This is a genomic window from Microbacterium barkeri, assembly GCF_027921765.1.
Classification (GTDB): Bacteria; Actinomycetota; Actinomycetes; order Actinomycetales; family Microbacteriaceae; genus Microbacterium; species Microbacterium barkeri.
Genome location: NZ_BSEJ01000005.1, coordinates 115343 through 227245, shown reverse-complemented (window position 1 = coordinate 227245; position 111903 = coordinate 115343). Strand labels below are relative to the sequence as shown.

106 protein-coding genes (2 of these 106 only partly in view) are annotated in these 111903 nt (G+C 72.7%); 69 read left to right on the top strand and 37 right to left on the bottom strand.

The genetic code is table 11. The annotated features are described in order from the left end of the window. Positions 1–1072, top strand: partial view of an ABC transporter ATP-binding protein gene (locus PKE79_RS07455; protein WP_271173054.1) — the 3' portion only. The gene continues 707 nt to the left of window position 1, outside the view; 1072 of the gene's 1779 nt are visible here — the last part of the coding sequence; the start codon falls outside the window, past its left edge; the stop codon is at positions 1070–1072. Then, positions 1065–3170 carry a phosphotransferase gene (locus PKE79_RS07450; RefSeq protein WP_271173053.1) on the top strand — a complete coding sequence of 702 codons (2106 nt, stop codon included), beginning with the start codon at positions 1065–1067 and terminating at the stop codon, positions 3168–3170. The genes PKE79_RS07455 and PKE79_RS07450 overlap by 8 nt, the downstream gene beginning before the upstream one ends. Positions 3171–3386: 216 nt before the next feature. Here the strand turns inward: PKE79_RS07450 and PKE79_RS07445 are convergent, their stop codons facing one another. Next, positions 3387–3770: a hypothetical protein gene (locus PKE79_RS07445; RefSeq protein ID WP_271173052.1), complete on the bottom strand. Its 384-nt coding sequence runs from the start codon at positions 3768–3770 to the stop codon at positions 3387–3389. A 127-nt stretch (positions 3771–3897) separates the two neighbouring features. Between PKE79_RS07445 and PKE79_RS07440 the strand changes: the two genes are divergently transcribed. The 3 genes from PKE79_RS07440 (at position 3898) to PKE79_RS07430 (ending at position 6292) form a co-directional block, all read left to right on the top strand. Beyond that, complete coding sequence (locus PKE79_RS07440; protein WP_271173051.1) at positions 3898–5391, top strand: sensor histidine kinase; 1494 nt, start codon at positions 3898–3900, stop codon at positions 5389–5391. Continuing rightward, on the top strand, positions 5366–6031 hold the full coding sequence (locus PKE79_RS07435; protein WP_271173050.1) for a response regulator transcription factor: 666 nt from the start codon (positions 5366–5368) through the stop codon (positions 6029–6031). Before PKE79_RS07440 ends, PKE79_RS07435 begins: the two co-directional genes overlap by 26 nt. 117 nt (positions 6032–6148) lie before the next feature. Next, a complete protein-coding gene (locus tag PKE79_RS07430) occupies positions 6149–6292 on the top strand; it encodes a hypothetical protein (protein WP_271173049.1) in 144 nt (47 codons plus the stop codon). Between the two features lie 17 nt (positions 6293–6309). Here the strand turns inward: PKE79_RS07430 and PKE79_RS07425 are convergent, their stop codons facing one another. Together PKE79_RS07425 and PKE79_RS07420 are read right to left on the bottom strand one after the other, a co-directional pair. After that, a complete protein-coding gene (locus PKE79_RS07425) occupies positions 6310–6936 on the bottom strand; it encodes an HD domain-containing protein (protein ID WP_271173048.1) in 627 nt (208 codons plus the stop codon). Between the two features lie 139 nt (positions 6937–7075). Next, positions 7076–7276, bottom strand: a complete 201-nt coding sequence (locus PKE79_RS07420) for a hypothetical protein (RefSeq protein WP_271173047.1) — start codon at positions 7274–7276, stop codon at positions 7076–7078. Between the two features lie 248 nt (positions 7277–7524). On the opposite strand from PKE79_RS07420, the gene PKE79_RS07415 reads away from it, so the two are divergent. Genes PKE79_RS07415 through PKE79_RS07405 form a run of 3 tightly spaced genes read left to right on the top strand, consistent with a single transcriptional unit; the run spans position 7525 to position 8622 of the window. Then, on the top strand, positions 7525–7737 hold the full coding sequence (locus PKE79_RS07415) for a multidrug transporter (protein WP_271173046.1): 213 nt from the start codon (positions 7525–7527) through the stop codon (positions 7735–7737). A 10-nt stretch (positions 7738–7747) separates the two neighbouring features. Next, a complete protein-coding gene (locus PKE79_RS07410) occupies positions 7748–8242 on the top strand; it encodes a SixA phosphatase family protein (RefSeq protein ID WP_271173045.1) in 495 nt (164 codons plus the stop codon). Then, positions 8242–8622: a YciI family protein gene (locus PKE79_RS07405; RefSeq protein WP_271173044.1), complete on the top strand. Its 381-nt coding sequence runs from the start codon at positions 8242–8244 to the stop codon at positions 8620–8622. The genes PKE79_RS07410 and PKE79_RS07405 overlap by 1 nt, the downstream gene beginning before the upstream one ends. A 4-nt stretch (positions 8623–8626) precedes the next feature. Here the strand turns inward: PKE79_RS07405 and PKE79_RS07400 are convergent, their stop codons facing one another. Together PKE79_RS07400 and PKE79_RS07395 are read right to left on the bottom strand one after the other, a co-directional pair. Continuing rightward, positions 8627–9181 (bottom strand): Dps family protein, encoded by a 555-nt coding sequence (locus PKE79_RS07400; protein ID WP_271173043.1) that lies wholly within the window; start codon positions 9179–9181, stop codon positions 8627–8629. Between the two features lie 98 nt (positions 9182–9279). Then, entirely contained in the window at positions 9280–9615 is a 336-nt protein-coding gene (locus tag PKE79_RS07395) for a winged helix-turn-helix transcriptional regulator (RefSeq protein ID WP_271173042.1), read from the bottom strand. A gap of 79 nt (positions 9616–9694) precedes the next feature. On the opposite strand from PKE79_RS07395, the gene PKE79_RS07390 reads away from it, so the two are divergent. Continuing rightward, positions 9695–10345 carry an FMN-dependent NADH-azoreductase gene (locus tag PKE79_RS07390; protein WP_271173041.1) on the top strand — a complete coding sequence of 217 codons (651 nt, stop codon included), beginning with the start codon at positions 9695–9697 and terminating at the stop codon, positions 10343–10345. Between the two features lie 42 nt (positions 10346–10387). Here PKE79_RS07390 and PKE79_RS07385 read toward each other — a convergent pair whose 3' ends face one another. Next, complete coding sequence (locus tag PKE79_RS07385) at positions 10388–11272, bottom strand: LysR family transcriptional regulator (RefSeq protein ID WP_271173040.1); 885 nt, start codon at positions 11270–11272, stop codon at positions 10388–10390. 113 nt (positions 11273–11385) lie between these two features. On the opposite strand from PKE79_RS07385, the gene PKE79_RS07380 reads away from it, so the two are divergent. Beyond that, entirely contained in the window at positions 11386–12321 is a 936-nt protein-coding gene (locus PKE79_RS07380) for an aldo/keto reductase (protein WP_271173039.1), read from the top strand. A gap of 281 nt (positions 12322–12602) precedes the next feature. Here PKE79_RS07380 and PKE79_RS07375 read toward each other — a convergent pair whose 3' ends face one another. From PKE79_RS07375 to PKE79_RS07360, 4 genes are all read right to left on the bottom strand, one after another. Next, positions 12603–13211: an ATP-binding cassette domain-containing protein gene (locus PKE79_RS07375; RefSeq protein WP_271173038.1), complete on the bottom strand. Its 609-nt coding sequence runs from the start codon at positions 13209–13211 to the stop codon at positions 12603–12605. Positions 13212–13426: 215 nt separating this feature from the next. Continuing rightward, entirely contained in the window at positions 13427–14299 is an 873-nt protein-coding gene (locus tag PKE79_RS07370; RefSeq protein WP_271173037.1) for an ABC transporter permease, read from the bottom strand. A 3-nt stretch (positions 14300–14302) separates the two neighbouring features. Continuing rightward, positions 14303–15040, bottom strand: coding sequence for a molybdate ABC transporter substrate-binding protein (modA, locus tag PKE79_RS07365; protein ID WP_271173036.1), 738 nt, complete (start codon positions 15038–15040; stop codon positions 14303–14305). Between the two features lie 8 nt (positions 15041–15048). Then, a complete protein-coding gene (locus tag PKE79_RS07360) occupies positions 15049–15441 on the bottom strand; it encodes a TOBE domain-containing protein (protein ID WP_271173035.1) in 393 nt (130 codons plus the stop codon). A gap of 95 nt (positions 15442–15536) precedes the next feature. Between PKE79_RS07360 and PKE79_RS07355 the strand changes: the two genes are divergently transcribed. From PKE79_RS07355 to PKE79_RS07345, 3 genes are all read left to right on the top strand, one after another. Next, entirely contained in the window at positions 15537–15902 is a 366-nt protein-coding gene (locus PKE79_RS07355) for a hypothetical protein (RefSeq protein ID WP_271173034.1), read from the top strand. A 69-nt stretch (positions 15903–15971) separates the two neighbouring features. After that, positions 15972–16538 (top strand): NYN domain-containing protein, encoded by a 567-nt coding sequence (locus PKE79_RS07350; RefSeq protein ID WP_374727753.1) that lies wholly within the window; start codon positions 15972–15974, stop codon positions 16536–16538. A gap of 22 nt (positions 16539–16560) precedes the next feature. After that, positions 16561–17604, top strand: a complete 1044-nt coding sequence (locus PKE79_RS07345; RefSeq protein ID WP_271173032.1) for a glycoside hydrolase family 43 protein — start codon at positions 16561–16563, stop codon at positions 17602–17604. On the opposite strand, the gene PKE79_RS07340 is transcribed toward PKE79_RS07345, so the two are convergent. Beyond that, positions 17591–18508, bottom strand: coding sequence for an EamA family transporter (locus PKE79_RS07340; protein ID WP_271173031.1), 918 nt, complete (start codon positions 18506–18508; stop codon positions 17591–17593). The two genes, PKE79_RS07345 and PKE79_RS07340, sit on opposite strands and share 14 nt — an antisense overlap. Before the next feature lie 73 nt (positions 18509–18581). Between PKE79_RS07340 and PKE79_RS07335 the strand changes: the two genes are divergently transcribed. After that, positions 18582–19517 (top strand): LysR family transcriptional regulator, encoded by a 936-nt coding sequence (locus PKE79_RS07335; protein ID WP_271173030.1) that lies wholly within the window; start codon positions 18582–18584, stop codon positions 19515–19517. A 9-nt stretch (positions 19518–19526) separates the two neighbouring features. On the opposite strand, the gene PKE79_RS07330 is transcribed toward PKE79_RS07335, so the two are convergent. Next, on the bottom strand, positions 19527–21728 hold the full coding sequence (locus tag PKE79_RS07330; RefSeq protein WP_271173029.1) for a beta-L-arabinofuranosidase domain-containing protein: 2202 nt from the start codon (positions 21726–21728) through the stop codon (positions 19527–19529). A 139-nt stretch (positions 21729–21867) separates the two neighbouring features. On the opposite strand from PKE79_RS07330, the gene PKE79_RS07325 reads away from it, so the two are divergent. Beyond that, entirely contained in the window at positions 21868–22878 is a 1011-nt protein-coding gene (locus PKE79_RS07325; protein ID WP_271173028.1) for a DNA topoisomerase IB, read from the top strand. Here PKE79_RS07325 and PKE79_RS16670 read toward each other — a convergent pair. Then, on the bottom strand, positions 22865–23221 hold the full coding sequence (locus tag PKE79_RS16670; protein ID WP_309299968.1) for a putative antibiotic biosynthesis monooxygenase: 357 nt from the start codon (positions 23219–23221) through the stop codon (positions 22865–22867). The genes PKE79_RS07325 and PKE79_RS16670 overlap by 14 nt on opposite strands. Positions 23222–23310: 89 nt before the next feature. On the opposite strand from PKE79_RS16670, the gene PKE79_RS07315 reads away from it, so the two are divergent. The 4 genes from PKE79_RS07315 (at position 23311) to PKE79_RS07300 (ending at position 26119) form a co-directional block, all read left to right on the top strand. Then, positions 23311–23901, top strand: a complete 591-nt coding sequence (locus tag PKE79_RS07315; RefSeq protein ID WP_271173027.1) for a TetR/AcrR family transcriptional regulator — start codon at positions 23311–23313, stop codon at positions 23899–23901. Positions 23902–24023: 122 nt separating this feature from the next. Beyond that, positions 24024–24365, top strand: a complete 342-nt coding sequence (locus PKE79_RS07310) for a hypothetical protein (RefSeq protein WP_271173026.1) — start codon at positions 24024–24026, stop codon at positions 24363–24365. Then, positions 24362–24880: a DUF1697 domain-containing protein gene (locus tag PKE79_RS07305; RefSeq protein WP_271173025.1), complete on the top strand. Its 519-nt coding sequence runs from the start codon at positions 24362–24364 to the stop codon at positions 24878–24880. The genes PKE79_RS07310 and PKE79_RS07305 overlap by 4 nt, the downstream gene beginning before the upstream one ends. 243 nt (positions 24881–25123) lie before the next feature. Continuing rightward, positions 25124–26119, top strand: coding sequence for a PHP domain-containing protein (locus PKE79_RS07300; protein WP_271173024.1), 996 nt, complete (start codon positions 25124–25126; stop codon positions 26117–26119). A gap of 7 nt (positions 26120–26126) precedes the next feature. On the opposite strand, the gene PKE79_RS07295 is transcribed toward PKE79_RS07300, so the two are convergent. From PKE79_RS07295 to PKE79_RS07280, 4 genes are read right to left on the bottom strand one after another with little or no spacing between them, the layout of a single operon-like run. After that, on the bottom strand, positions 26127–27053 hold the full coding sequence (locus tag PKE79_RS07295; RefSeq protein ID WP_374727777.1) for a GlxA family transcriptional regulator: 927 nt from the start codon (positions 27051–27053) through the stop codon (positions 26127–26129). Between the two features lie 40 nt (positions 27054–27093). Then, positions 27094–30621, bottom strand: a complete 3528-nt coding sequence (gene cydC / locus PKE79_RS07290; protein ID WP_271173022.1) for a thiol reductant ABC exporter subunit CydC — start codon at positions 30619–30621, stop codon at positions 27094–27096. Then, a complete protein-coding gene (gene cydB, locus PKE79_RS07285; RefSeq protein ID WP_271173021.1) occupies positions 30618–31655 on the bottom strand; it encodes a cytochrome d ubiquinol oxidase subunit II in 1038 nt (345 codons plus the stop codon). The genes cydC and cydB overlap by 4 nt, the downstream gene beginning before the upstream one ends. Positions 31656–31675: 20 nt before the next feature. Continuing rightward, positions 31676–33253: a cytochrome ubiquinol oxidase subunit I gene (locus tag PKE79_RS07280; protein ID WP_271173020.1), complete on the bottom strand. Its 1578-nt coding sequence runs from the start codon at positions 33251–33253 to the stop codon at positions 31676–31678. A 164-nt stretch (positions 33254–33417) separates the two neighbouring features. Between PKE79_RS07280 and PKE79_RS07275 the strand changes: the two genes are divergently transcribed. Together PKE79_RS07275 and PKE79_RS07270 are read left to right on the top strand one after the other, a co-directional pair. Beyond that, a complete protein-coding gene (locus tag PKE79_RS07275; RefSeq protein ID WP_271173019.1) occupies positions 33418–33777 on the top strand; it encodes a BlaI/MecI/CopY family transcriptional regulator in 360 nt (119 codons plus the stop codon). 11 nt (positions 33778–33788) lie between these two features. Further along, complete coding sequence (locus PKE79_RS07270) at positions 33789–34601, top strand: M56 family metallopeptidase (protein WP_271173018.1); 813 nt, start codon at positions 33789–33791, stop codon at positions 34599–34601. 167 nt (positions 34602–34768) lie between these two features. Here PKE79_RS07270 and PKE79_RS07265 read toward each other — a convergent pair whose 3' ends face one another. Continuing rightward, positions 34769–35743 carry a LacI family DNA-binding transcriptional regulator gene (locus PKE79_RS07265; protein ID WP_271173017.1) on the bottom strand — a complete coding sequence of 325 codons (975 nt, stop codon included), beginning with the start codon at positions 35741–35743 and terminating at the stop codon, positions 34769–34771. Between the two features lie 105 nt (positions 35744–35848). Here PKE79_RS07265 and PKE79_RS07260 point away from each other — a divergent pair, with 105 nt between their 5' ends. After that, a complete protein-coding gene (locus PKE79_RS07260) occupies positions 35849–38068 on the top strand; it encodes a beta-glucosidase family protein (RefSeq protein WP_271173016.1) in 2220 nt (739 codons plus the stop codon). A 293-nt stretch (positions 38069–38361) separates the two neighbouring features. On the opposite strand, the gene PKE79_RS07255 is transcribed toward PKE79_RS07260, so the two are convergent. From PKE79_RS07255 to PKE79_RS07245, 3 genes are all read right to left on the bottom strand, one after another. Continuing rightward, positions 38362–39540, bottom strand: coding sequence for an ROK family transcriptional regulator (locus tag PKE79_RS07255; protein WP_271173015.1), 1179 nt, complete (start codon positions 39538–39540; stop codon positions 38362–38364). 86 nt (positions 39541–39626) lie between these two features. Then, positions 39627–40637, bottom strand: a complete 1011-nt coding sequence (locus PKE79_RS07250) for an ABC transporter permease (RefSeq protein WP_271173014.1) — start codon at positions 40635–40637, stop codon at positions 39627–39629. Next, positions 40634–42109 carry a sugar ABC transporter ATP-binding protein gene (locus PKE79_RS07245; protein ID WP_271173065.1) on the bottom strand — a complete coding sequence of 492 codons (1476 nt, stop codon included), beginning with the start codon at positions 42107–42109 and terminating at the stop codon, positions 40634–40636. Before PKE79_RS07245 ends, PKE79_RS07250 begins: the two co-directional genes overlap by 4 nt. A 155-nt stretch (positions 42110–42264) precedes the next feature. Here PKE79_RS07245 and PKE79_RS07240 point away from each other — a divergent pair, with 155 nt between their 5' ends. From PKE79_RS07240 to PKE79_RS07145, 20 genes are all read left to right on the top strand, one after another. Continuing rightward, positions 42265–43317, top strand: coding sequence for a substrate-binding domain-containing protein (locus tag PKE79_RS07240; RefSeq protein ID WP_271173013.1), 1053 nt, complete (start codon positions 42265–42267; stop codon positions 43315–43317). A gap of 175 nt (positions 43318–43492) precedes the next feature. Further along, a complete protein-coding gene (locus PKE79_RS07235) occupies positions 43493–44257 on the top strand; it encodes a sugar phosphate isomerase/epimerase family protein (RefSeq protein ID WP_271173012.1) in 765 nt (254 codons plus the stop codon). Positions 44258–44295: 38 nt separating this feature from the next. Continuing rightward, positions 44296–45408, top strand: coding sequence for a Gfo/Idh/MocA family protein (locus PKE79_RS07230; RefSeq protein ID WP_271173011.1), 1113 nt, complete (start codon positions 44296–44298; stop codon positions 45406–45408). After that, the gene (locus PKE79_RS07225) at positions 45398–46480 is read left to right on the top strand and encodes a Gfo/Idh/MocA family protein (protein ID WP_271173010.1); all 1083 of its coding nucleotides are present in this window, start codon (positions 45398–45400) and stop codon (positions 46478–46480) included. Before PKE79_RS07230 ends, PKE79_RS07225 begins: the two co-directional genes overlap by 11 nt. Before the next feature lie 17 nt (positions 46481–46497). Beyond that, a complete protein-coding gene (locus PKE79_RS07220; RefSeq protein ID WP_271173009.1) occupies positions 46498–47511 on the top strand; it encodes a sugar phosphate isomerase/epimerase family protein in 1014 nt (337 codons plus the stop codon). A 130-nt stretch (positions 47512–47641) separates the two neighbouring features. Further along, positions 47642–49117: a C-glycoside deglycosidase beta subunit domain-containing protein gene (locus PKE79_RS07215; RefSeq protein WP_271173008.1), complete on the top strand. Its 1476-nt coding sequence runs from the start codon at positions 47642–47644 to the stop codon at positions 49115–49117. A 160-nt stretch (positions 49118–49277) separates the two neighbouring features. Further along, on the top strand, positions 49278–50570 hold the full coding sequence (locus PKE79_RS07210; protein WP_271173007.1) for an ABC transporter substrate-binding protein: 1293 nt from the start codon (positions 49278–49280) through the stop codon (positions 50568–50570). 175 nt (positions 50571–50745) lie between these two features. Next, positions 50746–52035, top strand: a complete 1290-nt coding sequence (locus tag PKE79_RS07205; RefSeq protein ID WP_271173006.1) for an ABC transporter substrate-binding protein — start codon at positions 50746–50748, stop codon at positions 52033–52035. A 26-nt stretch (positions 52036–52061) separates the two neighbouring features. Next, a complete protein-coding gene (locus PKE79_RS07200) occupies positions 52062–53036 on the top strand; it encodes a carbohydrate ABC transporter permease (RefSeq protein ID WP_271173005.1) in 975 nt (324 codons plus the stop codon). Position 53037: 1 nt separating this feature from the next. Continuing rightward, positions 53038–53874, top strand: coding sequence for a carbohydrate ABC transporter permease (locus tag PKE79_RS07195; RefSeq protein ID WP_271173004.1), 837 nt, complete (start codon positions 53038–53040; stop codon positions 53872–53874). Continuing rightward, the gene (locus tag PKE79_RS07190) at positions 53871–55379 is read left to right on the top strand and encodes a family 43 glycosylhydrolase (RefSeq protein WP_271173003.1); all 1509 of its coding nucleotides are present in this window, start codon (positions 53871–53873) and stop codon (positions 55377–55379) included. Before PKE79_RS07195 ends, PKE79_RS07190 begins: the two co-directional genes overlap by 4 nt. Continuing rightward, entirely contained in the window at positions 55376–57505 is a 2130-nt protein-coding gene (locus PKE79_RS07185; protein WP_271173002.1) for a glycoside hydrolase family 3 N-terminal domain-containing protein, read from the top strand. Before PKE79_RS07190 ends, PKE79_RS07185 begins: the two co-directional genes overlap by 4 nt. Continuing rightward, a complete protein-coding gene (locus tag PKE79_RS07180; protein ID WP_271173001.1) occupies positions 57502–60084 on the top strand; it encodes a type 1 glutamine amidotransferase family protein in 2583 nt (860 codons plus the stop codon). The genes PKE79_RS07185 and PKE79_RS07180 overlap by 4 nt, the downstream gene beginning before the upstream one ends. Positions 60085–60183: 99 nt before the next feature. Next, entirely contained in the window at positions 60184–60978 is a 795-nt protein-coding gene (locus PKE79_RS07175; protein ID WP_271173000.1) for a TIM barrel protein, read from the top strand. Continuing rightward, the gene (gene carA, locus PKE79_RS07170) at positions 60975–62540 is read left to right on the top strand and encodes a c-glycoside 3-oxidase CarA (protein WP_271172999.1); all 1566 of its coding nucleotides are present in this window, start codon (positions 60975–60977) and stop codon (positions 62538–62540) included. Before PKE79_RS07175 ends, carA begins: the two co-directional genes overlap by 4 nt. Before the next feature lie 99 nt (positions 62541–62639). Continuing rightward, complete coding sequence (locus PKE79_RS07165; RefSeq protein ID WP_271172998.1) at positions 62640–63038, top strand: C-glycoside deglycosidase beta subunit domain-containing protein; 399 nt, start codon at positions 62640–62642, stop codon at positions 63036–63038. Continuing rightward, entirely contained in the window at positions 63035–64141 is a 1107-nt protein-coding gene (locus PKE79_RS07160) for a sugar phosphate isomerase/epimerase family protein (protein WP_271172997.1), read from the top strand. The genes PKE79_RS07165 and PKE79_RS07160 overlap by 4 nt, the downstream gene beginning before the upstream one ends. Continuing rightward, complete coding sequence (locus PKE79_RS07155; RefSeq protein ID WP_271172996.1) at positions 64138–65172, top strand: sugar phosphate isomerase/epimerase family protein; 1035 nt, start codon at positions 64138–64140, stop codon at positions 65170–65172. Before PKE79_RS07160 ends, PKE79_RS07155 begins: the two co-directional genes overlap by 4 nt. Positions 65173–65183: 11 nt before the next feature. Further along, complete coding sequence (locus tag PKE79_RS07150) at positions 65184–65615, top strand: C-glycoside deglycosidase beta subunit domain-containing protein (protein WP_271172995.1); 432 nt, start codon at positions 65184–65186, stop codon at positions 65613–65615. A gap of 51 nt (positions 65616–65666) precedes the next feature. Further along, positions 65667–66668, top strand: coding sequence for a sugar phosphate isomerase/epimerase family protein (locus PKE79_RS07145; RefSeq protein ID WP_271172994.1), 1002 nt, complete (start codon positions 65667–65669; stop codon positions 66666–66668). A 67-nt stretch (positions 66669–66735) separates the two neighbouring features. Here the strand turns inward: PKE79_RS07145 and PKE79_RS07140 are convergent, their stop codons facing one another. The 4 genes from PKE79_RS07140 to PKE79_RS07125 all read right to left on the bottom strand — a co-directional run bounded on the left by PKE79_RS07140 (position 66736) and on the right by PKE79_RS07125 (position 71107). Next, positions 66736–67509, bottom strand: a complete 774-nt coding sequence (locus PKE79_RS07140) for a nuclear transport factor 2 family protein (RefSeq protein ID WP_271172993.1) — start codon at positions 67507–67509, stop codon at positions 66736–66738. A gap of 11 nt (positions 67510–67520) precedes the next feature. After that, positions 67521–68894 carry a restriction endonuclease subunit R gene (locus PKE79_RS07135; protein WP_271172992.1) on the bottom strand — a complete coding sequence of 458 codons (1374 nt, stop codon included), beginning with the start codon at positions 68892–68894 and terminating at the stop codon, positions 67521–67523. After that, on the bottom strand, positions 68891–69775 hold the full coding sequence (locus PKE79_RS07130) for a ThuA domain-containing protein (protein WP_271172991.1): 885 nt from the start codon (positions 69773–69775) through the stop codon (positions 68891–68893). The genes PKE79_RS07135 and PKE79_RS07130 overlap by 4 nt, the downstream gene beginning before the upstream one ends. 66 nt (positions 69776–69841) lie before the next feature. Beyond that, positions 69842–71107, bottom strand: a complete 1266-nt coding sequence (locus PKE79_RS07125) for an ROK family protein (protein WP_271172990.1) — start codon at positions 71105–71107, stop codon at positions 69842–69844. 103 nt (positions 71108–71210) lie between these two features. Here PKE79_RS07125 and PKE79_RS07120 point away from each other — a divergent pair, with 103 nt between their 5' ends. The 5 genes from PKE79_RS07120 to PKE79_RS07100 all read left to right on the top strand — a co-directional run bounded on the left by PKE79_RS07120 (position 71211) and on the right by PKE79_RS07100 (position 77178). After that, a complete protein-coding gene (locus PKE79_RS07120; protein ID WP_271172989.1) occupies positions 71211–72251 on the top strand; it encodes a Gfo/Idh/MocA family protein in 1041 nt (346 codons plus the stop codon). Further along, the gene (locus PKE79_RS07115; protein ID WP_271172988.1) at positions 72248–73003 is read left to right on the top strand and encodes a hypothetical protein; all 756 of its coding nucleotides are present in this window, start codon (positions 72248–72250) and stop codon (positions 73001–73003) included. The genes PKE79_RS07120 and PKE79_RS07115 overlap by 4 nt, the downstream gene beginning before the upstream one ends. Before the next feature lies 1 nt (position 73004). Beyond that, positions 73005–73922, top strand: a complete 918-nt coding sequence (locus PKE79_RS07110; protein ID WP_271172987.1) for an alpha/beta hydrolase — start codon at positions 73005–73007, stop codon at positions 73920–73922. Between the two features lie 146 nt (positions 73923–74068). Next, a complete protein-coding gene (locus PKE79_RS07105; RefSeq protein ID WP_271172986.1) occupies positions 74069–75628 on the top strand; it encodes an MFS transporter in 1560 nt (519 codons plus the stop codon). After that, positions 75625–77178, top strand: coding sequence for a GMC oxidoreductase (locus PKE79_RS07100; protein ID WP_271172985.1), 1554 nt, complete (start codon positions 75625–75627; stop codon positions 77176–77178). Before PKE79_RS07105 ends, PKE79_RS07100 begins: the two co-directional genes overlap by 4 nt. Positions 77179–77422: 244 nt before the next feature. Here PKE79_RS07100 and PKE79_RS07095 read toward each other — a convergent pair whose 3' ends face one another. Beyond that, positions 77423–77878 (bottom strand): nuclear transport factor 2 family protein, encoded by a 456-nt coding sequence (locus PKE79_RS07095; protein ID WP_271172984.1) that lies wholly within the window; start codon positions 77876–77878, stop codon positions 77423–77425. 88 nt (positions 77879–77966) lie between these two features. On the opposite strand from PKE79_RS07095, the gene PKE79_RS07090 reads away from it, so the two are divergent. The 3 genes from PKE79_RS07090 to PKE79_RS07080 are packed head-to-tail and all read left to right on the top strand — an operon-like array spanning position 77967 to position 79793. Then, positions 77967–78365, top strand: a complete 399-nt coding sequence (locus PKE79_RS07090; protein ID WP_271172983.1) for a C-glycoside deglycosidase beta subunit domain-containing protein — start codon at positions 77967–77969, stop codon at positions 78363–78365. Continuing rightward, complete coding sequence (locus tag PKE79_RS07085) at positions 78362–79273, top strand: sugar phosphate isomerase/epimerase family protein (protein ID WP_271172982.1); 912 nt, start codon at positions 78362–78364, stop codon at positions 79271–79273. Before PKE79_RS07090 ends, PKE79_RS07085 begins: the two co-directional genes overlap by 4 nt. A gap of 34 nt (positions 79274–79307) precedes the next feature. After that, the gene (locus PKE79_RS07080; RefSeq protein ID WP_271172981.1) at positions 79308–79793 is read left to right on the top strand and encodes a hypothetical protein; all 486 of its coding nucleotides are present in this window, start codon (positions 79308–79310) and stop codon (positions 79791–79793) included. Here the strand turns inward: PKE79_RS07080 and PKE79_RS07075 are convergent. After that, positions 79790–82402 (bottom strand): glycoside hydrolase family 78 protein, encoded by a 2613-nt coding sequence (locus tag PKE79_RS07075; RefSeq protein ID WP_271172980.1) that lies wholly within the window; start codon positions 82400–82402, stop codon positions 79790–79792. The two genes, PKE79_RS07080 and PKE79_RS07075, sit on opposite strands and share 4 nt — an antisense overlap. Positions 82403–82454: 52 nt before the next feature. Next, positions 82455–83045 carry a TetR/AcrR family transcriptional regulator gene (locus PKE79_RS07070; RefSeq protein WP_271172979.1) on the bottom strand — a complete coding sequence of 197 codons (591 nt, stop codon included), beginning with the start codon at positions 83043–83045 and terminating at the stop codon, positions 82455–82457. A 138-nt stretch (positions 83046–83183) separates the two neighbouring features. Here PKE79_RS07070 and PKE79_RS07065 point away from each other — a divergent pair, with 138 nt between their 5' ends. After that, a complete protein-coding gene (locus PKE79_RS07065) occupies positions 83184–84515 on the top strand; it encodes an MFS transporter (protein WP_271172978.1) in 1332 nt (443 codons plus the stop codon). Between the two features lie 68 nt (positions 84516–84583). After that, the gene (locus PKE79_RS07060; protein WP_271172977.1) at positions 84584–85828 is read left to right on the top strand and encodes a glycoside hydrolase family 1 protein; all 1245 of its coding nucleotides are present in this window, start codon (positions 84584–84586) and stop codon (positions 85826–85828) included. Positions 85829–86253: 425 nt separating this feature from the next. Here the strand turns inward: PKE79_RS07060 and PKE79_RS07055 are convergent, their stop codons facing one another. Next, positions 86254–87447: a 4-hydroxybenzoate 3-monooxygenase gene (locus PKE79_RS07055; RefSeq protein ID WP_271172976.1), complete on the bottom strand. Its 1194-nt coding sequence runs from the start codon at positions 87445–87447 to the stop codon at positions 86254–86256. Between the two features lie 100 nt (positions 87448–87547). Next, complete coding sequence (locus PKE79_RS07050; protein ID WP_271172975.1) at positions 87548–88261, bottom strand: IclR family transcriptional regulator; 714 nt, start codon at positions 88259–88261, stop codon at positions 87548–87550. 247 nt (positions 88262–88508) lie between these two features. Here PKE79_RS07050 and PKE79_RS07045 point away from each other — a divergent pair, with 247 nt between their 5' ends. The 8 genes from PKE79_RS07045 to PKE79_RS07010 all read left to right on the top strand — a co-directional run bounded on the left by PKE79_RS07045 (position 88509) and on the right by PKE79_RS07010 (position 95489). After that, complete coding sequence (locus PKE79_RS07045) at positions 88509–89279, top strand: IclR family transcriptional regulator (protein ID WP_271172974.1); 771 nt, start codon at positions 88509–88511, stop codon at positions 89277–89279. 269 nt (positions 89280–89548) lie between these two features. Further along, entirely contained in the window at positions 89549–90367 is an 819-nt protein-coding gene (gene pcaH / locus PKE79_RS07040) for a protocatechuate 3,4-dioxygenase subunit beta (RefSeq protein WP_271172973.1), read from the top strand. After that, positions 90367–90936 (top strand): protocatechuate 3,4-dioxygenase subunit alpha, encoded by a 570-nt coding sequence (pcaG, locus tag PKE79_RS07035; protein WP_271172972.1) that lies wholly within the window; start codon positions 90367–90369, stop codon positions 90934–90936. Before pcaH ends, pcaG begins: the two co-directional genes overlap by 1 nt. Further along, on the top strand, positions 90926–92284 hold the full coding sequence (locus PKE79_RS07030; protein ID WP_271172971.1) for a lyase family protein: 1359 nt from the start codon (positions 90926–90928) through the stop codon (positions 92282–92284). The genes pcaG and PKE79_RS07030 overlap by 11 nt, the downstream gene beginning before the upstream one ends. Further along, a complete protein-coding gene (locus PKE79_RS07025) occupies positions 92281–93036 on the top strand; it encodes an alpha/beta fold hydrolase (protein ID WP_271172970.1) in 756 nt (251 codons plus the stop codon). The genes PKE79_RS07030 and PKE79_RS07025 overlap by 4 nt, the downstream gene beginning before the upstream one ends. Next, positions 93033–93434, top strand: coding sequence for a 4-carboxymuconolactone decarboxylase (gene pcaC, locus PKE79_RS07020; protein WP_271172969.1), 402 nt, complete (start codon positions 93033–93035; stop codon positions 93432–93434). The genes PKE79_RS07025 and pcaC overlap by 4 nt, the downstream gene beginning before the upstream one ends. Positions 93435–93443: 9 nt before the next feature. Next, positions 93444–94058, top strand: coding sequence for a DUF4166 domain-containing protein (locus PKE79_RS07015; protein ID WP_271172968.1), 615 nt, complete (start codon positions 93444–93446; stop codon positions 94056–94058). 12 nt (positions 94059–94070) lie between these two features. Continuing rightward, positions 94071–95489, top strand: coding sequence for a flavin monoamine oxidase family protein (locus PKE79_RS07010; RefSeq protein WP_271172967.1), 1419 nt, complete (start codon positions 94071–94073; stop codon positions 95487–95489). A 7-nt stretch (positions 95490–95496) separates the two neighbouring features. Here the strand turns inward: PKE79_RS07010 and PKE79_RS07005 are convergent, their stop codons facing one another. The 6 genes from PKE79_RS07005 to PKE79_RS06980 form a co-directional block, all read right to left on the bottom strand. After that, positions 95497–97245, bottom strand: coding sequence for a glycoside hydrolase family 35 protein (locus PKE79_RS07005; RefSeq protein ID WP_271172966.1), 1749 nt, complete (start codon positions 97243–97245; stop codon positions 95497–95499). Between the two features lie 85 nt (positions 97246–97330). Continuing rightward, positions 97331–97978 carry a Pr6Pr family membrane protein gene (locus tag PKE79_RS07000; RefSeq protein WP_271172965.1) on the bottom strand — a complete coding sequence of 216 codons (648 nt, stop codon included), beginning with the start codon at positions 97976–97978 and terminating at the stop codon, positions 97331–97333. A gap of 52 nt (positions 97979–98030) precedes the next feature. Then, a complete protein-coding gene (locus tag PKE79_RS06995) occupies positions 98031–98978 on the bottom strand; it encodes a LysR family transcriptional regulator (protein ID WP_271172964.1) in 948 nt (315 codons plus the stop codon). Positions 98979–99087: 109 nt separating this feature from the next. Next, positions 99088–100272: an acetyl-CoA C-acetyltransferase gene (locus PKE79_RS06990; protein ID WP_271172963.1), complete on the bottom strand. Its 1185-nt coding sequence runs from the start codon at positions 100270–100272 to the stop codon at positions 99088–99090. After that, positions 100269–100919: a CoA transferase subunit B gene (locus PKE79_RS06985; RefSeq protein ID WP_271172962.1), complete on the bottom strand. Its 651-nt coding sequence runs from the start codon at positions 100917–100919 to the stop codon at positions 100269–100271. The genes PKE79_RS06990 and PKE79_RS06985 overlap by 4 nt, the downstream gene beginning before the upstream one ends. Position 100920: 1 nt before the next feature. After that, positions 100921–101682 carry a CoA transferase subunit A gene (locus PKE79_RS06980; protein ID WP_271172961.1) on the bottom strand — a complete coding sequence of 254 codons (762 nt, stop codon included), beginning with the start codon at positions 101680–101682 and terminating at the stop codon, positions 100921–100923. A gap of 254 nt (positions 101683–101936) precedes the next feature. Here PKE79_RS06980 and PKE79_RS06975 point away from each other — a divergent pair, with 254 nt between their 5' ends. From PKE79_RS06975 to PKE79_RS06950, 6 genes are all read left to right on the top strand, one after another. Beyond that, positions 101937–102953: a VOC family protein gene (locus tag PKE79_RS06975; RefSeq protein WP_271172960.1), complete on the top strand. Its 1017-nt coding sequence runs from the start codon at positions 101937–101939 to the stop codon at positions 102951–102953. Between the two features lie 85 nt (positions 102954–103038). Next, positions 103039–104019, top strand: coding sequence for a fumarylacetoacetate hydrolase family protein (locus PKE79_RS06970; RefSeq protein ID WP_271172959.1), 981 nt, complete (start codon positions 103039–103041; stop codon positions 104017–104019). Next, positions 104016–105008 carry a cyclase family protein gene (locus PKE79_RS06965; protein WP_271172958.1) on the top strand — a complete coding sequence of 331 codons (993 nt, stop codon included), beginning with the start codon at positions 104016–104018 and terminating at the stop codon, positions 105006–105008. The genes PKE79_RS06970 and PKE79_RS06965 overlap by 4 nt, the downstream gene beginning before the upstream one ends. 59 nt (positions 105009–105067) lie before the next feature. Continuing rightward, positions 105068–106201 (top strand): FAD-dependent monooxygenase, encoded by a 1134-nt coding sequence (locus PKE79_RS06960; protein WP_271172957.1) that lies wholly within the window; start codon positions 105068–105070, stop codon positions 106199–106201. Beyond that, positions 106198–107238 carry an amidohydrolase family protein gene (locus tag PKE79_RS06955; protein WP_271172956.1) on the top strand — a complete coding sequence of 347 codons (1041 nt, stop codon included), beginning with the start codon at positions 106198–106200 and terminating at the stop codon, positions 107236–107238. The genes PKE79_RS06960 and PKE79_RS06955 overlap by 4 nt, the downstream gene beginning before the upstream one ends. Then, positions 107235–108185, top strand: a complete 951-nt coding sequence (locus PKE79_RS06950) for a fumarylacetoacetate hydrolase family protein (protein WP_271172955.1) — start codon at positions 107235–107237, stop codon at positions 108183–108185. The genes PKE79_RS06955 and PKE79_RS06950 overlap by 4 nt, the downstream gene beginning before the upstream one ends. Positions 108186–108236: 51 nt before the next feature. On the opposite strand, the gene PKE79_RS06945 is transcribed toward PKE79_RS06950, so the two are convergent. Continuing rightward, positions 108237–109445, bottom strand: a complete 1209-nt coding sequence (locus tag PKE79_RS06945) for a cobalamin-independent methionine synthase II family protein (protein ID WP_271172954.1) — start codon at positions 109443–109445, stop codon at positions 108237–108239. A 291-nt stretch (positions 109446–109736) separates the two neighbouring features. Here PKE79_RS06945 and PKE79_RS06940 point away from each other — a divergent pair, with 291 nt between their 5' ends. The 3 genes in view from PKE79_RS06940 to PKE79_RS06930 are tightly spaced (each overlapping or abutting the next) and all read left to right on the top strand, a layout consistent with a single transcriptional unit that may run on beyond the window. Next, positions 109737–110480 carry a 3-oxoacid CoA-transferase subunit A gene (locus PKE79_RS06940; protein WP_271172953.1) on the top strand — a complete coding sequence of 248 codons (744 nt, stop codon included), beginning with the start codon at positions 109737–109739 and terminating at the stop codon, positions 110478–110480. Beyond that, positions 110477–111124, top strand: a complete 648-nt coding sequence (locus PKE79_RS06935) for a 3-oxoacid CoA-transferase subunit B (RefSeq protein WP_271172952.1) — start codon at positions 110477–110479, stop codon at positions 111122–111124. The genes PKE79_RS06940 and PKE79_RS06935 overlap by 4 nt, the downstream gene beginning before the upstream one ends. Beyond that, positions 111121–111903: the 5' portion of a thiolase family protein gene (locus tag PKE79_RS06930; RefSeq protein WP_271172951.1), read on the top strand. Its footprint extends 384 nt past the window's final position; 783 of the gene's 1167 nt are visible here — the first part of the coding sequence; the start codon lies at positions 111121–111123; the stop codon falls past the right edge of the window. The genes PKE79_RS06935 and PKE79_RS06930 overlap by 4 nt, the downstream gene beginning before the upstream one ends.

Genomic DNA, 111903 nt, shown 5'->3' with positions numbered 1-111903 from the left:
CGAGCGCGACTTCGCGCGGTCGAACGAGCGGGAGCTCTCCGAGGGCGTGCGCGCGACCCGGCTGTCGGCCGGGCTCGAGCGCGCGACCGATCTGCTCGTGGGCGTCGCGACCGGCGCCGTCCTGCTCGTCGGCGGCTGGAGCGTGCTCGAGGGCCACCTCACCCCGGGTGAGCTCGTCGTGTTCGTGCAGTACCTCAAGGGCGCGTTCAAGCCCATGCGCGACCTCGCGAAGTACACCGGCCGCATCGCGAAGGCCGCGGCCTCGGGCGAGCGCATCCTCGACCTCGTCGGGACGCGCAGCGACCTGGCCGACCTGCCCGGTGCCCACCGCATGGGAAGTGTCGCGGGTGCGGTGACGTTCCACCGCGTGTCCGCCTCGTACGGCGACGGCGAGCCCGCCCTGCACGAGGTCGACCTCGACATCGCCGCCGGCGAGCGGGTCGCGATCGTCGGGCACTCGGGGTCGGGCAAGTCGACCCTCGCGTCGCTGCTGCTGCGCCTCCAGGACCCCGTCCGCGGGTCGGTCATGATCGATGGCCGCGACCTGCGCGCCTACACGCTCGCCTCCCTGCGCAGCGGCATCGCGATCGTCCTGCAGGAGTCGGTGCTGTTCACGGGCTCGATCCGCGAGAACATCCGGATGGGCCGCCCCGACGCGACCGATGCGCACGTCGAGCGGGCCGCTCGCGCGGCGGGCGTCGACGAGTTCGCGGCGCGGATGCCCGAGGGCCTCGACACGCTCGTCGGCGAGCGCGGCGACACCCTCTCGGGCGGCCAGCGCCAGCGCATCGCGATCGCGCGAGCCGTGCTCCGCGACGCGCGCATCGTCATCCTCGACGAGGCCGCGACGGGGCTGGACGCCGCGAGCGGCGCCGCCGTGCGGGCCGCGCTCGATCGGCTGAGCGAGGGGCGGACGACGCTCGTCATCACGCACGCGCTCGAGGACGCCCTCGCGTGCGATCGCATCGTCGTGCTCGAGCGCGGCAGGATCGTCGAGCAAGGGCGTCCGGACGAGCTGCTGGCCCGCGCGGGGTCGCGGCTGGCGATCCTCAACGAGGCCGCCCGTGCGTGACCCGATCCCGCACCTCGCGCCCGCCGATGCGGCGCTCGCCGCGCGCGAGACCGCGCTGCCGGGGCTTCCCCTCGTGCTCGATGCGGCCACGCTGCACCGCGCTCTCGAGGCCGCGGGAGTCCCTGTTCAACGCGTCGAGACCACGTACCTGCGTTTCAAGCCGGGCACCTCGGCGGTCGCGGGCGTGCGCATCGAGACCCCGAGCCGGTCGATCCGGGCGCAGGCGGTCGCGTATCCCGTCGGCGTCCACCGGAAGCTCGAGCGGATGGCCGCGCACGCGGGCGACGGCCTCCTCCTGCTCGACGCCGAGCGGGGGATCGCGGTGGTCGACGCGGCCGCCGACCGCGCGCTCCCGGGCATCCGCGTCGCGCTCGAGCGGCATCCGGACGCGGAGGTGCTCGTCTACAAGCCGGGCCGTCGCTGGGTCGCGCGCTGCGCAGCCTGCCGCGTCATCGTCAAGGTGCACGCGCCCGATCGCGCGGCGTCGGCCATCCGGGCGCAGCATCGCGTCGAGACGCTCGTGCCGACCGCCGCGCTCGTCCGCGCCGACGCGGCCGTCGGGCTCGTCGAGACCCACCTGCTCGCCGGAACGCCGCTGCCGGAGATCGCGGCCCCGGAGGCGGAGCATCGCGTGGGCGGAATGCTCGCGCGGCTGCACACGGCATCGGCCCGAGAGGGCGAGCCGGCGGATGGCGCGCGTCTGCCGGAGATCGAGCGCGCGCACGCGCGCGCACTCGACGCCGCGGCGTCGGGGGTCGCGGCCGTGCTGCCCGCCCTCGAGGATCGCGCGCTCCGCGCGGCCGCCGCCATCCGATCGCTGCTCGAGGAGCGGCGCGTCCGCACCCTCGTGCACGGCGACTGCTCGATCGACCAGGTCATCGTGGGCCCCGACGGCCGCCCGTGGCTGATCGACCTCGATCGGGCGGGGGAGGGCGACCCGCTGTCCGACCTGGGCTCGTGGGCCGCCGATGCGATCGCCCGGGGCGAGAGCGCGTGCCGCGCGGGCGCCGCGCTCGTCGCGGGGTATCGGGAAGCGGGCGGCGCCGTCGACGAGGCGGCCCTGCTCGCCCACACGGCCGCCGGTCTGCTGCGGCGCGCTGCCGAGCCGTTCCGCGCGAGGGCCGCCGACTGGGACGCCGAGGTCGCGCACCTCGTCGCCGAGAGCGAGCGCCTCGTCGGGCTCGCGGCGCTGCGCGCGGACGCGGCGCTTCCCGGGGCCGCGGCGGTCGAACCGTTCGCGTCGGCGCGCGTCATCGCGCATCGGCCGGGGCGGCGCGCGGTCCTCCGCCGAGCGGACGGCGACTTCGTGAAGCTCGTCCGGCCCGCACGGTTCGCCGAGGTGGCGGAGCGCGCCGAGCGCGTCTCGGGCCTGCGCACGCTCCGGTCGCCCCGGGTGCTCGCGCGCGACGACGCGGCCGGTGTCCTCCGCCTCGCGAGCGTCGGCGAGCGGACCCTCCTCGACGCCGGAAGCGACCCGTCCGTCTCCGACGACGCGCTCGTCGCGGTGTGGACGCGCGTCGGAGCCGGACTCGCCGAGCTGCATGCGCTCGACCCCGCGGGGCTCCCGCGCCACGGCGTCGCGGACGAGATGCGCGCCATCCGCCGTGCCCTGGCGTCCGCCGACGGCGCGCTCGATGGCGACGATGTCGCCGACGCGCTCGCCGCGGTCGAGGCGGCGCTCGCGGCGGATCCGCCGGAACGCGTCGACGGCGTCCTCCATCGCGACCTCCACGACAAGCAGCTGCTCGTGCCATCCGGGTCGTTCACCGCGCAGGACCTCGCGGCGGGGCGCACGCGCGTCGGCCTCATCGACGTCGACACCCTCGCGATCGGCGAACGCGCGCTCGATGTGGCGAACCTGCTCGTGCACCTCGAGCTGCGGGTGCTGCAGGGGCTGCTGCCGACCACGCGGGCCGACGCCGCCGGCCAGGCCTTCCGCCGCGGCGTCGGCGACGGCCCGCTCTGGGCGCGCGTGCCGGCGTACTCCGCCGCGGCGCGGCTGCGGCTCGCCGGTGTCTACGCACAGCGCGACGGATGGCACGACGTCGCGCGCGCCCTGCTGCGGCGAGTCGGGAGCCCCGTCACAACGGGGCGGTGAGGCCGGGGCCGCGTGGGCGGCGGGCGTTCGCCGCGAAGTGCGGCGAGTCGGGGGAGGAGTGGGGTGCTCGGCGAAGCCGCTTGCCGCGAAATGCGTCGAACGGGCCGCTCTTCGACGCGAAGTGCGGCAGGTCTCGAACGGCCTTGCCGCGAAACGCGGCAACCGGCGAGCTGTTCGCCGGCAAGCGCGGCGAACGCCCGAGGCGGGTCCGGTGGCTCAGTCCTCGTCGACGTCGTCCGCGTCGTCGTCCACGTCCACGTCCGTGTCGTCATCGACGTCGGTGTCGGGATCGTCATCGACCTCGACGGGGGGAGCCGGCGGCAGGTGCTCGGGCTCGGTCTGGGCCGGCGGCGCGGTCTGCTCGGGCGGTGCGGATGTCGGCGTCGGCGTGGGCGTGGGCGTGGGCGTTGCTCCGCGCTGGTCCGAGCGGAGGTCGCGGCCGACGGCCCCGCCCGTGTAGTCGCCCGTGACCGCACCGCCGTCGAGGATCTGTCCGCCATCCGTGCGCTGCTCGAGCGCCTCCGACGCGACCACGACGCCGCCGGTGAGGGCGAGCAGGCCGATGCCGCCGATGATGGTGTACGCGATCGCCTTCCGCATCGTGGCTCCTCCCTCTCCCCTCCAGGATGCGCGCCTCGCCTAAACGGGTCGACAGCCGCACATGAGACAACCCTTATGGTCGCCGGATCCGAGCGATCGCGCGCGCCTCGGCGACGATACTGGGACCGTGGCGGACGGGAACGGCGGACCGAGGCGGCGGCGCGTCGTCTCGGTGCGCGTGCGCCTCATCGCCGTCATCACCATCGTCGCGGCGCTCGGGATGGCCGCGGTCGGCCTCGCCGTGTACATCGTCGAGCAGGCGACGATCATGGCTCAGATCGACGACCGCCTCCGCGCGAACCTCGACTCCGCCCGCTTCATCGTGGCAGGGACGCCCGAGGAGCCGCAGGCGTGGGAGTCGTCGCGCGAAGCCGCTGAGGACATCGTGCGGCGGATGAGCCCCGACGACAACACGGGGGTCGCGGGCGTCGTGGACGGCAAGGCGGCGTTCGTGCCCGGGGTGCCGCTCGACGTCGACCTCCGCAGCGCGCCCGGATTCATCCCGTTCGCGGTGCGGACGACCGCCGGGCGCGAGCCCGTGCTCGGGACGTACGCCGAGGAGGGCGTCGTCTGGCGCTTCCTCGCCACGCCCGTCGAGGTGCCCGGCGCGCCCGACGCCGAGAGCGTGCTCTTCGTCATGGCCTACGACGTCGAGGCCGAGCTGTCGGAGATCAACGGCCCGGCTCGGGTGTTCTTCGTCGCGGGCGGCATCGTGCTCGTCGTCATCGCGGGGGTCGGCACGGTCGCGGCCGGTCGTCTGCTGCGCCCGCTGCGGCGCATGCGCGAGACGGCGGAGCGCGTGTCGGCCCAGTCGCGCTCGGAGCGCCTGCCGATCGAGGGGCGCGACGACGTGTCGGAGCTCGCGGCGACGATGAACGCCATGCTGGATCGACTCGACGACGCGCTCGACTCGCAGCGGCAGCTGCTCAGCGATGTCGGCCACGAGCTGAAGACCCCGCTCACGATCGTGCGCGGGCACGTCGAGCTGATGGACCCCGCTGACCCCGACGACGTGCGCGAGACGCAGCAGCTCGCGGTCGACGAGCTCGACCGGATGAGCCGTCTCGTGCAGGATCTGTCGTCCGCGGCGGCGCTCCACGGGCCATCCCCCGTCGCCCCCGAGCCGACCGACGCGGCGGATCTCGTCGCGCAGATCGTGCGCAAGGCCCAGGCGATCGAGGGCGCGGATGTCGCCGCCGGACCGATCGCGGATGTCGTCGCGCCGCTCGACGCGGCCCGCATCACCCAGGCCGTGCTGCAGCTGGCGCAGAACGCCGTGACCCACGGCGGCGGGCGCTTCGTGATCGGCAGCAATGTCGAGGAAGGTCGCCTCGCCCTGTGGGTGCGCGATTACGGCCCTGGCGTCCCGGACGACGAGAAGAAGGCCGTGTTCGAGCGCTTCCGGCGCGGACGCGGACGCGAGCGCGCGGCAGGGAGCGGCCTCGGCCTCAACATCGTGCAGGTCATTGCGCGCGCCCACGGCGGTCGAGCTCGCGTGACGGACGCCCCGGGCGGCGGCGCGCTGTTCGCGATCCTCGTGCCGCTCGCGCCCGACGACGAGGACACGCCGCCGCACGCGGACGGAAGGAGCCACCGTGGCATCGATTCTCATCGCCGATGACGAGCAGCGCATCGCGGGGTTCATCGAGAAGGGCCTGCGCGCCGCCGGCTTCGCGACCCGCGTCGCCGCCGACGGCGTCGAGGCGCTCGAGCTCGCGCAGACCGGCGAGTTCGACCTGCTCGTCCTCGACGTGAACATGCCGCGCATGAACGGCTTCGACGTGCTCGAGAACCTGCGCGGCTCGGGCTCGCGCATGCCGATCATCATGCTCACCGCGCGCACCGATCTGGGCGACACCGTCGCAGGGCTCGAGGGCGGGGCCGACGACTACATCGGCAAGCCGTTCCGCTTCGACGAGCTGCTCGCGCGCATCCGCCTCCGCATGCGCCGCGACGAGGAGGTCGCTCCCGCGGCGGGCGCCCTGCGTCATCGAGACCTCACACTCGATGTCCGCACCCGCCGCGCCGTCATCGACGGCGGGCCGTCCGTCGACCTCTCCGCGCGCGAGTACGCCCTCGCGGAGGAGCTCATCCGGCACGCCGGCCAGGTGCTGAGCCGCGAGCAGCTGCTGAGCCGGGTGTGGGGCTTCGACTTCGACCCCGGGTCGAACGTCGCCGACGTCTACATCGGCTACCTGCGCCAGAAGCTCGGGGCCGACCGCATCGAGACGGTCCGCGGTGCGGGCTACCGGCTCGTGTGAGCTCTCACAGCGCTCCGACACGTGCGCCGGGCTGTCAACCCCTCGCCCCGGGGTCGCGGTCGGCGTACCGTGGCGCGCAGCCGGACGCGATCCGGGGAGATGTCGCGGAGGAATCCCATGAGCGATGGCGGACAGCACAACACGCAAGGCGTCCCCGACGAGAACGCCGAAGCCGACACGGCATCGGGCGGCGCGCCCGAGGAGCCGGACGAAGGCGACGACTTCTCCGAGGCCTCCGACGAGGAGCCCTCGGGCGAGTGATCTGCCCGGTCGCGCCGCTACGCGGAGCCGTGCGGCGCGACCAGGCGCTCCCACGTGCGAGCGCCCGCGTCGATCCGACCTGACGCGTCGAGTCTGCGCGCCGACGAGGTCGGCTTCCGCTCGGCCTGATCGTGGATGCGCTGCGCGAAGTCCGTCGAGAAGGCGCCTCGCGGCAGGTGCGACTCCACCGCGACGAGCAGCGCGGCATCCCACTTCTCGGGGGCGACGCCCGAGACGTCGAGGCTCGTGGCGACCTCGAGGAGGTGCGATTCCACGTCCTCGTCCGGATCGACCGCCGTCCACATGTGCCGCACGATGATCTCCTGGACCCGCTCCCTGCGTGCGCGCGGCCATCCTGCGCCGGCGGCGAAGGCCCATCCCGCCGCCCCGCCCGCCGCCTCGAACGGGACGACATCGGCGTCGAACTCCGCGACGAGCCCGAGATCGTGCAGCATCGTCGCGACGTACAGCAGCTCGGCGTCGTAGGGGAGGCCCAGCGCGTCGCCGAGCGTCGATGCCCACACCCATGAGCGCAGGCAGTGCCGCACGAGCTCGGGCGGCGACCAGGCCTCGAGCACCTCGCGGGCACGTGCGGCGACGGGAGTGGGCGGCGCGATGAGCGCGTCGATCTGTGCGGGCGACATGGGGTCCTCTCGGTCTCGCCTCCACTCTCGCGGGCGGATGGCGCGGCTCGTGAGGCGATTCCGGTCAGCATCCGGAGGAATCGCGTCACCAACGGCGCGACGCGAACTCAACGACGCCGAGCTTCGTCCCGACGCGTGATCACCCGCGGTCGACCGCGGCCATCGCCTCCGCGAGCTCGGAGAACGCGCCGACGCGCTCGGAATGAGCGTCGAAGGCGAGGAAGCGGCCATCCGGCCCCTTCTCCACGAAGCCCATGAACATTCCGTCTCGATTCGCGACGTGGAGTCCCTTCTGGACGCGGCTCCAGGTCGTGTGCGTGCCGTGATCGGCGATGGTCATCGCTGTGTCTCCTTCTCTCACCGGTGCGCACGGAGAGTGCTCCGGCAACGCGGTCGTCGTTGACCGCGTCACGACTCTATGCGCGACCTCCGACAGGCGGAGGAGGCTTGTGGACGCGCGACCGGGGTGGTATTCACACGCTCCCGCCCCTGCTCGAGAGCGAGCCGGTCGCACCCGCGCAAGGGGGAGACAGCAGGCGGTGTCATCGCCTAGCGTCGGCGGAGCAGGCCACGATCGGAGGAGGCGCCATGGGACAGGACGAGATGACCGATGAGGAGAAGCGTCGCGACCAGCTCACGTCGGCGCCCGACGCGACCGAGGAGGACACGAAGCCGCGCATCGAGGTCACCCGCCGCGAGGGCGTGACCCGCATCGACGTCGCGGAGGACGCCGCGGTGCGCCCCGGCTTCGGCGAGCCGGGCGAGGCGGCGGACGCGCAGGAGGGCGGTGACCGCGCGTAGCATGCCGAGCATGCTGCGCCTCCTGCTCCTGCGCCACGCGAAGTCCGACTGGCCCGAGGGGGTCGACGACGTCGACCGCCCGCTGACGCCGCGCGGCGCAGCCCAGGCGCGCGACGTCGGCGCGTACATGCAGGAGCACGGGCTCATCCCCGACCGCGCGGTGGTCTCGATCGCCCAGCGCACGCGCGAGACGTGGGCGGGTGTCGCGTCGCCGTGGCAGGAGGCGCCGCCCGTGCAGTTCGACGACGACGTCTACGCGGCGTCCGCGCGGCGGCTGCTCCAGGTCATCCGCGAGCAGGGCGGCGACGCGCGCACGCTCCTGCTCGTCGGGCACAATCCGGGCGTCCACGATCTCGTCGCGACGCTCGCGGCAGAGCGCGACCGCGTCCCGCTCGCGTACCCCACCGCGACGCTCGCGGTGCTCGAGCTGCCGGTCGACGGATGGCCCGAGGTCGACGCCGGGACGGCGCGCGTCGAGCGCGTCGTGGTCAAGGGCTCGGACTGATGCCGGACCCGAACATCCCTGACGCGTTCGACGTCTTCACCGTGGTTCTCCTGCGGCGCCCTGCGGACGCGCCGGAGATGACCGAGGACGAACTCGACGCACTGCAGGCCCGCCACCTCTCCTACCGGGCGCAGCTCGCACGCGACGGCGCGACGGTCGCGAACGGCCCGTTCCTCGCGCAGAGCGACGAGACCCTGCGCGGGATGTCGGTCTTCGCGCGCTCGCCGGAGGAGGCCGCGCGGCTGTCCGCCGCCGATCCGTCCGTCATCGCGGGGCGGCTGTCGTTCGAGGTCGTCGAATGGTGGGTCGCCGCAGGCTCGATCGCGTTCCCGAGCGCGACCGAGCCCGTCGGCGACCGGAGGCCTCTGCCCGCCGACTGAACCGTCAGCTCGCGCGCGGCGTGCGGTTCTCGGCGCTGACCATCCAGGACAGCTGCTCGAGCCGCTCGAGCACGGCGTGGAGGATGTCGGCGGTCGTCGGATCCTCCTCGTCGACCGCGTCGTGCACCTCGCGGCACGTCTGGCAGACGGCGTCGAGGCGCTCCGTGATGAGGTCGATCACCTCGGTCGTGGCGATCTCGCCCTGCGGGAACTCCGGGAGCGACGTCGTCTCGGCGACGGTGTCGCTGCGTCCGTCGGGGAGCGCGTGCAGCGCGCGCATGCGCTCGGCGATCGTGTCGGCGAACTCGCGCGCCGCGGCGATGATCTCGTCGAGCTGAAGGTGGGTGTCGCGGAAGTTGGTGCCGACGACGTTCCAGTGCGCCTGCTTGCCCTGCAGCGACAGCTCGATGAGGTCGACGAGCACGGACTGCATGTGCCCGCTGAGCTGCTCGGAAGCGGTGAACCCCTTCTCGGCGTTCTGCTCATCCGTCAGCTCGGCTCCCGAGCGGGCGGGGCGGCGGCGGTTCTTCGGGGTGGACTGCTGCTTCTTCTCGGCCATCGTGTTCCCTTCCGTGTGCCTGGGCCCAGGCTACGGAGCGCACGGCGGGCTGTCGCGGCCTTGTCGCGCGCGCCCGCTCGTGTTACCGGTGTCGTCGGTCACGGGGCGGCGCGCAGATGCGCCGAGGCCCACTCGCCGAGCTGCTCGAGCACCGGGATGAGCGCCTCGCCGGCCGGTGTCAGCGTGTAGACGACCGATACCGGAGGGCCGGCATGCACCTCGCGCGAGACGAGGTCGACCGCAGCGAGCTCGGCGAGCCGGTCGGAGAGGACGGCGTCGCTGATGCCCGCCACTCCGCGCCGCAGGGCCACGAAGGAGAGGGGGCCGCTGCTGAGCGTGTCGACGATCATGCCGTTCCAGCGCTTGCCGAGCACCGAGAACGCGAGCGAGACGGCGGCGTCGCACGCCGGTCCGCCGTGCTCGGTCTCCGCCATGCAGCCATCCTACCTGTGCTACTGTCGCGATAGCCGCTCTGCTTTTCAGAGTGACTCATCGAACCTGATCGGAGCACCCATGACCCTCTTCCGCCTGGATGCGAGCATCCTCCCCGCGACCTCCGCCAGCCGCTCCCTCGGCGACCTCGTCGAGTCCGAGTGGACGGCGGCGCACCCCGATGACGTCGTCGTGCGCCGCGACCTCGCCGCCGAGCCCGTCTCGGCCACCGTGTGGCAGAACGCCGTGACGGCGGGCTTCGTGCCCGAGGCCGATCGCACCGAGGAGCAGCGCGCAGCGCAGGCGCTCGCCCGCGCCTTCGCCGACGAGCTCATCGACGCCGACGCCCTGCTCTTCACCGTGCCTCTCTACAATTACGGCGTCTCGCAGCACTTCAAGACCTGGTTCGACGTCGCCTACACCGACCCGCGCATCGACCCGCAGGGCACGGCGCTGCGGGGCAAGCCCGCGACGCTCGTGACCGTGCTCGGCGGCAACTACGCGCCCGGGACGCCCAAGGAGGGCTGGGACCACTCGACGGCGTGGCTGCGCCGCGTGCTCGAGGATGTCTGGGGCCTGGACCTGCGGGTCGTCCAGCGGCCGTTCACGCTCGTGGGCGTGAACCCCGCGCTCGACGCCTTCGCCGACGTCGCGGCGGACCTGCGGGCGGCGGCCGAGGACGCCGCCCGCGTCGCCGGCCGGGAGCTCGCGGAGTCCCTCCAGGCGGTGTGAGGTCGTGAGGAGGGGCGCTGTCTGGCGTCCCTCCTCACCGCGTCACCGCGCGGGTGCCGCCTGGGTCCGCACGAGCTCGAGCGCGAGGGCGGTGGCCGGCTCAGACGGACGCCGCGCGATCGCCGAGACGACCCACGGCGGCGCATCCGCGGGCATCGGCCGCACCGCGAGCGCTGCGGCCTCGGGCTTCGCCCCGACGTGCGCGGGCACGATCGCCACGCCGAGGCCCCGGCGCACGAGGTCGATGAGCGTGTGGACGTCGCCGGTGGCGCACCGCACGCGCCGCGCGATGCCGCGCGCGGCGCAGACCGCGTCGTTGAGCGAGCGCACCGCCCACGACCCCTGGAAGTCCACGAAGTCGACGTCGTCGAGGTCGGCCCACGAGACGGGCTCCGCGCCCGAGAGCGGATGGCCGGGCGGCGTCAGCAGGACGAGCGGCAGGCGACCGAGCTCCTCCCGGTGAAGCGAGCCGAGGTGCTCCGTCGCCGCGACGAGACCGAGGTCGAGGTCGCCCTCGCGGACCCGCGCGGCGAGCTCGTGCGACCCGGCCTGCGCGAACTCGAGCTCGACGAGGGGATGGCGCAGGTGGACCTGCTCGAGCAGGCCCGAGACATCCACGAGGCCGAGGCACTGCTCGGCGCCGATGCGCAGCCTCCCGCTCAGCTCCTCCGTGGCGCGCGCGACGGCGCCGCGCGCTGCGGACGCCTGCGCGAGCATCGAGCGCGCGTGCGGCAGGAGCGCGCGGCCGGCCGGCGTCGTCTCCACCCCGCGGGGCGAGCGCGTGAAGAGGTCCGTGCCGAGCTCGGCTTCGAGCGCCCGGATGGCCGCCGACAGGCCCGACTGCGAGATGCCGCAGACGGCGGCCGCGCGCGTGAACTGCTGCTCGTCGGCGAGGGTGACGAGGTACTCCATCTGGCGCAGATCCATCAGCACTACTCCTTCTGGCAGGCATCTGCTCCAGTTGTTGGATTTCTGCCGCACCGCTCCCTATCGTAGGAGCGCCCGCGGCGCCGTCGCCGGGCGGCACCGGAAGGACACCCATGAAGACCGTCTCCCTCGGCCCCGGAGGCCAGCAGGCTCCCAACGTCATCGCGGGGCTCATGCGCATCTCCGACAAGACCGACGCGCAGATCCGCGAGCTCGTCGACACCGCCCGCGAGGCCGGCATCGACTTCTTCGACCACGCGGACATCTACGGCACCGAGCTGCACCAGTGCGAGCGCCGCTTCGCCGAGGCGATGCGCCTCACGCCGTCTGAGCGCGCCGAGCTCACGATCCAGACGAAGTGCGGCATCGTGCGCGAGGGGCCGTACTTCGACTTCTCGTACGAGCACATCGTCACGTCGGTCGAGGAGTCGCTGCGTGCTCTCGACACCGACTACATCGACGTGCTCCTCCTGCACCGCCCGGATGCGCTCGTCGAGCCCGACGAGGTCGCCCGCGCGTTCGACGAGCTCGAGGCCGCGGGCAAGGTGCGCGCATTCGGCGTCTCGAACCACACGCCGCGTCAGATCGACCTGCTCAAGACGGCCGTGCGCCAGCCCATCGTCGCCAACCAGGTGCAGCTCTCGATCACGCATGCGCCGATCATCACGCAGGGCATCGCGGCCAACATGCTCGGCGTCGAGCAGTCGCAGGTGCTCGACGGCGGAGGGCTCGTCGAGTACAGCCGCATCAACGGCATCACGCTGCAGGCGTGGTCGCCCTTCCAGGCCGGCTTCTTCACCGGCGTGTTCCTCGGCTCGGAGGCGCACCCCGAGCTGAACGCCGTGATCGACCGCCTCGCCGCGCAGTACGGCGTCGAGCCGATCGCGATCGCGACGGCGTGGATCACCCGCCACCCCGCGGGCATCCAGGTCGTCCTCGGCACGACGACACCGGCCCGGGTCGCGGCGGCCGCGCAGGGCAGCGACATCCCGCTCACGCGCGCCGAGTGGTACGAGCTCACCCGCGCGGCGGGCCACATCGTCCCGTAGGGCGGCTTCGCGGGCCTGCCGGGAGGCCGGGCGGGCCTGCCGGGAGGCTGGGCGGCCTGCCGCCCAGCCGACGACGCGGGTCCGCCGGGAGGCCGGGCGGCCCGTCGCCAGGAGGATCACGCTTTCCCAGGACGGATACGACAGAACCGTCCTGGGAAAGCGTGATCCTCCTGCTTTGAGGGCCGCGGTGCCGACGTCGGACCGGAGGTGGCGGCCTGTGTGTGCGGGTGCGGGTCGACGCGCAGGCCACGTGGTGCCCGGCCGCCCCGCGCCGGCGCGCGTCAGTCGACGACGCGGCCCTCGGCCATCCGGATGGTGCGGCGCGCGAGGGCCGCGACATCGTCGGGATCGTGACTGACGAGGATGGCCGTGCGCCCGGCGAGGACGCGCGCGAGGACCGCGCGCAGCTCGGGCCGGGCCGTCGCGTCGAGCGCGGTCGTCGGCTCGTCGAGCAGGAGAACGGCCGGCTCGGCCGCGAGGGCCCGGGCCAGGGCGACCCGCTGCGCCTGCCCTCCGGAGAGGTCGGATGCGCGGCGCTCGGCGAGGTGCCGTACGCCGGTCTCGAGAAGCCAGCGCTCCGCGGCGTCGCGCGCGGCGGAACGCGACAGGCCGGACGCGCGCGGGCCGAACGCGACGTTGTCCCGGACCGTGAGGTGGGGGAAGAGCAGCGTCTGCTGCGTCATGAGGGCGATGCCGCGTCGATGCGGCGGAACCCAGCGGCGTCCGTCTGCCAGGGGCGCCCCTTCGAGCACGACGGCGCCCGCGTCGGGGCGGATGAGCCCCGCGACGAGCTCGAGCGCGGTCGACTTGCCCGCGCCGTTCGGCCCCACGATCGCGACGGTCTCCCCGCGCGCGACGTCGAGGTCGACCGCGACCCCGCGGCCCGTCACCCGTGCGTGCACCTCGAGGAAGCGAGCCGCGTCATCCGGGCTCTGCCGCGTTTCGGGGCGACCCGGGGCGGGTTCGCCGTGTTTCGGGGCAGGGCCTTGCGGGGGTTGCCGCGTTTCGGGGCGACTCGGCGTCGGTTCGCCGCGTTTCGCGGCGAACCCGGTGGGACCCGCCTTGGCCCCGGGGCCATCCTCGAACCCGCCCGCCTCCTCGTCGCTCACGGCTGCCCCCTCCGCGGACGATACGCCAGCACGACGCCGCAGACCGCGAGCGCGATGAGCACGAGCGACAGCGCGACCGCCGAGGCGCTGTCGCTCTCCCGGACGAGATACACCTCGAGGGGAAGCGTGCGGGTGACGCCCTGCAGGCTCCCGGCGAAGGCGAGGGTCGCGCCGAACTCCCCGAGCGCACGGGAGAAGGAGAGGATGGCCCCCGAGAGGATGCCCGGCGCGATGAGCGGGAGCGTCACGCGCCACAGCACCCGCCCCGGCGATGCCCCCAGCGTCGCCGCGACCGCGGCGTAGCGCGTGCCGGCGGAGCGCAGCGCCCCCTCCACGCTCATCACGAGGAACGGCAGGGCGACGAACGTCTGGGCCATGACGACCGCCACCTCGGTGAACGGGATCTGGATCCCGAACGGCGTGAGCGCCTGCCCGACGAGCCCGCGGCGCCCGAACGCGTACAGCAGCGCGATGCCTCCGACGACCGGAGGCAGCACGAGCGGCACGAGTGCGAGCGCGCGCAGCGCCTTCAGCCCGGGGAAGCGCCCCCGCGCGAACACGGCCGCCATCGGCACGCCGATGAGCAGGCACAGCGCGGTCGAGACGAGGGCCGTCCGCAGGCTCAGCGCGAGGGCGTCGCGCGCGGCCGCCCCGGTCAGCAGGTGCCAGAAGTCGCCCCACTCCGCGCGCAGCACGAGGGCGGCGAGGGGCACGAGGATGAGCGCGAGCCCCAGCGCGGCCGGAATCCACAGCCAGCGCGGCAGGTCGGTGGCGATCGGCCGCGGCGCCCGGACGGATGGCCGCACCGCGGCGGTCTCGGGCGGTCGCGGGGCGCCGGCCGCCGCGCCTCTCTCCTCGTGCTGGACCATCCGCTAGTCCGCCGGGAGGAAGCCCGCGTCCGCGAGGACGCGCTGCGCGGGATCGTCGAGGACGAAGTCGACGAACGCGCGAGCGAGCGCCGGGTCGGGTGCGCCGTCGAGCGCCGCGATGGGGTAGTCGTTCACGGCGGCATCGGGCGCGTCGACCGGCACACCCTCGACCGCGTCGCCCGCACGGCGGACGTCGGTGGCGTAGACGACGCCCGCATCCGCCTCGCCCGAGGTCACCTTGCCGAGCACATCCGTCACGGCGTTCTCCTCGCTCGCAGGGTCGACCGCGACGTCGAGCGCCCGCTCGACCTCGGCCGTCGCGCGCCCGCACGGGACGGCGAGCGCGCACACGACGACGACCACGTCGTCGCGCGCGAGATCCGCGAATCCCCGGATGTCGGCCGGATTGCCCGCGGGCACGGCGATCTCGAGGGCGTTCCGCGCGAACACCGCCGGCTCGTCGGCCGCGTGCTGCGCGACGGATTCCATGGTCGCCGTGTCGGCCGAGGCGAACACCGCGGCGGGCGCTCCCTCGGCGATCTGCGTCGCGAGGCCCGCCGACCCGTCGAAGCTCAGGCTGACCGAGACACCCGGATGCGCCTCCTCGAATGCGGCGGCGATCTCGGTGAAGACCTCGGTGAGCGACGCCGCGGCGAACACGTGAAGCTCCTGACCCGCCGTCGGCGGCGCAGCGCAGCCGGACAGCGCGAGCGCGACCGCACCCGCCACTGCTGCGCGCACCCGCCGTCTCACGGCGTCTCCACGAGGACGGTCGTCGCCTTGACGACGGCCACCGCGACCGAGCCCGGCTCGAGGCCGAGCTCGCGCACCGCCTCCGTGCTCATGAGCGACACGACGCGGTGCGGCCCGCACTGCAGCTCGACCTGGCTCATGACGGTGTCGCTCGTGACGGCCGTGACGAGTCCGGTGAAGCGGTTGCGGGCGGAGCGGCCCCCGGAGAGCGGATCTTCGGGGGCGTCGGCATGCGACCGCGCGAATGCGGCGAGCTCGGCTCCGTCGATGACCCGGCGACCCGCGTCGTCGCGGTGCGCCGCGAGGGCGCCCGCGGCGATCCAGCGTCGGACGGTGTCGTCGCTCACGCCGAGCAGGTGGGCGGCGTCGCGGACGCGGATGTCGGGCATGCGCTTCTCGATTCGCAGATGCGGATGTTCTGGGTCGATTCTGCCGCAGATGCGACATGCATGGGCGTCCAAGGTCGAGCGGCTACCGTCGTCGCATGCGCCGACTCGCCATCCTCCCGCTCCTCGCCGTGGGCCTGCTCGCCGGCTGCACACAGGCCGCCGACATCGCCGGCGACGCCCTGGGCGTCCCGGTCGACGAGATCTGCACGACCGCCGACGCCGCCTACGCGCAGTACCAGGCGATCCTCGAGCAGGGCGACGTGACCGCTGAGCAGGCCGACGTCGCGCGCGACGACCTCGTCGCGACCCTCGAGCGGCTCGCGGATGACGTGGGCGGTCAGCCGGGGGAGCTCATCCGCGCGAACGCCGAGCAGCTGTCGCAGGTGAGCGACCTCACGGCGCCCGAGACGGTCGAGGCCGTCGAGCAGGCCAAGGGCGCGCTCGCGACCCTCTGCGGCTGAGCCGCCCCGCGCCCTCGTAGGATCGGACGAGGCCCCGCCACCTCGACGGCGCCGGATGGGGAGGCGCGCATGCGCGTGAGCGGTGAAGACGTGACCTGGGTGCTCGTCGACGGCGAGAACATCGACGCGACGCTGGGGACGTCGATCATCGGCCGACGGCCGCAGCCGGATGAGCGGCCCCGGTGGGACCGGCTCGTCTCGTTCGCGGCGCGGCAGTGGAACCAGCGCGCACGCGGCGTGTTCTTCATCAACGCCTCGTCCGTCATCCCGCAGAGCTTCGTCCAGGCGCTCAAGGCGATGGACTACGAGGTCGTGCTCCTCGCGGGCGCCCCCGACGAGAAGGTCGTCGACATCGCGATCCAGCGCACCCTGCGGGCCCTGGCTGACCGCGACGACGACGTGATGCTCGTGAGCCACGACGGGGACTTCCTCGACGACGTCGCGGCGCTCATCGGCGGCGACCGGCGCGTCGGGATCGTCGCGTTCAACGAGTTCCGGAACGCGGGGTATGCGACCCTGCCCGGCCTGCAGCTATTCGACCTCGAGTACGACGCCGCGGTGTTCGACGCGCAGCTCCCGCGCCTCCGCGTCATCCCGATCGACGAGTTCGACCCCGCGACCTTCCTCGGCGCGTAGGGCCGAGCCCGGGGTCGCGGCGGTGGCCGTCCCTTGGTATCGTGCACTTGTGCAACGTTGTAAATTCTCCTCGTACCTCTTCGTCCACTTCACGGGCGAAGACGACGACGCGGCCGAGCAGGTCCACTTCGCGGTGAGCGACGGCGCCTCCCTGAGTGACTGGGACCTGCTGGAGGACGGCGCGCCCGTGCTCACGTCGGATCTCGGCACGCGGGGCGTGCGCGACCCGTTCCTGCTCCGCAAGGAGGACGGCGGGTTCGTGATCCTCGCGACCGACCTCAAGGTGCACGGCGCCGGCGGCTTCGGTGCGGGGCAGGAGAACGGCAGCACCGACATCCTCGTCTGGGAGTCGGATGACCTCGTGACCTGGACGGGCCCGCGTGCGGTCTCGGTGATGGGCCCCGAGGCCGGCAACGTGTGGGCCCCGGAGGCCGTCTGGAGCGCGGAGCACGGCGCCTACCTCGTCTACTGGGCCTCGAACCTCTACCCCGAGGGCGGCGAGCGCCGGGCCGCCGACAGTTACAACCGGATGATGATCGCGCAGACGGCCGACTTCGCGACCTTCTCGGAGCCGCGCGTGTGGATCGACGTGCGCCGGGGGCCCGGGTACGGGACGATCGACTCGACCCTCGCGCGCGACGGCGCCCACTGGTACCGCTTCACGAAGGACGAGGAGCCGGGCACCATGCACGTGTTCGCCGAGCGCGGCGACGACGTGCTGCGCCCGACCGAGGGGCGCATCGGCTCGGCGTGGGAGCTGCTCGCCGAGGGGATCGGCAGCGACGTCATCTCGCACGGCGAGGGGCCGATCATCGTCCGCTCGCTCGACGAGCGCTCGTGGCTGCTCTTCATCGACTGGCCGCCCTACGGCGGCGGCACGGGCTACCGCGTCTTCGAGAGCGCAGACCTCGCGGATGGCACGTGGACGCCGAGCGCGCACGCGGTTCCGCCGCGCTTCCGGCACGGCTCGGTCGTGCCGATCACGGCGGAGGAGCGGGAGCGCCTGCTCGCGGCCTGGCCGTCGCGTCGCGTCACGACGGCGGAGGCCGCGGTCAGTCGCGGATGACCGGGATCGCCCCGGTGAGGGCGGATCCGGGTGCGTCTTCGCTCGCCCGCCGCGCTGCGAGGGCGGTGCCGACGCTCGCGGCGACGACGAGCGCGATCGCGGCGATCCGCAGCGGGCTCATCGCCTGAGCGAGGAGCAGCCATCCGGCCGCCGTCGCGATGACGGGCTCGAGGCTCAGGAGCACTCCGAACACGCGCTGCGGAAGTCTCCGCAGCGCCATGAGCTCGAGCGCGTACGGGATGACCGACGCGAGGAGCGCCGTCCCGACGGCGAGCACGAGGAGGCTCGGCTCCGCGACCACCTCGATCGCCGCCGGCACGCCGAAGGGCAGCAGCGCGGTCGAGGCGATGACGAGCGCCACCGCGAGCCCGCCCATCCCCGGGACGAGCTGGCCGACGCGCGCGCTCGTGCGGATGTAGAGGGCCCAGAACCCGGCGGCCACGAGCGCGAACACGACGCCTGCTCCATCCAGCGGGACGCCGATGGCGCTGTCGACGCCCAGGAGCGCCATGCCGACGAGGGCGACGCCGACCCACGCGAAGTCGAGGGCGCGTCGCGTGAGCACGGCCGCGAGCACGAGCGGACCGAGGAACTCGATCGCGACCGCGGTGCCCAGCGGGATCCGCTCGAGGGAGGCGTAGAAGGAGCCGTTCATGGCCGCGAGGGAGAGGCCGTACGCGGCCACCCATCCCAACTGCTCGCGGGTCCAGGTGCGCACGCGCGGGCGCACCGCCGCGCACAGGACGAGCGCCGCGATCGAGAGGCGCAGGGCCGTCACGCCCCACGTCCCCAGCTCGGGGAAGAGCTGCACGGCGAGCGCCGCGCCGAACTGCAGCGACGTGCACGAGCCGATGACGAGGGCGACCGAGGCGGTCATTCCCCGAGGGCGGATCCGGGTGAGCATGCCTCCAGTCTCGCCGGAGGGCGCTGGTCAATCCAGCAACCGTTTCTTAGCAAGAAGCGTAAGGTGAGCTGATGTGTTGAATGTCGCGCGCCTCCGCCTCCTCAGCGAGCTCAGTCGCCGCAGGACGATCGCGGAGACGGCGCGGGCGCTCGCGTACACGCCGTCGGCGGTGTCGCAGCAGCTCGCTCAGCTCGAGCGGGAGACGGGCGTGCAGCTGCTCGAGCGCGTCGGGCGCGGTGTGCGGCTGACCGGCGATGCGCTCGCCCTCGTGGCGCATGCGGATGCCGTCTTCGCGCGGCTCGAGGAGGCCGAGGCCGAGCTGACCGCCGCACAGAGCACGCTGCGGGGGCGGCTGCGCGTGGCCTCGTTCCAGAGCATCGTGCTCGCGCTCGCGCCGGGGGCGCTCGAGCTGCTCGCCGAGCGCCATCCCGAACTCGATGTCGCCATCGCCCAGCGCGACCACGGCCCGGCCTACGACGCGCTGCTCTCGCACGAGTTCGACGTCATCATCGGCGAGGAGTACCCCGGCATCCCCGAGGTCGTCCGCGACGGCGTCGACCGCGCCGAGCTCCTCGTCGACCCGCTCGGCCTCGCCCTGCCGGCGGAAGGACGGCTCTCGCGGAGGCCGCGTCGCCTCGCGGAGCTCCGAGACGCGCCATGGGTGCTCGATCCGGCCGACACCCCGACCGGCGCCTGGGGCAGGGCGCAGTGCCGCGGCGCCGGCTTCGAGCCCATCGTGCGCTTCGAGAGCACGGACCCGCTTCTGCACGCGCACGTCGTCCGGATGGGGCAGGCCGTCGGGTTCCTCCCCGCGCTGCTCGGCGAGCCGCACCTCGCCGGCACGCAGCTTGTGAGCCTGCCCGGCGAGCCGCACCGCGTGCTCTACACCGCCGTCCGCTCGGGTCGCGCGGGGCATCCCGCCGTGCGCGCGTTCCGGTCGGCCCTCGTCGACGCGCTCGCGGCGCGGCACCCCGCCGCCCCCGTGTGGAGCGCGGCGCTGGCGGAGTAGGACCCGGGCTCAGCGCAGGAGGCGCGCTGAGACCACGCCCGGGGCGGGAGCACCGTCGACGGGCGAGAGGGTGACCCGCGTGCCGGGCGACGGCGGCGCCATCACGACCTCGAGCGATGTCGCGCCGGGTGCGAGGCGCTCCTCGACGGCGAGCTGCTCGCCGACGCGCACCGCGATCGCCGTCGCCTCGGCGGATGGCCGCAGCTCGAGGCGCAGGCGGCGCGACTGCCACGCGGGGTCCCGCAGCTCGATCGAGAGGCCGGTTCCGAGCTCGCGCCAGTGCGCGTCGCCCTCGACGCCGACGGTCGAGTCGTCGCCCGAGAAGGCGTGGTCGGACTCGGGCTGCTGCTCGCCGAACGCCACGGCGTCGACGGTCGCCGCGTCGATCGCGAGCCGGCCGTCCTGGGCGAGGAGCTCGTCCCTGCGGCCGCGGCCGTCGGCGACCGGCCAGTAGACGGTGTACCGGCTGTCGTGGATGCCCGCGAACGGCTCGAGGTCGACGGCGCCCGCCGGGTCGTCCGTCTCGAGCCGGAAGCGCAGCGGGCCGACCTGGGCGACCGCGTCGGCGCCCTCAGCGACGAGCGGCAGGTCGGCGAACGGGAGCAGCGGGCCCGACGCGATGTGGCCCATCCGGCTGTCATCGGCGACGAGCCCGTCGAGCCCGTCCTCCCCCGCGCGCGCGGCGAGGACGACGGGCCCCGCGAGGTAGGCCTGCCACGGCGATCCGTCGGGCAGGCGCTCCGCACGCAGCGCGAGGGGCACGCGGAAGACGATCTCGTCGCCGTCCGCCCAGGTCCGCGTGATCCGCACGGCGCCGTCCTCCGCGGTCGCCTCCGCGTCAACGCCGTTCACGCGGATGTCGCGGAGTCCGTCGCTCCAGCCCGGCACGCGCAGCCGCAGCGCGAACGCTCGCGCGCCATCCGCCTCCACCGCGATCCGCACCTGCTCGTCGGCGGGGAAGTCCGTCGTCATGCGCAGCCGGACGCCGAACTCGGATGCGTCGAGGTCGGCGGGTGCGAAGAGGTTGACGGCGAGCGCGTCGCCCTCCTGTCCGAAGATCCACTCGCCGTACCGGGCCTGCATCTCCATGCCCGTGCCGACGCAGCACCAGAAGCACTGGTCGGGCTGCGAGTAGACGCGGTAGTGGCGGGGGCGCATCGGCGTGAAGTAGACGAACCCGCCGCGCCCGGGATGCTGCGCCGAGAGCACGTGGTTGAAGAGCGCGCGCTCGGCGAAGTCGAGGTGGGCGGGATCGAGCTCGGCCTCGGCGAGGGCGCGCGTGAGCTTCAGCATGTTGTAGGTGTTGCAGGTCTCCGGCCCCTCGCGGTCCTCGATCATCGGCGCGAAGTCGTCCGGCGCGTGGAAGTGCTCGCGCACGCTGTTGCCGCCGATCGCGACCGTGCGCCGCTCGACGACCGTGCGCCAGAACGTGGCGGCCGCCGCGCGCTCGCCGGCGGCCGCGTAGCCCACGGCCTTCGGGATCTGCGTGTTCGCGTGGCGCCCGGTCAGATCGTCTCGCCCCTCGCGGAGGGGGTCGAGGATGGCGCGGTGCGCGAAGCGACGGGCCATCGCCGCGAGGTCGTCGCGTCCGGTGAGCGCCGCGAGCTCCGCGAAGGCCTCGTTCATGCCGCCGAACTCGGTGTCGAGCATGGCCTCGAAGGCCGCGTCGTCGATGCCGTCGGCGATGTCGAGCCACCAGTCCGCGAGACGGACGGCGATGTCGAGCGCGCGCTCGTCGCCGCCGACGACGTGTGCGTCGATGAGCCCCTGGAACGTCTTGTGGAGGTTGTACCAGGGCACCCAGTGCCCGCTCGATGCGAGCGCCCGGGCCGCCGCCACGCCGCCGTCGCGGAGCCCCGCGAAGAGCTGCTCGCCGTCGGGCACGCCGCCGACCCACCCCGTGCCGCGCGCCTCCTGCGCACGCGCGAGCTCGCCCACGGCGTAGCGGAGTCGGCGAAGGGCCTCGGGATGGCCCGTCGCCGCGTGCAGGTGGGCGAGGGCCGAGATCCAGTGCCCCGCGGTGTGCCCGTCGAGCCCCGCATCCTCCCAGTTGCCGTACGAGCGGTCACGCGGCTCGAGGCCCGCCTCGCGCAGGAAGGGCGCGAGCAGCCGGTCGGCGTCGAGCGAGAGCACGTAGTCGAGGTCGACGCGCAGCGCGTCGGCGAACGGGCCGGCGGTCACGCGCACCGCGCGGGCAGGGAAGAACTTCATCGTGGCTCCCGGGAGGCAGAAAGGGCGTCGAGTGTCGAGCGTAGGGCTACGACGTTGGAAAGCCCAACATCCGCGACCCTCTCCGGAGGCGCTGTCAAGGCCTGACGGGCGGCGGATGCCGTCGGGCAGACTCGACCGCATGCCCCGGCTCCGACGCACCTCTCCCCAGGAGCCGGGCTGGACGCGGCGCCGCTCCGGCCGCGGGTTCGTCTACCTCGATGCCGACGGCGAGCGGCTGCCCGCGGAGGAGGTCGCCCGCATCCGCGCGCTGGCCATCCCGCCCGCATGGCGCGACGTCTGGATCACGCCCTACCCCAACGGGCACCTGCAGGCCGTGGGCACCGACGACGCGGGGCGCCGGCAGTACCTCTACCACCCGCAGTGGCGTGCGCGCCGCGACGCCCAGAAGTTCGACCGCGTGCTCGACTTCGGCGTCGCGCTGGGCCGTGCGCGCCCGGCCATCCTCGGCGAGCTCGGGCTCGACGGCATGCCGCTCGAGCGCGCGTGCGCGACTGCCGTGCGGCTGCTGGACCTCGGCTGCTTCCGCATCGGCGACGACGTGTACGCCGACCGGCACGGCAGCTTCGGGCTCACGACCCTCGAGCGCGCGCATGTGCGGCGGAGCGGCGACGCGCTCGTCTTCCGCTTCATGGGCAAGTCGGGCGTCGCGCACCGCATCGAGATCGCGGATGCCCCCGTCGTCGCGGCGATCGAGAGCATGAGGCGGCGACGCGACGGCGAGCCCGCGCTCCTGGCGTACCGGGAGGCGGGCGGATGGCGGCGCCTCACGCCCGCGATCGTCAACGACTACGTGCGCGCGTCGACGGGGGCCGACGCGACCGCGAAGGACTTCCGCACGTGGCATGCGACGGTGCTTGCGGCCGCGCGCCTCGCTGAGCGCGGGCTCGACCTCGAGGAGGGCGCGAGCGCGACAAAGCGCCGGCGCGCGGTGACCGCGACCATGCGCGATGTCGCCGAGTTCCTCGGCAACACCCCGACGATGGCGCGCACCTCGTACGTCGATCCGCGCGTCGTCTCGGCGTTCGACGAGGGGCGCACGATCGCGGCGGCCGTGCGTCGGCGCCATGCCGACGCCGACGCACGGCAGGTCGCGCTCGAGCGCGCGACGCTCCGGCTCATCCGCGGCTGACGACCTCGGGGGACGTCGCGGGAGCGGTGGCCGGTGCGGCCGGTGCGGCCGGGGCGCCCTGGGTGGCCGGTGCGGCCGGTGCGGCCGGTGCGGCCGGTGCGGTCGGGTCCGCCGTCGCGGCGCGGCGCGTGCTGAGTGCCATCCAGGCGCGCATCAGCTGCGGGACGACGAGGTACACCGCGAGCGGCACGACGACGACCGTGAGTGCGAGCGAGCGGAGGACGGGCGGCCAGGTCTCGCTGAACGGCGCGATGGCGTAGAGGCCGATCGTGACGAGCGGGAAGATCGCGAGCCACGTGATGACGGCGCGGACGTGGACGGAGGGCGGGGTGGGCGCGGGCATGGCATATCACTTTCCAACTGGCTGGTTGGGAACAGTGAACCACGTTCCGACGCCGAAGGCAACTGTTCGGTTGGGAATAGGATGGGCGGATGGCCTACACCCCGGAGGAGACGCGGCGACGCCTGCTCGAGGCGGCCGTCGACGAGTTCAGCGCGCACGGTCTCGCCGGGGCGCGCGTGGACCGGATCGCACGTGCCGCCGGGGTGAACAAGGAGCGCATCTACGCGCACTTCGGCGACAAGGAGGCGCTCTTCGGCGCGGCGCTCGAGAGCGAGCTGCTCGCGGTCATCCACGCCGTCCCCATCGAGGGCGAGGGCGCCGAGGCGGTGCTGCGGTATGTCGAGGCCGTCTTCGACTACCACGCCGCGCATCCCCAGCTCTCGCGCCTGCTCGCGTGGGAGGGCCTCGAACGCGAGACCCCGGTCGCGTTCGAGGCGCGCTCCGAGGCCCACCGGCGCAAGGTCGCTCAGCTGCGCAGGACCCTTCCCGCCCTCGACGACGCGGCCGCCGCCGAGCTGCTCCTCACGATCGTGACCCTCGCCGACGGCTGGCAGGTGTTCCGCTCGGTGGACCGGCTGTACGTGGGCGATGCCGCCGACCGCCCCGAGCGCGTCGCGGCGCGACGCGCCTTCGTCGTCCGCGCGGTCCGCGCGCTTCTGGAGTCGCTCGTCGGCTCATAGGGTCGTGGCTCGTGCACAGGCCACGCCTCGCGGTGTGGCGACGCCGACGACCTCCACAGGTGCGGCTCCCGGTCGCCGCTCGTGACAATGTCGTCGGGTCGGTTCAGACTGGAGGAGTGCAGATGAGCGAGCCGCAGGTGTGGGTCTTCATGGCCCTCTTCGCGACGTTCGCGTTCGCGACGCTCGGGATCATCTCGACGAACTTCACCCGCATCCTGCGCGCCGAGATCGGCGGCCTGCGCGGCGAGCTGCGCGGTGAGATCGACGGTCTGCGCGGCGAGATGAACGCGCGGTTCGACGCGTCGAACGCGCGCCTCGACGCGACCAACGCTCGGCTGAACGCCGAGTTCGCCGGTCTGCGGGCGGAGATGAACGCGCGGTTCGACGCCGTCCACACGAAGATCGACCATCTCGACTCGGACGTCACGGCCCTCACCCGCCGGGTGATGGGCGAGGCGGGATGACCGACTTCGTCGCCCTGCTCCGCGGCGTCAACGTGGGCGGGATCACCGTGCGCTCGGCCGACCTGCGCGCGCTGTTCGTCGAGCTGGGCTTCGCCGATGCGCGCACGTTCCTCGCAAGCGGCAACGTGCGCTTCACCGCCGACGAGGACCGCGAGACCCTCAAGCGGCGGATCGAGCGGGCGCTCGGGGAGAGGTTCGGCTACGAGGCGTGGATCGTGCTGGCCACCTGCGATGAGCTGCGAGCCGCCCTCGCCGCCTTCCCGTTCGATGCGTCCGACCCCGATCGCCAGCCGTACATCGTCTTCTGCGCCGACGCCGAGGCGCGCGACGCCGTGCTCGCGCTCGCGGCGGATGCCCCCGACGACCCGGTGGCGGAGGGCCCCGGCGTCGTCTACTGGAACCCGCCGAAGGGCGCGAGCGTGTCGACGGCGTTCGCGAAGGAGCTCGCCAGGCCGCGCTGGAAGGCCGTGACGACGACGCGGAACGTCCGGACGGTCGAGAAGATCGTCGCCTGAGACGCCGCCCGCGAGAGCCGGGCCCGGAAACAGCCGAACGGGCCCGCTGTGCGTCAGGCCCGTTCGGAAGGTATGGCGGACGAGGTGGCGGTGCGAGCGTCAGCCCCGTCGAATACCCTCACAGCGTCTCCCGGATGGCGCGCGGACGACAGCGGCGTGATGGACAGCGTCCGCAAGGATCTCGCCATCCCTGCTCGTCGTGCGGCCGTGCCGTCGTCGAGCCCGCGCGGCAGACTGGCAGCCATGGACCCGCTCGACGCGCTCACCGAGATCGCCTACCTGCTCGAGCGCGAGCGGTCGTCGCGCTACAAGTCGAAGGCGTTCCGCACCGCGGCCGATGTCGTGGCGGGTCTCTCGCCCGAGGAGCTGCGCGATGCGGCGCGGCTGCGGCGTCGGCAGGGGATCGGCGACTCGACCTTCCGTGTCATCCAGGAGGCGCTCGCGGGCGAGGTGCCGGCATACCTCGCCGATCTGCGCGAGCGCACAGGGGGCGCCGGCCGCAGCGCCCTCCGCGGCCTCCTGCGCGGCGACCTCCACAGCCACTCCGACTGGTCGGATGGCCTCACCCCGATCGGCCTCATGGTCGCGGCGGCCCGGCGGCTGGGCCACGAGTACCTCGCGCTCACCGACCACTCGCCGCGCCTCACGGTGGCGAACGGGCTCTCGGCCGAGCGGCTCGAGCGGCAGCTCGAGGTCGTCGCGACGCTCTCGGACGAGGGGTTCACGCTCCTGAGCGGCATCGAGGTCGACATCCTCGACGACGGCGCGCTCGATCAGGACGACGCCCTGCTCGCGCGCCTCGACGTCGTCGTGGCGAGCGTGCACTCGAGACTGCGGATGGACGCCGCGAGCATGACCCGCCGCATGCTCGGCGCCATCCGCAACCCCCGCACGCGCGTGCTCGGCCACTGCACGGGGCGGCTCGTCGAGGGCGCGCGCGGCACGAGGCCGCCGTCCGCGTTCGACGCGCACGCGGTCTTCGCGGCATGCGCCGAGCACGACGTCGCCGTGGAGATCAATGCGCGCCCCGAGCGCCAGGATCCCCCGGACGACCTCATCGCCCTCGCCCTCGAGCAGGGATGCCTGTTCTCGATCGACAGCGACGCGCACGCCCCCGGGCAGCTCTCGCTGCTCGACTACGGAGCAGAACGGGCCGAGCGCGCGGGCGTCCCGCCCGAGCGCATCGTCACGACGTGGCCCCTCGAGCGGCTGCGGGCGTGGCTCGAGCGCACCGCGTGAGCGCGGGCTACTCGCCCTGCGTGAACGTCCGCCGGTAGTCGGTCGGGGTCGTCCCGAGGATCCGCTGGAAGTGCAGGCGCAGGTTCGCTCCCGTGCCGAGCCCGACATCCGCCGCGATCTGCTCGACGCTCCGCTCGGATCTCTCCAGCAGCTCGCGCGCGAGGTCGATCCGCGCGCGCATGATCCACTGCATCGGCGTGTAGCCGGTGTCCTCGACGAACCGGCGCGAGAAGGTCCGCGGCGAGACCGCGGCGTGCCGCGCGAGCACCTCGAGGGTGAGCGGGTCGCCGAGGCGGTGCAGCGCCCACTCGCGGGTCGCCGCGAACCGCTCGCCGATGGGCTCGGGCACGCTGCGCGGCACGTACTGCGCCTGGCCTCCGCTGCGATACGGCGCGGCGACGAGCCGCCGTGCGGCATGATTCGACGCGGCGACGCCCAGGTCGGAGCGGAGGATGTGCAGGCACAGGTCGATCCCCGACGCCGCGCCCGCCGAGGTGAGGACGCTGCCCTCGTCGACGAACAGCACGTTCTCGTCGACGCGGACGCGCGGGTGCCGGCGCGCGAGCGCGCGCGTGTAGTGCCAGTGGGTGGTCGCGCGGCGTCCGTCGAGGAGGCCGGTCGCCGCGAGCGCGAACGCCCCCGTGCTGATCGCGGCCAGGCGCGCTCCGCGCGCGTGGGCCGCGATGAGCGCCTCGACGACCGCCGCGGGCGGGTCGTCCTGGTCGGGGGAACGGTAGCCCGGGATGAAGACGATGTCGGCCCATTCGAGCGCCTCGAGCCCGTGGGCGACGTGATACGAGAGGCCGTCGCCGCCCGTGACGAGACCGGGTGCGGGGCCGCAGACCCGCACCTCGTACGGCATGCTCGCGCGGGTCGTGAAGACCTGCGCGGGGATGCCGACGTCGAGCGGCTTCGCGCCCTCGAGCACGATCACCGCGACGCGGCGCAGCTCGGACCGCGGGGGAGACACGGCACTACTCTCGCACGGACCCCAGCTGCACGACCGCGTCATCGGGACGACGGTCGTCGGCCCGGTGCGACACGAGCACGACGACGCGATCCGCGGTCGCACCGCGGACATCCGCCATCATCGCGGCGGCCGTCGGGGCGTCGAGGTGCGCGGTCGGCTCGTCGAGCAGGATGACGTCGGCGCGCGCGAGGAGCGCGCGGGCGACCGCGAGGCGCTGGCGCTCGCCGCCGGACAGCGCGGAGCCGCCCGCTCCCACCCGCGTCGCGAGCCCGTCGGGCAGCGCGTCGAGGAGAGCGCCGAGACCGGCCAGCGCGAGGGCGTCGTGCAGCGCTTCGTCGTCGGGCGCGTCGTCGTGCGCGGAGGCGAGCAGGAGGTTGCCGCGCAGCGTCGAGTCGAAGACGTAGGCGTCCTGCGGGCACCAGGCCACACGCGAGCGCCACGCGCGCTCGTCGAGCGACGGGAGCGGCGCCTCGTCGGCGCGGACCTCGCCGTGCGCGACGGGGAGGGCGCCCATGATCGCCGAGAGGATGGTCGACTTGCCCGATCCCGACGGGCCATCGAGGACGAGCCAGCGTCCGCGTGCGGCCCGGCCCGAGACATCCGTCACGGCGGGGCGCGATGTGCCGGGGTACTGGACGGCGACGTCGTCGAGCGCAATCGAGGCGACGGGCTCCGCGAGGGTGCCATCGCCCCACGGCGCCGACGGGGCGGGCCGCAGCACGGGCGCGAGGCGGCGCACGACCTCGCGCAGGGCGGGCAGCCGGTGAGCGGCCGTGACGAGGCCCGCGATCGGCTCGAGCACGGCGAGTGCGAGGAGCGCGATCACCGACACCTGCTCGGCGGGCGAAGCGGGGGAGAGGAGCGCGACCGTGCACGCGAGGATCGACGTCGCCGCCGTGACGACGGCGCCGCCGAGCCCCGCTGCCCACGCGGCGCGGCGCTCGGCATGGGCGAGGCGCGCCGCGGCGGCGTCGAGCTCCGCGAGAGCCGCCTCGGAGGCGCCGTTCCCGCGGAGATCGGCGGACGCCGAGGCGAGGGCCGACGTGCCGCGGACGATCTCGGAGCGGGCGGCGACGCGTGCGCGGCCCGCCCCCCGCTCGGACGCGATCGCGAGCGCGGCGGCGACGGCGGCGGCCGCAGCGAGCACGAGGAGGACGAGCAGGGCGAGGTGCGGCACGACGAACCAGGTCGTGACGGAGGCGCCGAGGATGACGAGGACGCCGACCGCGAGCGGCGCGATGACGCGGGGGAGCTGGTCGCGCAGGTCGTCGGAGAGCGTCACGAGGTAGTCGACGGGCGCCCCGCCCTCGAGGAGGCGGCGGGAGCCCGCGCCGCGCGCCGCGATCGCGCGCCACAGTCGCAGACGCAGGTCGTCGACCGTCCGGAACGCCGCGCTGTGCGTCATGAGGCGCTCCGCGTAGCGGCCCACGGAGCGCCCGATGCCGAACGCCCGCACGCCGACGATCGCGACGAGGAGGTACATGATGTACTCCTCGACGCTCGCCCGGACGATGAGCCATCCCGAGACGGCCGTGAGCGCGAGCCCCAGTCCCGTCGCGATGACGCCGAGCCCGACGGCACCCGCCCACGCCGCGAGGTGCGGCCGGATGAGAGAGGCGAGCGTGACCCGATCCGCCGGGCCATCCGCCGGGCCGGCCGGGGCCGAGTCCGCCGGGCCGGCCGGGGCCGAGTCCGCCGGGCCGGCCGGGGCGGCCGGGGCCGCCTCATGCATGTCTCGGTTGTTGCGGGTGACGGCGCCCGTTTCTGTCGTCGGGTGAGACATGCTGACCGGGGCGGTCGCGGGGGCGGCAGCCGCACCGACCGGCACCGTCATCGTCGCGAGGGCGAGTGTCTCGGGCTCGTGGCTCGCGAGCACGACCGTCGCGTGCGCGGCGCGACGCAGGATGGCCGCGCGCACGCGCTCCGCCGCGGCGCGGTCGAGGTGCGCGGTCGGCTCGTCGAGCAGGAGCAGCTGCGCGCCCGCGTCGACCCGGGCGAGCGCGCGCGCGACCGCGAGACGACGCAGCTCGCCGGGGCTGAGCTCGGGGATCGCGGCCTCGGCGACGTGCGCGAGACCGAGCTCGGCGAGAGCGGCTTCCGGGTCCGGCGCGCCGTGCAGCGCGAGCTCCGCCCGGGGCGTGGCCGCGAACGCGCGCGCGGCCTGCGGGGCCCAGCCGGCGCCATCCGCCCCGGTGATCGTCCCGGTGACCTCGGCGTCCGCGGGGAGCGTCCCCGTCAGCGCGGCGAGCAGCGTGGACTTGCCCGAGCCGCTCGGCCCCGCGACCGAGACGATGCCCGACAGCTCGGCGTTCAGCCCCTCGATCACGGGCCGATCGCGCCCCGCGTACCGCACGGCGACGTTCTCGAGCCGCACCGGGGGCAGGGGATTCCGTCGAGAGCAGGACGATTCGGGCATCCGCGTCCTGTCGTCGGCGGATTCTCCTGCGGTGGGCAAGGGGGAAGGGGCGGATGTCGGGGCGGGCTCCGCGCGCCCCCGCGAGCGGATGTCGCGCGCGAGCGGGCGCGCGAGGAGCGCCTTCGCGCGCTCGAGCGCGGCGAGGCCGTCCTGCGAGGCGTGGAACGCCGTGCCCACCTCGCGCAGCGCCGCATAGCACTCGGGCGCGAGGATGAGGGCGAGCAGCGCCGGCTCGAGCTCCATCGTCCCGTCGAGAAGCCGGAGCCCCAGGAACACCGCGACGATCGCGACCGAGATCGTCGCGATGAGCTCGAGCGCGAGCGCCGACAGGAACGCCCAGCGCAGCGTCTCCTGCGTGCGCGCACGGTAGGCGCCCTGGATGCCGTCGAGGGCGCGGGTCTGCTCCTCGACCCGGCCCAGCCCGACGAGCACGGGGAGGCCGCGCGCCAGCTCGGCCAGGTGGTCGGCGAGACGGGTGAGTGCCGACAGCGCCGCGTCGGTGCGCTGCTGCGTGTGCCGGCCGATGAGGATCATGAACAGGGGCACGAGCGGCACCGTGAGGACGACGACCGCGGCGCTCAGCCAGTCGGCGCCGAGGATCCGCAGGCCCACGATGAGGGGCACGACCGCGGCCGCGATGAGCGCGGGCAGCGACTGCACGTAGTAGTCGTCGAGGTCGTCGAGCCCGTCCGCCGCGAGGATGGCGGTCCCGCCGCCCTCGACGTCGCCCGCGGCGATGCGGCGCCAGAGTCGCGCGCGCAGGTCGCGCTTGACGTCCGACGCGATGCGGCGCGCCGCGACCGAGGTCGCCCACTCCGCGCCGGCCCTCAGCAGCGCGCCCGCGAGACCCGCGACGAGCACAGCGCGGATGGCCGCGGCATCGAGGCCGCCCGCCGCGAGGCCGCCGATCCCGCGGCCGACCGCGTCGGCGATGAGCACGAGGCCCACCGCCCGCAGCGCCGCGAGCACACCGAGCGCGACGAGCTGCGCGCGCGGCACGGGGCGGAGGTCGGGCCGCCGGAATCCGGCGGCCGCTGCCGCGCGCTCGGCCTCGATGGCCCACGGATCGATGCCGGGCTCGCGGATGGCCCGCTCGCGGGCCGCGGGGGCGGTCACCGCGCGCGCAGGGCCGCGGGGAGCACGACGTGCGCGTCGGGGATCATGCCCGGCGTGACGCGCTTGCGGAAGATCCAGTAGCTCCACGCCTGGTAGAGGATCACGACCGGGAGGCCCACGCACGCGACGACCGTCATGACCCCCAGTGTGTACTCGCCGCTCGCCGCGTTCCAGACCGTGAGGTCGAAGGCGGGGTCGATCGTCGACGGGAGGACGCGCGGGAACATGCCCGCGAAGATCGCGCCCGCGCCGAAGAGGCCGAAGCCGGCGTAGCCGAGGAACGCCCGCCCCTCGCGGCGCCGGCGCGCGTTCGCCCATCCGAGCACGGCGGCGACGACGGCGAGACCGACGAGCGTCCACGAGAGGGGCGTCCCGCCGTGGGCGAGCTGCACCCACAGGGCCCAGACGGCCGCGGGCACGAGGCAGAGCGGAGCCCAGCGCGCGGCGAAGCGCCCCGCGCGCTCGCGCACCGGACCATCCGCCTTGAGCCCGAGGAAGGTCGCCGCGTGGGCGAGGGCGAAGCCGACGACCGCGAGACCGCCCAGGATCGCGGGCAGGGTCAGCCAGACGAACGGCCCGCCGACGCGATCGCCGTTCTCGTTCAGGGGCAGCCCGGTCGACGTGAGCGCGAGCGCTGCGCCGACGCAGAACGCGACGACGATCGAGCCGACGCCGATGCCGTAGGTCCAGATGCGGGCCCAGCGCGCCGTCGCGACCTTGCCGCGGTACTCGATCCCGACCGCGCGGACGATGAGGCCGAGCAGCATGATCGTGAGCGGGAGGTAGAGCGCCGAGAAGAGCGATGCGTACCAGTGCGGGAAGGCCGCGAAGATCGCCGCGCCGGCCGTGATCAGCCACACCTCGTTGCCATCCCACACGGGGCCGATCGTGTTGAGCATGACGCGGCGATCGCGGTCGTCGCGCGTGCCGAGGATCATGTGCATCCCGACGCCGAGGTCGAATCCCTCGAGCAGGAGGTAGCCGGTCCACAGGATGGCGATCGCGATGAACCAGAAGACGGGGAGCGTGTCCATGGGGGTTCCTCTGCAGTCGGTCAGTAGGCGAACGCGAGCACGTCGTCTCGCTGCGCGTCGTCGTCGGGATGGTCGTCGTCGCGCGGGTGGGACAGCTCGGGCATCGCGCTCGCGACGCCTCCGCGCACGTACGTGGTGAGGAGGAAGAGCTCGACGACGAGGAGCACGGCGTACACCGAGGCGAGCGCGATCACGGAGAAGAGGAGCTCGCCGGCGGTGACACCGGGCGAGACCGCCGCCGCCGTGAACATGAACACCCCGTCGACGCCGGTCGCGTCGGGGTTCGGCGCCACGACGAACGGCTGGCGGCCCATCTCGGTGAAGATCCAGCCGGCGATGTTCGCCGCGAACGGCGCGAGGATGCCGAGCAGGGCGAGCCGCATGATCCACGGCGAGCGCGGGACGGTGCCCTTGCGGGTCAGCCACAGCGCGACGACCGCGGCCGCCGCGACGATTCCGCCGAGCCCGATCATGAGGCGGAAGCCCCAGTAGGTCACCCACATGACGGGCACGTACTCGACCTCGCTGCCCGCGCGGTCGCCGTAGAGCGCGTCGTCGGGGATCGTCTCGCCGTACTGGTCGACGTACTGCGGCTCGAGGTCGCTGATCCCGGGCATCTCGGCGCCCCACTCGCCGGTGCCGAGGAAGCCGAGCACGCCGGGCACCTCGATGAGCGTGATGACGTCGGAGCAGTCGCGGGAGCCCGGGTCGCCGAGGGAGAGCACCGAGAAGGCCGAGCCGGTGTGGCAGGCCGCCTCGGCGGCGGCCATCTTCATCGGCTGCTGCTCGTACATGAGCTTGCCCTGGATGTCGCCGGTCAGCACCGTGCCGCCGAACCCGAGGATCGCGACGACCGCGCCGATCCGGAGCGACCACAGCCACACGCCGTGGTCCTTCTCGTCGCGACCGGGGACATCCGCTCGCCCGACGACCACGCGGCCGTCGGCGCCGACCGTGTCGATGCCGTCGTGGCGGCGGCGCCAGAGGTGGTACCAGGAGAGGCCGAGGAGGAACATCCCCGAGACCACGAGCGCGCCGAAGATCGTGTGGGTGAAGGCCGCGATCGCGGTGTTGTTCGTGAGGACGGCCCAGATGTCGGTCATGACGGGGCGGCCGTCGGCGCCGAGCTCGACGCCGACGGGGTGCTGCATCCACGAGTTCGCGACGATGATGAAGTACGCCGAGGCCCACGAGCCGATCACCGCGCACCACAGCGCGGCGAGGTGGAGTCCCTTGCGCAGCCGCCCCCATCCGAAGATCCAGATGCCGAGGAACGTCGATTCGGCGAAGAAGGCCAGCAGGCCCTCGAGCGCGAGCGGAGCGCCGAACACGTCGCCGACGAAGCGCGAGTACTCGCTCCAGGCCATCCCGAACTGGAACTCCTGCACGAGGCCGGTCGCGACGCCGACGATGAAGTTGATGAGGTAGAGCTTCCCCCAGAACTTCGTCATGCGCAGGAAGCGCTCGTCGCCCGTGCGGACCCACGCGGTCTGCAGCACGGCGACCGTCATGCCGAGCCCGAGCGTGAGCGGGACCATGAGGAAGTGGTAGACGGTCGTGATGCCGAACTGCCAGCGGGCGATGTCGAGGACGTCCACGCGCGTTCTCCTTCGGGAGGTGTGGGCCGAACGCCGCGTCCGGCCGGAACCAATTCTACGCCGTGTAGAACTAGTTCGACAGAGCATAGAAGAAATTCGACCGGGGGTAGAATTGGCGCAGGCGGTCGGATGGCGCGGCCGCGACACGAGGCGAGGAGGTGCGCATGGGAACGCTCGGCGAACTCGAACGCGCCGTCATGGACGCGGTGTGGGACGCGCAGATGCCCATGACCGCGTATGACGTCAAGGAGCAGCTCGAGCAGGATCAGGGGCGCGCGCTCGCCGCGACGACCCTGCTGACCGTGCTGTCCCGTCTCGAGAAGAAGGGCTTCGTGGCCTCCGACCGATCGGTGCGCCCGCACCGCTACACGGCCGTCGCCTCGCGCGCCGACCACGTCGCGGAGCTCATGCACGAGGTGCTCGGCGAGTCGGCGGACCGGATGGCCGTGCTCGAGCGCTTCGTGGGCGGGGTCTCCGACGAGGACGCGGCGGTGCTGCGCAAGCTCCTGCGCGGCGGGGTCTGATCGAGCCGCCCGTGACGCGCATCGGAGCCGTCGTCGGATCCGGGCTCGACGGCGCCCTCGTCATCCCCCACGAGACGATCGTGTGGGGAGCGGTCGTCCTCGGCCTCTTCGCCCTCGCCCTCGCGTGGCCCGTTCCGGTCGCGTTCTCCCGCGCGGCGTGGCCCATGCGGGCTCCCGTCGTCGCGCTGCTCCTGTGGCAGGCGATCGGCCTCGCGGGTGGACTCTCGATGATCGCGGCCCTCGCGCTCGCCGGATATGCGGTCGCCCCCGGCCATCCGCTTCTCGCGCTCGTGCCGGCCGTCGCGTTCACGGTGTACCTGCTCGCCCACCTCGGCGTGACGATCGCGCAGGTGGTCCGGCAGCGGCGGCGCCACCACGCCCTCCTCGACATGCTGACGTCGCCGCACCCCACCCGCGCCCGCACGCGCGTGCTCGACGACGCCGTCCCCGTCGCCTACTGCCTGCCGCGCGGCGTCGGCTCGGTCACCGTCCTGTCGCAGGGGCTCCTCGACCGGCTCGACCCGGACGAGCTCGTCGCCGTCATCGCGCACGAGCGCGCGCACGTCGAGCAGCGCCACGACCTGCTGCTGCTCGCGTTCCGGGCATGGCGTGCCGCGCTGCCGTGGTTCCCCATCGCGGCCCTCGCCGAGGCGGAGGTCGCGGCGCTCGTCGAGATGCTCGCCGACGACCACGCGCGCCGCGAGGTGCGCGACGAGGTCCTGGCTCGGGCCATCCTGCACGTGGGTGCGACGGGTGTCTCGGGTGCCGAGGTCGTGTCGGGCTCCACGCGCGTGAGCGACCGCTTCCGGAGACTCGCCGCGTAGCGGGGAGGGCTTGGTTCGCCGCGTTTCGCGGCGAACTGGGCTCGGATCGCCGCGTTTCGGGGTAGGACCCGGTGACGGTAGCCGCGTATCGGGGCGAACACGCCTCGAGTCGACGCGTTTCGCGGCAAGAGCTGCCGTAGCGCAAGGTGCGGCTCGCGGCGTAGGGCCTACGCCGACTCGCGCACGACGACCCGCGGCGCCGTGCGGGGGAGCACGGGCTGCTCGCCCGCGAGGATCGCATCGATCGTCGCGAGGTCGACGTCGGCGTCCGCCACGTCGCCCTGGGCGACGGTCGTCAGCTGCGGGAACGTGCGCCGTGCGACGGGGAGGTCGTCGATGCCCATGACCGCGAGCTCGTCGGGAAGCGCGATGCCGGAGCGGCGAGCGGCGCCCAGCACGCCGACCGCGACCTCGTCGTTGTAGGCGGCGACGGCCGTGACGCCCTCGTCGCGCAGGCGCCGCAGCTCACGGGCGAGCGGCTCCTGATCGAGCAGCGGGATGGCCGTGAGTGCGACCCCGTGAGATGCGGCCGCGGCGCGCGCGCCGGCCAGCCGCAGCTCCGACAGGCCCGCGAGCTCGGGCTCGGGCGGCGCGACGTAGGCCACCGAGCGGTGCCCGCGGCCGGCGAGGTGCGCGACCTGCACCTCCGCGATGTCGCGGATCCCTGCGCTCGACGGCGTGGCGAAGACCCGCGCGACGCCGGCCTCGCGGACGCGTCGGATGATGTCGTCGGAGAGCTCCCCGAGCGCGAGCACGGTGGTCGGGTGCAGGCGCTGGGCGAGCGTCACGAGAACCTCGCCGCCGGCGTCGGCGCCCGTGTACTGGTTCACCACCGGCACGTATCCGCGCTCGACGAGCGCCCTCGAGAGCGTGCGGGTCGCCGTCGCGACGAGCTCGCCCGGCGGGATGGTGCTCGTGTCGATCACGACGATCCCTGTGCTCCCGGATGCCAGCGCGCGAGCGTGCACGCTCGGCACGTACCCGAGGTCGGTGGCGGCCTGCAGCACCCGGCGGCGCGTCGACTCGGGGATCGTCTGGCCCGGGGTGTCGTTGAGGACGTAGCTCACGGTGGCGCGCGAGACGCCGCTCGCGCGCGCCACATCGGCGGCGGTGACGCGGCCGGCTCGTCGGGAGGTGGTCATGGGCGTCCTTGCTTTCCGAGGAGGATCCCGATACATTCAACCCTACACTTAAGCGCGTAAGTGATCTCGGAGCCGAGGTCGCCGCGGACGAGAAAGGCCTCCCTGATGCACGCAGCCGTCTCCCGACTCTCCCTCGACGAGAAGATCTCCCTGCTCACGGGAGACTCGTTCTGGACCACGCGCGGTGTCGAGCACGCGGGCGTGGAGGGGGCGGTCCTCACCGATGGCCCGCACGGCGTCCGCCTGCAGACGGGGAGCGCCGACCATCTCGGCATCAACGACAGCCACCCCGCGACGTCGTTCCCGACGGCCGCGGCGACCGGCTCGACGTGGGACCCTGAGCTGCTCGAGGAGATGGGCGAGGCGCTCGGACGGGAGAGCCGGGCGCTCGGTGTCGACGTGCTGCTCGGACCCGGCGTCAACATCAAGCGCTCGCCGCTGTGCGGGCGCAACTTCGAGTACTTCTCCGAGGATCCGCTGCTCGCCGGGGCGCTCGGCGCCGGATGGGTCCGCGGGCTCCAGGCGCAGGGTGTCGGGGCCTCGCTCAAGCACTTCGCGGCGAACAACCAGGAGACCGAGCGCATGCGCGTGAGCGCCGAGGTCGACGAGCGCACGCTGCGCGAGATCTACCTTCCGGCTTTCGAGCGCGTCGTGAAGGACGCCCAGCCGGCCACCGTCATGTGCGCGTACAACCGCATCAACGGCACGTACGCGTCGGAGCACCGGTGGCTGCTGACCGACGTCCTCCGCGACGAGTGGGGCTACGACGGGTACGTCGTGTCGGACTGGGGCGCCGTGAGCAACCCGCCCGCGGCCGTCGCGGCGGGTCTCGACCTCACGATGCCGGCGGCCGGCCCCCGTCACGCCGCGGACATCCGTGCGGCGCTCGACCGCGGCGACCTCGATGAGGCGGCCATCGACCTCGCGGTGTCGCGCATCCTGACCGTGCACGACCGCCTCCGTGCGGCACGGGGCGAGACTCCCGCGGTCGATCACGACGCGCACCACGCTCTCGCCCGCCGGATCGCGGCCGAGAGCACCGTCCTCCTCGCGAACGAGGGCGGCATCCTGCCGCTGTCGGCCGATGAGGGATCGATCGCCGTGATCGGCGAGTTCGCCCGGTCGCCGCGCTACCAGGGCGCCGGGAGCTCGCACATCCAGCCCACGCGCCTCGACGCCGCGCTCGATGCCATCCGCGAGGTCGCGGGCGACGTGTCCTTCGTCGCGGGCTTCCGGCTGGACGGCGAGGCGGATGCCGCGCTCGTCGACGAGGCGGTCGCGGCGGCCCGCGCCGCCCGCACGGTCGTGCTGTTCCTGGGGCTCCCCGCCGAGGACGAGTCCGAGGGGTTCGACCGCACGCACATCGACCTGCCGCGCGTGCAGCGCGACCTCCTCGACGCCGTCCTCGCCGTCAACGAGCGCGTCGTCGTGGTGCTCTCGAACGGCTCCGTCGTCTCGCTCGGCTGCATCGTCGGCCGGGTGCCGGCCATCCTCGAGATGTGGCTCGGTGGACAGGCGTCCGGCTCCGCCGCCGCCGACGTGCTCTTCGGAGTCGCCGAGCCGGCGGGGCGCCTCGCCGAGACCATCCCGCTGCGCCTGGCCGACAACCCCGCGCACGTGAACTTCCCCGGCAGCCCGAAGAAGGTCGTGTACGGCGAGCGGGTCTACGTCGGGTACCGCTGGTACGACCGCACCGAGCGCGAGGTGGCCTTCCCGTTCGGATTCGGGCTCGGCTACACGACGTTCGAGCTCACGGATGTCGCGGTGTCGGTTCCCGACGCGGGCCGCGCGCACGCCGTGGTCGAGGTGACGGTCTCGAACACGGGCGCGCGCGACGGCGCCGAGGTCGTGCAGGTCTATGTCGGCGACCCCGAGGCGTCGGTCGACCGGCCGGTGCGCGAGCTGCGCGCCTTCCGGAAGGTGCGCCTCGCGGCGGGGGAGTCGACGCGCGTGCGGCTCGAGCTCGACGAGCGTGCATTCGCCTTCTGGGGTGAGACGGGCTGGACCGTCGAGCCCGGCGCGTTCACGGTCGAGGTCGGCACGTCGTCGCGCGACATCGTCGCGACGACCGAGATCGAGCTCGACGTGCCGCCGGTCGTGCCCGAGCTCGACCTCGAGTCGACGATCGGTGACTGGCAGCGTCATCCGGTCGGTCGCGGCGTGCTCGAGGGCGCGCTCGCGGCGCAGGGCGGCGCGTCGGCGGCGATCTTCGCCGACCCCGAGATCAGCCGGATGATGGAGTCGATGCCGCTGCGCACGATGCTCGGCTTCGGCGGCGAGGTCGACGGGACGTCCGCGACCGAGGCGCTGCTCGCCCAGCTCTGAGCGGCACCACCTCCGGCCCAGGTCGCAGTTGGCGTCCTCAAACGGCCGGTTTTCGGACCGCAACTGCGACCTGGGCAGATAGGCCTTCGTCGGGGTCGCAGTTGGCGTCCTTAAACCGCCGGTTTTCGGACCGCAACTGCGACCTGGATGGCGGAGGTCCGGAGGCCCGGCGGATGGCGGCTGAGTCTTCGTCGGGGTCGCAGTTGGCGTCCTCAAACGGCCGGTTTTCGGACCGCAACTGCGACCTGGACGGATGGCGGAGGGCCGGCGGATGGCGGCGGTCCGGTGGGCGGTCAGGCCGGGGCGAAGGCGGTCGAGAGGCCGGCGGGCGAGAGCGCGTGCTCGACGGCGAGGATGCTCGCGCCGATCACGGCCGCCTTCGACGCGGCGGTGGACTGCACGATCGTGAGGTGCTCGGTCGCGAGCGGGGTGGAGCGCGTGTAGACGATCTCGCGCACCCCGGCGATGAGGTGCTCGCTCACGCGCGCCATCGACCCGCCGATCGAGATGACCGAGGGGTTGAGGAGGCTGACCGACGCGGTGAGCACCTCGCCGATGTCGCGCCCGGCCTGGCGCACCGCCTGGATGGCCTCGAGGCTGCCGTGCTTGACGAGCGCGACGACATCGTCGCCCGTGTGCGCCTCGACGCCCTGGTCGCGCAGGGTGCGCGCGATCGCGGGCCCCGACGCGAGCGCCTCGAGGCACCCGTGGTTGCCGCAGTGGCACGGGACGTCGACGCCACGCGCCACGCGCACGTGCCCGATGTCGCCCGCGATGCCCTGTGCTCCGCGCTGCAGCCGGCCATCCGACACGATGCCCGCGCCGATGCCGGTCGCGACCTTCACGAAGAGGAAGTGGTCGACGCCCGGCCACGCGACCGCGCGCTCGCCGAGCGCCGAGATGTTGACGTCGTTGTCGACGAGCACCGCGACGGGGAAGTGCCGCTGCACCCACGCCGGGACGTCGAAGCGATCCCACCCCGGCATGATCGGCGGATTGACGGGCTGCCCGGTCGAGTGCTCGACCGGGCCCGGCAGGCCGATCCCGATCGCGGCGACGTCGGCCGACGACCGCTCGGTCTCGTCGAGAAGCCGCTGCGCCGACTCGACGAGCCACGTGAGCACCGCCTCGGGGCCCTGCGCGATCTCGACGCGCTCGCTCGCCTCGGCGAGGATGGCGCCGGTCAGGTCGGTGATCGCGACGTTCGCATGCGACGCGCCCAGGTCGGCGGCGAGTACCACCTTCGCGGACGGGTTGAGCGCGAACTGCGATGGCGGGCGTCCTCCCGTCGAGACGGCGTCGGCGACCGCCGTGATGAGCCCCATGCGCATGAGCTCGTCGACCCGCGCGGCGACGGTCGAACGAGCGAGCCCCGTCGACTTGGCGAGCTCGGCGCGCGTGCGCGGCACCCCGTCGCGGAGCAGCTGGAAGAGGTCGCCGACGTCGGCGCGCCCCGTCGGGCTATCGGACATGCGCACTCACCTTCTCGCGCCGGCAGAAGTCGGCCGACTTCTGCCGTGATCCGTCATCCTACGTGCCGGTGTCGGCGGAAGCCGCGTCAGCTGCTGCGCGACGACCGCCCGGCGAAGCGCTGCTGGAGCAGCACCGCGATGACGATGATCACGCCCTTGGCGACCGCCTGCGTCGACGAGGACAGGTTGTTCTGCACGAAGACGTTGCTGAGCGTCGCGAAGATGAGGACGCCGAAGACCGTGCCGGTGATCGTGCCGCGGCCGCCCGTGAGGAGCGTGCCGCCGACGACGACCGCGGCGATCGCATCGAGCTCCCACAGCGAGCCGTGCGTCGAGGTGCCCGCTGTCGTGCGGCCGAGCAGCATGATCGCGGCGACGCCGGCGGCCAGCCCGCTGAGCGCGTAGAGCCACATCGTGTGCCGCTTCACCGCGATGCCCGCGAGGCGCGCGGCCTCGCGATTGCCGCCGATCGCGACCGTGCGGCGGCCGAAGGTCGTGCGGTTCAGGAGGAACCAGCCGCCCGCGGCGACGACGGCGAAGATCCAGATGAGCATGTCGATGCCGAGGATGTCGATGTTGAGCGCGCGGATGAAGTCGCGATCCGACACGATGAGCGTGCGGTTGTTCGCGAGGAGCTCGGCCAGGCCGCGCGCTCCGACGAGCATCGCGAGCGTCGCCATGAACGCCACGACCTTGCCGTACGCGATCACGACCCCGTTGATGAGGCCGGCTGCGGCGCCGACGACGAGCGCGATGAGCATCATGAGCGTCCAGTGCACCGAGTCGGCGAGGTCCTGCACGGCCGCGAGCGTCGCCACGACCGAGGCCAGGGCCACCACCGCGCCCACGGAGAGGTCGATCCCGCCCGCGATGATGACGAAGGTCATCGCGATGCTGACCACGCCGATGATCGACGCCTGGCGCAGGATGACGAGCGCGTTGTCGAAGGTCGGGAACGTCCCGGGCGCCGTGATCGCCCCCACGACGACGAGCGCGAGGAGCGCGAGCACGAGGCCGAGGTTGCGTCCGACCGATCCCGAGAAGATCCGCCGCAGGGGCGAGGCCTGCGGCTCGGCGGCGGGGCTCTGCACGCTCATGCGGCGGCTCCTTTCATGACGAGATCGAGCACCCCGTGCTCGTCGATGTCGGATGCGGGAAGACGATCGAGCACGCGCCCGTCGCCGATGACGAGCACGGTGTCGGCGAGGCCGAGCACCTCGGGGATCTCGCTCGAGACGATGACGATCGCGGTCCCCGACGCGGCCAGCCGCCGGATGAGCCCGTAGATCTCGGCACGGGCGCCGACGTCGACACCGCGGGTCGGCTCGTCGAGCAGCAGCACCCGGCTGCCCTCCACGAGCCATCGGGCGAGGAGGATCTTCTGCTGGTTGCCGCCGGAGAGCGTGGCCACCGGACGGTCGGGGTCGGCGGGCCGCAGCTCGAGCGCGTCCATCTGCTCCCTCGCGACGCGGCGCTCGGCCCGCTCGTCGAGCACGCCCCGTCGCGCGATGCGCGGGAACGTCGACAGCGTGATGTTGCGGAAGATCGGCTCGTCGAGCACGAGCCCCTGCGACTTGCGCTCCTCGGGGCTGAGGCCCATGCCGGCCTTCACCGCGGCCGTGACCGATCCGCGCGGCAGCGGGCGGCCATCCCGCTTCACCGTGCCCGCGGTCGCTCGCCGCGCCCCGTAGATCGTCTCGAGGATCTCCGAGCGACCCGAGCCGACCAGCCCTGCGAGGCCCACGATCTCCCCCGCGCGCACGGAGAACGACACGTCCTCGAAGACGCCGGCCAGCCCGAGGCCCTCGACCTCGAGCAGCACGGGCGCGTCCGGCGCGATGGGCGTCGCGGGCGGGAAGACGTTCTCGACCGTCCGGCCCGTCATATGGCGGATGAGGTCGGCCGTGGGGGTGTCGGCGACGGAGAGGTTGCTGGCCGTGCTGCGGCCGTCCTTGAGGACCGTGATGCGATCCCCGATCGCGCGGATCTCCTCGAGCCGGTGCGTGATGTAGATGACGGCGATGCCCTGGGCGGTGAGCTCGCGCACGACGTGGAAGAGGTTGCGGACCTCCTCGGCGTCGAGCACGGCCGACGGCTCGTCCATGACGATGAGGCGGATGTCGTGCGACAGGGCGCGCGCCATGCTCACGATCTGCTTGCCCGCTGCGCTCAGCGAGCCGACCTCCGCGTGCGGCGAGATGCCGCCGTGACCGAGGCGCTCGAGCAGTCGGCGCGTCTCGCGGGCGGCATCGCGCCGCCGGGTGACGCCGCCGCGCGCGAGCTCGTGCCCGAGGAAGATGTTCTCGGCGACGGTGAGATCGTCGACGACGTCGAGCTCCTGGTACATCGTCGCGATGCCGTGATCGATCGCCGCCTGGGGGCTCGTGATCGCGATCGGCTCGCCGTTCCAGCGGATCTCGCCGGCGTCGGGCTCGTGCACGCCGGCCAGGGTCTTGATGAGCGTGGACTTCCCCGCGCCGTTCTGGCCCAGGAGGCAGTGCACCTCGCCCGGGAGCACATCCAGGTCGACCCCGCGCAGGGCCTGCACTCCCGCGAAGCTCTTCTCGATTCCGCGGACCGAGAGTAATGACGCGGTGTGGTCGTCTTTGATCACGGCTGAAACCTAACACCGCGGGGCTTCTGCTGTCGATGAGTCAGAACCTGTACAGGCGTCCGCAAGGCTGTTAGCTTGACCGCATCTGCATCACGTTTCAAGGAGGAGACATGGGCACAGTGCGCACGCGCGCAGGACGCGCTGCGGTCGCGGGGATGGCGGCACTCGCGACGATCGGCCTGCTCGCCGGGTGCACCAGCGACGGCGACGAGGGCGAGGGCGACGTCGTCGACCAGGGCACGACGAGTGACGAGAACGCCGAGGAGGGCGACACGGTCGTCATCGGATGGTCGGGGCCGGAGGCCGATCACGGCTGGCTGGGCGCCATCAACTCCGGCGCGCTCGCCGCGGCTGAGAGCTTCGGCGACGTCGAGCTGCGGCAGGCGGAGGGCACCAACGACGCGAGTCAGCAGATCGCGGCGGTCGAGCAGTTCATCAACGAGGGAGTCGACGCCATCGTCCTGCTCCCCACGGATGGCGCCGCGCTCACCGAGGTCGCGATCCAGGCCATGGAGGCGGGCATCCCGGTCATCAACGTCGACCGGGAGTTCTCGAGCACGTTCGCCTCGCGCGTCACCATCCTCGGCGACAACTACGGCATGGGCGTGAGCGCCGGCACCTACATCTGCGAGGAGCTCGAGGGGCAGAGCGACGCGGTCGTCGCCGAGATCGCGGGCATCGACTCCCTCCCGCTCACGCAGGACCGGTCGCAGGGCTTCGCTGACGCCCTCGAGGACTGCGGTCTCGAGGTGTCGGCCCGCGTAGCCGCCGACTTCACCGTGGCCGGCGGCGAGGCGGCGGCCTCGCAGCTGCTCTCGGCGAACCCCGAGATCGACGCGATCTGGAACCACGACGACGACCAGGGCGTCGGCGTGATGGCCGCGATAGAGGCCGCGGGCCGCGACGAGTTCTTCCTCGTGGGCGGCGCAGGCAGCGTCAACATGATGGAGCGGATCGAGGCGGACGACAGCGTCATCAAGGCGACGGTCATCTACCCCTCGACGCAGGCGGCCGACGGCATCGCGCTCGCGCGCCTCGTGGCGCAGGAGAAGACGATGAGCGATCTCGTCACGCCGAGCGTGCCGTATCGGATCGTGCTCGACGCGCCCGTCGTGACGAAGGACAACGTCGAGGAGTTCATCGACCTCGCGTTCGAGTCCTGACGGGTCGAGCCCGGAAGAGCCGAGGAGGAGGCGCCCGCGGGGGAGGCGGGCGCCTCCTCCTCTGTCTGGGAACACGCAACTTTTGCTTGTTGATCGACGGAAGTCCTGATACCGTCGGGGACGCGCCTGCGAGAGCGCGCCATCCCCGAGACCTCACCGTCGAGAGAAGAGTCACATGACCTCTGCCCCCGCCATCGCGCTCCAGCTGTACACGATCCGAGAGGCGGTGGCCGAGGATGCGGGCGCCGCGCTCGCCCGCGCGGCCGAGATCGGCTTCGAGCAGATCGAGCTCTTCAACATCGTCGAGTGGCGCGCGCAGCTCGAGGCGGGCCTCGCGGCGCACGGCCTCACCGCTCCCACCGCTCACGCGGTGCTCTCGAGCGGCGAGCCCGAGCAGTTCTTCGAAGCCGCGCAGGCCCTCGGCGTGAAGACGCTCATCGACCCGTTCATCGCGCCCGAGCGCTGGACGAGCCGCGACGAGGTACTCCGCATCGCCGACGAGCTCGCCGCGCACGCCGAGAAGGCGAAGGCGTACGGCCTCGCGTTCGGCTACCACAACCACTTCTGGGAGGTGGAGAACGTCTTCGACGGCGAGACGGCCCTCGAGGTCCTCGCCGGCGCACTCCCGGCCGACGTCGGTCTCGAGGTCGATGCGTACTGGGCCGCCGTCGGCGGCGCGGATGTGCCGGCTCTGCTCACGTCGCTCGGCGACCGGGTCCGGCAGCTCCACATCAAGGACGCACCCCTCGTCGACGGCGCGCTGAGCAAGGACCGCGAGGACCAGCTGCCCGCGGGACAGGGCGCGATCGCGTGGCAGCCCGTGCTCGCCGCCGCGCCCGCGGCCGAGCTGCTCGTCGTCGAGTTCGACGAGTACCGCGGCGACATCTTCGACGGCATCGCCCAGGGCCTCGCGGGAACGCGCGCGCTGCTCGGCGCGTGACAGCCGCCATCCCGAACCAGAGAGAAAGAGAGCGTCCCGTGAGCGAACACCACCCCGTCGGCGTCGGATTCATCGGCGCGGGGATGATCAGCGACACCTACCTCGAGCACCTCGCGCAGTTCCCCGACGTCGAGGTCGTCGCGATCGGCGACATCGACACGGTGCGCGCGAAGGCGCAGGCCGAGAAGCACGGCGTGCCGGTGTCGGGCTCGCCCGACGAGATCCTCGCGCACCCCGATGTCGAGCTCGTCGTCAACCTGACGATCCCGGCGGTGCACGCCGAGGTGTCGCTCGCGGCGATCGACGCCGGCAAGCACGTGTGGAGCGAGAAGCCCATCGCGGTCGACTTCGCCTCGGGTCAGGGCCTCGTGAAGCGCGCCGCCGAGAAGGGCCTGCGCGTGGGCATCGCCCCCGACACGGTGCTCGGCCGCGGCGTGCAGAGCGCGCTGCGGGCGATCGCGCGCGGCGAGATCGGCCAGCCGATCGGCGCGTCGACGGCGATGATGAGCCTCGGCCCCGACAAGTGGCACCCGAACCCCGACTTCTTCTTCCTGCCCGGCGCCGGACCGGTCTTCGACATGGGCCCGTACTACCTGACGACGCTCGTCAACGTGTTCGGCTCGGTCGCGAAGGCCTCGGCCTTCGGTCTCACGAGCACGCCCACCCGCACGGTCGTCGCGGGCGACCGCGCGGGGGCGGAGTTCCCGGTGCTCGTCCCGACGCACGTCAACGCGAACCTCGAGTTCGAAGGCGGCGGAACGAGCTCGAGCATCTTCAGCTGGGAGTCGCCCCTCATGCGCATGGGCGTGGTCGAGATCACCGGCACCGAGGGCACCCTCTCGATCCCGGACCCGAACATGTTCGAGGGGCCGCTGCGGATCATCCGCGCGGGCGGCGACCCGCGCGAGCAGCAGTGGGAGGAGCTCGAGAGCGACGGCGTCGTGGGCGGCCGCGGTCTGGGCGTGATCGACATGGTGCGCGCCATCCGGGAGGACCGCCCGCACCGCGCGTCGGGCGAGATCGGCCTGCACGTGCTCGAGACGATGATCGCGATCGAGCGGTCCATCGAGACCGGCGAGACGGTCGCGGTCGAGAGCCGGATCGAGCGCCCCGCGCCGATCCCCGCGGACTGGACGCCCTATGAGCTCTGAGATCGGAGCCGGCTTCGTCGGCGGCGGGTTCATGGCCCGCGTGCACAGCCGGGCCGCGCGGGCCGCCGGCGCCCGACTGCGCGGCATCAGCTCCTCGTCGGCCGAGCGGGCCTCCTCTGCCGCGGCCGACCTCGACATCGAGAACGCCTTCTCGGGCTACGACGCGCTCCTCGACGACCACGACGTCGACGTCGTGCACGTGTGCACGCCGAACGCGCAGCACGCCGAGCAGACGCTCGCGGCGCTCGCGGCGGGCAAGCACGTCGTGTGCGAGAAGCCCATCGCCACGACCGCGGCCGATGCGCGCCGCCTCGTGGAGGCGCAGGCCGGCTCGGGTCTCGTCGGCGCCGTCCCGTTCGTCTACCGCTACCACCCGATGGTCCGCGAGGCGCGCGCCCGCATCGCCGAGAGCGGCGAGGCCGTGCTCTCGATCGACGCGGCGTACCTCCAGGACTGGCTGCTGGGCGCCGAGGACGGCAACTGGCGAGCCGGCGCGGAGGGCGGCGCATCCCGCGCGTTCGCCGACATCGGCTCGCACCTGTTCGACCTCCTCGAGTTCGTGACGGGCGAGCGGGTCGTGAAGCTCAGCGCGCTCACCCGCACCGTCTTCGAGGAGCGCGCCGGGCATCCGGTCGCGAACGAGGACATCGCCGCCGTCCTGTTCCAGCTCTCGGGAGGGGCACCCGGCACGGCGCTCGTCAGCCAGATGGCGGCCGGCCGCAAGAACGGTCTCGTGCTCGAGGTGCACACGGGCGATGCGGCCTACCGCTTCGAGCAGGAGCGCCCCGAGGACCTGTGGATCGGCCGGCGCGACGGCTCGCTCCTGCTCCCGCGCGAGGAGGGCCTGCTCGCCCCCGACGCCGCGCGCCTGTGCCGCGTCCCCTCGGGTCACCCGATGGGGTATCAGGACGCGTTCAACGCCTTCGTGTCGGACGCATACGCCGCGACCGCGGGGGCGGAGCCCGAGGGGCTGCCGTCGTTCCGCGACGGCCTGCGCGCCGCGCAGCTGACCGAGGCCGTCGTCGAGTCCGCGCGCACGGGCGCGTGGGTCGAGACGCCGGTGGACGCATGACGACCGGAGGAGGATCCATGGCCGAGGCGCGCCATCCCGTCACGCTGTTCACCGGCCAGTGGGCCGACATGCCGTTCGAGGAGCTCGCGCGCCGCGCGGCCGAGTGGGGCTACGACGGGCTCGAGATCGCCGCGTCGGGCGACCACCTCGATCTGCAGCGGGCCGACGAGGACGACGCGTACGTGCAGTCGCGTCTCGACATCCTGGACCGCTACGGGCTCAAGGTGTGGGCGATCTCGAACCACCTCGCCGGGCAGGCCGTGTGCGACGACCCGATCGACTTCCGCCATCAGGCGATCCTGCGCGACTACGTGTGGGGGGATGGCGATGGCGAGGGCGTGCGCCGGCGCGCGGCCGAGGACATGAAGCGTGCCGCCCGCGTCGCGCGCAAGCTCGGCGCCGACACGGTCGTCGGCTTCACGGGATCGAAGATCTGGCCCTACGTCGCGATGTTCCCGCCCGTTCCCGCCGACGTCATCGACGCGGGCTACGAGGACTTCGCGAACCGGTGGAACCCGATCCTCGACGTGTTCGACGCCGAGGGCGTCCGGTTCGCGCACGAGGTGCACCCCTCCGAGATCGCGTACGACTACTGGACGAGCGTCCGGACCCTCGAAGCCATCGACCGGCGCGAGGCCTTCGGGTTCAACTGGGACCCGTCGCACATGGCGTGGCAGGGCGTCGACACGGTCGCGTTCATCACGGACTTCGCCGACCGGATCTACCACGTCGACTGCAAGGACACGCGGATCCGCAGGGCATCCGGTCGGCAGGGCATCCTCGGGTCGCACCTCGCGTGGGGCGACCCGCGGCGAGGGTGGGATTTCGTCTCGACCGGGCACGGCGACATCCCGTGGGAGGACGCGTTCCGCGCGCTCGCCGCGATCGGCTACGACGGCCCGATCTCGATCGAGTGGGAGGACGCCGGGATGGACCGGCTGCACGGGGCAGCCGAGGCGGTCGGCTACATCCGCTCGCTGCTGTGGAAGCTCCCCGAGGCGTCGTTCGACGCCGCGTTCAGCAACCAGTAGACGCACCCGGCACGGCGCCGCCCCGGGGTTCCGGGGCGGCGCCGTCGTGTGCTCCGTCGGGCTTATGTTGAAAAGAGGCCAAAGTAGGTCTACTCTCGGCGTATACGAATCCGCCGACGAAGGAGTCGCCATGCCCAACGGTCTGCTCGATGCCGCGAGCCTCCGCGTCCACCCCGACGGAGCGGCGCTCCAGCTCACCATCCCGTGGTATCGGAGCCTCTGGCTGTCCTCCGTCACGAGCATCGCCCTCACGGTCGACGGCGAGCAGGTTCCCGAGAGCGATCTCGCCTTCGAGCTGAACGGCACGCGCTACGCGATCGCCGACCTCCCGCAGCAGAGCGACGTCCTCTGGTATCTGCAGGACCATCCGCTTCTCATCGTCCGCCGCGAGGCGCCGATCGCTCTCGGCGAGACGCACGAGGTCGTGCTGCACGGCGAGCTGCGCCTGCCCTACATGCAGATCGCGCCGGGGCAGGACGGTGGCCCCGGGCTGTACGTGCCGAACGTCGTGCACCACGAGCTGACGCTCACGGCCACCGACCGCGACGCCGCGCCCGTCGGCCTCGAGCTCGAGGTGCCGCCGGCGCCCGAGCGATCCAATGACGACCCGTTCCGTCTCGGCCTGACGCTGTACTCCGCGAGCGCGGAGTTCCGGGCCGGGTGGTACGACTTCGACGGCCTGCTCGATCGCGTCGCCGAGCTCGGCATCGGCCCGGGCATCGAGATCGTCGCATCGCAGATGGTGCCGACCTACCCGCGGGTGTCGGAGGAGTTCGAGCGCGCGTGGCGCGCGGCGTTCGACCGGCACGGCTTCGAGGCGAGCTCGTTCGGCGCGAACCTCGACATGGGGCGTCGACGCGACCGCGACATGACGTCCGATGAGGAGTTCGAGGTCACCGAGCTGCTCTTCCGCGGCGCGAAGCGCCTCGGCTTCCCGCTCGTGCGCATCCAGTCGGCCAAGCCCGACCTGCTGCGTCGGCTGCTGCCCGTGGCCGAGGAGCTCGACCTCCGTCTCGCGTACGAGATCCATGCGCCCTCCGGGCCGAACGCCCCCGAGGTGCTCCGCATCCGCGACCTGTACGCGGAGCTCGACTCGCCCCTGCTGGGCTTCGTCGCCGACTTCTCGGCGACGATGCGGGCGATGTCGCCGACGCTGCTGCGCGCCGTGCGGCGCGCGGGCCTCGACGACGAGGCCGTCACGCGGCTGCAGGAGATCTGGGCGACGGATGAGCCCATGCGCGCACGGCAGGAGGAGTTCATCGCGTACCTGCGCGGTCGCGACTTCGACCCGGGCCGGCTCGGCTCGTTCGCCCACCTGGCCTTCAACATGCACGGCCACGTCGACCCGCGGGAGTGGGCCGACATCATGCCGCAGATCCTGCACGTGCACGCCAAGTTCTACGACATCGACGAAGCCGGCCAGGAGCCCGCGATCGACTACCCCGAGCTCGTGCGCGTGTTCGTGGAGGGCGGCTATCGCGGCTTCTGGTCGAGCGAGTGGGAGGGTCACGCGTTCGCCGAGCTCGGCGAGGTCGACCCGCTCGCCCTCGTGCGGCGCCAGCACGACCTCATCCGCGCGAGCATGCGCACCGGGCAGCCCGCCTGAGCACGGGCAGCCCGACCGAGCACGGGCGGCTTCCACGCGGGTGATAACCCGCATCGGAAACACTTATGTGACTTTCTGACGTAACGCGGTCATGCTGTGGACAGGAGCACCCGAGCTCCTGTCCCTGCACTTCCGACGACGATGTCAGAAAGGCCAGATCATGACACAGCGCACCACGCGGCGGCTCGCCGCGATCGCCATCCCCGCCGCGGGCCTCATCCTCCTCGCAGGATGCGCGGGCGGCTCGGATGGCTCGGGCGACGGAGGCGACGACGGGGGAGAGTCCGTCGAGTTCAGCTTCATGTACGCCACCTCGAACAACCTCGAGAGCCCCTACGAGACCCTCGCGAACGAGTACATGGAGGCGCACGACGGCGTCACCATCACGACGAACCCGCTCCCGAACGACAGCTACGGCGAGACGCTCCGCACGCAGCTGCAGGCCGGCAACGCCCCCGACGTCATCCAGACCACCCCCGGATCGGGTGACCCCCGCAGCGTCGTCCCGCTCGCCGAGGCCGGCTTCCTCGAGCCGCTCGGCGAAACCGCGGCCGGTCTCGTGCCCGAGGGCGCCGACGCGCTCTTCACGGTGGACGGGGAGGTCTACGGGCAGCCCATGGACTTCACCCTCTCGACGCTCGTCGTGAACATGTCCGCCGCCGCGGAGGCGGGGCTCGACGACTTCCCCGCGACGACGGACGAGCTGCTCGCCTCCTGTGGCGAGGTCGCCGAGAACGGCGCGTCGCTCGTCGTGCTCGCGGGCGCCGCCGCGCCCAATGCGGGTCTCACCGCCCAGGCCATCGCCGCAACGCGCGTCTACGCCGAGACGCCCGACTGGAACGACCAGCGCGCCGCAGGCGAGGTGACCTTCGCCGAGAGCGACGGATGGCACGACGTGCTGCAGACGATCCTCGACATGAAGGACGCCGGGTGCTTCCAGCCCGGCGCCGAGGGCGCCGGGTTCGATGCCATCACGAACGGCCTCGCGCAGGGCACCTCGCTCGGGAGCTTCATCCCGTCGGGGTCGGCCGTCGAGATCGGCCGTGCCGCGCCCGACGTGGAGTGGGCCATCCAGCCCTTCCCGCCCGCTGACGGCGGCGACCCGTACCTCATCGCGAGCTCGAACTACACGATCTCGATCAACGCGGCGTCGGAGAACAAGGAGGCGGCCGCCGAGTTCCTCGAGTGGCTCGCGCAGCCCGAGCAGGCGGAGCGCTTCTCCGAGCTCTCCGGCGAGCTCCCCGTCTCCGGCATCGAGGGCCTCGACCTCACGGGCACGATCTACGAGCCCGTGGTGGATCTCCTGCAGTCCGGCCATTACGCGGGGCTCCCGAACGCGTTCTGGAAGGGCGAGGTCTACGAGAAGCTCTCGAGCGGCGTGCAGGGCCTGCTCACGGGCCAGAAGACGGTCGACGCCGTCCTCGCCGACATGGACGCGGCCTGGGGCGACTGACCTGAGACAGGGGATCGGCGGGCGGAAGCGCCCGCCGATCCCCTGTCCGCACCGGCTTATGTCGGATATCGAAATTAGTTATGTGTGTTTTCGACCTAGGTGGTCGATACTGAAGGGGGCCCCGCACCTGGGCGGGAGCCGCAGCACTCGACGACGACGTCAGAAGGGCAACGACATGACACAGCAGCGTCGCATCATCCGGGCAGGCGCCCTCGCAGGAACCGCGGCGATCGGAGCGCTTGTGCTCGCGAGCTGCTCGACCTCCGCCGGCGGCGGCGCGGGAGACGGCCAGAGCTTCTCGCTCGCGTTCCCCGTCTCGAACGAGGCGAAGACCCCGTACGAGATCCTCGCTGAGCAGTACATGGAGGAGAACCCCGACGTCGAGATCACTATCGACAAGCTGCCCGGCGAGAGCTACAACACGACGATCCGGACCCAGCTGCAGGGCGGCAACGCCTCCGACATCTTCCTCTCCGCTCCCGGCAACGGCCAGTCCTTCAGCATCGTCCCGCTCGCTGAGGCCGGGCTCCTCGAGCCGCTCGGCGAGACGGCGACGAGCCTCATCCCCGACGGCTCGGAGCACCAGTTCGTCGTCGACGGCGCCGTGTACGGGCAGCCGCTGAACATCGCGCCCGCGGGCGTCGTCGTGAACCAGACGGCCGCCGAGGCCGCCGGCATCACGGAGTACCCGGCCGACTGGCAGGGCGTGCTCGACGCGTGCGAGACCGCGGCCCAGGCGGGCGGCTCGTACTTCGTCGTGGCCGGCTCGATCCCGCCGAACGCGGGCATGATGGCGCAGGCGATCGCCGCGACGCGCGTGTACGCCGAGGACCCCGACTGGAACACGCAGCGCGCCGAGGGCGAGGTCACCTTCGCCGACAGCGAGGGATGGCAGCAGACGCTCCAGGCGATCGTCGACATGAACGACGCGGGGTGCTTCCAGCCCGGTGTCGAGGGCGCGGGCTTCGACGCCATCACGAACGGGCTCGTCCAGGGCACGTCGAGCGCGATGTTCGGCCCGAGCGGCGTCGCGCGCGACCTCGGCGAGGCCGCGGGCGGCGAGGCGACCTTCGTCGCGCAGACGTTCCCGCCCGCCGACGCGGCCGACGGCGCGTTCGGCTACGCCAGCTCGACCTACTCGTACTCGATCCCGGCGTCGTCGAAGAACAAGGACGCGGCGAAGGCGTTCCTCGAGTGGATGGCCGAGCCCGCGCAGGCGGAGACGGTCGCCGAGGAGTCGGGCACGCTCCCGATCACGGGCTACGCAGAGATGGACTTCACCGGCACGGCGTTCGAGCCGCTGGCCGACATGCTCGCCGCGGGCGACTTCGTGCCGCTGCCGAACTCCGACTGGTCTAACCCCGCCGTGTACGACGCCCTCGGCGCCGGCGTGCAGGGTCTCCTCACCGGTCAGAAGACGGTCGAGCAGGTGCTCACCGAGATGGACACAGCCTGGGGCGAGTGACCCGGCCGGACGCGAGGGACAGGACGATGACCGCGATGCTGCAGCACGACACAGCCGACGAATCGGCGACGGAGGCCGTCGTCGTCCCCCGAAGCGGCAAGCGGCGGGGGCTGCGCCCGAAGGCGCGGCCCCGCCGCCCCGGCCTGCTGACGTTCGGGCACTGGTGGTGGGCCCTTCCGGGCATCCTCATGGTGCTCGGCATCCACTACGCCGCGACGATCGCGGGCGGCTTCTTCGCCTTCACGGACTGGACGGGCCTCGGCTCGTTCGAGTTCGTCGGCTTCGCGAACTTCGAGCGCATCTTCGGCGACCCCTCGAAGATGCTCGCGCTGGGGAACACCCTCTTCCTGGCGTTCGGCTCGGTGATCCTCACCAACGTCCTGGGTCTCGCGCTCGCCGTCGCCCTCAACCGGCTGCTCAAGACGCGGTACATCCTCCGCACGCTCTTCTTCATGCCCGTGGTGCTGAGCCCGCTCGCCGTCGCCTACATCTGGAAGTTCATCTTCGACTTCAACGGACCGCTCAACGCGTTCCTCACGGCGATCGGGATGGGCGACCTCGCCCGCGCGTGGCTCGGCGACCCGACGTTCGCGATCTGGACGATCCTCATCGTGATCGTCTGGCAGCAGACCGGCTTCTCGATGGTCATCTACGCCGCGGGCCTGGCGGGGGTCCCGGTCGAGATCGAGGAGGCCGCGACGATCGACGGAACCACGCTCTGGCAGCGGTTCTGGCACGTGACGCTCCCGGCCATCCGCCCCGCCGTCGCGATCGCGACCACGCTCGGCCTCGTGAACGGCCTCCGCATCTTCGACCAGATCATGGCGCTCACCGGCGGAGGCCCCGCCGGCGCCACCGAGACCCTCGCGACCGAGGTCTACAAGCAGGCGTTCTCGCTCGGCCAGTTCGGGTACGGCGCCGCGCTCGCCCTCGTGCTCACCGCGATCATCCTCGTCTTCGCGATCATCCAGCAGCGCGTGACGCAGGAGAAGGAGGACTGACATGTTCCGCTACACGAAGCTCACCGCGGTCCGCGAGGTGCTCATCTGGGTGCTCGCGCTCGTGTTCCTGCTGCCGTTCTTCTTCCTCGTCTCCACCGCGCTGAAGACCGACGAGGAGGTCTTCCGGTCCTCGCCGCTCGCGCTCCCCGAGGCGCCGCAGCTCGCCAACTTCGTCGACCTGTTCGCCGCGCAGGGGCAGGGCAACATCCTCGCCGGGCTCGTGAACTCGGTCGTCCTCACCCTCGGGGCGATTCTCGGCCTCGTGCTGCTCGGCTCGCTGACGGGGTACGTCATCATGCGCTCGACCCAGCGGTGGACGAAGGGCGCCTACTACCTCTTCCTCATCGCGATCATCCTGCCCGCGCAGCTCGGCACCGTGCCGCTGTACATCGGGGCGCGCGCGATCGGGCTCACCGGCTCGCTGTGGGGGATGATCATCCTCTACACGGGGATGATGCTGCCGCTCGCGATCTTCCTCTACGCGGGATTCTTCCGCGGCCTCGGCACGGAGTACGAGGAGGCCGCCGCGATCGACGGCGCCACCCGGACGCAGATCTTCTTCCGGATCGTGCTCCCGCTCATGGCCCCCGCGACCGGCACGGTCGCCATCCTCACGGGTCTCATCGTGTGGAACGACTTCATGACCGCGCTCATCTTCCTCGGCGGATCCGACGCGCAGACCCTGCCGGTCGCGATGTACTACTTCATCGGATCGCTCGTGTCGCAGTGGAACAAGATCTTCGCGATCGTGCTCGTCTCGATGATCCCGATCCTCGCGTTCTACCTCGTCGCGCAGAAGAAGTTCATCCAGGGCTTCGCGGGCGGTCTCAAGGGATGAGCGCCTCCCTGCAGCGGACGCCCGCCGACCTCGGCGACGGGACGTTCCGCAACCCGATCCTGCCCGGCGACCGTCCGGATCCCTCTGTCCTGCGCGTGGGTGACGCGTACTACCTGACCTGCTCGTCCTTCGACGCCTCACCGGGGCTCGCGCTCTGGCGCTCGGAAGATCTCGTCTCCTGGTCGTTCGCGGGCACGGCGCTCGAGCATCCGCTGAGCACCGTGTTCGCGCCCGACCTCGTCGAGCACGGCGGCCGGTACTTCATCTACTTCCCGTTCATCCCGAGCGCATGGGGCGACGCGCGGATCGACGACGCGCAGGTCTGGGTCGTGCACGCCGATCACCCGGAGGGCCCGTGGAGCGCGCCCGTCTTCACCGGCATCTCGGGTGCCATCGATCCGGGTCACGTCGTCGGCGAAGACGGAGAGCGGTACCTCTTCGTGAACGGCATCCGCCGCTGCCGCCTCTCCGCCGACGGCCTCACGGCGGTGACGCCGCTCGAGCAGGCGTATGACGGGTGGCAGTACCCGGATGAGTGGATCACGGAGTCCTACGCGCTGGAGGGGCCGAAGTTCTTCCGCCGCGGCGAATGGATCTACCTCGTCAGCGCCGTGGGCGGCACGGGCGGACCGGCGACCGGACACATGGTGATCGTGGCGCGCTCGCGGTCGGTGCTCGGCCCGTGGGAGAACGCCCCCGGCAATCCGATCGCTCGCACACGGTCGGACGACGAGGCGTGGTGGTCGCGCGGGCATGCGACGATCCTCGAGGGCCGAGACGGCCGCTGGTGGATGGTCTCGCACGGGTACGCGCGCCGCTTCCGCACACTCGGACGCCAGGCCCTCCTCGAGCCGATCGAGTGGACCGAGGACGGATGGCCGGTGGCGCCCGCGGAGGACCTCGGCGCCCCGCTTCCGAAGCCCGCGCCCGGAAGGCCCCACGCGGTTCCCGCGCCGTCGGACGACTTCGCGGAGCCCGCGTGGGGTGAGCGGTGGGTGTTCGACGACCCGGGTCGCGACGAGCTCGACCGGGTGCGCTTCGATGGAGGGCTCGTGCTGCGGGGCAAGGGCGCGTCGCCCGCCGATGCGTCGCCGCTCACGACGTGGGCGATGGACAGGGCGTTCGAGATCGAGGTCGAGATCGAGGTGCCGGACGGCACGGAGGCGGGGCTCCTCCTCTGGTTCAACCGGCGGATGTTCTACGGCATGAGCTGGGACGGGCGGACGCTCGCGAGCTATGCCGGGGGCATCCGGACGCACCGCCGCGAGCAGGTCGAGCCGGGTTCGATCATCCAGCTGCGCCTCGTCGACGATCAGCACATCGTGACCGGATGGTTCCGCCGTCCGGGTGAGGAGTGGAGCCGTCACGGCGTGCGCTACGACGTCGAGGGAGCCCACTCGGCGACCCTCCAGGACCTGAAGAGCCTCCGACCTGCCCTCTTCGCGGCCGGAGACGGCGCCGCGACCTTCCGCGGGTTCCGCTACCGCGTGCGGGAGGCGTCATGAGCGCCCGCGTCGAGGCACTGCTCGCTCGCCTCAGCTGGGAGCAGAAGCTCGCCCAGATGCAGATCGTGTGGCGTCGGGATCTCGGCGAGGCGACCGCGCTCGCACGGCGCGGCATCGGCGCGCTCTTCTGGCCCGCATCGGCACGCGAGACCAATCAGCTTCAGCGCGCGGCCGTCGAGTCCGGCGGCGTCCCGCTGCTCATCGCGCTCGACGTCGTGCACGGTCAGCGCACGATCTTCCCCACTCCGCTCGCGCAGGCCGCGTCGTTCGACCGCGCCGTCGCCGCCGCGGACGCCCGCGTCTCGGCCCGCGAGGCGCGCTCGGGCGGCGTGAACTGGACCTACTCCCCGATGGTCGATGTGACCCGAGACCCCCGGTGGGGGCGCGTGGTCGAGGGCTTCGGCGAGGACGCGCTCCTCACCTCGACGCTCGGCGCCGTCAAGGCGCGCGCCTACCGCGCGGAGGGCGTCGCGGCCTGCCTCAAGCACTTCGCGGCCTACGGGGCCGCGGAGGCCGGACGCGACTACAACACCGCCGACGTCTCCCGGCGACGCCTGCGCGACGTGTACCTCGAGCCCTTCCGCGCGGGAGCGCACGCCGGCGCGGATACGGTCATGGCGGCGTTCACCTCCCTCAACGGGCGCCCGATGCACGCCAATGCGCCGCTGCTCACCGGGGTGCTCAAGGGTGAGTGGGGGTTCGAGGGCCTCGTCGTGGGCGACGCCGAGGGGGTCGCCCAGCTCGTCGCCCACGGCGTCGCCGAGACCGAGAAGGACGCGATCCGCCAGGCGATCGAGGCGGGCGTCGACATCGTCATGGGGGGAGCGGAGCTCGTCGACGCGAGGGGCGCCGCGGTGCTCGCGCCCGGCGAGGTCGACGCGGACCGCGTCGACGACGCCGTGCGCCGCATCCTGTCGCTCAAGGAGCGGCTCGGGCTCCTCGACGATCCGTTCGTCCGAGAGGAGGCGGAGATCCTCGCGCCGACCGAGGAGTCGCTCGCCGCCGCGCGGTCGGCCGCCGAGCGCTGCATCGTGCTCCTGCGGAACGAGGGCGCACTGCCCCTCGCGCCGCGGGGACGCGTCCTCGTCACGGGGCCGTACGCCCGGAGCCTCGATCACCTGGGCGCATGGGTGCAGCACTTCGCCGCGCCGGCGACATCGACCCTCGCGGACGCGCTCGCCGCGGAGCTCCCGGAGGTCGACTGGGTGGAGGCGGCCGGCTCTGGCTTCCTCTCCGGCTCCGACGAGGACATCGCCGAGGCGGTCTCGCGCGCAGCCGATGCCGACCTCGTCATCGTGGCGGCGGGTGAGCCGAGCCGGCTCTCGGGCGAAGCCGCGTCGCGGGCGGACATCGCGCTCCCGGCCGCGCAGACGCGGTTCATCCACGCCCTCGCCGACACGGGGGCCCGTGTCGTCGTGGTGCTGCACACGGGGCGGCCCCTGGTCGTCGAGGACTGGATCGAGCGCGTCGACGCGGTGCTGTGCACCTGGCACCTCGGCACGCAGGCGGCACCGGCCATCGCGGGCGCCCTCTCCGGGCGCGTGAACCCGGGCGGCCGGCTGCCGATGACGTTCCCGCGGGCCGTCGGGCAGATCCCGATCCATCACGACCACGAGCGCACGGGACGACCCGCGCGGACCGGCGGCGAACTCCTCGACCCCGCGGCGGTGGATGACGAGACCATCCTCGGCCCCAACAACACCGACGACCACTACACGTCGAAGTTCCTCGATCTGCCGCTCGGCCCGCGTTTCGCGTTCGGCCACGGGCTCTCCTACACGACCTTCGCCCTCGACGACCTGGAGGTCGTCCGCGACGACGGCGGATGGCTCGTGTCGGTGCGCGTCCGGAACACCGGCGTGCACGACGGCGATGACGTCGTCCTGCTCTTCGCGAGCGACGAGTGCGCGAGCGTCGCTCAGCCGGTCCGCCGTCTGCGCGGATTCGAGCGCGTCGCCGTCCCCTCCGGAGGCGCGGCGCGCGTCGCCTTCCGGCTCGAGGCGTCCGACCTGGGCTTCTGGACCGACGACGAGCGGTTCGTCATCGAGCCAGGGGGCTTCGAGCTCGCCGTGGAGGACGGCATGTCCGCCGTGCGGACGCGGATCGTGCTCGAGGAGGCGTCATGACGCTCCCGCAGCTCCGCGACGTCGTCGACGGCGTCGTCCCGAACGCGATCATGCCGCTGTTCTGGCAGAAGGGCGGCCCGGTCGAGACGATCGTCGAGGAGGCGCACCGGATCGCCGACGCAGGGATCGGCGCGGTCATCCTCGAGGCGCGGCCGCATCCGGAGTTCCTGGGCGACGGATGGTGGCGCGACGTCGACGCCGTGCTCGAGGTGGCGCGCGAGCGCGGGCTCAGGGTCTGGTTCTTCGACGACGACACGTTCCCGACCGGCCATGCGGCGGGCGCCCTCGAAGGAGCGTCCGCCGAGCGGCGCCGCCGGTTCCTCGCCGAGCGGCACACCGACGCGGTCGGGCCCGCCCGCGGAGCGTCGTTCATCGTCGATCGGCGGAAGTTCTTCGGCCCCGAGGCGGGGTGGGATCCAGGCCAGCTCGTCCGCGTCGTCGCCTACCGGCGCGAGGAGGGCGGCGAGGCGCTCATCGGAGAGCCGATCGACCTCACCGAGCGCGTCGCCGACGGCCGCGTCTTCTGGGACGTGCCGGAAGGGCACTGGCGCGTGTTCTTCGTGTCGGTCGTGTCCGACGGGGCGAGCGAGCGGCATCGCGACCACCTCTCCTACCTCGACGCCGATGCGACGCGCCTGCTCCTCGACACCGTGCACGAGGCCATCCACGCGCGGTACGCCGACGACTTCGGGGGCGTCATCGCGGGCTTCTTCACCGACGAGCCCGGGTTCTACAACGACCGCGAGACCTTCGACTTCACCTCGACGGTCGGCAAGCCGGGCGTCGTCCTGCCGTGGCACCCCGACCTGGGCCTCGATCCGCTCGCCGCGCCCCTGCTGTGGTGGGACGGCGATGGGGCGACACGGACGCGCCTGGCGTACATGGACGCCCTCACGCGCCTCTACGAGCGCAGCTTCGCGCGGCCCGTCGGGGAGTGGTGCCGTGCGCACGGCGTCGAGCACATCGGCCACGTCGTCGAGGACAACGGCGCGCACATGCGACTCGGCCCCGGCGCCGGCCACTACTTCCGCGCGATGGCCGGGCAGGACATGGCGGGCGTGGACGTCATCGGCGCGCAGGTCGTGCCGGGGTTCGGCCGAGGGCCGCTTGCGAACATGGCCGGCGCGGGCGACGGCGAGTTCTTCCAGTTCGGTCTCGCGAAGCTCGCGTCGTCGGCCGCGCACATCGACCCGCTCAAGCGCGGTCGCTCGATGTGCGAGGCATTCGGCGCGTACGGCTGGTCGTTCGGCCTGCGGCATCAGGCGTGGGTGACATCCCACCTCCTCGTCCGCGGCGTGACGCATATCGTGCCGCACGCGTACTCGCCGGCCGAGTACCCCGACCTCGACTGCCCGCCGCACTTCTTCGCGCGTGGACGGAATCCCCAGTACCGCCACCAGGCGGTGCTGAGCGCGTACACGAACCGGGTGAGCCACCTGCTCTCGGGCGGGCGGCACATCGCGCCCGCCGCGGTGCTGTACCCCGCCGAGGCCGACTGGCTCGGGCGGGCGATGCCGGCGGAGCGCCCCGTCCGCCTGCTCGCGGAGGCGCAGATCGACGTCGACATCGTGCCCGCCGACGCGCTCCACGATGCGGTCGTCGCGGATGGCGCGCTGCGGGTCCACGAGGAGGCCTACGACGTGCTCGTCGTCCCGGGCAGCGCGCTGCTGCCCGATTCGACGGCGCGGACACTGCAGCGACTCGCACAGGACGGCCTCCCGGTGCTCTTCGTCGACGAGGTGCCGGCGGTCGCGGACGGCGACACGCGCCTTCTGCAGAGCGCCTTCGCGCCCGTCGCGCAGGCGGGGCTCGCGGCCGCCGTCGCCGAGCGCACCGCGCGCGCCGTGCGCGTCGCCGTGCCTGCCCCCGAGCTCCGCGTGCACCGTGTCGACCAGGGCGCCGCCGATGTCGTCATGCTCATGAACGAGGGCGTCCGCGCCACGCTCCCGGTGCGCGTCGCGGTTCCGCGCGGCGGCGAGGCGGTCTCCGTCGACCCGTGGACGGGGACGCTCCGCGCGGTCGCTCACGAGGGTGGAGCGGACGAGGTCGCGATCGACGTGACGCTCGCCCCGGGGGAGACCGCGCTCCTCATCGTGGGCGATCCCGCCGCGTGGGCCGGGATGCCCGTCGCGCCGCTGCGCGAGCGCGCCACGCCATCGCCCGTCCCGGGGCCCTGGCGCATCGAGACGGCCTCGGCTCTCGCCTACCCCGCCTTCGAGGCGTGGCGGAGCATCGACGACCTCGTCCCGCTCGACCGGCCGGGGCTCCTGCCCCGCTTCAGCGGGACCATCCGCTACACGACCCGCGTCCTCGGGCACGCGCCATCTGCGCCCGCCGTGATCGACCTCGGCGAGGCTCACGAGGTCGCGCAGGTGTTCGTGAACGGGGCCGATCTCGGAGTGCGGGTCGCGCCGCCCTACCGCTACGACGTGCCGGCGGGCGTCCTCACGGGCGACGACGAGTTCGTCGTCGAGGTCGTGAACACGCTCGCGAAGGAGCAGCCCGACTTCTTCTCGGCATGGGCAACGCAGGAGCCGACCGGCCTGCTCGGACCCGTCGTGATCGAGGGGGCCCGATGAGCACCCGCCGATTCGAGGACGGCCGGATCGTCGAGCACGGGGGCGGCGCCTCCGTGCATGCCGTCCACGACCACCCGATGTTCTGATCCAGGAGGACCGATGTACCAGCTCGCACCGAATATCGAACTGCTCTTCACCGAGGCCGGCGACTACCCGGAGCGCGTGCGCGCGGCGGCGGCGGCCGGGTTCGACGCCGTCGAGATGTGGGGGCCGACCGGGGTCGACGCGCCCGCGAAGCCCAAGGACATCCCGGCTCTCCGCGCCGCGCTCGAGGAGACGGGGACGCAGCTGACCGCGCAGCTCGCCGAGCCGCGCACGCAGTTCATGATCCCGCCGTGGGACCACTCGGAGTTCTTCCGCAAGCTCGACGAGGGCGTCGAGATCGCGCGTGCGCTCGGATGCCCGCGCATCGTCGTGGGCAGCGGGACGGGCTTCGGCGGCTGGAAGCGGCAGGTCCAGCTCGACAAGCTCATCGAGATCTACCGGACGGCGATCGCGCAGATCGAGGGGTCGGGCGTCACGCTCGTGCTCGAGCCGGTGAACGTGCGCGTCGATCACCCCGGCTCGCTGCTCGACCGCACCTCCGAGGCCGCCTACGTCGCGCGCGGCGTCGACTCGCCCGCGTTCGGCGTCCTCTACGACATCTACCACTCGGCCGTCGAGGGCGAGGACATGGCGGCGGAGCTCGCGGGTGCGGGCGACCTCGTGAAGTACGTCCAGCTCGCCGACGCCCCCGGGCGCGGCGAGCCGGGAACGGGCGAGCTCGACTGGGACGAGCGCCTCGGCATCCTGCGCACGTCGGGGTACGACGGCCCGATCGGACTCGAGTACTACCCGACGGTCGAGTCGTCCGCATCGGTGCGGCGCATCGTCGAAGCGGCGGCCCGCGCATGAGCCGCTACCCGAACGAGGTCGACGTCGTCATCGTAGGCTCGGGGCCCACAGGCGCCGCCTACGCGCGGATCCTCTCCGAGCGCGCGCCGGGGGCGCGGATCGCCATGCTCGAGGTGGGGCCGACCGTGTCGGACCCGCCCGGCGCGCACGTCAAGAACATCGTCGACGACGCCGAGCGCGCCCGCGCGCAGGTGCGCTCGCAGGGCCCCGCGGCGGAGACCGCCACGGTCACGAACCCGGGCGCGGTCAAGGCGGGGCAGCGGCGCGCCCGCGCGGGCACCTACCTGCTCGATGACGGCTACGCCCAGGACGGCGAGGACGGCCTCCCGGTGGCCGCGTTCTCGAGCAACGTCGGGGGCATGGGGGCCCACTGGACCGCCGCGTGCCCGCGCCCCGGCGACAGCGAGCGCATCGGCTTCCTGGACGAGGACGGCGCCCTCGACGAGCTGCTGTCGGAGGGCGAGCGCCTCCTGGGTGTCACCTCCGACGCCTTCGACGCCGCGCCGTTCTCCGGACTCGTCCGCGAGCGCCTGGCCGCCGAGGTCGACGCCGAGCGGCCAGCGGACCGCCGCGTGCAGCGGATGCCGCTGGCCGTGCACCGTCGCGACGACGGGCGTCTCGTGTGGTCGGGATCCGACGTCGTCTTCGGCGACGTCACGCGCGCGAACCTCGGGTTCTCGCTCCACGACGAGTCGCTCGTCACGCGCGTGCTCGTCGCCGACGGCCGCGCGTCGGGTGTCGAGGTCCGCGACCTCCGCGACGGGCAGACGCATCGGATCGCCGCCCGGTTCGTCGTCGTCGCGGCCGACGCACTGCGGACGCCCCAGGTGCTCTGGGCGTCCGGCATCCGCCCCGAGGCCCTCGGTCGCTACCTCAACGACCAGGCGCAGATCGTCTTCGCGTCGCGTCTGCGCGATGTCGAGGCGCCCGCGACCCGGGAGGGCGGCGACGGCGCCCTCAGCGAGACGAGCGGCGTGAGCTGGGTGCCGTTCACCGACGACCTGCCCTTCCACGGTCAGATCATGCAGCTCGACGCGTCGCCCATCCCGCTCGCCGATGACGACCCGGTGGTGCCGGGCTCGATCGTCGGGCTCGGGCTGTTCTGCGTGAAGGACCTGCAGGCCTCCGACCGGGTCGTGTTCGACGACTCCCGGGTCGACGCGTACGGGATGCCGGCCATGCGCATCCACTACACCCTCACCGATCGCGACCGCGCGGTCATCGAGCGCGCGAAGCGCGAGATCGTCCGACTCGGGAAGGCCGTCGGGGAGCCGCTCGATGACCGCCCCTTCGTCATGCCCCTCGGGTCGTCTCTGCACTACCAGGGCACGGTGCGGATGGGCGCGGCGGACGACGGCGCCTCCGTGTGCGACCCGCACAGCGAGGTCTGGGGCGTGCCGGGGCTCTTCGTCGCCGGCAACGGCGTCATCCCGACGGCCACGGCGTGCAACCCGACGCTGACCGCGGTCGCGCTCGCGGTGCGCGGCGCTCGCCGCATCGCGGAGCGGCTCAGCCCGCAGACGGCATCCGAGCGGGTCTCGGGCGCGGTCGCCGCAGGCTGAGTTCGCGTGAGGGGCTCCGGGCCCCACCAGGCCTTGACTTAGGTAGAAAAGAAGCATTAGTCTGACGGAAGTCAGACAAAGACGTCTTGGAGGACATCCGTGATCCCCGATCGCATCATCGAGCCCGGCACGCTCAGGACCGACGGCGCGCGCGTCGCGGTCGACGTGCGCATCCCCTGGTACCGCGCATTGCCGGCGTCGTGCATCGCCGGCGCCACGCTCACGGTCGACGGCGTCGAGGCGCCGGCCGACTCGCTGCGCTGGCGTCTCAACGGCGAGGAGCGCACCTTCGCCGACATGGTCGACGACACCGAGAGCTGGTGGTTCCCCGTCGACTCCGCCGTGCTCTCCGGCGACCTCCCGGTGCCCGCGGACGACGCGGAGCACCGCGTCGAGGTGGGCCTCACCCTCTACATCCCGTACATCATCATCGGCGACGACGAGACCCTCCACATCGAGGAGCGCGACGCCAAGACCATGAAGGCGGCAGCCGCATGACGAACCTCGGCGCGCCCATCCAGGGCGTCACCCTCTACAGCTTCACGCGCGCGTTCCACGGCCGCGAGTACGACCTCGAAGGGCTCATCCGCAAGGTCGCCGCCGAAGGCTACGGCCCCGGTCTCGAGATCATCGGCTTCTCGAGCTTCCGCGGCTTCCCGGAGATCGACGACGCGTTCGCGGGCCGCTTCCGGGATCTCGTCGCCGAGACCGGCCTCGTCACGACCTCGCTCGCGATCAACGCCGACATCGGCATCCACCGCGACCGCCTGCTCGACCAGGACGAGCTCATCGCGTACATGCGGAGGCAGATCCTCGCCGCCGCGAAGCTCGGCTTCCCGATCGCGCGCGTGCAGATCTCGATCACGCCCGACTCGATGGAGGCACTCGCTCCCATCGCCGAGGAGCACGGCGTGACGCTCGCGCTCGAGGTGCACGCGGACCAGTACGCCTCCCATCCGCGCATCCTCGCCCTGCGCGACCGCTACGAGAAGGTCGGCTCGCCGTTCCTCGGGTTCACGATGGACTGGGGCGCCACCGTGACCGGCTTCGCGCCGTCGCTCATCGAGGCGTACCGCCGTCGCGGCGCATCGGAGGAGCTGCTCGGCGAGGTCGTGGACCTGTGGAGCGCGTTCTACGAGCAGGGGCCGCCGGCCGACCAGGCCGAGCACGGACAGCGCTTCGGGCGCTTCATCGGCCTCGCGGCCCAGCACGGGCAGCCCGAGTTCGGCATCGACTTCGGCATCAACGGCACGGGCCTGTTCGGCCCTGCCCGCGTCGACGACTGGCTCGAGATCATGCCGTGGATCAAGCACGTGCACGGCAAGTTCTTCGGCATCGACGAGAACGGCGAGGAGCCGTCGGTTCCCGTCCGCGATCTCGTGACGCTCCTCGTCGAGAACGGCTACAACGGCGCGATCTCGAGCGAGTACGAGGGCTGGCACTGGAACCACTGGCAGTCGCCCTTCGAGATCATCGCGGGCGAGCAGGCCGTGCAGCGCTCCGCGGCGGAGGCCGCGGGCAGCCGCATGGTGACGGAGGCCGCGCAGGCGCGGACCCAGCTGGCAGCGTGGCTGCCTCGAACGGAAGGAGTGAGCGCATGACGAGCGATGGCATCGCCGGCACCGGCATCCGCCTCGGAACCACCCTGTACTCGATGACGAGCGAGTTCGCCGCCGGGCTGTACACGCCCGAGACGCTGATCGCCGCCGTCGCCGAGAACGGCATCGGGCCGGGTGTGGAGTTCAACATCGCGCAGCTCCTGCGCACCTACCCGGATGTCGACGCCGAGTTCACGAGGCTCTGGTTCGACACGCTCGAGAAGCACGAGCTCGAGCCGAGCGCGGTCGGGACGAACCTCGACATGGGCCGCCGCAAGGATCGCGACATGACCCCCGACGAGGAGTTCGACTTCTTCTCGCGGCAGCTCGCCACGGCGAACACGCTCGGATTCCGGAGGATCGTCATCCGCTCGGCCGGCAAGGAGCTGCTGCGTCGCCTCCTGCCGCTCGCGGAGAAGTACGACCAGCGCCTGGGCTACGAGATCCACGCACCGCAGGGCCCCAATGATCCGAAGATCCTCGAGATCCGCGCGATGTACGAGGAGCTCGGATCCGAGCGCCTCGGGTTCACCGCCGACTTCTCATCGACCATGCACAGCCTGTCGCCGACGCTCCTGCGCACGCTGCGGACGATGGGGATGCCCGAGAAGTACTTCCCGGTCATGGACGAGATCTGGCGGAAGCCGCTGCCCATGCACGTGCGCAATCAGGAGTTCGAGGACTTCCTCACCGCGGAGGGCTTCGACTTCCTCCGGTTCGGGCCCTTCACGCGCCTCGCCTTCAACATGCACGGACTCGTGCCGCCCGAGGAGTGGCTCGACATCATGCCGCAGATCTTCCACGTGCATGCGAAGTTCTACGACATCGGGGCGGACGGCGAGGAGCCGGCCATGGACATCCCCCGCATCGTGCGCCAGTTCGTCGAGGGCGGCTACGAGGGCTTCCTGTCCAGCGAGTGGGAGGGCCACGCGTTCTCCGACCTCGGCGAGGCCGACCCGATCGACCTCGTCCGGAAGCAGCACGCGCTCATGCGCCGCGCGATCGAGGAATCCGTCGCGGCGGCGACGGTCTAGGAGGAGACGACATGGCCACTCACAACTCCCTGTTCTCGGAGAAGGACGTCACGCGCCGCGACGACGGCATCGCCGTCTCGATCCAGCTGCCGTGGTACCGCAGCCTCTGGCTGTCTGCCGTCGACGACGTCGACGTCACCGTCAACGGCGTCGTGATCCCCAAGGAGACGCTGCGCTTCGAGCTGCAGGGGCGCTCGTACACCGTGGCGGAGCTGCCCGACCAGTGGGACACCCTCTGGTTCGTCGCCGACCGTCCTGAGATCGTCATCCCGCTCGAGGGCGTCCTCGACGGCGGCGTGCCTGCCGCGGGGGAGCGCATCACCGTCGAGGTCGTGCTGACCATGCGCCTGCTCTACATGCAGATCGCGCCGGGGGTCGAGGGCGGGCCCGGGCGGTATGTGACCAACCGCGTGCCGGTCCAGCGCGAGCTCGTGCTGGCCTGACCACCGGTCCGCGAGTAAGTTGTAATCAACGACAATCGGGAGGAGTTCGCGATGGCGCGACCGATCACGCTGTTCACGGGCCAGTGGGCCGACCTGCCGTTCGAGGAGGTGTGCCGCCTCGCGGGGGAGTGGGGCTACGACGGCCTCGAGATCGCCTGCTGGGGCGACCACCTGGATCCGTGGCGCTGGGATGACGACGCCTACGTCCAGGGCAAGCTCGACACGCTCGAGCGCCACGGGCTGAAGGTGTGGACGATCTCGAATCACCTCAAGGGCCAGGCGGTCTGCGACGACCCGATCGACCAGCGCCACCGCGACATCCTCCCGGACGTCGTCTGGGGCGACGGAGATCCTGAGGGCGTGCGCCAGCGGGCGGCCGAGGAGATGAAGAACACCGCGCGCCTCGCGGCGAAGCTCGGCGTGAAGACGGTCACGGGCTTCACGGGGTCGTCGATCTGGAAGTACGTCGCGATGTTCCCGCCGGCGAGCGACGAGATGATCGCGGCCGGCTATCAGGACTTCGCCGACCGGTGGAACCCGATCATCGACGTGTTCGAGGAGGTCGGCGTCCGCTTCGCGCTCGAGGTGCATCCGTCGGAGATCGCCTACGACTACTGGACGGCCAAGGCGACGCTCGAGGCGATCGGGCACCGTCCGGGCTTCGGGATCAACTTCGATCCGTCACACTTCATGTGGCAGCAGCTCGACCCGGTGGCGTTCGTGCTCGACTTCGCCGACCACATCTTCCACGTCCACGTGAAGGAGTCGGTGACGAACCTCGACGGACGCAACGGCGTGCTCGGGTCGCACCTGCCGTGGGCGAACCCGCGGCGCGGCTGGACGTTCGTGTCGACGGGCCACGGCGCCGTGCCCTGGGAGCCGCTGTTCCGCGCGCTCAACGCGATCGGCTACGACGGCCCGACGAGCGTCGAGTGGGAGGACGCGGGCATGGACCGTCTGCAGGGCGCTCCCGAGGCGCTCGCGTTCGTGCGCAAGCTCAACGCCATCACGCCGCCCGCTGCGTCGTTCGACGCGGCGTTCTCGACGAAGTAGCGCGCGCAGAGAGCCGCCCCGGAGCCCGTCATGGGCTCCGGGGCGGCTCTCTGCGCGGGGGGAGGGATCAGGCGAAGGTGTCCTCGAAGGTCGCGTGCGGGACGGGCGGCACCGGCTCGAGCTTCTGGCGCGTCGACGGGCTGTACGGGTGGTTCCTCTCGGGGACGGGCTCGTCGGCGGGAGGCATGAAGACGGGCTTGCCGTCATCGCCGAAGTACATGAGGTCGAGGTCGAAGGCGTGCTGGTTCTTCTCGCCGAAGCTCACCCAGTTCTCCTCGAACGGAGCCCGGGCCAGCTCGTAGCACCGGAACTTCCAGATGCGCCATTCGCCGTCCTGGCGGAGGAAGTCGATCGCGTACTTGCACCACACCCAGTGAGCCCAGACCCGCTTGCCCGCCACGAGGCCGGGCGAGTACATGTACTCCGGGCTCTCCTTCGCCACCTCGACGTCGGTCAGACCGGACTCCGTTCCGGCCATGAGCCACACGCCCTTCGCCGTCTTCCCGTCCGCGGCCACTTCGATGACGGGCGTCGTCGTGGCATGGAGGATGAGCTTGCCGACCGGCGCGGGGCGGCCCTGGTGGTAGCGGATGACGCTGTCGTAGTCGGTGTACTGCCCGGCGTTCGTGTAGCGCGCGCGAATGCCCTCGGTGCCGCGCTTCACCCACAGCGGGATGATCTGCTCGTCCTGGAACGCGTTGTGCAGGTACATGTACCTGTTGAAGAGGTTCTCGATCGCGCCGCGGTCGTGCGCGGCCTGCGCGGTTCGCTGCGCCTCGGCGAGCTGCGCGCGCAGGTCGGCGACCTGCTCCGCGAGGTCGTGGATGGTCGGTTCGGCCATGGTGAGCTCCTTCACTCGGGGGATGGTGCGCCCAGCGCCTCGCGCGCGAGCGCGAGGTGGGCGCGGGTCGTCTCGGTCGGGTCGTCGCCGAGCCACTCGTGCCCGCCCCATTCGCTGCAGAGCGTGCCGCGGAAGTCCGAGCCGCGCAGCGGCGCCCCGAGGTCGCGGATGGGCGCGCTGACCCGGCCGTCGTCGTCCTCGAGGTCCCAGAACTTGAGGTGGAAGGCGCCGACGAGCGGCAGGATGGGGCGGAGCACGGCGGCCTCGGACCGGCCGAACCGCACGATGAGGTTCATGAAGAGGGTCCGCAGCTCGGGCGGCACCTCGCCCGCGTGCAGGGCCGCCGTCACCGCCGCCGAGGTGCCCGGGTCGCGCCACTCCTCGCGGAGCCGCGCGTGCAGGGCGGGCGGCAGCGCCGACATCCGCTCGAGGTAGGTCCTCGGGAGCGCGGGCATGAGCATGCTGATGTCGACGAGGAGGCGCACGTGCGGGTCGTCGATCGCGGCGACCACGTCGACCGCGGCGGCCTCGCGCTCGGGCGTCTGGTGCCCCTGCATCTCCTCGTAGAGCGTGAGGTCGAGCGCCTGCAGGGTCGGCAGGAGCCGGCGCAGCAGCGCCTCACCGGCCTGCCCGATCGGCAGCCGCACGCCCTCGGCGCCGAGGGCGTGCGCCGCGTGCAGCTGCGGCAGCAGGAAGGCGAGCCGCTCGTCCTCCGATCGGCGCCCGCCGTCGCCGGTCCAGTCGTCGATGCTCGCTCCGGCGATGCTGACGCGTCCGCCCACGTCGGCGATGCGCGTGCCGAGCCCTGCCGCCTCGTCAGCGGATGGCGCGGGGAACGATCGGAGGGACTGCCCGAGCTCGACCTCGAGGACGTCGGCCGTGCCCTCGGCGGCGATCGCGACGGCGATGTCGGGCGCCGAGCGCTCGGCGCGGATGACCTCGGGCGTCCAGTTGAAGGCGCTCGCGGCGAGCGTCCATCGGCCCGCGGTCGCGGCCGTCCGCTCCGGCGCGCGCGGCGCCGCGGCGGGGGAGGGAGCGGGCGGCGCCGCGTCGAGTTCGAGCACCCGCCGCGCGCGGAACGGCAGCACGAGCGGATGGCCGGGGGCGCCCGGGAGATAGGGGATGAGGATCGAGAACGCGACGTCGACCTCGTGACGGCCGTCGGCAAGCGGCGCGGGAGCCACCACCTCGACGCGGTCCTGCAGGAACCACCACTCCGGGTGGCCCTCGCGCATCCGCGCGCCGACCGGCTCTCCGTCGACCGAGACCGCGAGGTCCTGAAGCGATGACAGAGGGAGCGAGCGGATCCACGGCAGCGACAGGCGCAGGGCGAACCCCTCCCGATCCGAGACGAGCGCGTCGTCGCGGAGCACGGGGAGCGTCATGCGCCGCCCTTCTGCGTCGCGGGCTCGCCCGCCGCGACCCAGTCGTCGAACATGCGGCGCACCATCGGCTCGAGCGTCGTCGGCCACCAGTCGCCGCCCTCGACGGGCTCGCCCAGATCCTCGGGCGTGGGGATGGTCACCTCCCCCGTCGCCGCCCACTCGGCGGCTCGCGGGAAGAGCGCGCGGAACGCGGGGTGCCCGATCGCCGCGACGTCGTGGCCGATGCCGATCGAGGCCGAGCGGCCTGCGCCGTACTCGACCGTCCAGGCGACGGGGTGCTCCTCGCCCATGCCCGGCAGCGCGCGCCACTGGGCGGGCACCTGGGTGTAGCGCAGCGGGTTGTCCCAGCCGGTGAGCAGGATCGTCTTCCGCACACCCTCGGGCCAGCGCAGGTCGACGTAGAGGTCGTCGCCGTAGTGCGGGAACTCGGCGGGCCATCCATCCGTGATGGGGTGCGCCTCGGCCGTGCGGAGGAGGAAGTCGTTGTTCGGCGCCCGCCGCGAGGTGTCCTCGCGCATCACGCCGCCGAGGAGGCGCTCGTACTCCGGATCCCAGCCGACGCCTCCCGCGAGGGTCGGGTGATACGCGACGAGGCCCTTGCCCGAGGCGACGAAGTCGAACAGCGCGCGCTCCGTCTCCTCGCCGAAGCGCTCCTCGGGCACGTCGCGCCAGGGGTCGCGCCGCCCGTAGTAATTGAGGACGACGAGATCGTATGGGCGCAGCGTGTCGGCGGTCGCGCCCCGGAACTCCTCGGAGACCCGGACATCGAAGCGCCCGGTCGACTCCAGCAGCGCGACGAGGGCCGGAGTGGTCTTCCGCCAGTCGTGGTGGACGTCGGTCATCCCGGTGACGATGAGCGTGCGGATGGGCTTCGGGGTCATGACACTCCTTCGTGTGACTTAGACCCAGAAGATACACACTTCCGTCGTTTTTCGTAAGAAGCGGTCTCAGGCCGCGGCGAGCACCCCCTGGATGGTCGGCCGGCCGTCCGCAAACCAGCGCGGGAAGGTCGCGTCGAACAGCTGCTCGATCGCGAGCTGCGCGCCGCCGCGGATGGGCTCGGTCGGGTCGTTCGCGGAGTTCACGATCTGCAGGTCGCGGGTCGCGAGGGGCAGCGAGAGCTCGTACACGCGCTGGCGCACCTCCGCGAGGAAGACCTCGCCCGCGGACGCGATCGCACCGCCGATGACGATCACCGCCGGGTTGAACATGTTGACGAGCGTCGCGATCGACTCCCCGGCGACGCGTGCGGACTTCTGGATGAGCGAGATCGCGAGCGCATCGCCGTGGGTGGCTGCGATCGCGATGTGCTCCGGGGTGAGCTCCTCGTCGTTCTTGACGAAGTAGGCGAGGGCTCCGTCGTCGCCCTCCGCCACCGCGCGTTGCGCGTCGCGGATGAGCGCCCATCCGCTCGCGACGGCCTCGAGGCAGCCGATCTTGCCGCACCGGCACAGCTCCTCCGAGCCGAGCACGCGCACGTGCCCGATGTCGCCGGCCGCGCCGTTCGCACCGCGGTGGAGGTGCCCCTGCGAGAGGAGGCCGGCGCCGATGCCGGATCCGATCTTGCAGAAGATGAGGTCGACGTTCTGCGCACGGCGGCGGTCGCGCTCGCTGAGCGCGAGGAGGTTCACGTCGTTGTCGACCCACACGGGCGCGGAGAACCGCTCCTCGAAGCGCGCGCGGACGTCGAATCCGCTCCAGCCGGGCATGATCGGCGGAGCGACCGGGCGCCCCGAGCTGAAGTCGACGGGCCCGGGGACGCCGACGACGACGGCCCAGATCGGGGCGTCCCCTGTCTGCGCGAGCACGGTCTCGGCCATCTCGATCGCGGCGTCGAGCGTCGCGTCCGGCCCGCGTGTGATGTCCCACGGTGCGTGATCGTCGGCGATCACCCGCCCGTCGAGATCGGTCACGCCGACACGGATGTGCAGGGCGCCGAGGGCGCACACGAGGATGCGCGCCTGCTCGGATCGGAAGCGCAGCACGCGGGGCGCGCGCCCTCCGGAGGACGGGCCCAGCTCGGCGTCCTCGAGGAAGCCCGCTTCGATCGCGCGGTCGACGCGCTGCGACACGACGCCGCGCCCGAGCCCGGTCAGCCGGCCGATCTCGGGCCGCGTGGTGGCCTCGCCGGTCCGGACGAGATTGACGATCCGCAGCAGGCTCGTGACCTCGTCGGTCTGGGCCCCGAATCGGAGGGTGGACTGGTTCGCCATCCTCGGATTCTGGCACAGTGCCCGCCAGATCGCGCGATCTATTGTCGATCGCGCCGAAACTTACGTGTACTTTTAACGTAAGTGCGCACGACGAGGAGGTCGCATGCCCACAGGAGTCGGGATCATCGGCGCGGGCCCGGGCGCGGCAGCGCTCCACGTCCCCACCCTCGCCCGCCTGGGCGATCGCTTCGCGGTCGTGCACGTCGCGGACGCGGGCAGCGGGCGCGCGGCCGCCATCGCGGCACCGCTGGGAGCCCGCGCCTCCTCGAGCGCCGAGGAGCTGCTCGCCGACCCGGCCGTCGAGGTCGTCGTGATCGCGTCGCCGCCAGAGCGTCATGCGGGCCAGGTTCTCGCGGCGGTCGCGGCGGGCAAGCGCGGCGTCCTGTGCGAGAAGCCGCTCGCTCTCGCGCACGGCGAGGTGGACGCGGTGCTGCGCGCCTGCCGCGAGGCCGGGGTCGCGCTCATCGTGGGGACGAATCACCTCCACGACCCCGCGTGGGGGCGCGCCAAGCACTTCCTCATCGCACGGCGCGAACGGGTTCAGAGCATCTCCGTCACGGTGTCGCTGCCGGCCAACGACCGCTATCACGCCGCGGTGACCGAGTTCGCGGACCGCGGCGTGGCCGCGCCCGCGCGCTCGGCGCCCGACTGGTCGGATGCGGGCTTCGCCGCGGCCGTCCTCCGCCAGCTCGTCCTCGGCCTCGCGATCCACGACGCCCCGCTGCTGCGCGATCTCGCGCCCCGCCTCGACGAGGTCGTGTTCGCACGCCCCGTGCTGCCGATCGGATACGCGATCGGATTCCGCGCGGGCGACGTGCTCGTGCAGCTCGCGACGGCGATGGTGCCCGACGGCGCCGAGGCGCTGTGGCGCGTCTCCATCCGGACGGAGGGGGATGGCGTCGAGATCGACTTCCCGCCGTCGTTCGTGCACGTCGGCTCCGCCGAGGTGCGGATCCGGCATGACGACGGCCGACTCATCCGCCATCCGCGCGCCGCGGACGACGGCTATGTCGCGCTCTGGCGCGCGTTCGCGGCGGCGCTGGATGGCGACGCGCCCGTCGAGTACGACGAGATCGCGGCCGACGCGCACTACGCGATCGATCTCGCGGATGCGGTCGCGGACGCCGTGCGGAGCGCCGCATGATCGGCGTGGATCTCGCGTCCGCGCGGGGGTCCGCCGACCGCTTCCGGGTCGCCGCGATCGAGCTGCCGCTGACCGTCGGTCCCGGCCGCGGGCGCACCGCGGAGCCCGGGGGCGCGGGTGTGGTCGTGGTCGACGGCGCCGACGGATGGGTCTCGCGGCTGCGCGACGCTCTCGCAGGGAGCAGCCGCTCGACGTCGCCGCTCGTCGCCGAGCCGGTGTCCGTTCCGGCCGAGGCGCTCGACGTGCTCGGCGCAGCGGAGTGCGCGGTCGAGCGCGAGCGGCTGCGCCCGCTGCCGGAGCAGGCGTCCCGCGCGGCTGCCGCGGCTCGCGCGGTCGTCGTCGAGGCGGCTCTGCCGACCGACGCGGCGGCGGAGTGGCTCCGCGACGCGATCGGCTGGGGCCGGGTGCTCGCCGGGCCTCTCGCGCCGTCCGCGTGCACGCACAGCTCGGCCGGCGTCCTCGCCCTCCTGGCGACGCCCCACGGGGTCCCCGTGACGCTCCTCGCGGGCGCGACCTCGGGCCATCCGGCGATCGTCGCGCGGACGCTCGGCGAGCAGCGGGTCGAGGTGCGCGTCGATCCCCGTGGCGTCGACGTGCGGGTCGCCACGGCGGACGGCGAGCTCGTGCTCCCCCGGGTGCGCGAGTCCGCCGCGCGAGCTGCCCTGCGGCGTGCGGTGCACGGCGGGGCGACCGACCTGTCCGACCTCGTGCACGACGAGCGCGTGCGCGCCGTCCTCTCCGAAGGGAACTGACATGAGCGACGCCGACGCAGCCGGCCTGCCCGACTTCCGACGCCTCCCCGTGCGCGAGGCCATCCGATGGCTCGCCGAGCACGGGGAGCCGGAGGATCCGCGCCCCGACATCGACACGGCGTCGCTCGAGCGGCGGTTCCCTCATCTGCGCGGGATCGAGACGGTCGAGCACACGGTCGACGGCGCGCAGGGCGGCGTGCCCGTGCGGCTCTACCGGCGCCCCGGGGCGGAAGCGCGCGTCGCGCTCGTCTGGGTGCACGGCGGCGGGTTCATCGGCGGGCACCTCGACATGCCGGAGTCGAACTGGGTGGCCAGGGAGCTCGCGGCACGCGGGATCCCCGTTCTCGCGGTCGACTACACGAAATGCCTCGGCCAGGCGCACTTCCCCGCGCCGTCCGACGATGTGCTCGTGGCCTGGCGCTCCGCCCCTGCCCTGCTGGGGCTCCCGGCTGATCGCCTGGTGCTCGGCGGGGCGAGTGCGGGCGGCAACCTCGCGGTCGGCGTGGCCGCGCGTGTGCGCGACGGCGCAGAGGGGCCCCTGCCGGGCGGGCTCCTGGCCGTCTACCCTGCGCTTCACGCGAACAGCGCGAACCCGGGGGTGCCGCTCGATCCCGCATCACCCCATGCGCAGCTCGCCCTGAACTTCGCGGGCTCCGTCGACGCCCTGAGCGATCCGCACGCGTTCCCGGGCGAGGGGAGCGGCGCGGGATACCCGCCCGCGCTCGTCGTCGTCTGCGAGCGAGACGCGCTCCGGCCATCCGGCGAGTCGTTCGCCGGGTCGGTGCGTGCGGCCGGAGGGACGGTCGAGCTGCACGTGGAGCCGGGCGCCGCGCATGGTCACATCGACCAGCCGGGCGACGCGGGCGCGCTCCGCACGCTCGACGTCGTGAGCGACTGGCTGCACGCACGTCAAGGATGACTTTCGACCTACTTATGCAGTTTTTCTACTGAAGCTGATATGCTGGCGGGGACATCGGGGCCCGCGAGGGCTCGTTCCCGTCGGCGCCGAGGCCGACGGGGCACACCAGGTCGAGTCGACAGCCCGGTCGTACGGGCCATCCGCTGATGAACCTCTCTCCGCTCCGCATCCGACTCCTCGTCGGCGCGCTCTTCGTCGTGTCGTTCCTGGGCGCGCTCGACCACACCATCGTCTCGACCTCGCTCGCGACGATCGCCGGCGAGCTCGACGCGCTCGCGCAGATGAGCTGGATCATCGTGGCCTACACGCTCGCGAGCACGGTGCTCATGCCGGTCATCGGCCGCCTCGGCGACATGATCGGCCCGCGCCTGGTCTTCCTCGTCTCGCTCGCGGTGTTCCTCGCGGCGTCGCTCGCGTGCGGCTTCGCCCCCGGCATGACGGCGCTCATCGTCGCGCGCGTCGTCCAGGGCATCGGATCGGCGGGTCTCCATCTCATGTCGCAGACGATCGTCGCGCACGTGACGACGCCCCGGCAGCGCGCGCGGTACATGAGCGTCATCGGCGCGGCCTTCCCGGTCGCGATCCTCGCCGGCCCCGTGCTCGGCGGGGTGATCGTCGACACGTGGGGATGGCCGTGGGTCTTCTGGATCAATCTGCCGCTCGGCGGAGCGGCGCTCGCGTTCGCGGCGTTCGCGCTGCCGCACGTCGAGAGCGGGGCGGAGCGGGGGCGCATCGACCTCGCCGGGGCCCTCGCGTTCGCGGTCGCCATGGTCTCGCTCGTGCTCGCGGTCACCTGGCTCGGCGATCCCGCCGCGCTCGGCGCCGGCCTCGCGTGCGCGGCGCTGTCGGCGACGGGCTTCGCGGTCTTCGTGCTCGTGGAGTTCCGCGCATCGCACCCGCTCGTTCCGCTGCGCCTGTTCGCCGACCGCCGGATGGCCGCGTCGACCGCTCTCTCCGCGGTCATCGGCGTCGGGCTCTTCTCGGTCACGGCGTACCTTCCGACGTTCTTCCAGATGGCGTACCGCACGAGCGCGACGGTCTCGGGTCTCGTGCCGATCGCCACGGTGTTCGGGATGCTCGGGTCGAGCCTGTTCAGCGGATGGCTCGTCGGGCGCACCGGGCGCTACCGGCGCTTCGCGATCGCCGGCCCGCTGCTGGCGTCGTTCGGCCTCGGAGCGATGGCGGTCCTCCCGCTCGGGCTGCCGCTGTGGGTGCCGATGGCGCTCATGGCGCTCGTCGGCATCGGCACGGGCCTCTTCATGAGCCTCGTGGTCGCGGTCGCGCAGAGCTCGGCGCCGCGCTCGGCGACCGGGGCCGCGACCGCTGCGGTCAACCTCGTCCGCCAGATCGGCTCCACGGTCGCGACCGCGATCGTCGGAGGCGTGATCGGCGCGGGCGTGGCCGCCGCCCTCGTCTCCGAGGTCGCGGCGCTCACGCCGCAGGAGGTGCACGCGGCGCCCGCGGCCGTGCAGGACGCCGTCGCCCGCGCGTACGGCGACGTCATGGGGCCTGTGTTCGGCGCTCTCGCGCTCGTCTACCTCCTCGGCTTCGTCATCGCGCTTCTCCTGCCTGCCGGGCGCCTCTCGGACGAGCACGCCCCTGCCCATCCGCCCGCCGCAGAGCCGACCCGCCTCGTCGGGCGCGGCCATCCGATCCCCCAGGCCGCCGCAGGCGGCCCCGCCTCATCCCGCGAGGAGACTCCATGAACGACCAGCCCGTCATCGCCGTCGTCGGCAGCGGACCCATCGGCTCGACCTTCGCGCGCGAGCTGCTCGAGCGCCATCCGCGCGCCCGTGTGGTCATGTTCGAGGCCGGTCCGCAGCTCACCGCCGTGCCGGGGGAGAGCGTGCGCAACATCCCGTCGCCCGACGAGAAGGCGCGGGCGCGCGAGCTCTCGCAGGGCCCGCAGGCGGGCGCCCTGCGCGAGTCGCTCGGCATCCCCGCCGGAACGGTCGTGGAGGGGATGTTCACGGCGCGCCAGGGCACGCATCTTCTCGACTTCGGCGGGGAGGGCGCCGCGCACGCACCGACCTTCCCGGCGGCCGCCGCGTCGACGAACGTCGGCGGGATGGGCGCCCACTGGACGTGCGCGACGCCCCGCCCCTCCGGCTCGGAGCGCGTCGACTTCATCGACGACGCGGAGTGGGATGCGCTCATCCAGCGCGCGGAGGAGCTCCTGCACGTGCAGAGCGCCGCGTTCGCCGACTCGGCCGTCGGCGCGGCCATCCGCTCGCTGCTCGAGGAGGCAGCGGGCTCCGACCCCGCGCCGAGCACGCTGCCGGTCGCGGGAGACCCGCAGCCCGACGGCACGGTCCGCTGGGCCGGCGCCGACGTCGTGCTCGGCCCGCTCGCCGACCCGGGCTCCCCGCTCGCGGCGCGCTTCGAGCTGCGCGACCTGTCGCTCGTGCACCAGATCGTCGTCGACGGCGCGCGCGCGACCGGCGTCGTCGTCGAGGACCTCCGCACCCGCGAGACCGCGACGGTCGAGGCCGACCTCGTCGTGGTCGCTGCCGATGCGTTCCGCACCCCGCAGCTGCTGTGGGCGTCGGGCATCCGGCCGCGCGCACTCGGCCGCTACCTCACCGAGCACCCGGTCGTCATCTCGACCGTCGCGCTGTCCGGCGATCAGATGTCGCGGTTCGCCTCGGAGGCCGATCTCGAGGCGGAGCTCGCGCGCCGCGCGGCGAACCCGGTCGACCCCGTCGCCGCCGTCAATCGCATCCCGTTCGCCGAGCCGGGTCATCCGTACTCCCTGCAGGTGATGTACGCCGAGCAGCCCCCCTTCCCGCTCGATGAGAGCCATCCGCACGCCGGCAACCGGTGGGGCTACGTCAACATGGGCTACGGGATGCGCAAGCGCCCGCGGTTCGAGGACGGCGTCACGTTCTCGGACGACGAGCTCGACTACCGCGGGCTGCCGAACATGACCATCGAGTACGCGCTCGGCCCCGAGGAGGAGGCCGAGATCGCCGACGCGACCGAGCGCCTGCGCCGCATCGGCGAGGGGCTCGGTGTCTTCATCGCCGAGCCGCGACTCATGCCCAACGGGTCGAGCCTGCACTACCAGGGCACCACCCGGATCGGCGTCGCCGACGACGGCACCTCGGTCGCCGACCCGCACTCGCGGGTGTGGGGCTTCGAGAACCTCTACGTCGGCGGCAACGGCACGATCCCGACCGCGACGACGATGAACCCGACGCTCATGTCGGTCGCGCTCGCCGTGCGGGCCGCGCAGGACGCCGCGACGCGCCTGTAAGACCGCGCCGACCGATGCGGGGGGCGTCGGCCGGCGTGCGGGGGTTGGGGCGTGTCAGGGGCGGTGCGGGTGTGGGGGTCGGTCGGTGGGTGCGTCCGCCGGCCGTTCGCCCCGGAACGCGGCAGACGGCCATCCGTTGGACGTGAAACGCGGCAGGAGCCCCAGGCTCCTGCCGCGTTGTGCGTCGATCCGCGCCCGGTTCGCCGCGAAACGCGGCGACGGCCGAGGCGCCCGAGCGGGCCCCTCAGACCGTCGGCGTGCGCCCCTTCGCGCGGGCGGCGCGCTCGGCGTCGGCGAGGATGCCCGAGTCGAAGTACTCGCGCTGCAGGATGATCCTGCCGTCCTCGACGCGCAGGAGGTGCACGAACGACTGCGGGTACGGCTCGCCCAGGAACGTCGCCTCCGGCACCATCCGGCTCGTCACGAAGAAGAGCGAAGGATCCTCGCACGCGAAGATCTCGAGGTCCTGGTGCACGCAGTTCGCGAACATCCCGGCGTTGTTGACCGTGTTCGCCACGATCTCGTCGCGCCCTTCCCATCGGGTCTTGGGCAGCTCGCGCGGTGCGAAGGGCAGCTCCTTGACGCCGTCGGGGTGCCAGAGCGCGATGCGCTCCTCGGGGTTGTCGAGGTTCGATGAGAAGAAGGCCTCGACCACCGCGCGATTGCGCGCGCGGAGCTCGTCGGCATCGGATGGCGTCATTGCGGATCCTCTCAATGTTGGCTTCACGCAAGCTTATGACTATTCTCGACATAAGTGAGCCCCACGACGGGGCGCGAGAGGAGCGAGGATGCTCGAGAAATCCCTCATCCAGTCGAAGGGATTCCGCAACGTCGGCGGAGACCGCCCGACCGGATTCCAGCTGCGGGTGCGCAGCCCCTACTACCGCGGCGTCTGGGCGAACCTGCTCGAGGAGCCCACGCTCGTCGTCGACGGCGAGGAGTTCGACGCCTCCGACATCACATGGGGCCTCCCGAGCGGCGAGTACTCGTTCGCGCAGCTGCGGGAGTCGACGGATGTCCGCTGGCCGCTCGAGCACGCGGCGGTGCTGACGGTGGCGAAGGACGGCGGCCTCGCGCCGGGCGTCCACGACGTCTCGTTCACTCTGCGCATGCGCATGTCGTACATCCCCGAAGAGCTCCAGCCGCAGGCCTGGACCGCGACCCGGAAGGCGGTGATCGTCCGATGAGCGCCATCCCGTTCCAGCTGGGCGTCTCGGTCTACAGCTACACCGGCGACTTCGGCGTCGTCATGGACCTCGACGACTGCGCGCGCGACATCGCCGATCTCGGCGCGACCGGCATCGAGATCCTCGGCGAAGGCCATGTCGAGAGCTACCCCGAGCCATCCACGGCCTTCATCGACGCGTGGCACGCCCGCAACGCCGAGCTCGGGCTCACGCCGACACTGTACGGATCGTGGCTCGACACGCGCCGGTTCCCGGGGCGCGGCATGACCGTCGAGGAGGGCGCCGAGCAGCTCGCGCTCGACCTGCGTCTCGCCGCGACGCTCGGGTTCTCGTTCGTGCGTCCCAAGATCGGCGTCGTGACGAGCGACCTCCAGGTCGATCCGATCTGGGACCAGGCCGTCGAGCGCAACCTCGACCTCGCGCACGACCTCGGCATCACTATCTGCCCCGAGATCCACTGGCCGTCGGTCATCAGGTCGCCCGTGGTCGACGAGTACATCGCGTTCATCGAGCGCACCGGCACCGAGAACTTCGGACTGCTCATCGACACGGGCGTGTTCCAGAAGAGCATGTTCCGCCGCGAGGAGCCCGGCATCACGTCGCAGCTCGGCACGGGCGGCGCGCCCGCGTTCCCCGTCGTGCCCGTGGTGCCGGTCTCCGATCTGCGCGACGTCATGCCCTACACGGTGTACTTCCAGGCGAAGTTCCACGAGATCGACGACGAGCTCGTCGACCACCACATCCCGTGGGCCGAGATCATCGACATCGTCCTCGAATCGGGATACACGGGCTGGCTCTCGAGCGAGTACGAGGGGCACAAGCACCCGTACCGCGCCTCGGATCAGCTGCGCCGCCAGCACGCGCTCATCCGCACGCTCGCGACGGAGCGCCAGGCCGCGGCGCGTTGAGCGTCGTCTGAGGTTCGGATGGTCTCCTCGAGTCATGCGCACCCGCATCGCACTCGAGGAGACCCGTCCGACTGAGGCCCGCGCCGAGCGCGCGACGGCACCCGCCAGCCCGAAGCGGATCGCACCGCCGCGGCGCGCCGCCCTGTGGCTCGGCATCTGGCTCGCGGCGGGTCTCGGCGCGGGCACGGGCGCCCTCATCTACGCGAGCCTCACCGGCCAGGCGTGGATCATGCCGACGGCGATCGGCGTCGCGGCGATCTCGGTCGCCGGGCCCATCCTCGTCGCCGGCTGGCTCATCGGCCGCGCGCTCCGTCGAGGCGCGGGCGCGCTCGGACTCCTCTTCGCCCTCGGCATGCTCGCCGCGGGCGTCGGCATGGCGGCGTCGCTCGCCGCCGTCTCGGCGATCGGCTGGTCGGCGATGACCGCCTCCGCCCTGGCGCTCGCGCTCATCGTGCGGTTCTCCGCGCGGCGGGGCGCCCGCGCGAGGCGCTCCGCCCGCCGGACGCCGGGCGGCCGCTAGCCCGTGAACGACGCGGCCACCGCGGCCGCCTCGCCGGCGGTGAACGCGCACGCGAACAGGTGCGTCCCCGAGCCGACGATCGTCGGCTCGGACCCGTCGGGCAGCACGATCTCGGCTTCGGTCGACGGCGGGACGACGACCTCGAGGGCGAAGGCGTCGTCCTCGAGAGTCCAGGACACCTCCGCGCGACCGTAGGGCGTCTCGTGCGCGGTGCGCGCCCACGTGAGCTCGGGAGTCGGAAGCGGCGCGACCCGGATGCGGCGGTAGCCCGGCGCTGCCGGAGCGAGTCCGCCGACTCGCCGGTGGAGGAAGTCGGCCACAGCGCCGAACGCGTAGTGGTTGAACGACGTCATCTCGCCGGGGTTGATCGAGCCGTCCGGGAGCATCGAGTTCCAGCGCTCCCAGACGGTGGTCGCTCCCATCGTCACGGCGTAGAGCCACGACGGGCACTCAGTCTGCAGGAGGAGCCTCCACGCCGTCGCGGCGTGGCCGGTGTCGGCGAGCGCGTCGAGCACGTGCGGCGTGCCGAGGAAGCCCGAGCCGATCGCGAACCCGTCGGCGGCGACCTGGGCGGCCATGAGCTCTCCCGCGTGCTCCTCCTGCTCGGGGAGCAGGAGGCCGAAGCGGATGGCCAGGGCGTACGCGGTCTGCGACGGGAACGCCGCGCGTCCGGTCGGGGTGACGTACTCGTCGCGGTAGCGCGCCGCCGTGCGGGCGAAGAGATCCGCGTAGCGCGCCTCGTCCTCGGGGCGATCGAGGACGGCGGCGGCGTCGCGGAGGATGCGCGCCGACAGCGCGAGGTACGCGGTCGCGACCGCCTGCCACGGCAGGCGCGCAGCCCACGGCTGGTCGTCGGGCGCCGCCGCGTCGAGCCAGTCCCCGAACGAGAACCCTCCACTGGAGAAGTCGAGAGCGTCGCCCGCTCGCGCGGCGAGCGCCTCGACCCATCCGGTCATCGAACCCCACTGGCGGCGGAGGATCTCGACGTCGCCGTAGCGCTCGTAGAGCGTCCACGGCACGACCGTCGCGGCGTCGCCCCAGCCGGCCTCGGCCCCGAGCGGCGGCATGTTCGGGTCGACGTCGGCCCACGGGATGTACACCGGCACGTTGCCGTCGTCGTGCTGGTCGGCGGCGAGGTCGGCGAGCCATCCCGTGAGCATCCCCGACGTGTCGTAGAGGTACGCGGCGGTCGGCGCGAAAGCCATCAGGTCACCCGTCCAGCCGAGGCGCTCGTCGCGCTGCGGGCAGTCGGTGGGCACGTCGAGGAAGTTGCCGCGCATGCCCCACACGACGTTCTCGTGCAGGCGGTCGAGCAGCGGATCCGAGCACGAGAAGGTGCCGACGCGGCGCATGTCGGTGTGCAGCACGACGGCCTCGAACGCCAACGGATCGACGTCGCCGCGCCATCCGCTCACCTCCGCGTACCGGAAGCCGTGGAACGTGAAAGCGGGCTCCCACGTGAACGCGGTGCCATCGCCGAGGACCACATCGGTCGCGCGGGCGCGCCGCAGCGGTCGGGTGCCGAGCTCGCCGTGCTCGAGCACCTCGGCGTGCCGCAGCACGATCTCGCCTGCGTCGGCCGGGACGCGCACGCGGAGCCGGCCGACGAGGTTCTGCCCGAAGTCGAGGATCGTCCGGCCGGTCGGCGAGGTGCGCACCTCGACGGGGCGGATGGTCTCGGTGCGGCGGACGGCCGGACCGTCGGGCGCGACGAGGGTCGCGGGGTCGAACGCGACCGTCGACACGGCATCCCACGCGGCGTCGTCGAAGCCGGGCTCGTCCCATCCGGCGATGGCGCGCCGCGCATCGTAGGTCTCGCCCATGTACAGGTCGGCGCGCGTCACGGGCCCGAGGGCCGAGCGCCAGGTCTCATCGCTCCCGACCACCGTGAGGGAACCGTCGGCGTGCTCGACCTCGAGCTGCACGAGCGCGGCCGTCCGGTCTCCGTAGAGGTCGCGGAGGCCGCCGAACCCGAGGTACCCGCGGTACCAGCCGTCCGCGAGGTGCACCCCGAGGGCGTTGCGTCCCTCGTGCACGAGCTCGGTGACATCCCACGTGCGATAGCGCAGCCGCCGCGCGTAGCTCGTCCATCCGGGGTGGAGCACGTCGTCGCCGACGGGGCGCCCGTTGATCCGCAGCGTCATGACGCCCCGCGCCGTGGCGCGGACCCGGGCGCGCACGATCCCGCCGCGGAGCTCGGCCTCGCCGCGCAGCAGCGCGGCCGGCTCGCCGCCGTCGCCCGTCTCGGGCAGCGCGGGAGCGACCATCCGCGCCTCCCACAGTGCGGAGTCGAGCAATCCCGTCTCGAGGACGGTCGGCGCGCTCCAGTCCGACGCGTCGCCCTCGGCGCCCCACACGCGCACCCGCACCGAGCGGCGTGCCCGGCTGCCGAGCGCCTCGGCAGGCCAGGGCACGAGCACTTGATCGACCGACTCGACCCGTCCGGTCGTGAACGCGCCCGCGTCGGAGACGATCTCGATCTCGTAGGCGCGCTGCGCCCATCCGGGCTGGTCGGCGTCGACGATCCACGACAGGCGCGGACGCGTCTCGCCGATGCCGATCGGCTCGCGGTGGTGCTCGACGGTCACAGGGCGGGCGGCGATGCTCATGGGGCTCCTGACGGATGGCGGACGACGGCGTCCGCGGACGGTCGTGGTCGGGTCAGAGGGGATCGACGAGATAGCCGTCGATGAAGTCGCGGATGTCGTCGGCCATGTCGACGTCGAAGCCGTTCAGCCAGAGGAGCTCGAGGCCCTCCGTCATCGCGATCGTGCGCAGTGCGGCGGTGCGCGGGTCGACGCCATCGCGGAGCCCTCCGTCGTCGCGCACCTCGGCGAACGCGCGGGTGACGGCGTCGGCGATGCGCTCGAGGCGGGCGTGGAAGTACTCGTGCGCGGGATGGTCCGGGTCGACCGCCTCGGCCGAGAGGTTGCGGTAGAGCTGCACGACACCGCGCTGGGCGGCCTGCGCGCGGGAGATCTCGACGAGGCCGAGGAGGAAGTCGCGGCCGCGCCGCGCCTCGAGGACGCCCTCGGCGCGCGCGTCGCGCTGCTCGAGAACGGCGCGCAGGAGGGCGATCTTGCCGCCGGCGAAGTGGTGGAGGACGCCCGTCTGGGTGATGCCCACGGCTCGCGCGATCTCGTTCACCGAGCTCGCGGTGTACCCGTTCTTCGCGAACACCGCGAATGCGGCGTCGAGGATCTGCGCGCGCCGTTCCGCGCTCTTCCGGTACTCGCCTCGGGGTCCTGCCATGTCAGCACCGTACCAGGATCCGCGCAAAAACATTGAACCCTTTAACTTTTCGTGTTAGCGTCTCCCGCATCCCGGCGACGGGACCCCATCGACGAAGAGACGGCCGACCCGACGGCCCCCATCGGCAAGGAAGCCACCATGACCATCCCCGAAGACGCCCCCGCGGCCACGCCGTTCGGCGCGGCCCCCGCGATCACGACCGACACCCTGCGCGAGCTCACCCCGACCGAGGCGTTCCGCCAGAGCGTGAAGCGCCCCCGCGGCTTCACGTTCTTCCTCGTCCTCGCGATGGTGGGCGCGGCCGCCGCCCAGATGTCGGCGGCGCTCCTCACCCTCACGCTCAAGGCGACGGAGATCGACGCCGCGACCGCGACGACGACGATCTCGATCTCGAGCGCGGTCGCGGGCATCCTCACGCTGTTCGCGCTGCCCATCGTCGGCACGCTGAGCGACCGCACGCGGTCGCGCTTCGGCCGGCGCCGGCCATACCTCGTCGTGGGGGCGATCGCGTTCGTGCTCGGGGCCATCCTGCTCGTGACGGCACCGAACGTGCCCGTGTTCGTCGCGGCGCACCTCCTCATCACGACCGGATTCGTCGCGGCCAACGTCACGGTCATGGCGCTCCTCACCGACCAGCTGCCCGCCGACCAGCGCGGCGTCGCCACGGCGCTCGTGAGCATGAGCACGCCGATCGGCGCGCTCTTCGGGATGGCCGTGGCGGTGCCGTTCGGGCAGCAGCTCCTCCCGCTCGTGGGCATCCCGACCGCTCTCGCCGTCATCGGGATGCTCGTGCTCGCGGTGGTCGTCCGCGACCCGAAGTGGGAGTTCCCGCAGCCGCCCTTCGACCTGCGAGCCGCGCTGCGCGTGTTCTGGGTGAACCCGCTCAAGCACTCCGCGTTCACCTGGGTCTTCACGAGCCGCATGCTCGTGTTCTCGGGCGTCGCCGCGCTGAACGGATACCAGGCGATCTACCTGCTGCAGAAGCTGCACATGGAGCCTGCAGGACTCGGCACGGCCATCCTGCTCACCGTCGTCGTGAACCTCGGCATCACGATGCTCGTCGCTCCCCTCGTCGGGAAGCTCAGCGACCGCCTCGGCGTCCGCAAGCCGTTCATCCTCGTCGCCGCGGTCATCCTCGCCGTCGGCCTCGTGCTCGCCTCGCTCGCGCCCGACTTCGGGTTCTACCTCGTGGCGTGCACGGTCGTCGGCCTCGGCCAGGGCGTGTACTTCGCGGTCGAGCTCGTGCTCGCGACGCAGGTGCTCCCCGACCCCGACAACCCCGCGAAGGACCTCGGCATCCTCAAGATCGCCGACAACCTGCCCGTGACGATCGTCGCCGCGGCGGCGCCCGCCCTCCTCGCGATCGGCGCGGGGCCCGCCGGCCCGAACTTCGCCGCGCTCTTCATCGCTGGCGCGATCGCCGCGGTGATCGGCGGCCTCGTGATCCTCTTCGTGCGCGGAGCGCGCTGACCTCGGATGGCCGCCCCGCGCGAGCGGCCATCCCTCCTCGATCGAATCCCGAAGAAAGCAGTGACGACATGACCTCCTTCCCCGACGGCTTCCTCTGGGGCGTCGCGACGGCCGGCCACCAGAACGAGGGCGGCAACGTCCACAGCGACATCTGGTTCCTCGAGAACACGACGCCGACGCTGTTCCGGGAGCGCTCGGGTGAGGCCTGCCGCGCATACGACCTCTTCGAGAGCGACCTCGACCTCGTCGCGGGCCTCGGGCTCAGCGCCTTCCGCTTCTCGGTCGAATGGGCGCGCATCGAGCCCGAGCGCGGCGTCGTGTCGCAGGAGGAGCTCGACCACTACGAGCGGGTCGTGGACGCCGCGCTCGAGCGCGGCCTCGCCCCCCTTGTGACGCTCAACCACTTCGCGTCGCCGCACTGGTTCTCGGCCGCGGGGTCCTGGCTCGCCCCCGACGCCGCGGCTCTGTTCGCCGAGCAGGCCGACCGCGTCATGGCGCGCTTCGGGGACCGCCTCGAGGCAGTCGTGACGCTCAACGAGCCGAACCTCGAGCAGCTGCTGCAGGCGGGCGACAAGCTGCCTCCGGTCGCCGAGCAGCTCAAGCGCGACATGCTCGCCGCGGCCGCGCGGGCGGCCGGCGCCGAGCGCTACTTCGCGTCGAATGTGCTGCCGGCCGAGGCGCAGGCCGACTTCCAGGAGGCGTTCACCGTCGCTCACCGCGCCGCGAAGGCCGCCGTCCAGGCGCGGCGGGCGGACCTCCCCGTCGGCGTCTCGATCGCGATTGCCGACGAGGTCGCGCTGCCCGGCGGCGAGGCGCGTCGCGACGCGTGCCGTGCGGCGGTCTACGACCACTGGCTCGAGGTCGCCCGCGACGACGACTTCATCGGCGTGCAGAACTACGAGCGGACCTATCACGACGCCTCGGGCGAGGTCGTCCCCGAAGGGCCGCGCAACGGGATGGGCACGGTCATCGAGCCGGCGTCGCTCGCGGGCGCCGTCCGCTACGCGCACCAGGTGTCGGGCGTGCCCGTGCTCGTGACCGAGCACGGCATCCAGACCGACGACGACGCGCAGCGCGCGGCGTTCATCCCGGCGGCGCTCGAGGCCCTCGGCGAGGAGATCGCGGCGGGCACGCCCGTGCTCGGCTACTGCCACTGGACGCTCATGGACAACTTCGAGTGGATCTTCGGCTACGGCCCCAAGCTCGGCCTCGTGTCGGTCGACCGCGACACGTTCGCGCGCACGCCCAAGCCCAGTGCCGCGGTGTATGCGGATGCGGTGCGCGCGGCGCGGGCGGTGCCGGCGGCCGGCTGAGCTGCTTCCGACCTGGGGCGGTGAATTGTCCCGCTCCGGGAGCAGGACAATCCGCCGAGAGCAGGACGATCTTCGCCCGATCGTCCTGCTCTCGGTCTTTTCTCCTGCTCCCGGTCTTTCTCCGGCGGCGGGCGCGGGCGGGTTGGTAGAGGCCTGAGTGGTCGTGTCTCGGTTTTGGCGGGTTAGCGGGCTGGAATCCCGCAGCGGGTGAGACACGCACGCACTGACCGCCGCGCATGTGTGTGGGGTGGAGGTGTTGATGTCTCGGTTTTGGCGGGTTAGCGGGCTGGAATCCCGCAGCGGGTGAGACACGCACGCACGCGCCGCCACCGCCGCATGCACGCCCGCGCCGCCGCACGCCCGCGCCGCCGCACGCCCGCGCCACCGCCGCACGCACCGGCGGTCGCGCGTCCCTCCCGGGGTGCCTACCGGCCGAGCACGGCCTCGATGCCGGGCATCGGCCATCCGGTGTACGCCTCGGCGAGGTAGGTGCGTCCGGCCTCCGACTCGACGACGGTGCGGAGCTCCCCGAGCTGGCGCAGGCGGTCGAAGTCACTCGCCTCCGGCTGCAGGTGCAGCATGCTCGTCATCCACCAGGAGAAGTGCTGCGCCTTCCAGATCCGCTGGAGCGCGGTCTCGGGATAGGCGTCGACGAGCGCGTCGTCGCCGTCGGCCAGCGCGCTGCGCAGCGCCTCGCTGAGGAGCACGACGTCGGCGACGGCGAGGTTCATCCCCTTGGCGCCCGTCGGCGGGACCGTGTGCGCCGCGTCGCCGACGAGCACGACGCGGCCGCGGCGCAGCTCGTGGGCCACGAAGCTGCGGAACCGCAGGATGTCTCGCTGGAAGATGCGCCCCTCCTTGAGCGTCGTGCCGGGCACGCGCGCCTGCAGCGTCTCCCACAGCTCGGCCTCGCTGAGCGCATCCGGGTCGGCCTCTGGGTCGCACTGGAAGTACATCCGCTGCACCTCGGGGCTGCGCTGGCTGATGAGCGCGAAGCCCTCGGCCGAGTTGGAGTAGATGAGCTCCTCGGCGCTCGGCGGCGCCTCGCAGAGGATGCCGAACCACGCGAACGGGTACTCGCGGAAGTACCCCGCCCGCTGCCCGCTGACCGACGACCGCGCGACCGAGCGCGAGCCATCCGCGCCGACGATCCAGTCGGCCTCGATCTCGACCGGCGCGCCGGACGCGTCGCGCGCGATGAGGCGGGGCCGATCCGACTCGGCGTCCTCGACGCGCTCTGCCGTGACCTCGAAGCGGAGGTCCTGGCCGGCGGCGAGTCGCGCCGCGATGAGGTCCTTGAGCGCCTCGTGCTGGGGGTAGAGCCACACGGCCCTGCCCGCCGTCGCGGCGAAGTCGATGCGATGGTGCTCGCCGGCGAACGCGAGTTCGATGCCCTCGTGGCGCCGCCCGACGGTGTGCACGCGGTCGGATGCCCCGGTCTCGCTGAGGATCTCGACCGTGCCCTGCTCGAGGATGCCGGCGCGGATGGTCGTCTCGATCTGCTCGCGCGAGCGCTGGTCGATGACGATCGACTCGATCCCCTGACGGCCCAGCAGGTGCGAGAGGAGGAGGCCCGCCGGGCCGGCTCCGATGATGGCGACGCGCGTGCGCTCGGTCATGTCCGTCTCCTTCGACGTGGTCGGGATGGCACGAGTCTCCCCGGCGGGACGGGTTGGCTGCGCGCTTGTTCCCGTTCAACGGGAATCGTGTCCCGAGCCGTCAGCGCCGGGACGCGCCGAGCGAAGCGGAGATCCCGGCCGCCGCTGCACGGAGCTCCTCGACCGCGCCGGCGGTCGGCGCCTCGCGCGGCAGGACGACCGACAGGGCCGCGATCACCGGGCCCCGGCCATCCCGCACCGGGACGGCGACGCCGGTCGACACCGACTCGATCGAGCCCTCGGCGACGACGAATCCGTCGCGTCGGATGGCGCCGAGGCGGCGCCGCAGCTCGATCGGGTCGACGACGGTCTCCGGTGAGACCGCGGCGAGCGGCTCGGCGAGCACCCGCTCGCGCTCCTCCTCCGGAGCGAACGCGAGGAGGATGAGACCCGACGACGATGCGTGCAGGGGCAGCCGCCCGGCGACGCGCGTGATGTTGGCGCCCGACGTCGGCGACGAGAGGCGCTCGAGGAAGAGCGCCTCGCCCCGCTCGAGCACTGCGAGCTGGGTGTGCTCGCGGATCCGGCTCTGCACGCGCTCCATGAACGGCAGGGCGACCTGTCGCAGCCGCAGGGCGAGGGAACCGCGCTCGGCGAGCTCCCACAGGCGCAGGCCGAGGCGGATGCGGCGCTCGCCATCCCGCTCCAGCAGCCCCGACGCGACGAGGTCGGCGACCATCCGATGCGCCGTCGACGAGGGCAGGCCGGCGCGTCGGCCGATCTCGGCGGTCGTCTGCACCGTGCGGTCGGTCGTGAACGTCTCGAGCACGCGCACGATCCGCTCGTGACCGAGTCGCCCGACGGGGAGTTCGCCATGGGGCCATTGTCGCCCGCCGCCCGGGCAGGTCTCGCGTCGTGCGTGACCGGAATCGGATGGCTGGGGCGCGTGTGCGCGTGTCGTGCGCAGGGGGCGACTCTTGTCGCACGGATCCGATTCGGGGGACGCGGGGAGGCCATCCGGCCAGGTCTCCATGTCTCGAGTCGTGCGGGTTCGGATGGCCCAGAGGCGCGACAATCGAGACATGGGAGTGGAGGGAGAGGGCGAAGGGGTCCTCACGCGGGCGATGCGGATCCTCGCGTGCTTCACGGCCGACGAGCCCGATCTCAGCGCGACGCGGCTGTCGGAGCAGACGGGGCTGTCGTCGTCGACGCTCCACCGCATCCTCGCCCAGCTCGTCGACCACGGCCTGCTCGCCCGCGCTCCGGGGCGGCGCTACATCGTCGGGCCGCGGCTGTGGGAGCTGGGCGAGCTCTCGCCGCTGTCCCTCCGGCTGCGCGAGACCGCGCTGCCCCACATGCAGCGGCTCTACGAGGCGACGGGCGAGAACGTCCACCTCGCGGTGCTCGAGGCGCCGACGCCCGAACGCGCATCCGCGCTCTACGTCGGACGCGTCACGGGCCACGGATCCATCCCGACCCTGTCGCGCATGGGCGGTCGCCACCCGCTCCACACCGTCGGCGTCGGCAAGGCCATGCTCGCGCAGCAGGGGGAGGAGTGGCTGCGGCAGTTCTTCCGGGCGCCGCTCGAGCGCGAGACCGTGCACTCCCTCACGTCCGAGGAGGCCGTGCGCGCCGACCTCGCCGCCACCAAGGCCCGCGGCTACGCGGTCGCGCGCGAGGAGATGACCCTCGGCAACATCTCGATCGCCGCGATGCTCGGGCACGTGCGCGGTCTCCCGCCCACGGCGATCGGCGTCGTCGCGCATATCGACACGGCGGATGAGCGGCGCCTCGCGGCTCTCGTGCGGCAGACGGCCGCCGCCCTGACGCGCGAGCTCCGCGACGCGAGCTGACGAGCTCGCTCCGGCCATTCGCCCGGGACACGACGCAGGAGTTCCCGCGCCTTCGCGGCTGCCCGCCCCCGGAATCACGCGGCCCGCCATCCGCGTCGCGCCCGGAACTCCTGCGCTGTGTCCCGCGAACGCCGCCCCTCGCCGCGCTCCGCCGCCCGAACGCCCCTCCGCCGCCCCTCCCGGCCGCTCCTCCCACTCACCGGGAGAATCCCGCCCGCCGGCGCGGCGGTCGCGCCACACTGGACCGGCAGCTCGTCGAAGGAGACACCATGACGCCAGAGCAGACCGCGGCGGCCCCCGAGTCGCTGCTCGCCTCGCCCGATCAGGTCAGCCAGGCCGAGATCACCGAGGAGATCCGGCAGATCCACGCCGACGCCGCCGCGCGCGTGGCCGCGGGGGAGAACGTGCCCAGCACGCTCTACGACTTCCCCCCGTACCGGTCGAGCATCCTGCGTCACCCGACGAAGAACCCGAAGCTCGTCGACCCCGAGACGATCGAGCTGTGGTCGCCCGCCTACGGCGAGCGGGATGTCGCGGCGATCGAGTCCGACCTGACGCTGCAGCACGCGGGCGAGCCGCAGGGCGAGCGGATGACCGTGAGCGGCCGTCTGCTCGACGGCTGGGGGCGTCCGATCGCGAACCAGCTCATCGAGCTGTGGCAGGCCAACGCCGCGGGCCGCTACATCCACCAGCGCGACCAGCACCCCGCTCCGCTCGACCCGAACTTCACGGGCGCCGGCCGCACGATCACCAACGCCAACGGCGAGTACTCCTTCACGACGATCAAGCCGGGCCCGTACCCGTGGAAGAACCACGTCAACGCGTGGCGTCCTGCGCACATCCACTTCTCCGTCTTCGGCCGCGGCTTCACGCAGCGCCTCGTGACGCAGATGTACTTCCCGAGCGACCCGCTGTTCGCGCTCGACCCGATCTACAACACGATCCGCGACCAGAAGGACCGCGAGCGGCTCATCGCGACCTACGACCACGACCTCACGGTGCCCGAGTTCTCGATGGGCTACCGCTGGGACATCGTCGTCGACGGCCCGGACGCGACGTGGTTCGAGCCCGAGGGAGACGAGCACTGATGACCCGCAGCGACCTCGGCGATAAGACGCTCGCCCCCACCGCCGGCCAGACCGTCGGACCGTTCTTCAAGTTCGGTCTCGAGTTCGACGGGATGGCGCAGGTCGCCTTCCCGCACAGCCCCGGCGCGATCGTGCTCGGCGGCACCGTGCGCGACGGCAACGGGCACCCCATCCCCGACGCCGTCGTCGAGATCTTCGGCGCCGACACGGATGGCACGGTGCCGCGTGCGCGCGGAACGCTCCGCCGCGACGGGCATTCGTTCACGGGCTACGGCCGCTCGTTCACGGATGACGAGGGCCACTACGAGTTCTGGACGCGCAACCCCGGCCCCATCGAGGGCAAGGCGCCGTTCTTCGCGGTGGTGCTGTGGGCGCGCGGGCTTCCCAACAAGCTGCACACTCGCATCTACCTGCCGGAGGAGCCCGAGCGCCTCGCGCAGGACCCGCTCCTCGCCTCCCTCGACGAGGGCGAGCGCGCTACGCTCATCGCGACACGCACGTCCGATGGCTACCTGCACCACGACATCCGGCTGCAGGGGGATGAGGAGACCGTCTTCCTTGCATACTGACCCCGACCGCTTCGACGCCGGACTCCTCTCGCCGGTGACCGCCGGGCGCGAGGATCGGGTGTCGGACGCCGCGGTGCTGTCGGCTCTCGTGCTCGCCGAGCGCGCGCTCATCGAGGCCTACATCGCGGTCGGGGCGGTGAAGGACGTCGACGCCGTGCGCGCCGAGGCCGACGCTCTCGGCGTGGCCGACGTGCACGCGCTCGCGCTGGCCGCGGTCGCCGGCGGGAACCCGGTGATCCCGCTCGCGAACGAGCTGCGGATCTTCGCGGGGCCGCACGTCAAGCCGTGGATCCACCGGGGCGCCACGAGCCAGGACATCCTCGACACGGCGCTCATGCTCGTCGCGAAGGACGCCGCGGCGCACGTGCTCGCCTCGCTCGACGCGGTCGTCGGGTCGCTCGAGCACTTCGCGCAGGAGTACCGCGACGTGCCGGCCGCCGCGCGCACGCTCACCCAGCACGCGGTGCCCACGACCGTCGGCCTCCGCGCCGCGAACTGGCTGCGGGCCGTCCGCCGGGCGCGAGCGCGGCTCGCCGCGCTGGAGTTCCCCGCGCAGCTGGGCGGAGCAGGCGGAACGCTCGCCTCGTTCGTCGAGGTCGCGGGGCGCGCCCGCGCGAGCGAGCTGCCGGCCGCCTTCGCGACGGCGCTCGGCCTCGCGGCTCCCGACGGCGTCTGGCACGTCACCCGCTGGCCCGTGACGGAGGCCGGAGACGCGTTCGCGCAGGCGCTCGACGCGCTCGGCCTCATCGCCGCCGACGTGGCGACGCTGTCGCGCACCGAGATCGGCGAGCTCGCGGAGGGCACGGGCGGCGGCTCGTCCGCCATGCCGCAGAAGCAGAATCCCGCGCGGTCGGTGCTCATCCGCTCCGCCGCCATCCGCGCCCCGCACCTCGCCGCGACGCTGCACTCGGCGGCCGGCCTCGCCGTCGACGAGCGCCCCGACGGCGCATGGCATGCCGAGTGGCCCACGCTGCGCGAGCTCCTGCGGCTCGCGCTCGGCGCCTCGGCGCACGCGGTCGACCTCGTCTCGGGGCTCCGCGTCAACCGCGACGCGGTGGAGCGGAACCTCGCCGCGACCGGAGGGCTCATCGTCGCCGAGCGCCTGTCCGTCGCGCTGGGCCCCGTGCTCGGGCGCGATCGCGTGAAGGACATCGTCTCGGCCGCAGGAGCGGGCGGCGACCTGCGTGCGCTCGTCGCGGCGGCCCTCGCCGAGGCCGGCGTCGACGGCGTCGACGTCGACGACCTCCTCGACCCCGCGCGGTACACGGGGCTCGCGGGGGCCTCCGTCGACCGCGCGACCGAGGATGCCGCCGACCACTCGCCCCTGACCGAGGAGGAGAGCGCATGATCGCCCTCACCGCCCCCGTCGGCCCCGCCGACGCCCCGCTCGTCGTGCTCGGGCCCTCGCTCGGCACCTCGACCATCCTCTGGGAGAGCGTCGCCCCGCTCCTTGCCGCGCGCTTCCGCGTCGCCCTGTGGGACCTCCCGGGGCACGGCGCCGCGAAGCCGGTCGCGGAGCCCTTCACGGTCGGCGACCTCGCCGACGCGGTGGCCGAGGCGGTCGGCGAGCCCTTCCTCTATGCGGGCGTCTCTCTGGGCGGCGCGACGGGGCTCGAGCTCCTGCTGCGGCACCCGGGCCTCGTGTCCCGCGCCGCGATCGTGTGCGCGTCGCCGCGCTTCGGCGAGCCGCAGGCGTGGCATGACCGTGCAGCGCAGGTGCGCGCGCAGGGCACGCCCGTGCTCGTGAGCGGCTCGGCCGAGCGGTGGTTCGCGCCCGGCTCGATCGCCCGCGTGCCGGTGCTCAGCGGGCGGCTGCTCCACGCGCTGAGCGACGCCGACGACGAGAGCTACGCGCTGTGCTGCGAGGCCCTCGCGCAGTACGACGTCGCCGATCGCCTCGGCGAGATCGCGGTGCCCGTGCTCGCGGTCGCGGGCGCGCACGATGCGGTGTCGCCGCCCGCCCACGCCGAGGCGATCGCGCAGGGGGTGCAGGACGGCCGCTCCGTCGTGATCCCCGACGCGAGCCACCTCGCGCCCGCCGAGCAGCCGGCGGCGGTCGCCGAGCAGCTCATCCGCCACTTCGAGGGGATCGCACGATGACCCGACCCGACGGCCAGGGGCTCACCGACGAGGAGCGCTACGACCAGGGGATGGCCGTGCGCCGCGCGGTGCTCTCCGACGCGCACGTCGATCGCGCGACGGCGAATCAGACGCCGTTGAGCGCCGACTTCCAGGACCTCATCACCCGCTACGCGTGGGGGGACATCTGGTCGCGCCCTGGCCTCGATCGCCGGTCGCGCTCGGTCGCCGTGCTCAGCTCGCTCATCGCGCACGGGCATCACGAGGAGCTCGCGATGCATCTGCGCGCGGCCCTCCGCAACGGCCTCACGGTCGACGAGATCCGCGAGGTCATCCTGCAGTCCGCGATCTACTCGGGCGTGCCCGCCGCGAACACGGCGTTCCGGATCGCGAACGAGGTCCTCTCCGACGACGCGTAGGCTCGCGGCGTGACCGGATCGCCGTACGCGCGGGCGCTCGGGGCGCGGATCGACGAGCTCCATCCGACCCTGCGGCGGTACTTCTCGACGATCCCCGAGGGGAGCGTCGGCGTCGGGGAGGGCGTGTTCGACACGGTGGGCACGCCGCGCCGCTGGCTGCATCCCCTGCTGCGCGTGCTCGAGGCGCGCGGCGTCGTGTGGGCCGGCTGGGCGCGCGACGTGCCGTTCCGGATCGTCAACCGGACGGCGGATGGCCGCGCGCTCGCCCGCAGGGAGCTGCGGCTCCCGGGCGGCGACTGGACGATGGTCGACGCCGTCGCGCTGGCCGAGACAGGACGCGTCGTCGATCGGCTCGGGGAGCCCCCGACGCTCGCGGCCGTGTTCGACGGGCGGGTGGACGACGGGGCGCTCGTGCTCGTGAGCCGGTCGGTCGGGCTGCGCTGGGGGCGCCTGCGGGTGCGCCTCCCGCGTCGCGTGGCGCCCGTCGTCCGCCTCCGGGAGAGCTGGGACGACGCGGTCGGCCGCCAGCGCGTCGAGCTGACGGTCGACGTGCCCGTCGTGGGCCGAGTGTACGCGTACCGGGGGACCTTCCGGTACCGGATCGAACCCGACGCCGGCGGGTAGTCTGGCGACACGATGAGGATCACGCGCCGCACCCTGCTCGTCGGCGCCGGCACGGGCGCCGTCGCGATGCTTCTCGCGTCGTGCACGGGCGATCCGCAGCCGGGGCCGTCGACGCCTGCGCCGTCGACGCCGGCCCCGATCCCGACGCCGTCGAACGGCGTGCCGGTGCCCTCCGCCTGGCTGCGCAGCACGTGGTCGGCCGACCCGTACGCCCGCGGAGCGCGCAGCTTCATCGCGGTCGGCGCGACGCCGCAGCACCGGGAGGCCCTCGCGCAGCCGGTCGGCGACCGGGTGTTCTTCGCGGGCGAGGCGACCGACGCCGAGCAGCCGGCGACGGTCATGGGCGCGCACCGCTCGGGCTCACGCGCCGCCGACGAGGTGCTCGCGGCCGCCGGCTCGGGGGAGCGCCTCGCGGTCGTGGGAGCGGGCATCGCTGGCGCGGTCGCGGCGCGCGCGCTCGCCGACGCCGGTCACGACGTCACGGTGTTCGAGGCGCGCGACCGCGTGGGCGGGCGCCTCCACTCGGTGCCCGACGACCCGTGGCCGATCCCGGCCCAGCTCGGCGCGTGGACCTTCGGCGACGACGACGAGGCGTTCCTCGGGCGCCTGCGGCTGCTCGGGATCCCCGATATCGACCTCGACACGGCCACCGGATGGTCGGAGCAGGGCGAGACGGCGACGCTCGCGTTCGACGCCGTGCGCGAAGCGGTCGAACGCGGCAGCGCGGGCGCCGCGGACGTGCCGCTCGAGGCCGCACTGCTCGCGACGGGCGCCGACCTCGACGATCCTGCGCTCGCCGCGTCGCTCGCCTGGCTCGCGGCGACGACGGGCGCGACTGCAGCTGATGCCTCGTGCTGGTTCCCGCCGCCGCTGCCCGCCGACACGCTGCGCGCGGCGGCGGGCGACCTCGCCGGCCTCGTCGAGGGGCCGCTCGACGACATCCAGGTGACGCTCTCGTCGCCCGTCGTCCGCATCGCGCATGACGACCGCGGCGTAAGCCTGCGTCTCGCGACGGGGGAGGCCCTGTCGTACGACCGGGTCGTCGTCACGGTGCCGCTCGGCGTGCTCAAGCACCAGGGGATCGAGTTCTCGCCCGAGCTGCCGGCCGTTCAGCGGGGAGCCGTGGCGGCGCTCGGGATGGGCGCGATCGAGACCGTGTGGCTCCGCTTCGAGGAGCGGTTCTGGGCGACGGACGCCGCGATCTGGCACCTCGTCGGCGGGACGGGCGCCATCCGCACCTGGTTCAATCTCGCGCCCGCGACCGGCGAGCCCGTGCTCGTCGGCCTCGTGGGCGGCGACGAGGCCGAGGCGTTCGCGGCGCTCGACGACGGCGACGCGCAGTCCGCTGCTCTCGAGTCGCTCGGGTTCTTCGCGCCGGCGTCGCCCACGCCCGAGCCGACCCCGTCCGAGCCGACCCCGTCCGCGGGGTAGCGCGGTCTCAGAGCTCGGTGTGGCCGAGGTCGGGCTGCGCGACGAACCGCGCGACCGCCTCGCCCGCGTGCAGCTCGAGCACGGCGATCCGGTTGCCCGTCTCGCGCACGACCGGGCCGGGCACGTACATCGTGCGCTGCGGGCCCCGCGACCAGAACCGGCCGAGGCAGAACCCGTTCACCCACACGACGCCCTTGCCCCATCCGGATGTGTCGAGCAGCAGGTCGCGGCCCGCGGGCGCGTCGAACATCCCGAACGCGACGCCGGGGCCCGCGTGCGCGGCGGATCCGTGCGCGCTCGCGCGGTCGGCCAGCTCGTCGAGGCGCTCCCACGTGAGCGGTGCCGCCTCCCACGCGTCGATCGGCGCGCCGTCGAGCGTCGCGGGCCCGATGAGCCCGGTGGGCTCGCCGAGGCGCGGGCCGTAGTTCACCCGCCCCTGGTCCTCGACGAGCAGCTCGAGCACGCCGCCGTGGGGCAGCGCGATGCGCCGCTCGCCGTGATCGCGGCTGAGCACCCCGACCGGCTTCCGGTCGAGGAAGACCTGGGCGCGATCGCGGACCTCGTGGAATGCGAGCACGCCCGGCGCCTCGATCGGGCGCGTGGCGCGGTACAGCGTGAACTCGCCGAAGTGGTCGAGCTCATCGATCGTCGGCAGGTGGTCGACCGAGGTCTCCGCACCGAGCAGTTCGAGACCATCCCACAGCGAGAGCGCGCGGTCGAGCGCGACGTCGAAGACGGGCGCGTCGGGCCGGACGGCCGCTGGCTCCTCGTCGGGGACCGGCGCGTACTTCGCGATGACGTCGCGGAACGCGCGGTACTTCGCGGTCGGGTGGCCCGTCTCGTCGAGCGGCGCGTCGTAGTCGTAGCTCGTGATGATGGGGATGTACCGCCCCTTGTCGTTCGCTCCGTTCGTGAATCCGAAGTTCGTGCCGCCGTGGAACATGTAGATGTTCACCGAGGCGCCCGCCGCGAGCAGGTCGTCGAGCTCGCGGGCCGAGTCCTCCGCCGAGGTCGTGTGGTGGTGCTCGCCCCAGCTGTCGAACCATCCGCACCAGAACTCCGAGCACATGAGCGGCCCCGTGGGCTGGTGACGGCGCAGCGTGGCGAGCCGCTCGGTCGCCCGCGAGCCGAACGAGCCGGTGCGGTGCAGGTCGGGCAGGCCGCCCGCGGCGAGCATCTCGTCGGTGGGCTGGTCGACGGTGGTGAGCGGCACGGTGATCCCGATCGCGCGCGTGAGGTCGGCGACCTCGCGCAGATAGGCCGCATCGTCGCCGAACGCGCCGTACTCGTTCTCGACCTGCATGAGGATGATCGGCCCGCCCGCGTCGATCTGCCGCGGCACGAGCACGGGCGCGATCTGCGCGTAGTACTCGCGCACGGCGTCGAGGTACCGGGGCTCGGAGCGGCGCACCCCGGCGCCGTCGCGGAAGAGCCAGGCCGGCAGGCCGCCGTTGTCCCACTCGGCGCAGATGTACGGCCCCGGCCGCACGATCGCGTGCATGCCCTCGGCCGCGACGTCGTCGAGGAAGCGGCCGAGGTCGAGGCCCCCGTCGAGGCGGAACTCACCGCGACGCGGCGCGTGCGCGTTCCACGCGATGTACGTCTCGATCGTGTTCAGCCCCATGGCCCGCGCCTTGCGGATGCGGTCGCGCCACTGATCGGGGTGCACGCGGAAGTAGTGCAGCGCGCCCGCGAGCACGCGGAACGGCTCTCCGTCGAGCAGGAAGTCGTGCTCCCCGATCGCGAACCGGCTCATCGGGGGTCCTCCTCGTCGATCGCGCCGCCGACATCCGTCATCGGGGGCGAACTCCGAGCGTATCGAGCGGATGGCCCTGCGCGCGTCAGGGGCGCCCGTCCGCGTCGCGGATGGTCGGCCGGATGCGGCTCAGCAGCACGAGCCCCGATGCCACGCCCGCGAAGATCGCGAGTGCGATCGCGCACGTGACCGCGAACTCCGCGAAGCCCGACACCTGCCGCAGGTCGAGGAAGTAGTACGGGAACCATCCGACGATCGCGCCGCGCCACATCGTGAAGCCGCCCCACACGAGCGGGTACACGAGCACGAACGGCACGACGCGCCAGGACGCCGCACGGCGGCCGGGCCCGAACAGCCACGCGAGGATGGTCCAGATCGGGAGCACGAAGTGCAGCACGACGTCCGACCAGGGCACGTCGATCCGGATGCCGCGCAGCCCCGCCTGCCAGACGATGAGCGCGAAGGCGAGACCGGCCGTGATCGTCCAGCTGAGGATGAGGGCGCGCGCCGTGGTCAGCCAGGGCGGGTCCTCGTCGTGTCGGAGGGCGATCACCCCGGCGATCGTCGCGAGCACCGTGAAGGCGATGTTCGACTGGATCGTGAGGTACGCGAGGAAGTTCTCACCGGCGATCGTCTGCGAGCTGAGGCCCCAGGCGAGCCGGTGGACGAGCGCGACCAGGCACAGGGCCGCCGCCGCCAGGCGAGACCAGCCGAAAGCCGTCCGTGCCGTCACCCTCGCGTCGTCCTCCCGCTGCGGCGCGGCGTGCGCGCGCCACGGCCCGAGTCTACGGAAGCCGCTTCGGGTCGGCGCGCGCGCCGAGCTCGGCGGCGGCGTCGACGAAGAGCTCGCGCATCCACTGGTGCTCGGGGTCGCGGTCGTGCACGGGATGCCACCACATGGCGTTCAGCACGGGCGTCGCGTCGAACGGGAGCGCGAACGTGCGCACCGCCGCCGAGCGCTCCACGATCGGCGCGAGCGCCGACTGCACGATGCCGAGCCGGTCGGTGCCCTCGACGAAGTGGCCGAGGGCGAGGAAGCTCTCGACGACCGCCTCGACGCGGGGTTCGATGCCGAGCTGCTGCAGCTGGCGGCTCGCCGATGTGAACGCCTCGCGCGACTGGTAGGTGAACACCCACGGGCGCTCGGCGAGGTCCTTCATCGTGGCCTGCGAGCCGATGCGCGCGTCGTCGGCGCTCGCGATGCCGACCCAGTCGTCCTGCCACAGATCGGCGTACGGCAGGTCGGTGAGGAAGCCGTGCGGGATGAGCATGGCGTCGGCGGCGCGCAGGCGCGTGGCGGCGTCCTCGACGATGGTCTGGTTGTGGAGCATGAACCGGAAGCGCACGCCCGGCGCCCGCTCGCGGGCGATGCGGCTCACCGTCCGCCCGACCGTCGCGAAGCCGTAGTCCGAACCGAAGATCGCGAACTCGCGCGTGGACTGCTCGGGGTTCCACGCGGCCTGGCTCTCGAAGACCCGACGCGCGGCCTCGAGCGCCGTCGTCGTGTGCTCGGTCAGGCGCATCGCGAGCGGCGTGAGCTCGTACGCGTTGCCGCGTCGCGCCAGGATCGGGTCGTCGAAGTGCGCGCGGAGCCGCGAGAGCGACGCGCTCAGCGCGGGCTGGCTCAGGTGGAGGCGCTCGGCGGCGCGCGTCACGCTGCGCTCGGTGAGCAGCGCGTCGAGCGAGACGAGCAGGTTCAGGTCGAGTCGTGAGAGCAGCGGCTGATCGGGCACGGCGGCGTGGTCCTCGGGTCGGGTCCGCTCGGCGATGAGCGTACCCGGATCGTATCACCGCCGTCGATCACCGGCGCCATCACCATAGCGCCGGTCGATAACGCCTCGATCACGCCGTGAGCACGAGGGCGTCGCCCTGGCCTCCTCCACCGCACAGTGCGACCACGGCCGTCCCGCCGCCGCGGCGCGCGAGCTCGTGGGCGGCGTGCACGACGAGGCGGTTGCCGGAGGCGCCGATCGGGTGCCCGATCGCGATCCCGCCGCCGTGGATGTTCACGATGTCGGACGACAGGCCGAGCTCGCGTGCCGAGTGCGCGACGACGGCGCCGAACGCCTCGTTGATCTCCACGAGATCGAGGTCGGCGACGTCGATGCCCTGCTTCTCGAGGGCACGGCGGATGGCCGCGGCCGGCTGCGCCTGGAGGGAGTTGTCGGGGCCCGCGGTCTGGCCCGATGCTCCGATCGTCGCGAGCGCGCGCCATCCCTCGCGCTCGGCCCGCTCGCGCGTCGTCACGACCACGGCCGACGCGCCGTCGGAGATCTGCGACGAGTTGCCGGCCGTGATGCTCCCGCCCTCGGCGAACGCGGGGCGCAGCCGCGCGAGGGTCTCGACCGTCGTGTCGGGGCGGATCCCCTCGTCCCGCGTCACGACGACGGGCTCGCCCCGACGCTGCGGGATCTCGACGGGCACGATCTCGGCGTCGAAGACCCCTGCCTCTGCCGCCGCGGCGGCACGCTGATGCGACAGCGCGGCGACCTCGTCCTGCGCCGCGCGCTCGACCCCGTAGCGCGGGTTGTGGTTCTCGGTCGAGAGCCCCATGCTCACGCCGTCGTACGCGTCGGTGAGTCCGTCGTGCGCCATGTGGTCGAGCACCTCGACCGAGCCGTAGGTCCAGCCCGTGCGCGACCCCATGAGCAGATGCGGGGCGCGCGACATCGACTCCATGCCGGCCGCGACGACGACCTCGGCGTCGCCGACGGCGATCATCCGCGCGGCGTCGATCACTGCTGTCAGCCCCGAGAGGCAGACCTTGTTCACGGAGTGCGACGGGACGTCCCAGCCGATGCCCGCGCCGACCGCGGCCTGGCGGGCGGCGTTCTGGCCCGATCCGGCCGCGAGCACCTGGCCCACGATGACGGCGTCGACCGCGCCGGGCGCGATGCCCCCGCGCTCGAGTGCGCCGCGGATGGCCGCGCTGCCGAGCTGCGGAGCGGTCAGCGACGAGAGCTGCCCGCTCAGCCGCCCCTGCGGCGTCCGGGCTGCGGCGACGATGACGATGTCCTGCGGGTTCATGCTGCCTCCTCCTCGAGGGCGACGATCAGGGCCGGCTGGGTGGCCGCGACGACCTCGTCGAGAGTCACGTCCGGCGCGAGCTCGCGGAGGACGAGCCCGTCCGCGGTCACGTCGATGACGGCGAGGTCGGTGATGATCCGGTCGACGACGCCCCGCCCCGTGAGCGGGAGCGAGCACGCGTCGACGATCTTGGGCGACCCGTCCTTGGCGACGTGCTCCATGAGGACGATGACGCGGCCGGCGCCGTGCACGAGATCCATCGCGCCGCCGGGGCCCTTGACCATCTTGCCGGGGATCATCCAGTTCGCGAGGTCGCCCGACGCCGACACCTGCATGGCGCCGAGGATGGCCGCGTCGATCTTGCCGCCGCGGATCATCCCGAAGCTCAGGCTCGAGTCGAAGAAGGCCGCGCCCGGGAGCGTCGTGACGGTCTCCTTGCCCGCGTTGATGAGATCGGGATCGACGGCGTCCTCGGCCGGGTAGGGCCCGACCCCCAGGATGCCGTTCTCGGACTGGAGCACGAGCGTCACGCCGTCGGGAACGAAGTTCGGGACGAGCGTGGGAAGACCGATGCCGAGGTTCACGTACTCGCCGTCGTGGAGCTCGCGCGCGGCGCGCGCGGCCATCTGGAAGCGGGTGAGTGCCATGTCAGTTCCCCTCGGTCGCGACGGTGCGCTTCTCGATGCGCTTCTCGATGTCGGTGCCCACCTCGACGACACGGTGCACGAACACGCCGGGCAGGTGCACGGCGTCGGGGTCGAGGGCGCCGGGCTCGACGAGCTCCTCGACCTGCGCGATGCACACGCGGCCCGCCATCGCGGCGAGCGGGTTGAAGTTCCGGGCCGCCTTGCGGAAGACGAGGTTGCCGTGTCGGTCGCCCTTCCAGGCGTGGACGAGCGCGAAGTCGGTCGTGATGGCCTCCTCGAGCACGTACTCGCGCTCGCCGAAGGTGCGGACGTCCTTCGCGGGCGAGGCGACAGCGACCGAGCCGTCGGCGGCGTACCGGCGCGGCAGGCCGCCGTCGGCCACCTGCGTGCCCACGCCCGTCTGCGTGTAGAACGCCGCGATCCCCGCGCCGCCCGCCCGCAGCTTCTCCGCGAGCGTGCCCTGCGGGGTGAGCTCGAGCTCGAGCTCGCCGGAGAGGAACTGCCGCTCGAACTCCCTGTTCTCGCCGACGTACGACGAGGTCATCTTGCGGATGCGGCGAGCGCCGAGGAGCACGCCGAGCCCCCAGTCGTCGACGCCGCAGTTGTTCGAGACGATCGAGAGGTCGGTGGTCCCCTGCGCGAGCAGGGCCTCGATGAGGGCGATGGGGTTGCCCGAGAGCCCGAAGCCGCCGACCGCGATGCTCGCGCCATCCGGGATGTCGGCGACCGCCTCGGCCGCCGTCGGGATCTGCTTGTCGATCACGTCGTGTCACTCCCTCGTCCACCGTCGCGCGCGGCGCCTTCGCCGCTGTCGTCCCTTCGAATCTAGCGCGCGGCGGGGGAGCGGGAGGGGGCGATATCAGCGATCCGAATGCCGGTCATCGGCCGCGCTGAAGAGCGCGCACGCGGCCCACCGAGTCATAAATCAGAGTGATGCCGAGGATCGAAGAATTCGGGTTCCCTGATAGTCCCGATGGCCGGAGAGTGGATGCAGACCTACCCGAGAAGGGATCGAAGATGATCAAACTGCTTTCGCATCTGTCCTACGTCGCCATCACGACGCCCGACGTCGAGGCGTCGGTGAAGTTCTACGAGGAGCAGGTCGGCCTGCAGGTCGTCGACCGCATCGACGGCGCCGTCTACCTGCGCTGCTGGGGCGACTACTACCGCTACAGCGTCGTCGTCGTCCCGGGCGACGAGCCCGCGCTCGAGACCGCCGCATGGCGCACGACGAGCCCCGAGGCGCTCGAGGAGGCCGTCCGCCGGCTCGAGGCCGAGGGCGTCGAGGGCGAGTGGTTCGAGGGGCACGCGATCGGTCGCGCCTACCGCTTCGTCGGTCCGCAGGGGCACCGCATGACGCTGCACTGGGACGTCGAGCACTACGTCTCGGGCGCAGACCAGGCGTCGATCTACCCCGACCGCCCGGCGCGCCGCTCGTCTCACGCGGGCGCCCCGCGCCAGCTCGACCACGTCACGATCGCGGCGCGCGACGTCGACGCGTTCGTCGAGTGGTACGTGCGCGTCCTCGGCTTCCGCTTCATGGCGCGCACCGTGCTCGACGAGGCGCCCATCTCGGTGTTCAGCGTGCTGACGACCAACGAGAAGTCGCACGACCTCGGCGTCGTGCTCGACGGCTCCGACCGCGACGGCCGCATCAACCACTACGCCTTCTGGGTCGACACCCGCGAGGAGCTGCTCATCGCCGCCGACGTGCTCATGGAGAACGGCACGCCGATCGAGTACGGCCCCAACATCCACGGCATCGGCGAGCAGACGTTCCTCTACTACCGCGAGCCCTCGAGCCTGCGCATCGAGCTCAACACGGGCGGCTACCGCAACTACGTGCCGGACTGGGAGGCGAACACGTGGCGCCCCTCGCAGGGCTCGAACAACTTCTACCGCAACGGCGCGATGCCGATGTCGATGACGGAGTCGTTCCCGCCCGCGAACGGCCCGTCCGCCACCGAGGAGGGCGTGCCGGACGAGATCAAGGAAGCCCTGCTCAACCCCTACGCCGTCCAGGGCCGGGGCTGACGCCGACGGAACGCGGGTCGCGCACGCGACCCGCGTTCCCGCGTCCCCAGGGCCGGACTCCGGCCATCCGCTTCATGATGAGGAGATGACGATGACGTCGCACCCGCGGCTCGACAACCGCTTCGCGCTCGCGCGCTACCGTGACGGCGCGGAGGTGCGCCTCGGCCTCGTGGCCGGGGATCGCATCCGGCCCGTGGGGCCCGATGAGCTCGGCGCCCCCGACCTCAACGCGTTCCTCGCGGACGCCTTCGCCGGCTGGGAGCGGATGGCCGCGCTCGCCGAGACCGACGGCCCATGGCGGCCGCTGGACGAGGTCGTGCTCACGGCGCCGGTCGAGCCGCGCCAGGTGCTGCAGACGGGGGCGAACTACCGTCAGCACGTCATCGAGCTCGTCGCGGCGGGGCTCACGAACAACACCGACCGCACGCCCGAGGAGGCGCGCGCGTTCGCGGCCGACATGATGGACGAGCGCGCGGCGAGCGGCGAGCCGTACTTCTTCATCGGCCTGCCCGCGTGCGTCGTGGGCGACGACGTGCCGCTCGCGCTGCCGCCCTACAGCGAGGTGCACGACTGGGAGCTCGAGCTCGCCGTCGTCATCGGCCGCGAGGCGTTCCGCGTCTCGCGGGAGGACGCGATGGAGCACGTCGCGGGCTACACGATCGTCAACGACATCACGACGCGCGACCTCGTGTTCCGCAAGGACATGAAGGAGATCGGCACTGACTGGTACCGGTCGAAGAACGCGCCCGGCTTCCTGCCGACCGGGCCGTTCCTCGTGCCGGCCGGCCTCGTCGACGAGAAGGACGCGCGCGTGCGCCTCGAGCTCAACGGGCAGACGATGCAGGACTCCTCGACGAGCGATCTCCTCTTCGACATCCCCGCGCTCATCTCGGCGGCGAGCCAGACGATGCCGCTGCTCCCGGGCGACCTGCTCCTCACGGGCAGCCCTGCGGGCAACGGCCAGCACTGGAAGAGGTTCCTGCGGGACGGCGACGTCATGACCGGGGCGATCTCGGGCCTGGGCGCCCAGGTCGTGCGCTGCGTCGCCGAGGGGACCGCGCGATGACGCCCACCGAGGATCCGCAGGAGCTCGACCGTGCCGACCCCGCCGGCCACATCGCGGCGGCGGCCGAGGCGTACCGGAACTGGGGGCGCTGGGGCGAGGACGACGTCGTCGGCACGCTGAACTTCATCGACGACGCCAAGCGGCGGACGGCCGCCGGCCTCGTGCAGGACGGCCTCGTCGTCTCGCTCGCGCAGTCGTTCGACATGGACGGACCGCAGAAGGGATGGCGGCGCCGCACGAACCCTGTGCACACGATGCTCGACACGGGAACCGACGCCGAGCGCGGCGCCCAGGGCTTCCCGCACGGGATCGGGGGCGCCGACGACGTGATCGCGATGCCGCTGCAGTGCTCGACGCAGTGGGACGGCCTCGGCCACATCTTCGACCGCGGCTTCGCGTGGAACGGGCGCCGCGCGGGCGATGTCGTCACGAGCGACGGCGACCTCGTCACGGGCATCGAGCACACGGCCGACCGGCTCGTGAGCCGCGGGGTGCTGCTCGACCTGGGGGCGTTCCTGCGCCCCGAGACGGGCGAGATCGAGGACGGCTACGCGATCACGGCCGCCGAGCTCGACGCGTGCATCGCCGCGCAGGGCCCGACGAGCGGCGTGGGCCGCGGCGACATCGTGCTCGTGCGCACCGGCCGGCTCGCACGCGCGCGACGCGAGGGCTGGGGCGACTACGCGGGCGGCCCCTCGGCCGGGCTGTCGTTCACGACGGCCGGATGGCTGCACCGCTCGGAGATCGCGGCGATCGCGACCGACACGTGGGGCTTCGAGGTGCGCCCGAACGAGTTCGACGCGGCCTTCCAGCCCCTGCACCAGGTCGTCATCCCCAACATGGGGCTCACGGTCGGCGAGATGTGGGATCTCGACCGGCTGGCCGACGCGTGCCGGGAACGGGGACGATGGGAGTTCCTGCTCACCGCGGCGACGATCCCGATCACGGGCGCGGTCGGGTCGCCGGTCAACCCGCTCGCGATCCTCTGACCATCCGACATCCGCGGGCCATCCGCATCAGACACATCCGAGAACGAGGAGGTTCTTCCATGACCGCAGTGACGAAGGTCGCGATCGCCGGGTGCGGCGCCGCCAGCATGGCCGCCGCGATCCCGCTCGCCGAGGCCGGCGTCTCCGTCGACGTGTACGAGCTCAAGCCCGAGCTGTCGGCGCTCGGCTCCGGGATCACGCTGCAGGGCAATGCGCTGCGCGCTCTCGGCCGCCTGGGGGTGTGGGAGCAGGCCGCAGCCCAGGGCTACCCGTTCGAGGGGCTCACCCTGCGCGCGCCCGGCCCGGACGCGCCCGTCATCGCCGAGCTTCCCGAGGTGAAGACCGGCGGCCCCGACTTCCCCGCCTGCATGGGCATGTACCGGCCCGACCTCGCGCGCATCCTCGTCGAGCGCGCCGAGTCGCTCGGCGTGCGCGTGCACTACGGCGCGAAGGTCACCGGCGTGCGCGAGACCGAGGGCGGGGTGCTCGTCGACGTCGGCGGCGCGCCCGTCGGCGAGTACGACCTGCTCATCGGGGCCGACGGCATCCACTCGACCGTGCGCGAGCTGATCGGCATCGAGACCCAGCCCGAGCACACGGGCATGGGCATCTGGCGCGCCTTCGTCCCGCGGCCGGCCGAGGTCACGCAGAGCCAGCTGTACTACGGCGGCCCCGCGTACATCGCCGGCTACACGCCCACGGGCGAGGACACGATGTACGCGTTCCTCGTCGAGGACGCGCAGGATCGCTTCGGCGTCGCCCCGGCGGAGGCCGTGGAGATCATGAAGGGGCTCTCGGCGGCCTACGGCGGCCCGTGGAACGCCATCCGCGAGAGCCTGTCCGAGTCGAGCCGCATCAACTACACGTGGTTCACGGCGCACATCCTCGACGGCGCGTGGAACCGCGGCCGCACGGTCGTCATCGGCGACGCTGCGCACAGCTGCCCGCCCACGGTCGCCCAGGGCGCCGCGCAGGCGATGGAGGACGGCATCGTGCTCGCGGAGCTCCTCATCGCCGCCGACGCCGTGGACCAGGGCCTCTGGGACGCGTTCCACGCCCGCCGCGTGCCGCGTGCGACCGCGGTCGTCGAGGCGTCGGTGCAGCTCGGACGCTGGCAGCTCGAGCACAACCGCGACGCCGACGCGGCCGGCCTCATCTTCGGCGTCGCGCAGCAGATGGCGCAGCCCGCATGAGCGGCGCGATCGACGTCCACGCGCACCTCCTCCTGCCCGCACTGCAGGAGGAGGTCGCGCGCCGCGACCCCGACGGCTTCGCGGCCGCGAACGCTCTCGACGCGCGCCGCAACGGGCCGGAGAGCCTGGCCGCATCCGGCCGCATGATCGGCGCGCGCATCCCGCTGCTCACCGCCCCGGCCGCGCGCATCGCCGCCATGGACGAGCAGGGGGTCGCGCAGCAGTGGGTGAGCCCGTCGCCGAACCACTTCCATCCGTGGGCCGACGAGGAGCTCGGCGTGTGGATCGCGAAGGAGGCGAACCGGCAGATCGCGGCGCACATCGCGACCGCCCCCGACCGCCTCCGCGGGCTCGGCACCGTGCCGCTGCAGCACCCGTCGCGTCTCGTCGAGTGCCTCGACGACGCGGTGCTCGCGCACGGGCTGCTCGGGGTCGAGATCTCCTCGTTCGCGGGAGACGTCGAGCTGTCGGACGAGCGGCTCGAGCCGTTCTGGGCCCGCGCCGCCGAGCTCGGCGCGATCGTGTTCCTGCACCCGTTCGGATGCTCGCTCGACGAGCGCCTCGACCGGTTCTACCTCTCGAACACCGTGGGGCAGCCGACCGAGAACGCCGTCGCGCTCTCGCACCTCATCTTCGCGGGCGTGCTCGACCGTCATCCGGAGCTGCGGATCGTGGCCGCGCACGGCGGGGGCTACCTGCCGACGCTGATCGGCCGCTCGGATCGCGCGTGGGCGGTGCGCCCCGAGGCGCGGGGCTGCGCCGAGCCGCCGTCGACGTACCTGCGCCGGCTCTGGTTCGACACGGTCGTGCACGACGAGCGCACGCTGCGCGCGCTCGTCGAGGTCGCGGGGGTCGACCGCGTCGTGCTCGGCAGCGACTTCCCGTTCGACATGGGGCTCGACGACCCCGTCGGCTTCGTGCAGGGGGCGGGGCTCGCGGATGCCGATGCCGTGCTCTCCCGCACGGCGGACGCGCTCGCCGCGGGCGTGCATGGGGCGGATGCCGCGAGCGCTCCGGTTGCGGAGGCACGGGCATGAGGATCGGGCGGTGGACGCGCGCCGGCCGCGAGGAGGACGGCTTCATCGAGGACGCGGGGGTCATCCCGTTCCCCGACGCGCTCACGGTGGGCGACGTGCTCGCCGCAGGGCTCGGGGCGCTCCCCGCGCTTCGCGAGCGCGCGGGCCATCCGGTCGCGCCCCTTGCCGACGTGACGCTGCGCGCGCCGCTGTCGCCGGCCTCCGTGCGGGACTTCGTCGCGTTCGAGGAGCACGTCGAGGGGGTCAGCGCGTCGGTCGACGGCAAGAGCGAGGTCGTGCCCGAGTGGTACCAGGCGCCGACCTTCTACTTCACGAACCCGCACACGATCGCCGGTCCCGGCGAGACGATCGCCCCGCCCGAGACGCAGCGCCTCGACTTCGAGCTCGAGGTCGCCGCGGTGCTCGGCGGCGCAGGTGCGAACCTCTCGCCGGCCGAGGCGGACGCCGTGATCTTCGGCTACACGATCATGAACGACTGGTCGGCCCGCGACCTGCAGTCGCGGGAGATGAAGGTGCGCCTCGGGCCGTGCAAGGGCAAGGACTTCGCCACGAGCCTCGGCCCGTGGATCGTCACGGCCGACGAGCTCGAGCGCTTCCGCGACGAGGACGGCTTCCTCGCCCTGCGCGCCGAGGTGTCCGTCAACGGCGAGCGGTACGGCGAGGATCTCGTGTCGAACATGGGATGGCCCTTCGCCGAGCTCGTCGCGTACGCCTCGCGCAATGCGCGCGTCGTCCCGGGGGACGTGCTCGGCTCGGGCACCGTCGGCAACGGCGGCTGCCTCGGCGAGCTCTGGGGGCGCGGCAGCACCCTGCCGCCGCTGCGCGAGGGCGACGAGGTGCGGATGACGGTCGAGGGCATCGGCGAGCTCGTCGGGCACGTCGGCGCCCCCGTCCCGGCCCCGCCGATCCCGCCCGCGCGTCCTCGGTCGCGAGCCCGGGCGCGCTGACGGGCGCGGCCGGGGCGCTGATCGCCGTGATCTGCGGCGAACCCGGGGCCGTCAGACCCGCTTCGCGGCGCGGCGCGCGCCCTCGCCGAGCGCCTCGAGCTTGGCCCACGCGATCTGCTCGTGGACGCGGCCGCCCAGGCCGCAGTCGGTCGCGGCGATCACGCGGTCAGGGCCGACGATGCGCGCGAAGCGCTCGATGCGCTGCGCGACGAGGTCCGGATGCTCGACGAGGTTCGTCGAGTGACCCACGACGCCCGGCACGAGGACGAGGTCGTCGGGGATGAGATCCCTGTTCTCCTCCCACACCGCCCATTCGTGCTCGTGGCGCACGTTGGCCGCCTCGAACGAGATCTGGCCGACCTTCGCGCCGAGCACGGTGCGGAGGATGTGCTTGAGCTCGATGTCGGTCGTGTGAGGCCCATGCCATGAGCCCCAGCACAGGTGCAGGCGCACCTGCTCCCTGGGTAGCCCGGCGATGGCCTCGTTGATCGCGTCGATGCGGATCTGCGTGAACGCGAGGTAGTCCTCGACGCTCGGCTCGGGGTTGATCTGGTCCCAGTTCTCCGCGAGCGACGGATCGTCGAGCTGCAGGATGAGACCGGCGTCCGTGATCGCCCGGTACTCCTCCTTCAGGGCGTCCGTCCACGCGCGGATGTGCTCGAGCTCGGTCGCGTAGTAGTCGTTGCGCACGCGTGCGGCGGAACCCGGCGCGATCGCCGTGAGGAATCCGGTCTCGCCTTCGCCGAGCGCGTCGGCGAGGTGGCGGACATCCGCCGCCGTCGCGGCCTGCCCGCGGTACGAGATCGGGCCGGTCGTCGTGGGGAACGCCGTGGCCGTCCGTCCGGTCTCGACGCCGTTCTCCGGGTCGTGGTACACCTCGGCGAACGCCTGGCGGTCGCGGCGGTCGAGGAACGACGTGAGCACGATGTTGCCCGGCTCGGAGCGGCGGGGCGGCTCGTTGAACGCGTTCACCTCGGTGAGCGAGAGGCCGTCGACGCGCTGGAACGAGTAGCCCCACCACGCGCCGTAGTCGACGGGGCTCGACATCGCCTTGCCGAACTCGCCGTCTCCCGGCTGCGTGATCCCGACCGCGCGCTGGCGCTCGACGACATCGCGCACGGCCTCCGCGACGAGCGCCTCGTACTCGGGCGTCGACGTGAGCGTGAAGCCGTCCTCCTCGAACGTGCGCGCGGCGTTGGCCTCGATGAGGGCCTTCGTGCGCGGCAGGCTTCCGGCGGTCGTCGTCTCGATGGTCGTCATGCTGCTCCTCGCTCCTTCTGCGGGCGTGCCCGCCGTCGCGACGGTACCGCGAGCACGGTGCGACTTCCGCATCGCATGTCGAAGAGTGACGGATGGTCGGCGTCGGGCCCCGACCCCGTACGCGCAATCGGATGGCTGGGGCTCGTGTGCGCGTGTCGTCCCCGGCAGGCGACATCCGCACCACGGGTCCGACGCGGCGTGCGCCCGGGGCTCGCGCGGCGGACATCCGCTCGCTACACTGGCCGTATAGCGAACATACGTTCGCAGAGCGAACCGATCGAGGAGGAACCGGTGATCGACAAGACCGTCGCGAGCGTCGAGGACGCCGTCGCGGGGATCGCGGACGGCGCGACCGTCATGATCGGCGGCTTCGGGCGCGCCGGACAGCCCGTCGAGCTCATCGACGCGCTCATCGCGCACGGAGCCCGCGACCTCACGATCGTGAACAACAACGCCGGCAACGGGGACACCGGCCTTGCAGCGCTCCTGGCGGCGGGACGCGTGCGCCGGATCGTCTGCTCCTTCCCTCGTCAGAGCGACTCCTGGGTCTTCGACGGTCTGTACCGTGCGGGCGAGCTCGAGCTCGAGCTCGTGCCCCAGGGCAATCTCGCCGAGCGGATCCGCGCCGCCGGCGCGGGGATCGGCGCCTTCTTCTCGCCCACGGGCGTGGGCACGCAGCTGGCGGAGGGCAAGGAGCACCGCGACATCGACGGGCGCACGTACGTCCTGGAGTATCCGATCAGGGCCGACGTCGCCCTCATCAGCGCGCACCGCGCCGACCGCTGGGGCAACCTCGTCTACCGCGAGACCGCGCGCAACTTCGGGCCGATCATGGCGACGGCCGCCACGACGACGATCGTCCAGGTCGACGAGGTCGTCGAGCTCGGAGCGCTCGACCCCGAGATGGTCGTGACCCCGGGTCTCTTCGTGGACCGCGTCGTGGCGGTCGGCGAGCGCGCGTGGCTGCGCGACGGCGTCTTCGTCGGAGGCGTCGACATCGAGGGACGCCCGCTCGCCGAGGAGGCCGCACGATGACCACCCGCATCAGCCGCGACGAGCTCGCGGCACGGATCGCCGCCGACATCCCCGAGGGCGCCTACGTGAACCTCGGAATCGGCGCGCCCACCCTCGTGGCGAACTTCCTGCCATCCGATCAGGAGATCATCCTGCACACGGAGAACGGCCTGCTCGGCATGGGCGAGGCCCCTGCCGCCGACCGCGTCGACCCCGACCTCATCAACGCGGGCAAGCAGCCCGTGACCGCACTGCCCGGGGCGGCCTACTTCCACCACGCCGACTCGTTCGCGATGATGCGCGGCGGGCACCTCGACATCTGCGTGCTCGGCGCGTTCCAGGTGTCGGAGCGCGGCGACCTCGCGAACTGGTCGACCGGCGCGCCCGGGGCTATCCCCGCCGTGGGCGGCGCGATGGACCTCGCGATCGGCGCGAAGCAGGTGTTCGTCATGACCGACCTGCTCACGAAGCAGGGCGCGTCGAAGCTCGTGGCCGCCTGCACGTATCCCCTCACGGGCGTCGGCTGCGTCACGCGGGTCTACACCGATCACGCGGTGTTCGATGTGACCGACGAGGGCTTCCGCGTGCGGGAGCTCTTCGGCGACAACACGATCGAGGGCCTCGAGTCCCTCACCGGGCTCTCTCTGCAGGAGGTGGCGGCATGACCGCGAGCTTCGTCTACGACGCCGTCCGCACCCCGTTCGGGCGCGCGGGCGGAGCGCTGTCGGGGGTGCGTCCCGACGACCTCGCCGCCGTCGTCATGAGGGCGACCGTGGACCGCACGGGTCTCGACCCCGCACGGATCGACGACGTCATGTTCGGCGACGCGAATCAGGCCGGCGAGGACAACCGCAACGTCGCGCGCTTCGGTGCGCTGCTCGCGGGGTTCCCCGTGACGGTGCCCGGCGCGACGGTGAACCGCCTCTGCGGCTCGTCGGTCGAGGCGGTCATCCAGGGTTCGCGCGCGATCGAGGCCGGCGATGACCGGATCGTGCTCGCGGGCGGGGTCGAGTCGATGAGCCGCGCGCCGTTCGTCGTGGAGAAGTCGGCCAAGCCGTTCCCGGCGGTGGGAAACCAGACGATGTGGAACACGTCGATCGGATGGCGGATGGTCAACCCCGCTCTGCCGCGGGAATGGACGATCTCGAACGGCGAGAGCGCCGAGCTGCTGGCCGAGACCTACGGCATCTCGCGTGACGACCAGGATGCCTTCTCCGTGCGCAGCCACGAGCTCGCGGCCCGCGCGTGGGCCGAGGGCCGCTACGACGCGGAGATCGTGCAGGTCGACGGGCATGAGCTCGCCCGCGACGAGGGCATCCGCGACGGCTCGACCGTCGAGAAGCTCGGCGACCTCAAGGCGCTGTTCAAGCAGGGCGGCACGGTCACCGCGGGCAACTCCTCGTCGATCAACGACGGGGCGTCGGCCGTGCTCCTCGGCGCCGAG

What these genes read in the sequence shown, in the direction of transcription:
- PKE79_RS07350 (WP_374727753.1), top strand. Translation starts at nt 15,972, where the DNA reads ATGCGCGTGAGCGGTGAAGACGTGACCTGGGTGCTCGTCGACGGCGAG.
- PKE79_RS07095 (WP_271172984.1), bottom strand. Translation starts at nt 77,878, where the DNA reads ATGACGCCATCCGATGCCGACGAGCTCCGCGCGCGCAATCGCGCGGTG.
- PKE79_RS07250 (WP_271173014.1), bottom strand. Translation starts at nt 40,637, where the DNA reads ATGAGCGTGCAGAGCCCCGCCGCCGAGCCGCAGGCCTCGCCCCTGCGG.
- PKE79_RS07065 (WP_271172978.1), top strand. Translation starts at nt 83,184, where the DNA reads ATGACCATCCCCGAAGACGCCCCCGCGGCCACGCCGTTCGGCGCGGCC.
- PKE79_RS07190 (WP_271173003.1), top strand. Translation starts at nt 53,871, where the DNA reads ATGAGCGCCTCCCTGCAGCGGACGCCCGCCGACCTCGGCGACGGGACG.
- pcaC (WP_271172969.1), top strand. Translation starts at nt 93,033, where the DNA reads ATGACCCGACCCGACGGCCAGGGGCTCACCGACGAGGAGCGCTACGAC.
- PKE79_RS07155 (WP_271172996.1), top strand. Translation starts at nt 64,138, where the DNA reads ATGACGAGCGATGGCATCGCCGGCACCGGCATCCGCCTCGGAACCACC.
- PKE79_RS07400 (WP_271173043.1), bottom strand. Translation starts at nt 9,181, where the DNA reads ATGGCCGAGAAGAAGCAGCAGTCCACCCCGAAGAACCGCCGCCGCCCC.
- PKE79_RS06975 (WP_271172960.1), top strand. Translation starts at nt 101,937, where the DNA reads ATGATCAAACTGCTTTCGCATCTGTCCTACGTCGCCATCACGACGCCC.
- PKE79_RS07085 (WP_271172982.1), top strand. Translation starts at nt 78,362, where the DNA reads ATGAGCGCCATCCCGTTCCAGCTGGGCGTCTCGGTCTACAGCTACACC.
- PKE79_RS07100 (WP_271172985.1), top strand. Translation starts at nt 75,625, where the DNA reads ATGAACGACCAGCCCGTCATCGCCGTCGTCGGCAGCGGACCCATCGGC.
- PKE79_RS07060 (WP_271172977.1), top strand. Translation starts at nt 84,584, where the DNA reads ATGACCTCCTTCCCCGACGGCTTCCTCTGGGGCGTCGCGACGGCCGGC.
- PKE79_RS07080 (WP_271172981.1), top strand. Translation starts at nt 79,308, where the DNA reads ATGCGCACCCGCATCGCACTCGAGGAGACCCGTCCGACTGAGGCCCGC.
- PKE79_RS07090 (WP_271172983.1), top strand. Translation starts at nt 77,967, where the DNA reads ATGCTCGAGAAATCCCTCATCCAGTCGAAGGGATTCCGCAACGTCGGC.
- PKE79_RS07370 (WP_271173037.1), bottom strand. Translation starts at nt 14,299, where the DNA reads ATGGTCCAGCACGAGGAGAGAGGCGCGGCGGCCGGCGCCCCGCGACCG.
- cydB (WP_271173021.1), bottom strand. Translation starts at nt 31,655, where the DNA reads ATGGACACGCTCCCCGTCTTCTGGTTCATCGCGATCGCCATCCTGTGG.
- PKE79_RS07110 (WP_271172987.1), top strand. Translation starts at nt 73,005, where the DNA reads ATGAGCGACGCCGACGCAGCCGGCCTGCCCGACTTCCGACGCCTCCCC.
- PKE79_RS07325 (WP_271173028.1), top strand. Translation starts at nt 21,868, where the DNA reads ATGCCCCGGCTCCGACGCACCTCTCCCCAGGAGCCGGGCTGGACGCGG.
- PKE79_RS07160 (WP_271172997.1), top strand. Translation starts at nt 63,035, where the DNA reads ATGACGAACCTCGGCGCGCCCATCCAGGGCGTCACCCTCTACAGCTTC.
- PKE79_RS07205 (WP_271173006.1), top strand. Translation starts at nt 50,746, where the DNA reads ATGACACAGCAGCGTCGCATCATCCGGGCAGGCGCCCTCGCAGGAACC.
- PKE79_RS07045 (WP_271172974.1), top strand. Translation starts at nt 88,509, where the DNA reads ATGGGAGTGGAGGGAGAGGGCGAAGGGGTCCTCACGCGGGCGATGCGG.
- PKE79_RS07305 (WP_271173025.1), top strand. Translation starts at nt 24,362, where the DNA reads ATGACCGACTTCGTCGCCCTGCTCCGCGGCGTCAACGTGGGCGGGATC.
- PKE79_RS07330 (WP_271173029.1), bottom strand. Translation starts at nt 21,728, where the DNA reads ATGAAGTTCTTCCCTGCCCGCGCGGTGCGCGTGACCGCCGGCCCGTTC.
- PKE79_RS07260 (WP_271173016.1), top strand. Translation starts at nt 35,849, where the DNA reads ATGCACGCAGCCGTCTCCCGACTCTCCCTCGACGAGAAGATCTCCCTG.
- PKE79_RS06965 (WP_271172958.1), top strand. Translation starts at nt 104,016, where the DNA reads ATGACGCCCACCGAGGATCCGCAGGAGCTCGACCGTGCCGACCCCGCC.
- PKE79_RS07135 (WP_271172992.1), bottom strand. Translation starts at nt 68,894, where the DNA reads ATGACGCTCCCCGTGCTCCGCGACGACGCGCTCGTCTCGGATCGGGAG.
- PKE79_RS07025 (WP_271172970.1), top strand. Translation starts at nt 92,281, where the DNA reads ATGATCGCCCTCACCGCCCCCGTCGGCCCCGCCGACGCCCCGCTCGTC.
- PKE79_RS07140 (WP_271172993.1), bottom strand. Translation starts at nt 67,509, where the DNA reads ATGGCCGAACCGACCATCCACGACCTCGCGGAGCAGGTCGCCGACCTG.
- PKE79_RS07130 (WP_271172991.1), bottom strand. Translation starts at nt 69,775, where the DNA reads ATGACCCCGAAGCCCATCCGCACGCTCATCGTCACCGGGATGACCGAC.
- PKE79_RS07315 (WP_271173027.1), top strand. Translation starts at nt 23,311, where the DNA reads ATGGCCTACACCCCGGAGGAGACGCGGCGACGCCTGCTCGAGGCGGCC.
- PKE79_RS07185 (WP_271173002.1), top strand. Translation starts at nt 55,376, where the DNA reads ATGAGCGCCCGCGTCGAGGCACTGCTCGCTCGCCTCAGCTGGGAGCAG.
- PKE79_RS07275 (WP_271173019.1), top strand. Translation starts at nt 33,418, where the DNA reads ATGGGAACGCTCGGCGAACTCGAACGCGCCGTCATGGACGCGGTGTGG.
- carA (WP_271172999.1), top strand. Translation starts at nt 60,975, where the DNA reads ATGAGCCGCTACCCGAACGAGGTCGACGTCGTCATCGTAGGCTCGGGG.
- PKE79_RS07010 (WP_271172967.1), top strand. Translation starts at nt 94,071, where the DNA reads ATGAGGATCACGCGCCGCACCCTGCTCGTCGGCGCCGGCACGGGCGCC.
- PKE79_RS07420 (WP_271173047.1), bottom strand. Translation starts at nt 7,276, where the DNA reads ATGACCATCGCCGATCACGGCACGCACACGACCTGGAGCCGCGTCCAG.
- PKE79_RS07125 (WP_271172990.1), bottom strand. Translation starts at nt 71,107, where the DNA reads ATGGCGAACCAGTCCACCCTCCGATTCGGGGCCCAGACCGACGAGGTC.
- PKE79_RS07405 (WP_271173044.1), top strand. Translation starts at nt 8,242, where the DNA reads ATGCCGGACCCGAACATCCCTGACGCGTTCGACGTCTTCACCGTGGTT.
- PKE79_RS07225 (WP_271173010.1), top strand. Translation starts at nt 45,398, where the DNA reads ATGAGCTCTGAGATCGGAGCCGGCTTCGTCGGCGGCGGGTTCATGGCC.
- PKE79_RS07385 (WP_271173040.1), bottom strand. Translation starts at nt 11,272, where the DNA reads ATGGATCTGCGCCAGATGGAGTACCTCGTCACCCTCGCCGACGAGCAG.
- PKE79_RS07180 (WP_271173001.1), top strand. Translation starts at nt 57,502, where the DNA reads ATGACGCTCCCGCAGCTCCGCGACGTCGTCGACGGCGTCGTCCCGAAC.
- PKE79_RS16670 (WP_309299968.1), bottom strand. Translation starts at nt 23,221, where the DNA reads ATGCCCGCGCCCACCCCGCCCTCCGTCCACGTCCGCGCCGTCATCACG.
- PKE79_RS07070 (WP_271172979.1), bottom strand. Translation starts at nt 83,045, where the DNA reads ATGGCAGGACCCCGAGGCGAGTACCGGAAGAGCGCGGAACGGCGCGCG.
- PKE79_RS07220 (WP_271173009.1), top strand. Translation starts at nt 46,498, where the DNA reads ATGGCCGAGGCGCGCCATCCCGTCACGCTGTTCACCGGCCAGTGGGCC.
- PKE79_RS07360 (WP_271173035.1), bottom strand. Translation starts at nt 15,441, where the DNA reads ATGCCCGACATCCGCGTCCGCGACGCCGCCCACCTGCTCGGCGTGAGC.
- PKE79_RS07195 (WP_271173004.1), top strand. Translation starts at nt 53,038, where the DNA reads ATGTTCCGCTACACGAAGCTCACCGCGGTCCGCGAGGTGCTCATCTGG.
- PKE79_RS07355 (WP_271173034.1), top strand. Translation starts at nt 15,537, where the DNA reads ATGCGCCGACTCGCCATCCTCCCGCTCCTCGCCGTGGGCCTGCTCGCC.
- PKE79_RS07255 (WP_271173015.1), bottom strand. Translation starts at nt 39,540, where the DNA reads ATGTCCGATAGCCCGACGGGGCGCGCCGACGTCGGCGACCTCTTCCAG.
- PKE79_RS07415 (WP_271173046.1), top strand. Translation starts at nt 7,525, where the DNA reads ATGGGACAGGACGAGATGACCGATGAGGAGAAGCGTCGCGACCAGCTC.
- PKE79_RS06960 (WP_271172957.1), top strand. Translation starts at nt 105,068, where the DNA reads ATGACCGCAGTGACGAAGGTCGCGATCGCCGGGTGCGGCGCCGCCAGC.
- PKE79_RS07120 (WP_271172989.1), top strand. Translation starts at nt 71,211, where the DNA reads ATGCCCACAGGAGTCGGGATCATCGGCGCGGGCCCGGGCGCGGCAGCG.
- PKE79_RS07145 (WP_271172994.1), top strand. Translation starts at nt 65,667, where the DNA reads ATGGCGCGACCGATCACGCTGTTCACGGGCCAGTGGGCCGACCTGCCG.
- PKE79_RS07265 (WP_271173017.1), bottom strand. Translation starts at nt 35,743, where the DNA reads ATGACCACCTCCCGACGAGCCGGCCGCGTCACCGCCGCCGATGTGGCG.
- PKE79_RS07075 (WP_271172980.1), bottom strand. Translation starts at nt 82,402, where the DNA reads ATGAGCATCGCCGCCCGCCCTGTGACCGTCGAGCACCACCGCGAGCCG.
- PKE79_RS07425 (WP_271173048.1), bottom strand. Translation starts at nt 6,936, where the DNA reads ATGTCGCCCGCACAGATCGACGCGCTCATCGCGCCGCCCACTCCCGTC.
- PKE79_RS06945 (WP_271172954.1), bottom strand. Translation starts at nt 109,445, where the DNA reads ATGACGACCATCGAGACGACGACCGCCGGAAGCCTGCCGCGCACGAAG.
- PKE79_RS07300 (WP_271173024.1), top strand. Translation starts at nt 25,124, where the DNA reads ATGGACCCGCTCGACGCGCTCACCGAGATCGCCTACCTGCTCGAGCGC.
- PKE79_RS07115 (WP_271172988.1), top strand. Translation starts at nt 72,248, where the DNA reads ATGATCGGCGTGGATCTCGCGTCCGCGCGGGGGTCCGCCGACCGCTTC.
- PKE79_RS07055 (WP_271172976.1), bottom strand. Translation starts at nt 87,447, where the DNA reads ATGACCGAGCGCACGCGCGTCGCCATCATCGGAGCCGGCCCGGCGGGC.
- PKE79_RS07395 (WP_271173042.1), bottom strand. Translation starts at nt 9,615, where the DNA reads ATGGCGGAGACCGAGCACGGCGGACCGGCGTGCGACGCCGCCGTCTCG.
- PKE79_RS07200 (WP_271173005.1), top strand. Translation starts at nt 52,062, where the DNA reads ATGACCGCGATGCTGCAGCACGACACAGCCGACGAATCGGCGACGGAG.
- PKE79_RS07005 (WP_271172966.1), bottom strand. Translation starts at nt 97,245, where the DNA reads ATGAGCCGGTTCGCGATCGGGGAGCACGACTTCCTGCTCGACGGAGAG.
- PKE79_RS07310 (WP_271173026.1), top strand. Translation starts at nt 24,024, where the DNA reads ATGAGCGAGCCGCAGGTGTGGGTCTTCATGGCCCTCTTCGCGACGTTC.
- PKE79_RS07235 (WP_271173012.1), top strand. Translation starts at nt 43,493, where the DNA reads ATGACCTCTGCCCCCGCCATCGCGCTCCAGCTGTACACGATCCGAGAG.
- PKE79_RS07210 (WP_271173007.1), top strand. Translation starts at nt 49,278, where the DNA reads ATGACACAGCGCACCACGCGGCGGCTCGCCGCGATCGCCATCCCCGCC.
- PKE79_RS06985 (WP_271172962.1), bottom strand. Translation starts at nt 100,919, where the DNA reads ATGGCACTCACCCGCTTCCAGATGGCCGCGCGCGCCGCGCGCGAGCTC.
- PKE79_RS07240 (WP_271173013.1), top strand. Translation starts at nt 42,265, where the DNA reads ATGGGCACAGTGCGCACGCGCGCAGGACGCGCTGCGGTCGCGGGGATG.
- pcaH (WP_271172973.1), top strand. Translation starts at nt 89,549, where the DNA reads ATGACGCCAGAGCAGACCGCGGCGGCCCCCGAGTCGCTGCTCGCCTCG.
- PKE79_RS06935 (WP_271172952.1), top strand. Translation starts at nt 110,477, where the DNA reads ATGACCACCCGCATCAGCCGCGACGAGCTCGCGGCACGGATCGCCGCC.
- PKE79_RS07410 (WP_271173045.1), top strand. Translation starts at nt 7,748, where the DNA reads ATGCTGCGCCTCCTGCTCCTGCGCCACGCGAAGTCCGACTGGCCCGAG.
- pcaG (WP_271172972.1), top strand. Translation starts at nt 90,367, where the DNA reads ATGACCCGCAGCGACCTCGGCGATAAGACGCTCGCCCCCACCGCCGGC.
- PKE79_RS07105 (WP_271172986.1), top strand. Translation starts at nt 74,069, where the DNA reads ATGAACCTCTCTCCGCTCCGCATCCGACTCCTCGTCGGCGCGCTCTTC.
- PKE79_RS07215 (WP_271173008.1), top strand. Translation starts at nt 47,642, where the DNA reads ATGCCCAACGGTCTGCTCGATGCCGCGAGCCTCCGCGTCCACCCCGAC.
- PKE79_RS07175 (WP_271173000.1), top strand. Translation starts at nt 60,184, where the DNA reads ATGTACCAGCTCGCACCGAATATCGAACTGCTCTTCACCGAGGCCGGC.
- PKE79_RS06955 (WP_271172956.1), top strand. Translation starts at nt 106,198, where the DNA reads ATGAGCGGCGCGATCGACGTCCACGCGCACCTCCTCCTGCCCGCACTG.
- PKE79_RS06970 (WP_271172959.1), top strand. Translation starts at nt 103,039, where the DNA reads ATGACGATGACGTCGCACCCGCGGCTCGACAACCGCTTCGCGCTCGCG.
- PKE79_RS07390 (WP_271173041.1), top strand. Translation starts at nt 9,695, where the DNA reads ATGACCCTCTTCCGCCTGGATGCGAGCATCCTCCCCGCGACCTCCGCC.
- PKE79_RS07445 (WP_271173052.1), bottom strand. Translation starts at nt 3,770, where the DNA reads ATGCGGAAGGCGATCGCGTACACCATCATCGGCGGCATCGGCCTGCTC.
- PKE79_RS06950 (WP_271172955.1), top strand. Translation starts at nt 107,235, where the DNA reads ATGAGGATCGGGCGGTGGACGCGCGCCGGCCGCGAGGAGGACGGCTTC.
- PKE79_RS07340 (WP_271173031.1), bottom strand. Translation starts at nt 18,508, where the DNA reads ATGCTCACCCGGATCCGCCCTCGGGGAATGACCGCCTCGGTCGCCCTC.
- PKE79_RS06990 (WP_271172963.1), bottom strand. Translation starts at nt 100,272, where the DNA reads ATGAACCCGCAGGACATCGTCATCGTCGCCGCAGCCCGGACGCCGCAG.
- PKE79_RS07430 (WP_271173049.1), top strand. Translation starts at nt 6,149, where the DNA reads ATGAGCGATGGCGGACAGCACAACACGCAAGGCGTCCCCGACGAGAAC.
- PKE79_RS07150 (WP_271172995.1), top strand. Translation starts at nt 65,184, where the DNA reads ATGGCCACTCACAACTCCCTGTTCTCGGAGAAGGACGTCACGCGCCGC.
- PKE79_RS07380 (WP_271173039.1), top strand. Translation starts at nt 11,386, where the DNA reads ATGAAGACCGTCTCCCTCGGCCCCGGAGGCCAGCAGGCTCCCAACGTC.